Origin of the sequence: Kribbella sp. CA-245084, assembly GCF_050942355.1 — a bacterium.
Lineage (GTDB): Bacteria > Actinomycetota > Actinomycetes > Propionibacteriales > Kribbellaceae > Kribbella.
In genome coordinates, this window is the sequence record NZ_CP192053.1 from 2309282 (window position 1) to 2424624 (window position 115343).

The 115343-nt window shown below is 67.1% G+C and carries 103 protein-coding genes (2 of these 103 running past the window's edge); 66 read left to right on the forward strand and 37 right to left on the reverse strand.

Translation table 11 applies throughout. From position 1 onward, the window contains the following. On the forward strand, nt 1–3670 hold the 3' portion of the coding sequence (locus tag ACQPYH_RS11315; RefSeq protein WP_432889820.1) for a patatin-like protein. Its footprint begins 488 nt before the window's first position; only the last 3670 of its 4158 coding nucleotides appear in the window; its start codon lies beyond the left edge, outside the window; it ends in the stop codon at nt 3668–3670. A 15-nt stretch (nt 3671–3685) separates the two neighbouring features. Then, entirely contained in the window at nt 3686–4273 is a 588-nt protein-coding gene (locus ACQPYH_RS11320; RefSeq protein WP_432889822.1) for a DUF2278 family protein, read from the forward strand. Here the strand turns inward: ACQPYH_RS11320 and ACQPYH_RS11325 are convergent. Beyond that, on the reverse strand, nt 4262–5956 hold the full coding sequence (locus tag ACQPYH_RS11325) for a sensor histidine kinase (protein WP_432889824.1): 1695 nt from the start codon (nt 5954–5956) through the stop codon (nt 4262–4264). The two genes, ACQPYH_RS11320 and ACQPYH_RS11325, sit on opposite strands and share 12 nt — an antisense overlap. Before the next feature lie 200 nt (nt 5957–6156). Between ACQPYH_RS11325 and ACQPYH_RS11330 the strand changes: the two genes are divergently transcribed. The 4 genes from ACQPYH_RS11330 to ACQPYH_RS11345 are packed head-to-tail and all read left to right on the forward strand — an operon-like array spanning nt 6157 to nt 10067. Continuing rightward, the gene (locus ACQPYH_RS11330) at nt 6157–7566 is read left to right on the forward strand and encodes a TRAP transporter substrate-binding protein (RefSeq protein WP_432889826.1); all 1410 of its coding nucleotides are present in this window, start codon (nt 6157–6159) and stop codon (nt 7564–7566) included. Between the two features lie 4 nt (nt 7567–7570). Beyond that, nucleotides 7571–7924, forward strand: coding sequence for a response regulator (locus ACQPYH_RS11335; protein WP_432889828.1), 354 nt, complete (start codon nt 7571–7573; stop codon nt 7922–7924). Continuing rightward, on the forward strand, nt 7921–9420 hold the full coding sequence (locus tag ACQPYH_RS11340) for a sensor histidine kinase (protein ID WP_432889830.1): 1500 nt from the start codon (nt 7921–7923) through the stop codon (nt 9418–9420). Before ACQPYH_RS11335 ends, ACQPYH_RS11340 begins: the two co-directional genes overlap by 4 nt. Beyond that, nucleotides 9417–10067, forward strand: coding sequence for a response regulator transcription factor (locus ACQPYH_RS11345; RefSeq protein ID WP_432889832.1), 651 nt, complete (start codon nt 9417–9419; stop codon nt 10065–10067). The genes ACQPYH_RS11340 and ACQPYH_RS11345 overlap by 4 nt, the downstream gene beginning before the upstream one ends. Before the next feature lie 8 nt (nt 10068–10075). Here ACQPYH_RS11345 and ACQPYH_RS11350 read toward each other — a convergent pair whose 3' ends face one another. Then, entirely contained in the window at nt 10076–11509 is a 1434-nt protein-coding gene (locus ACQPYH_RS11350; RefSeq protein ID WP_432889834.1) for an META domain-containing protein, read from the reverse strand. After that, nucleotides 11497–12723 (reverse strand): FAD-dependent monooxygenase, encoded by a 1227-nt coding sequence (locus ACQPYH_RS11355; protein ID WP_432889836.1) that lies wholly within the window; start codon nt 12721–12723, stop codon nt 11497–11499. Before ACQPYH_RS11355 ends, ACQPYH_RS11350 begins: the two co-directional genes overlap by 13 nt. A 77-nt stretch (nt 12724–12800) precedes the next feature. On the opposite strand from ACQPYH_RS11355, the gene trxA reads away from it, so the two are divergent. The 4 genes from trxA to ACQPYH_RS11375 all read left to right on the forward strand — a co-directional run bounded on the left by trxA (nt 12801) and on the right by ACQPYH_RS11375 (nt 15654). After that, entirely contained in the window at nt 12801–13226 is a 426-nt protein-coding gene (trxA, locus tag ACQPYH_RS11360; protein WP_432889838.1) for a thioredoxin, read from the forward strand. Nucleotides 13227–13241: 15 nt separating this feature from the next. Further along, nucleotides 13242–13859, forward strand: a complete 618-nt coding sequence (locus ACQPYH_RS11365) for a DUF1345 domain-containing protein (RefSeq protein ID WP_432889840.1) — start codon at nt 13242–13244, stop codon at nt 13857–13859. 95 nt (nt 13860–13954) lie between these two features. Beyond that, a complete protein-coding gene (locus ACQPYH_RS11370) occupies nt 13955–14308 on the forward strand; it encodes a hypothetical protein (RefSeq protein ID WP_432889842.1) in 354 nt (117 codons plus the stop codon). Beyond that, nucleotides 14305–15654: a hypothetical protein gene (locus tag ACQPYH_RS11375; protein WP_432889844.1), complete on the forward strand. Its 1350-nt coding sequence runs from the start codon at nt 14305–14307 to the stop codon at nt 15652–15654. Before ACQPYH_RS11370 ends, ACQPYH_RS11375 begins: the two co-directional genes overlap by 4 nt. Here the strand turns inward: ACQPYH_RS11375 and ACQPYH_RS11380 are convergent. Beyond that, on the reverse strand, nt 15626–16543 hold the full coding sequence (locus tag ACQPYH_RS11380; protein ID WP_432889846.1) for an NAD-dependent epimerase/dehydratase family protein: 918 nt from the start codon (nt 16541–16543) through the stop codon (nt 15626–15628). The two genes, ACQPYH_RS11375 and ACQPYH_RS11380, sit on opposite strands and share 29 nt — an antisense overlap. A gap of 149 nt (nt 16544–16692) precedes the next feature. Here ACQPYH_RS11380 and ACQPYH_RS11385 point away from each other — a divergent pair, with 149 nt between their 5' ends. Together ACQPYH_RS11385 and ACQPYH_RS11390 are read left to right on the forward strand one after the other, a co-directional pair. Next, complete coding sequence (locus ACQPYH_RS11385; RefSeq protein WP_432889848.1) at nt 16693–17214, forward strand: AAA family ATPase; 522 nt, start codon at nt 16693–16695, stop codon at nt 17212–17214. 47 nt (nt 17215–17261) lie between these two features. Further along, on the forward strand, nt 17262–18017 hold the full coding sequence (locus ACQPYH_RS11390) for an aldo/keto reductase (protein ID WP_432889850.1): 756 nt from the start codon (nt 17262–17264) through the stop codon (nt 18015–18017). Here the strand turns inward: ACQPYH_RS11390 and ACQPYH_RS11395 are convergent. Both ACQPYH_RS11395 and ACQPYH_RS11400 read right to left on the reverse strand, forming a co-directional pair. Then, nucleotides 18014–18166: a hypothetical protein gene (locus ACQPYH_RS11395; protein ID WP_432889852.1), complete on the reverse strand. Its 153-nt coding sequence runs from the start codon at nt 18164–18166 to the stop codon at nt 18014–18016. The genes ACQPYH_RS11390 and ACQPYH_RS11395 overlap by 4 nt on opposite strands. A gap of 62 nt (nt 18167–18228) precedes the next feature. Beyond that, nucleotides 18229–18801 (reverse strand): TetR/AcrR family transcriptional regulator, encoded by a 573-nt coding sequence (locus tag ACQPYH_RS11400; protein ID WP_432889854.1) that lies wholly within the window; start codon nt 18799–18801, stop codon nt 18229–18231. Nucleotides 18802–18926: 125 nt separating this feature from the next. On the opposite strand from ACQPYH_RS11400, the gene ACQPYH_RS11405 reads away from it, so the two are divergent. Then, complete coding sequence (locus ACQPYH_RS11405) at nt 18927–19481, forward strand: hypothetical protein (protein ID WP_432889856.1); 555 nt, start codon at nt 18927–18929, stop codon at nt 19479–19481. 3 nt (nt 19482–19484) lie between these two features. Here ACQPYH_RS11405 and ACQPYH_RS11410 read toward each other — a convergent pair whose 3' ends face one another. After that, nucleotides 19485–20243 (reverse strand): IclR family transcriptional regulator, encoded by a 759-nt coding sequence (locus ACQPYH_RS11410; protein WP_432889858.1) that lies wholly within the window; start codon nt 20241–20243, stop codon nt 19485–19487. Between the two features lie 223 nt (nt 20244–20466). Between ACQPYH_RS11410 and ACQPYH_RS11415 the strand changes: the two genes are divergently transcribed. From ACQPYH_RS11415 to ACQPYH_RS11460, 10 genes are all read left to right on the forward strand, one after another. Further along, on the forward strand, nt 20467–21150 hold the full coding sequence (locus tag ACQPYH_RS11415) for an ABC transporter substrate-binding protein (RefSeq protein WP_432889860.1): 684 nt from the start codon (nt 20467–20469) through the stop codon (nt 21148–21150). Nucleotides 21151–21301: 151 nt separating this feature from the next. Further along, on the forward strand, nt 21302–21868 hold the full coding sequence (locus ACQPYH_RS11420) for a hypothetical protein (RefSeq protein WP_432889862.1): 567 nt from the start codon (nt 21302–21304) through the stop codon (nt 21866–21868). Beyond that, nucleotides 21865–22761, forward strand: coding sequence for a carbohydrate ABC transporter permease (locus tag ACQPYH_RS11425; protein ID WP_432889864.1), 897 nt, complete (start codon nt 21865–21867; stop codon nt 22759–22761). The genes ACQPYH_RS11420 and ACQPYH_RS11425 overlap by 4 nt, the downstream gene beginning before the upstream one ends. After that, nucleotides 22758–22961 carry a hypothetical protein gene (locus ACQPYH_RS11430; RefSeq protein ID WP_432889866.1) on the forward strand — a complete coding sequence of 68 codons (204 nt, stop codon included), beginning with the start codon at nt 22758–22760 and terminating at the stop codon, nt 22959–22961. The genes ACQPYH_RS11425 and ACQPYH_RS11430 overlap by 4 nt, the downstream gene beginning before the upstream one ends. After that, complete coding sequence (locus ACQPYH_RS11435; RefSeq protein ID WP_432889868.1) at nt 22958–23671, forward strand: carbohydrate ABC transporter permease; 714 nt, start codon at nt 22958–22960, stop codon at nt 23669–23671. The genes ACQPYH_RS11430 and ACQPYH_RS11435 overlap by 4 nt, the downstream gene beginning before the upstream one ends. Nucleotides 23672–23693: 22 nt before the next feature. Beyond that, complete coding sequence (locus ACQPYH_RS11440) at nt 23694–24140, forward strand: Rieske (2Fe-2S) protein (RefSeq protein ID WP_130445135.1); 447 nt, start codon at nt 23694–23696, stop codon at nt 24138–24140. A gap of 10 nt (nt 24141–24150) precedes the next feature. Next, nucleotides 24151–25104 carry a PDR/VanB family oxidoreductase gene (locus tag ACQPYH_RS11445; RefSeq protein WP_432889870.1) on the forward strand — a complete coding sequence of 318 codons (954 nt, stop codon included), beginning with the start codon at nt 24151–24153 and terminating at the stop codon, nt 25102–25104. A gap of 15 nt (nt 25105–25119) precedes the next feature. Continuing rightward, nucleotides 25120–26217, forward strand: a complete 1098-nt coding sequence (locus ACQPYH_RS11450) for an amidohydrolase family protein (protein WP_432889872.1) — start codon at nt 25120–25122, stop codon at nt 26215–26217. Next, a complete protein-coding gene (locus tag ACQPYH_RS11455; protein WP_432889874.1) occupies nt 26214–27317 on the forward strand; it encodes an amidohydrolase family protein in 1104 nt (367 codons plus the stop codon). The genes ACQPYH_RS11450 and ACQPYH_RS11455 overlap by 4 nt, the downstream gene beginning before the upstream one ends. Beyond that, nucleotides 27314–28399, forward strand: a complete 1086-nt coding sequence (locus tag ACQPYH_RS11460) for a mandelate racemase/muconate lactonizing enzyme family protein (protein WP_432889876.1) — start codon at nt 27314–27316, stop codon at nt 28397–28399. Before ACQPYH_RS11455 ends, ACQPYH_RS11460 begins: the two co-directional genes overlap by 4 nt. A gap of 346 nt (nt 28400–28745) precedes the next feature. Here ACQPYH_RS11460 and ACQPYH_RS11465 read toward each other — a convergent pair whose 3' ends face one another. The 7 genes from ACQPYH_RS11465 to ACQPYH_RS11495 all read right to left on the reverse strand — a co-directional run bounded on the left by ACQPYH_RS11465 (nt 28746) and on the right by ACQPYH_RS11495 (nt 35631). Continuing rightward, on the reverse strand, nt 28746–30146 hold the full coding sequence (locus ACQPYH_RS11465; RefSeq protein ID WP_432889878.1) for an extracellular solute-binding protein: 1401 nt from the start codon (nt 30144–30146) through the stop codon (nt 28746–28748). Nucleotides 30147–30191: 45 nt separating this feature from the next. Then, a complete protein-coding gene (locus tag ACQPYH_RS11470; RefSeq protein ID WP_432894380.1) occupies nt 30192–30953 on the reverse strand; it encodes a sugar phosphate isomerase/epimerase family protein in 762 nt (253 codons plus the stop codon). Then, on the reverse strand, nt 30953–31945 hold the full coding sequence (locus ACQPYH_RS11475) for a Gfo/Idh/MocA family protein (RefSeq protein ID WP_432889880.1): 993 nt from the start codon (nt 31943–31945) through the stop codon (nt 30953–30955). The genes ACQPYH_RS11470 and ACQPYH_RS11475 overlap by 1 nt, the downstream gene beginning before the upstream one ends. Nucleotides 31946–31977: 32 nt before the next feature. Next, a complete protein-coding gene (locus tag ACQPYH_RS11480; protein ID WP_432889882.1) occupies nt 31978–32817 on the reverse strand; it encodes a carbohydrate ABC transporter permease in 840 nt (279 codons plus the stop codon). Continuing rightward, nucleotides 32814–33773, reverse strand: a complete 960-nt coding sequence (locus tag ACQPYH_RS11485; RefSeq protein ID WP_432889884.1) for a carbohydrate ABC transporter permease — start codon at nt 33771–33773, stop codon at nt 32814–32816. Before ACQPYH_RS11485 ends, ACQPYH_RS11480 begins: the two co-directional genes overlap by 4 nt. 16 nt (nt 33774–33789) lie before the next feature. Beyond that, nucleotides 33790–34149, reverse strand: coding sequence for a cupin domain-containing protein (locus tag ACQPYH_RS11490; RefSeq protein ID WP_432889886.1), 360 nt, complete (start codon nt 34147–34149; stop codon nt 33790–33792). 93 nt (nt 34150–34242) lie between these two features. Further along, complete coding sequence (locus ACQPYH_RS11495) at nt 34243–35631, reverse strand: PLP-dependent aminotransferase family protein (RefSeq protein WP_432889888.1); 1389 nt, start codon at nt 35629–35631, stop codon at nt 34243–34245. A gap of 97 nt (nt 35632–35728) precedes the next feature. Between ACQPYH_RS11495 and ACQPYH_RS11500 the strand changes: the two genes are divergently transcribed. Continuing rightward, nucleotides 35729–36940 (forward strand): Tm-1-like ATP-binding domain-containing protein, encoded by a 1212-nt coding sequence (locus ACQPYH_RS11500; RefSeq protein ID WP_432889890.1) that lies wholly within the window; start codon nt 35729–35731, stop codon nt 36938–36940. A gap of 29 nt (nt 36941–36969) precedes the next feature. Then, on the forward strand, nt 36970–37800 hold the full coding sequence (locus ACQPYH_RS11505; protein ID WP_432889892.1) for a phosphoenolpyruvate hydrolase family protein: 831 nt from the start codon (nt 36970–36972) through the stop codon (nt 37798–37800). A gap of 35 nt (nt 37801–37835) precedes the next feature. On the opposite strand, the gene ACQPYH_RS11510 is transcribed toward ACQPYH_RS11505, so the two are convergent. Both ACQPYH_RS11510 and ACQPYH_RS11515 read right to left on the reverse strand, forming a co-directional pair. Further along, entirely contained in the window at nt 37836–39245 is a 1410-nt protein-coding gene (locus ACQPYH_RS11510) for a sulfatase-like hydrolase/transferase (RefSeq protein ID WP_432889894.1), read from the reverse strand. After that, nucleotides 39242–40519: an MFS transporter gene (locus ACQPYH_RS11515; RefSeq protein WP_432889896.1), complete on the reverse strand. Its 1278-nt coding sequence runs from the start codon at nt 40517–40519 to the stop codon at nt 39242–39244. The genes ACQPYH_RS11510 and ACQPYH_RS11515 overlap by 4 nt, the downstream gene beginning before the upstream one ends. A gap of 106 nt (nt 40520–40625) precedes the next feature. On the opposite strand from ACQPYH_RS11515, the gene ACQPYH_RS11520 reads away from it, so the two are divergent. Then, nucleotides 40626–41654: a LacI family DNA-binding transcriptional regulator gene (locus ACQPYH_RS11520; protein WP_432889898.1), complete on the forward strand. Its 1029-nt coding sequence runs from the start codon at nt 40626–40628 to the stop codon at nt 41652–41654. A gap of 144 nt (nt 41655–41798) precedes the next feature. Next, complete coding sequence (locus ACQPYH_RS11525; protein WP_432889900.1) at nt 41799–43760, forward strand: transglycosylase domain-containing protein; 1962 nt, start codon at nt 41799–41801, stop codon at nt 43758–43760. Here ACQPYH_RS11525 and ACQPYH_RS11530 read toward each other — a convergent pair. Next, complete coding sequence (locus ACQPYH_RS11530; RefSeq protein ID WP_432889902.1) at nt 43753–47172, reverse strand: discoidin domain-containing protein; 3420 nt, start codon at nt 47170–47172, stop codon at nt 43753–43755. The two genes, ACQPYH_RS11525 and ACQPYH_RS11530, sit on opposite strands and share 8 nt — an antisense overlap. Before the next feature lie 185 nt (nt 47173–47357). Here ACQPYH_RS11530 and ACQPYH_RS11535 point away from each other — a divergent pair, with 185 nt between their 5' ends. The 5 genes from ACQPYH_RS11535 (at nt 47358) to ACQPYH_RS11555 (ending at nt 52409) form a co-directional block, all read left to right on the forward strand. Next, nucleotides 47358–48344, forward strand: a complete 987-nt coding sequence (locus ACQPYH_RS11535) for a hydroxyacid dehydrogenase (RefSeq protein WP_432889904.1) — start codon at nt 47358–47360, stop codon at nt 48342–48344. Nucleotides 48345–48438: 94 nt separating this feature from the next. Then, a complete protein-coding gene (locus ACQPYH_RS11540) occupies nt 48439–49377 on the forward strand; it encodes an ABC transporter permease (RefSeq protein WP_432889906.1) in 939 nt (312 codons plus the stop codon). Continuing rightward, nucleotides 49374–50294, forward strand: coding sequence for a carbohydrate ABC transporter permease (locus ACQPYH_RS11545; RefSeq protein WP_432889908.1), 921 nt, complete (start codon nt 49374–49376; stop codon nt 50292–50294). The genes ACQPYH_RS11540 and ACQPYH_RS11545 overlap by 4 nt, the downstream gene beginning before the upstream one ends. A 30-nt stretch (nt 50295–50324) precedes the next feature. Then, nucleotides 50325–51893 (forward strand): DUF3502 domain-containing protein, encoded by a 1569-nt coding sequence (locus ACQPYH_RS11550; protein WP_432889910.1) that lies wholly within the window; start codon nt 50325–50327, stop codon nt 51891–51893. 6 nt (nt 51894–51899) lie between these two features. Further along, nucleotides 51900–52409: a LacI family DNA-binding transcriptional regulator gene (locus ACQPYH_RS11555; protein WP_432889912.1), complete on the forward strand. Its 510-nt coding sequence runs from the start codon at nt 51900–51902 to the stop codon at nt 52407–52409. Here the strand turns inward: ACQPYH_RS11555 and ACQPYH_RS11560 are convergent. Beyond that, nucleotides 52406–53428, reverse strand: a complete 1023-nt coding sequence (locus ACQPYH_RS11560) for a LacI family DNA-binding transcriptional regulator (protein WP_432889914.1) — start codon at nt 53426–53428, stop codon at nt 52406–52408. The two genes, ACQPYH_RS11555 and ACQPYH_RS11560, sit on opposite strands and share 4 nt — an antisense overlap. A 90-nt stretch (nt 53429–53518) precedes the next feature. Further along, nucleotides 53519–54577 carry a LacI family DNA-binding transcriptional regulator gene (locus tag ACQPYH_RS11565; protein WP_432889916.1) on the reverse strand — a complete coding sequence of 353 codons (1059 nt, stop codon included), beginning with the start codon at nt 54575–54577 and terminating at the stop codon, nt 53519–53521. Between the two features lie 83 nt (nt 54578–54660). Between ACQPYH_RS11565 and ACQPYH_RS11570 the strand changes: the two genes are divergently transcribed. After that, nucleotides 54661–55407, forward strand: a complete 747-nt coding sequence (locus ACQPYH_RS11570) for an alpha/beta fold hydrolase (RefSeq protein ID WP_432889918.1) — start codon at nt 54661–54663, stop codon at nt 55405–55407. Here the strand turns inward: ACQPYH_RS11570 and ACQPYH_RS11575 are convergent. Further along, nucleotides 55392–57344, reverse strand: a complete 1953-nt coding sequence (locus ACQPYH_RS11575) for a galactose-binding domain-containing protein (RefSeq protein WP_432889920.1) — start codon at nt 57342–57344, stop codon at nt 55392–55394. The genes ACQPYH_RS11570 and ACQPYH_RS11575 overlap by 16 nt on opposite strands. Nucleotides 57345–57452: 108 nt before the next feature. On the opposite strand from ACQPYH_RS11575, the gene ACQPYH_RS11580 reads away from it, so the two are divergent. The 7 genes from ACQPYH_RS11580 to ACQPYH_RS11610 are packed head-to-tail and all read left to right on the forward strand — an operon-like array spanning nt 57453 to nt 66295. Continuing rightward, on the forward strand, nt 57453–58661 hold the full coding sequence (locus tag ACQPYH_RS11580; protein ID WP_432889922.1) for a DUF4185 domain-containing protein: 1209 nt from the start codon (nt 57453–57455) through the stop codon (nt 58659–58661). Further along, the gene (locus ACQPYH_RS11585) at nt 58661–61672 is read left to right on the forward strand and encodes an alpha-mannosidase (protein ID WP_432889924.1); all 3012 of its coding nucleotides are present in this window, start codon (nt 58661–58663) and stop codon (nt 61670–61672) included. The genes ACQPYH_RS11580 and ACQPYH_RS11585 overlap by 1 nt, the downstream gene beginning before the upstream one ends. Further along, nucleotides 61665–62561 (forward strand): carbohydrate ABC transporter permease, encoded by an 897-nt coding sequence (locus ACQPYH_RS11590; RefSeq protein WP_432889926.1) that lies wholly within the window; start codon nt 61665–61667, stop codon nt 62559–62561. The genes ACQPYH_RS11585 and ACQPYH_RS11590 overlap by 8 nt, the downstream gene beginning before the upstream one ends. Then, complete coding sequence (locus ACQPYH_RS11595) at nt 62558–63439, forward strand: carbohydrate ABC transporter permease (protein ID WP_432889928.1); 882 nt, start codon at nt 62558–62560, stop codon at nt 63437–63439. Before ACQPYH_RS11590 ends, ACQPYH_RS11595 begins: the two co-directional genes overlap by 4 nt. Before the next feature lie 11 nt (nt 63440–63450). Further along, a complete protein-coding gene (locus tag ACQPYH_RS11600) occupies nt 63451–64743 on the forward strand; it encodes an ABC transporter substrate-binding protein (protein WP_432889930.1) in 1293 nt (430 codons plus the stop codon). Beyond that, nucleotides 64740–65675, forward strand: a complete 936-nt coding sequence (locus ACQPYH_RS11605) for a glycoside hydrolase family 130 protein (RefSeq protein ID WP_432889932.1) — start codon at nt 64740–64742, stop codon at nt 65673–65675. The genes ACQPYH_RS11600 and ACQPYH_RS11605 overlap by 4 nt, the downstream gene beginning before the upstream one ends. Next, nucleotides 65672–66295: an SGNH/GDSL hydrolase family protein gene (locus ACQPYH_RS11610; protein WP_432889934.1), complete on the forward strand. Its 624-nt coding sequence runs from the start codon at nt 65672–65674 to the stop codon at nt 66293–66295. The genes ACQPYH_RS11605 and ACQPYH_RS11610 overlap by 4 nt, the downstream gene beginning before the upstream one ends. Here the strand turns inward: ACQPYH_RS11610 and ACQPYH_RS11615 are convergent. Further along, a complete protein-coding gene (locus tag ACQPYH_RS11615) occupies nt 66273–67280 on the reverse strand; it encodes a LacI family DNA-binding transcriptional regulator (RefSeq protein WP_432889936.1) in 1008 nt (335 codons plus the stop codon). The genes ACQPYH_RS11610 and ACQPYH_RS11615 overlap by 23 nt on opposite strands. A gap of 161 nt (nt 67281–67441) precedes the next feature. Further along, nucleotides 67442–69391 (reverse strand): hypothetical protein, encoded by a 1950-nt coding sequence (locus tag ACQPYH_RS11620; protein WP_432889938.1) that lies wholly within the window; start codon nt 69389–69391, stop codon nt 67442–67444. 155 nt (nt 69392–69546) lie between these two features. On the opposite strand from ACQPYH_RS11620, the gene ACQPYH_RS11625 reads away from it, so the two are divergent. Further along, entirely contained in the window at nt 69547–70008 is a 462-nt protein-coding gene (locus ACQPYH_RS11625) for a YybH family protein (RefSeq protein ID WP_432889940.1), read from the forward strand. A 19-nt stretch (nt 70009–70027) separates the two neighbouring features. Here ACQPYH_RS11625 and ACQPYH_RS11630 read toward each other — a convergent pair whose 3' ends face one another. Continuing rightward, nucleotides 70028–70360, reverse strand: a complete 333-nt coding sequence (locus tag ACQPYH_RS11630; RefSeq protein ID WP_432889942.1) for an acyl-CoA dehydrogenase family protein — start codon at nt 70358–70360, stop codon at nt 70028–70030. 110 nt (nt 70361–70470) lie between these two features. On the opposite strand from ACQPYH_RS11630, the gene ACQPYH_RS11635 reads away from it, so the two are divergent. After that, nucleotides 70471–72792: an alpha-L-rhamnosidase C-terminal domain-containing protein gene (locus tag ACQPYH_RS11635; protein WP_432889944.1), complete on the forward strand. Its 2322-nt coding sequence runs from the start codon at nt 70471–70473 to the stop codon at nt 72790–72792. 84 nt (nt 72793–72876) lie between these two features. Continuing rightward, entirely contained in the window at nt 72877–73704 is an 828-nt protein-coding gene (locus ACQPYH_RS11640) for an SCO6745 family protein (protein WP_432889946.1), read from the forward strand. Here the strand turns inward: ACQPYH_RS11640 and ACQPYH_RS11645 are convergent. Next, complete coding sequence (locus ACQPYH_RS11645) at nt 73628–74053, reverse strand: FAD-dependent oxidoreductase (RefSeq protein ID WP_432894382.1); 426 nt, start codon at nt 74051–74053, stop codon at nt 73628–73630. The genes ACQPYH_RS11640 and ACQPYH_RS11645 overlap by 77 nt on opposite strands. Here ACQPYH_RS11645 and ACQPYH_RS11650 point away from each other — a divergent pair. The 6 genes from ACQPYH_RS11650 to ACQPYH_RS11675 all read left to right on the forward strand — a co-directional run bounded on the left by ACQPYH_RS11650 (nt 74008) and on the right by ACQPYH_RS11675 (nt 79245). After that, nucleotides 74008–74157, forward strand: a complete 150-nt coding sequence (locus ACQPYH_RS11650; protein ID WP_432889948.1) for a hypothetical protein — start codon at nt 74008–74010, stop codon at nt 74155–74157. The two genes, ACQPYH_RS11645 and ACQPYH_RS11650, sit on opposite strands and share 46 nt — an antisense overlap. Nucleotides 74158–74171: 14 nt before the next feature. Further along, nucleotides 74172–74804, forward strand: coding sequence for a TetR/AcrR family transcriptional regulator (locus ACQPYH_RS11655; RefSeq protein WP_432889950.1), 633 nt, complete (start codon nt 74172–74174; stop codon nt 74802–74804). Continuing rightward, nucleotides 74801–75724 (forward strand): ATP-binding cassette domain-containing protein, encoded by a 924-nt coding sequence (locus ACQPYH_RS11660; protein WP_432889952.1) that lies wholly within the window; start codon nt 74801–74803, stop codon nt 75722–75724. Before ACQPYH_RS11655 ends, ACQPYH_RS11660 begins: the two co-directional genes overlap by 4 nt. Beyond that, nucleotides 75721–77295 (forward strand): ABC transporter permease, encoded by a 1575-nt coding sequence (locus tag ACQPYH_RS11665; protein WP_432889954.1) that lies wholly within the window; start codon nt 75721–75723, stop codon nt 77293–77295. Before ACQPYH_RS11660 ends, ACQPYH_RS11665 begins: the two co-directional genes overlap by 4 nt. 75 nt (nt 77296–77370) lie before the next feature. Then, nucleotides 77371–78144, forward strand: coding sequence for a polysaccharide deacetylase family protein (locus ACQPYH_RS11670; protein WP_432889956.1), 774 nt, complete (start codon nt 77371–77373; stop codon nt 78142–78144). A 36-nt stretch (nt 78145–78180) separates the two neighbouring features. Next, nucleotides 78181–79245: a pyridoxal-phosphate dependent enzyme gene (locus tag ACQPYH_RS11675; protein ID WP_432889958.1), complete on the forward strand. Its 1065-nt coding sequence runs from the start codon at nt 78181–78183 to the stop codon at nt 79243–79245. Here ACQPYH_RS11675 and ACQPYH_RS11680 read toward each other — a convergent pair. The 3 genes from ACQPYH_RS11680 to ACQPYH_RS11690 form a co-directional block, all read right to left on the reverse strand. Beyond that, nucleotides 79228–79833 (reverse strand): hypothetical protein, encoded by a 606-nt coding sequence (locus tag ACQPYH_RS11680; protein WP_432889960.1) that lies wholly within the window; start codon nt 79831–79833, stop codon nt 79228–79230. The genes ACQPYH_RS11675 and ACQPYH_RS11680 overlap by 18 nt on opposite strands. After that, nucleotides 79820–81262 carry a PASTA domain-containing protein gene (locus ACQPYH_RS11685; protein WP_432889962.1) on the reverse strand — a complete coding sequence of 481 codons (1443 nt, stop codon included), beginning with the start codon at nt 81260–81262 and terminating at the stop codon, nt 79820–79822. Before ACQPYH_RS11685 ends, ACQPYH_RS11680 begins: the two co-directional genes overlap by 14 nt. A gap of 121 nt (nt 81263–81383) precedes the next feature. Next, complete coding sequence (locus ACQPYH_RS11690; RefSeq protein WP_432889964.1) at nt 81384–82100, reverse strand: alpha/beta hydrolase; 717 nt, start codon at nt 82098–82100, stop codon at nt 81384–81386. A gap of 87 nt (nt 82101–82187) precedes the next feature. Here ACQPYH_RS11690 and ACQPYH_RS11695 point away from each other — a divergent pair, with 87 nt between their 5' ends. The 3 genes from ACQPYH_RS11695 to ACQPYH_RS11705 all read left to right on the forward strand — a co-directional run bounded on the left by ACQPYH_RS11695 (nt 82188) and on the right by ACQPYH_RS11705 (nt 86312). Beyond that, complete coding sequence (locus ACQPYH_RS11695) at nt 82188–83366, forward strand: sensor histidine kinase (RefSeq protein WP_432889966.1); 1179 nt, start codon at nt 82188–82190, stop codon at nt 83364–83366. Continuing rightward, complete coding sequence (locus ACQPYH_RS11700) at nt 83363–84022, forward strand: response regulator transcription factor (protein WP_432889968.1); 660 nt, start codon at nt 83363–83365, stop codon at nt 84020–84022. Before ACQPYH_RS11695 ends, ACQPYH_RS11700 begins: the two co-directional genes overlap by 4 nt. 127 nt (nt 84023–84149) lie before the next feature. Beyond that, a complete protein-coding gene (locus ACQPYH_RS11705; RefSeq protein WP_432889970.1) occupies nt 84150–86312 on the forward strand; it encodes an MMPL family transporter in 2163 nt (720 codons plus the stop codon). A gap of 248 nt (nt 86313–86560) precedes the next feature. Here ACQPYH_RS11705 and ACQPYH_RS11710 read toward each other — a convergent pair whose 3' ends face one another. From ACQPYH_RS11710 to ACQPYH_RS11725, 4 genes are all read right to left on the reverse strand, one after another. Beyond that, nucleotides 86561–87031 carry a YdeI/OmpD-associated family protein gene (locus ACQPYH_RS11710; protein ID WP_432889972.1) on the reverse strand — a complete coding sequence of 157 codons (471 nt, stop codon included), beginning with the start codon at nt 87029–87031 and terminating at the stop codon, nt 86561–86563. A 141-nt stretch (nt 87032–87172) separates the two neighbouring features. After that, nucleotides 87173–89203: a glycoside hydrolase family 36 protein gene (locus ACQPYH_RS11715; protein WP_432889974.1), complete on the reverse strand. Its 2031-nt coding sequence runs from the start codon at nt 89201–89203 to the stop codon at nt 87173–87175. A 6-nt stretch (nt 89204–89209) separates the two neighbouring features. Further along, the gene (locus tag ACQPYH_RS11720; protein ID WP_432889976.1) at nt 89210–89959 is read right to left on the reverse strand and encodes a FadR/GntR family transcriptional regulator; all 750 of its coding nucleotides are present in this window, start codon (nt 89957–89959) and stop codon (nt 89210–89212) included. Beyond that, nucleotides 89956–91275 (reverse strand): L-fuconate dehydratase, encoded by a 1320-nt coding sequence (locus tag ACQPYH_RS11725; RefSeq protein ID WP_432889978.1) that lies wholly within the window; start codon nt 91273–91275, stop codon nt 89956–89958. Before ACQPYH_RS11725 ends, ACQPYH_RS11720 begins: the two co-directional genes overlap by 4 nt. 140 nt (nt 91276–91415) lie before the next feature. On the opposite strand from ACQPYH_RS11725, the gene ACQPYH_RS11730 reads away from it, so the two are divergent. The 7 genes from ACQPYH_RS11730 to larA are packed head-to-tail and all read left to right on the forward strand — an operon-like array spanning nt 91416 to nt 101119. Then, nucleotides 91416–93824, forward strand: coding sequence for a glycoside hydrolase family 95 protein (locus ACQPYH_RS11730; RefSeq protein ID WP_432889980.1), 2409 nt, complete (start codon nt 91416–91418; stop codon nt 93822–93824). Then, nucleotides 93812–94804: an ABC transporter permease gene (locus ACQPYH_RS11735; protein ID WP_432889982.1), complete on the forward strand. Its 993-nt coding sequence runs from the start codon at nt 93812–93814 to the stop codon at nt 94802–94804. The genes ACQPYH_RS11730 and ACQPYH_RS11735 overlap by 13 nt, the downstream gene beginning before the upstream one ends. Beyond that, nucleotides 94801–95751, forward strand: a complete 951-nt coding sequence (locus ACQPYH_RS11740; protein ID WP_432889984.1) for a carbohydrate ABC transporter permease — start codon at nt 94801–94803, stop codon at nt 95749–95751. Before ACQPYH_RS11735 ends, ACQPYH_RS11740 begins: the two co-directional genes overlap by 4 nt. A gap of 33 nt (nt 95752–95784) precedes the next feature. After that, nucleotides 95785–97467 (forward strand): ABC transporter substrate-binding protein, encoded by a 1683-nt coding sequence (locus ACQPYH_RS11745; protein WP_432889986.1) that lies wholly within the window; start codon nt 95785–95787, stop codon nt 97465–97467. 24 nt (nt 97468–97491) lie between these two features. Beyond that, nucleotides 97492–98910: an alpha-L-fucosidase gene (locus tag ACQPYH_RS11750; protein ID WP_432889988.1), complete on the forward strand. Its 1419-nt coding sequence runs from the start codon at nt 97492–97494 to the stop codon at nt 98908–98910. A gap of 5 nt (nt 98911–98915) precedes the next feature. Further along, nucleotides 98916–99854: a glycoside hydrolase family 43 protein gene (locus ACQPYH_RS11755; protein ID WP_432889990.1), complete on the forward strand. Its 939-nt coding sequence runs from the start codon at nt 98916–98918 to the stop codon at nt 99852–99854. Continuing rightward, nucleotides 99851–101119 (forward strand): nickel-dependent lactate racemase, encoded by a 1269-nt coding sequence (larA, locus tag ACQPYH_RS11760; RefSeq protein WP_432889992.1) that lies wholly within the window; start codon nt 99851–99853, stop codon nt 101117–101119. The genes ACQPYH_RS11755 and larA overlap by 4 nt, the downstream gene beginning before the upstream one ends. Nucleotides 101120–101131: 12 nt before the next feature. Here the strand turns inward: larA and ACQPYH_RS11765 are convergent, their stop codons facing one another. Beyond that, a complete protein-coding gene (locus ACQPYH_RS11765) occupies nt 101132–103909 on the reverse strand; it encodes a S8 family serine peptidase (RefSeq protein ID WP_432889994.1) in 2778 nt (925 codons plus the stop codon). Between the two features lie 532 nt (nt 103910–104441). Between ACQPYH_RS11765 and ACQPYH_RS11770 the strand changes: the two genes are divergently transcribed. The 4 genes from ACQPYH_RS11770 to ACQPYH_RS11785 all read left to right on the forward strand — a co-directional run bounded on the left by ACQPYH_RS11770 (nt 104442) and on the right by ACQPYH_RS11785 (nt 107777). Next, on the forward strand, nt 104442–104993 hold the full coding sequence (locus ACQPYH_RS11770) for a ferritin-like domain-containing protein (RefSeq protein ID WP_432889996.1): 552 nt from the start codon (nt 104442–104444) through the stop codon (nt 104991–104993). A gap of 46 nt (nt 104994–105039) precedes the next feature. After that, entirely contained in the window at nt 105040–106785 is a 1746-nt protein-coding gene (locus ACQPYH_RS11775) for a cytochrome c biogenesis protein CcdA (RefSeq protein ID WP_432889998.1), read from the forward strand. A 111-nt stretch (nt 106786–106896) separates the two neighbouring features. After that, the gene (locus ACQPYH_RS11780) at nt 106897–107526 is read left to right on the forward strand and encodes a hypothetical protein (protein WP_432890000.1); all 630 of its coding nucleotides are present in this window, start codon (nt 106897–106899) and stop codon (nt 107524–107526) included. Next, entirely contained in the window at nt 107523–107777 is a 255-nt protein-coding gene (locus ACQPYH_RS11785; RefSeq protein ID WP_432890002.1) for a hypothetical protein, read from the forward strand. The genes ACQPYH_RS11780 and ACQPYH_RS11785 overlap by 4 nt, the downstream gene beginning before the upstream one ends. 7 nt (nt 107778–107784) lie before the next feature. Here ACQPYH_RS11785 and ACQPYH_RS11790 read toward each other — a convergent pair whose 3' ends face one another. The 3 genes from ACQPYH_RS11790 to ACQPYH_RS11800 all read right to left on the reverse strand — a co-directional run bounded on the left by ACQPYH_RS11790 (nt 107785) and on the right by ACQPYH_RS11800 (nt 109219). Continuing rightward, entirely contained in the window at nt 107785–107976 is a 192-nt protein-coding gene (locus tag ACQPYH_RS11790; protein ID WP_432890004.1) for an alpha/beta fold hydrolase, read from the reverse strand. A 43-nt stretch (nt 107977–108019) separates the two neighbouring features. Continuing rightward, on the reverse strand, nt 108020–108763 hold the full coding sequence (locus ACQPYH_RS11795) for a hypothetical protein (protein WP_432890006.1): 744 nt from the start codon (nt 108761–108763) through the stop codon (nt 108020–108022). Nucleotides 108764–108865: 102 nt separating this feature from the next. Further along, nucleotides 108866–109219, reverse strand: a complete 354-nt coding sequence (locus tag ACQPYH_RS11800) for a hypothetical protein (protein ID WP_432894704.1) — start codon at nt 109217–109219, stop codon at nt 108866–108868. On the opposite strand from ACQPYH_RS11800, the gene ACQPYH_RS11805 reads away from it, so the two are divergent. The 3 genes from ACQPYH_RS11805 to ACQPYH_RS11815 all read left to right on the forward strand — a co-directional run bounded on the left by ACQPYH_RS11805 (nt 109126) and on the right by ACQPYH_RS11815 (nt 113853). Beyond that, a complete protein-coding gene (locus tag ACQPYH_RS11805) occupies nt 109126–110214 on the forward strand; it encodes an aminoglycoside phosphotransferase family protein (protein ID WP_432890007.1) in 1089 nt (362 codons plus the stop codon). The genes ACQPYH_RS11800 and ACQPYH_RS11805 overlap by 94 nt on opposite strands. A 198-nt stretch (nt 110215–110412) precedes the next feature. Beyond that, nucleotides 110413–111390 carry a LacI family DNA-binding transcriptional regulator gene (locus ACQPYH_RS11810; RefSeq protein WP_432890009.1) on the forward strand — a complete coding sequence of 326 codons (978 nt, stop codon included), beginning with the start codon at nt 110413–110415 and terminating at the stop codon, nt 111388–111390. Nucleotides 111391–111723: 333 nt separating this feature from the next. Beyond that, nucleotides 111724–113853 carry a CBM35 domain-containing protein gene (locus ACQPYH_RS11815; protein WP_432890011.1) on the forward strand — a complete coding sequence of 710 codons (2130 nt, stop codon included), beginning with the start codon at nt 111724–111726 and terminating at the stop codon, nt 113851–113853. Between the two features lie 209 nt (nt 113854–114062). Here ACQPYH_RS11815 and ACQPYH_RS11820 read toward each other — a convergent pair whose 3' ends face one another. Together ACQPYH_RS11820 and ACQPYH_RS11825 are read right to left on the reverse strand one after the other, a co-directional pair. Continuing rightward, a complete protein-coding gene (locus tag ACQPYH_RS11820; RefSeq protein WP_432890013.1) occupies nt 114063–114650 on the reverse strand; it encodes a bifunctional 4-hydroxy-2-oxoglutarate aldolase/2-dehydro-3-deoxy-phosphogluconate aldolase in 588 nt (195 codons plus the stop codon). A gap of 34 nt (nt 114651–114684) precedes the next feature. Continuing rightward, nucleotides 114685–115343, reverse strand: partial view of a sialidase family protein gene (locus tag ACQPYH_RS11825; RefSeq protein WP_432890015.1) — the 3' portion only. Its footprint extends 1096 nt past the window's final position; the window shows 659 of its 1755 coding nt (coding positions 1097–1755); the start codon falls outside the window, past its right edge — the gene reads right to left on this strand; it ends in the stop codon at nt 114685–114687.

The following is a 115343-nucleotide window of genomic DNA, read 5'->3' on the forward strand; positions in this document are numbered from 1 at the left end:
GTTGGGCCAGCAGTTGCCGCAGATGTTGCATGAGGGCACGTTCACGTTCCGCCGCGGCGAGGCGGGCGCGGGGGACTTCGAGCTTGGTGAAGACCACAAGCTCGCGGCGGCGCTGGCGATGGCGGCTCGTTGTACGGCGGGATTCCCGGTCGCGTTCGAGCCGTGTTTTGTCCCGGCGCGCAGTGCTCCGGGCGCGGCGGTCGGCACGGCGTACGAACAGCCGTATGACCTGGCCGATCCGAGCCGCCGGCCGGACCTTGGCGACTACGTGTCCTGGAGAACGGCGGGTCCGAGGGAGGCGCTGCCGCCGGACAGGTCCCGGTACGCGATGGATGGCGGCCTGCTGGCCAACACCCCGACGAAGCCCGCGCTCGATGCGGTCGCCGCGATGCCGGCGAGTGGGTTGGTGCAGCGGGTGATGCTGCTCGTGTATCCGCATGCTCCGACGAATCGCCCGGATCCGCCCGACCGCGTCGAGGAGCCGCCCACGGTGACGGGCGCGCTGACCGGCGTACTGGGTGCGTTGTTGAGTCAGGGCAACCGGACGTTCGTCAACGAGGTCGTCAAGCACAACGAGGCCGCGACCGCGCGGCGTGGGACTCGGCTCGACATCATGGGCAGCGTCAGTACGCCGGACGAGCTGCGGCGGCTGGCGAAGTGTGTGTTCGAGCAGTACCGCAACCAGCGGATCCGGCGGGCGGCGCGCGATCTTGCTGCGCGGGTCGAGGCGCCGGTGGACTGGTCGTTGCGGCGGATCGGCAAGGCGGTGGAGACGGCCCAGCGGGAGTGGGCTGTGCCGGACGTTCGGTCGCTGCCGTACGTGCCGCAGTACCTGCCGACGGAGGCGGACGAGCGGGAAACCTATTGGCGGTGGGGGATCACGGCGGGGCTCGATCTCGCGGATGCCGCGATGGACCTGATGTACCGGCTGATCAGTGTGACGTCCGATGCGTCGACGCGTCGGGAGCTTGCCGGCGCACGCGAGCAGGTGAGCAAAGCCCGAACCGACCTGCGCGGCGTCCGCGACCGCATCGACAAACCGTGGATGGAGGACCGGGTGCTGAGCACACTCCGCCCCGGCACCGAGTACTGGACCCTCCGCCTGGCGCACTACGCCCGATCGATGCTCAACGACGAGAGCCGGGTAGAGGCCGCCGAGCAAGCAGTCCTACAAACCGAACACGTCGAAGAGCAGCCACCACGAGCCCAACCCGATCGCCGCACACCATTCGAGCGCCGACAAGCCGAGCTCCGCGCAAGACTCAGAGGCTGGCGCCCCCGCCCCGGACCTGCCCCCGGCGCTGCACCCGATGCTCACGGCAGTGGGCCTGAGGCCACCCCCGGCGCCGACGGCGGCGCCGGGGAAGCTCCCCCGGGGACCTCAGGCCAGCAGGCCGAGGTTCCGGCTCGCGTTGTTGAGTTGCGTGGGGCCTTCGCGCGGTTGCGGCGTAGCCCGGCGGGGGTTCTTGGTGTGGAGGCGGAGGGGGCCGTGGAGCTGGTTGTGGACGCGGTGGCGGGGAGTTTGGGGGTGTTGGGGAATGTTGCTGAGGGCATCGCTAAGACGGCTGGGTTGTCGCCTTGGCAGACCGTGTTCGCGGACCCGTCCATGTCGTCGTACGACGGACCGGACGCGCAGACTCGGGTGCTCGCGCGCATGCTCTGGCTGCACGTAGTGTCCTGGACGCTTGCTGATGAGTCCGGGGCAGCGAGTAGTCAACCGGTCGAGCTGGTGCAGCTCTCGCTGCAAGCCAGGAACGACTTCGCCACCCAGTCGATCACGGCCGACGACAAGGTCGGCGGGATGTCGCTGAACCGTTTCGGCGGCTTCCTCAAACGCTCGTGGCGGATGAACGACTGGGCCTGGGGCCGCATGGACGCCGCAACCACGCTCTGCCAAACCATCCTGTCGCCAGAACGCCTGCGTCGGCGCGCGATCCAGCGCAGCCAAGGCGCGCACCCGGAACAGCCGCACGAGTTCGTAGACACCATGGTGGCCGAGCTCTTCGACGGCCCCTGCCCCGAGTTCCTGGAAGACCTCGCGACCAGGGCAGCGATCGAGCTGATCCCGGTGTACGACGTCCAACAGCAAGACCTGCCCGCCAGCCTGCCGAACCTGTCAGCGCTGGCCGCCTGGGCCGTGCACCTGCGCGCGATCGTCGAAGAGCTCCCGTCCATCGAATCCGCCGTGACGGCCGACCGCGTCGACCGCGCGAACCCGGACTCGAAAGGCGAACTGTTCCTCATCCAGAACAAGCTGCTGCTCGACCGGGTCAAGACAACGCCCACCCCGGCAGAGGACACCCGCTTGACGCCGGCCGAGGTCGACCTCGGTCGCGAGGCGCTCCGTGCCTTCGACCGTGCCGGCATCGGTCGCGAGCCGCTCGACGAAGAAGCCCGCAGCGACCAGTTGATCCGTACGGCGGCCACTGCCGCGAGCGTCGCGGTAACCGTCGCCGACAGCAACCGATCCGGCCTCTCGGCGATCAAGCCGATCACGCGAGCCCTGCGCGGCGGCATGATGATGCCCTACTGGACTGTCATCGGTCTGGCGGGCGGAGGAACCATCGCCCGCTTCCTGGCGCAGTTCGCACTCGCGTCGGGCGCTCTCTTGCTAGCCCTATCCCTGTTCGGCGTCATCGGGGGATGGGCAGCCGGGCCTGCCACTGCGATCGGCGTCGGCGCGCTGCTGACCGCCTTCGGGTACGCCGCCGCGCGTACGGGCACGCTGCTGCACAGCGTCGTACTGCTGACACCCGTGATTCCACTGATCGCGTTCGCGGCGGACGGTTGGGTCGCGGGAGACAAGACCGGGCGGAACCACGCACTCGCGGTGGCAGGCACGATCGTCGCGCTCGCACTCGCGCTGATGTTCCTCGGCAGTCTGCCGTCGCAGGTCCGGAGCCCCGTCTCGACCCTGTACCGCGCGCTGGACGGCTTGGTGAAGAAGTACCTCGGCGTGACGCCGTCGGAGTTGCTGCCACTCCCACGCTTCGTACTGCGGCTGCTCGCCGGTATCGCGTGGATCGTGGTGGTCGTGGTCGGGCTCGCGGTTGTTGCCGCAGGCGCCTACGGCCTTGCCCAGTTGGTGTTCTGGATCGACCGTCACGCAGTCGAGTGGAAGAACGATCGAGCCTTGCTGGTCCTCGTCGCGATCGCGTTCGTAGCGGTCGGCCTCGCGGTCGGGTACTTCGCCGGCTGGTGGTTGCGCTGCTGGGCGGACCAGAGCACGACGGGGGTCCCGCAGTACAAAATCAGCGCCGTCCGCAACGCGAGCGGCGTCGCGGCCACGTGGTCCGTCATCTACGGGACCTGCTACGCGATCGTTGCCGTCGGCCTCATTTGGTGGTGGCCGGCCAAACCGGACTGGGTCTGGCGATCCGCGCTGGCCACCGCCGTCGTGTTCGCTCTGGTCCTGCTGTTCGTGGTACCGCTCGTGGTTCTCCTCGGATCGGTCCGCGCGATCGGCCAACGTCTGGCTGCGGATGCCCGCTGCGCGGTGATCGCCTGGCCGGCGACGTCCGCGGACGAGCCCGAGGTCGTCGCCCTGCTGTGGCGCCTCGACGTGCGCTTCCGCTGTCTGCTCGCAACCTCGGCTCCGAACGAGCTTCGCCTGACCGGCCGTGGGCGCGCGCTGCGTACCAAGATCGACACCCTGCTCGCCGAGACCTGACACATCGGAGGAGACATGCCGCTCTCAAGCTACGGGGTCCTCGCCGGACGGTTGGTTCGGTTCGCGCGCGAGGATCCGAACGACTTCGGCTCCTGGTACCACGGGAAGATGTACGTCGCGGCGCCCGCAGGAGAGTACGAAGGCGCGGTGGACGTGTCGACGCCCAGCGGCGTACCTGTGGAGTATCGCGAGGTGCGCTACCTCGACGCGGAGCTGTTCGCCGCCACCGCCGCACTCCCTGACGGTTGGCACCTGCTCGACTGCACGCCGGACTCCGGCGCACTCGACTATCTCCGCTCGGCCCTGCTGGGATCGCCTTCCGACTGGGTCGAGAGCACGGCGGACAACGCCCTGGACCTGCTCGAGCAACTACTCACCGGCTCGCGCCGCGTCTACGTCTACGGCGCGCCGTACGACGAGGGCCTCGGCGTACACGACATCCACTACAACCAAGGCGACCCACCCGGCGAATTCCAACACCTCGACGCAATCTGGCAAGACGGCGGCACCATCATCGAACAACCCACCGGCGAACTCACCGCCTTCCTCACCAAGTTCAAACCCCAAGTCCTCACAACAGACGACAACGGCCTACCGCTCTGACCTCAACGGCAGCCGCAGTACGACGTGCCCTGGGCGGACCTCCAGCGTGCCGTCGACGGCTCGTACCCGGTCCGGCAGCTCGCCCAGGTCCAACCGCTCAGCCTGGATCTGGAGCTCCAGCGAGAACCAGTCGTTGCCCACGGCACCTGTCACCGACGTCGCCCCTTGCCGGGCCACCTCAGCGACGAGCAGGTACGCGGTCGTCTCGAGCACATCAGGGAGTCGCCGCACCGGCAGCTCACCGACGATCAGATCATCGGTCTCGCTCAGCGCCCGGAGTGCAGCCGGCAGACCCTCGTCCTTGAGCATGACCGGAGACAGGCCGTGCGCGAGATCCCGAAGGTCCGCGATCGTTGCCTGAAGCTCCGATTCGGCTGCGTCCAACTCGGTGGTCCCCGGTGGAAGCCGGGTCCGGGCAAGCCGCAGCGCGAGCGACAACCCGACCAAGCGTTGCTGGGCGCCGTCATGAAGATCTCGCTCCAAGCGCCGGCGTTCTTCGTCGCCTGCGGCAACCACCCGCACACCGGACGAACGAACCTCGGCCAACTGCGCGAGCGCCTCGGCCTGCAGCCGCTCGTTCTCCAGCCCCAGATGTACTGCGGACACCAGATCACCCACGGCACCCGGACCATCGAACAGCCCGGGACGATGCACGAGTACGGCGAGCTCGGCGCCGGCGTACCGCAGCGTCGTAGTTCGCCGATCGCCGTCCGGTGGGAGCTGGACCGCAAGCGCCATGGCGTCGACATAGCGGCTGCCGTCGTTGATCGGATAGGCGATGACGAGGTCGGGGTCACCGAGGCTGTCGGCCATCGCGTCCCGCAGTCGCCCGGGTGAGGCTGCTCGTCCGAGATCGACGACCAGACGGGTCAACGTACGGTGGATCATCCGTGCGCGGACGAGGTCCACCAGGACGGCGACAGCCAGCACGGACAGCGTGGCCGCCTGCGCCAACCAGAGAGTGCGATCGGTATCGCCCGTTCCCAGGAAGCCGCGGTCCAGACTCGTCGCGTACGTGGCGGTGATCAGGCCCAAGTAGCCGAGGGCGCACGTCGACACCAAGGCAATCGCACGTCGGCCGGCTGTGCTGGCACTGACCACGCGCCACGCCACGGCGACGAATGCGATGACTGCCCAGGCAGTCCCTGCTCGTACGCCGAGTAGGTCGATCGCCGTCTGCGTACTGGGCCGGTCTGCGATGAGCCACAGATTCGACGCACAGTCCGAGCAGCCCAGTGATCCCGGGTCGAAGACAGTCGCGCTGGCGAGTCCCTGGATCCCGACGGTGACTGCGTATCCCAGTCCGACGACGATCCGGTTGATCCAGGAGCGGAGCTGCCCGGACGGGTACATCAGTACGGCGTGGGCGACTGCCGCCGGGCAGACGGCGTACAACGCGAGGCCGATCGAGAAGACTGCGCTCGACGATGCACCAGGGTTGTCCCATTCGGCCAGGAACCACGCACAGCCCGCTAGGTAGAGGCCGAGCGCCGCCCGGTTCCGCGGCCGTTTGAGCGACAGGGCAAGCCCGGCACCCATCAGGCCCCACCCGGTGACGAGCAGAGCCGTCGTACCGAAACTGGTCGACAGCGCGAAAGACAGTCCGGGATCCCCGTGCGCGATCGCCTCGGTGAACAATCCGACCGCGAATCCGGAAGCGACCAGAACAAGCCGAACTGGCATACCCTGATTGTCCAACATATCGAGCAATTGTCTGCGCAGAGAATGCCGACCGGGAGAGGGCTGGCCCTCAGACCGGCGGCGCAGGCCCCAGGGCCAGCCCTGATGTGGGTCGCACCCACCGTGCCTAGCGTGAACGGCATCGATTGGGGAGGTGCTCGATGCACAGGACGAAGTGTCGGGGATGGACAACGGTAGGCCTGATGGCGGCGCTGGTCATCGCCACGGCCGCGTGCGGGCCGCAGGCTCGGGACCGTGCAGGTGGTAACGCGGACAAGGAAACCCACGTCCTCACGTTCGCGCAGCCCGGTGGAGAAGTTCCGGTGCCGCTGCAGAAGTGGGCCGACGCCGTGGCCCGGCGTTCGGACGGATCGCTGCGGATCGAGTTCAAGAATCAATGGCGCGACGGCGAAGCCGAATACGAGACAGGAACGGTCCGGGACCTTCAGCAACACAAGGCCGACCTGGCCTGGGTGGGCGCGCGAGTGTTCGACAAGCTCGGCGTCACGAGCTTCCAGGCACTACTGGCGCCGATGCTCGTGGACAGCTACGACCTCGAGGCGAAGGTATTCGAGGCGGGGATACCCGGGCAGATGCTCCAAGGTGTCGACGCCATCGACCTGGTCGGTATCGGAGTACTTCCGGGCCCGCTGCGTCGGGTGCTCGGCGTAAGGAAGCCGCTGGTGACTCCCGAGGCATACGCCGGAACCACCGTGGCCATCCAGGACTCGGCGCTCACCGTGAGCACCCTCAAGGCGTGGGGAGCAGATTCGAAAGCAGTTCCGGGTGGAGCCGAGCTGGACGGCGTGGATGGCTACGAACAGCAGCTGGGCTCGATCCAGGGCAACCACTATGCGAGAACGGCGCGCTATGTGACGGCGAATGTGAATCTGTGGCCAAGGCCCTTGGTTCTGTTGATAGCCAAGGACACGGACAAGACGCTGGACGACAGTCAGCGGCAGGCGCTGCGCGCCGCGGTGGGCGAGGTGCTGTCGCCGACTCTCGATGCTTTGCGTGTTGAGGACAAGACGGCCACTTCCTCCCTGTGTCAGGCCGGAATGACCTTCACGGTCGCGTCGACGCAGAATCTCAGGGACCTCCGCCGGACCGTGCAGCCGGTGTACGACCAGCTCGGCACGAACGACAAGACCAAGGCCTGGCTGTCCGCGATCGAGAAGCTGAAGGCGACCGGCGCCACCGGACCGGATACAGCGACATGTTCAGGGACCGACGGTCCGGAAGCGCCCCAGACCGTCCTCGATGGCACCTACCAGCAGAAGTTGGTGGACGGCGTCGTAGCGGCAGCGTGTACTGGCCAGTCACCGCCCAGATCGCCGGGGGACGAGGCCACCCTCGAGTTGGTGCTGAAGGACGGAACCGTCACACAGTACGAGCGTCGTGCCGGAATGGCGCGGGAGATTGGGTGGGCGGGCACATTCCGGATCTTCCGCGATCAGCTCCAACTGATCGAGGACAGTACGAACGGCAACCGGCTGACCGTGACCTGGACGTACGACGGCACGCGCTTGACGCTCTCCCATATGACCGGTGGCGAATGCGGTGACGTCGCCGTCTGGACAACTCATCCCTGGATCCGGGTCGCCGAAAGGTAGTGGGATGCGCACTCTCCTCATCGTCGACGATCACGCCGGATTCCGAGCACGCGCCCGTGCGCTGCTCGAGGCGGAGGGGTACGTCGTGATCGGTGAGGCTGAGGACGGCGAATCCGGGGTCGCGGCGGCGCACGCCCTGACCCCGGATCTCGTCCTGCTCGACGTCGCGCTCCCGGATATCGACGGTTTCCTGGTGTGCGAACGGATCATGCAGGACGGGCATCCACCGCCCGCTGTCATTCTCACGTCGAGCCGCGAGATCTCGTCGTACCGGGAGCGGCTCGAGAAGAGCAAGGCACTCGGATTCGTTGCCAAGAGCGACCTTTCGGGCGCCACTCTGGAAGCGTTGGCCGGATGAGCGACGTGGTCATGCTGCTGGCCGACTCAGCCGTCGGGGTGGTCCTGCTCGGCTGCGGATTGCTCGCCCGCCGGTCGCGAACGGGCGGGCGAGTCGGCGTGATCATGGTCGCGGCGGCAGCCTGCTGGTTCCTCGGGTACGTCGCCGGCCCGTTCCTCTTCCTGCATCGCGGTCCGCTGGTCCACCTGCACCTGTCGTATCCGACCGGTCGCCTTCGCCGCCCGATCGCGAAGGCGACCGTCGTCCTCGCGTACGCCGTTTCGTTGCTTGAGGCAATTTTCCGTACGCCGTGGTTGACGCTCGGGCTGGCTGCGCTCGTTGCCGTCGCCGCGGTGGATGTGTTCGCACGGACCTCTGGTCGAGCGCGCAAGGCAGCCGGGCCGGCGTTGATCGCTGCTCTGGTGTTCGCCGGCGTCCTTGCCTTCAGCTGCGCCAATCTGTTGCTGGGCTGGGAGATCGACCGGTTCGTCCTCGTTGTCTACGATCTCGCGATCTGTACGCTGGCGGTCGCCCTCACCGCTGACCTGCGATCGGGCCGCTGGACCGACGCGACCTTGTCGGACCTGGTGACGCAGCTCGGCGGCGAGTCCAGCACCGGCGGTCTGCGAGGGGAGTTGCAAGCGGCGCTGGGCGATCCGACGCTCGTGGTGGGTTACTGGGTCCCGGATCAGGGCGTGTACGTCGATGAGCGCGGCGTGCCGCTGACGTTGCCCGACGCGGAGGACGGGCGATCGGTGACGACGGTCTCCGACGGAGGCGAGCCAATCGCCGTACTCGTCCACGACAACGCAGCCCTTGACGACAGCAAGCTCGTGGCCGGGGTCAGCGCAGCTCTCGGCCTGGCCGTCGCGAATGCGCGGATGCGTGCCGAGGTCCAGGCGAATGTTGCAGCACTTGCCGCGTCCCGCCGGCGCATCGTGGAGGCTGCCGACGCCCAACGCCGCGCGCTGGAGTCGGAGTTGGCGCTGGGCGCTGAACGTCGGCTTGGAGAGGTGGCTCGGCTGCTGACCGACGTACAGCGAGCGTCAGATGGACTTGCGGAGGTGGTGGCGGAGGTGCGTGGCGCGCAGACGGAGCTCCGTGAGTTTGCTCAGGGAGTGCGACCCTCGGCTCTCGGGTCCGGCGGACTCGCTGCCGCGCTCCCGGTGCTTGCCGCGCGGGCGCCGATGCAGGTCGAGCTGGCGGTTTCGGTCGGTCGGCTCCCGCCTGCTGTCGAGTCGGCCCTCTTCTTCGTGTGCGCGGAAGCTCTCACCAATATCGCCAAGCATGCAAAGGCGGCGTACGTCGAGCTGAGCGTCGGGTCGTGCCCGGACGGCGTCGTGGCCACCGTGGTCGACGACGGGGTGGGCGGTGCCGACGCGCGGGGTTCTGGTTTGCGCGGGCTGGCGGACCGCGTCGAGGCTCTCGACGGGCAGTTCTCGGTGGGTAACCGTCCCGGTGGTGGCACGCTGGTCGTGGCACGAGTTCCGGTGGGGGACGGGAGGGTGATCGCGTGAAGGTCGTTATCGCTGACGACTCGATGCTTCTGCGCGAAGGAGTGGCTCGTCTGTTGTCCGATGCCGGGTGTGATGTCGTCGGTACGGCGGAGAACGCCGACCGGTTGATGCGGGAGGTTCAGTTGACCGCCCCGGACGTGGCGATCGTCGACATCAAGATGCCGCCCACCCACAGCGACGAGGGCATCGCTGCTGCCCGCGTGCTCAGGGAACGACACCCGGGCCTTGGAGTTCTCGTGCTGTCGCAGTACCTCGAGTCGGAGTACGCCTTGCGGTTGATCGCCGACGCCCCTGGGTACGTCGGCTACCTGCTCAAGGAACGCGTCTCCGAGGTCGCCGTACTGGTCGATGCGCTGAACCGGCTGATCGACGGCGAGTGCGTGATCGACCCAACGATCGTGGCGCGCTTGATGCGCCGCCCCCAGCGCCGCGAACCGCTGGACGCGCTGACCGCCCGCGAACGCGAGGTCCTCGCCCTGATGGCCGAAGGCCGTTCGAACGAGGCTATCGGATCCCAGCTCACCATCGGCGCGAAGACAGTCGAAGCCCACATCCGCCAAATCATGCAGAAACTCAACCTCCCCGAGTCCCCCGACAACAACCGCCGAGTCCTGGCCGTCCTGTCGTACCTACGATCCGCAACCTGAACCCAGAATCAGCCGACCGCTTTGAGATCGAGCCCGATGCCGGACGGGGCGATGAGGGTCAGCTTGTTGTGGTCGATCGTGTAGGTGACCTCGGCTCTGAGGGTGGCGAGGATCTCGGCCTGCACCTCGGCTGTTTCGCCTGTGCAGGTGCGGTCGGTGATGGTGACGGCGGTGAAGGTCAGTTGCGTGTTGTTTCGGGTGACGGTGCCGGAGAGTTCATTGCAACCGGTCGAGCCGGTCAGGTTCTCCCCGTCGATTCGGATCCACGCAGGATCGGTGTGGTAGCGGTGGTGGCGCGCGTCGGCGTTGGTGATGGTCGTGCCCACGTGCCACGTGACCCCCTCGAGCGGGAAGTCGGGCTCGGCGATCAACTTGTCGAGCAGCGTGATCGTCGTACCGTCTGAGGCGAGCGTGAGCTCGTCACCGTCCACCTGCCAGCTCGGTCTGCTCATCAGGAACGTCTTGAGCCACTCCTCCTGGGTCTGCAGTGGCGGTCTGCAGCCGACCAGGGTGCCGCCGAATCCGTTGATCCACAAGCTCCCATCGGTCAGCAGTTCGCCGGCCGCGACGGCGGTGCCCATCCGGTTGCAACCGGCGTGCACTCGCAGAACGTCGTACACCCGCGACCCGTCCTCGTTCTGGTTGGGCGTTCGCGCGAACTCCACCCGAATGCGCGTCTTCGGCACCAACTGCTTCGGCTCGCCGTTCTCCGTCACCGCGGTGGATAAGTAGGTGTGGCCCATCGGCGACGGCGCCGATCCATCCAGTACGTGGATCCTGGACCTGAACTCACGCAACCGGTCCAGGAGCACGTCGGCTCCACCGGCTACCTGGTCCTGGATCCCCGATCGATGGAGGGTGAACTGGCCGGCCGGATCGACACGGATCATCGTGCTGGGCCCGTGGATGTCGGACGGCGTACGTCGGTCGTCGGCGTCGATGATCATGGTGCCGGTAGGGAATTGCTCACGGGCCTCGGCCGCGGAGGTGGCCGCGGCTTCGCCGGTGCGGTTGGCGCTACTTCCATACAGGAACGGGAAGGTCAGCCAGAGCGATGCCAGCGGACCCCAGACTCCGTCGAAGAACAGGACCCAGCCGTCCTGAATGGCCGGTGCCAGCCACTCGGGCATCGTCGGGTCCGACCGGATCGGCGCCAGTACCGAGATCCGTTCGGCGAGAGCGAAGTCGACGGCGGCAAGTGCGTCGGAGCGGAGGTCGAGGTACCGGAACAGTTGGTCGTGTGCGGCTTGGGTGTGGACCGAGACTCCGACCGGCTGGTCGGCGGGGCGGCCCTTCAGGAGGTTCATCGCGCGCGGGTCGCGGGCCACCACGCCGTACGTCATCGGACTGGGGTTGGTTACGACGACAGCACCACCGCCCCGCAGGACCCTGATCGCGTGCAGTTGCGCGCGATCGAACTCAGGCAGATCTAACTCCGACATTCCCCAAGTATCGGCGAGGTCCGGTAGTTGTCGATGGTCATGGAGTTGTAGGTGCGGGCGCTTTTGGTGGTTAGGCGGAGGAGGGCTCGGCTGGGGGTGGCGGGGAGGGTGGAGATCAGGCGGGCGCCGTGGGCTAGGGCGGCCATGGATAGGCGGGAGGTGGGGATGAGGGTTTTTGCGGCGCTGAGGGCTACTGCGCGGCTGGCGGTGACGTGGTTGGTCATGGCGTGTTCGTACGCCGGGTAGGCGCGTTCGTGGTCGCCGCCGGCTCGGGCCAGCTCGCCGGCTAGGACGTACGCGCCGACGACGGCCAGCGTGGTGCTGCCTCCGACGGCGGGGCCGGGGCAGTAGCCGGCGTCGCCGACGAGGGTTACCCGGCCGCGGGACCAGGTGGGCATGCGGAGCTGGGTGATCGAGTCGAAGTAGAAGGCCGGCGTACGGTCGAGCTCCCGAAGCCAGCCGTCGACCTCGGGATCCATGCCGTCGAACGCCGCCCGCAACAGCTCCTTCTGCCGAGGTACGTCGCGGTGGTGGTAATCGAGCTCGCGCTCACTCCGGAACAGGAACAACGCCCGCGCATCCTCGATGTGCCGCGCGCCGTAGATCCCCGCAGTACGGCCGACCCCCGTGTGGATCACCAGCTCGCCGTCGAGCCCCGCGCCGTTCGGCAGCGTCAGCACACCGAGGTACGCCCCGATGAACGAGCTGTACTGCGACTCCTCGCCGAAGACGATGCGCCGTACGTTGGAGTGCAGCCCGTCCGCACCGATGACGAGATCGAAACGACGCCGTGCCGCGTTCTCGAACTCCACCTCGCCGTCGGGCGAGATCGAGGTGATCGAGTCGTCGAAGATGTACTCGACATCGTCGCGCGCGGCGTCGTAGTAGATCTCGCTCAGGTCGTCACGCAGTACCTCGAGGTGACGGTCCGACGCGCCGCCGAACACCTTCGACAGGTCCACCCGCACGGGACGTCGTACGCCGTCGCGGTACAGCGTCATCCGGTCGGTGCCGGTGGCCCGCTCCTCGATACGGGGGAGCACGCCCATCTCCTCCGAGATGTCCACCGCTGGCCGGAACAGGTCGACGGCATGGCCGCCGGTCTTGCGAAGCGCGGGTGCCCGCTCGACGACGGTGACGTCGAAGCCGTACTCGGTTAGCCAGTACGCCAGTACCGGACCGGCGACACTGGCGCCGGAGATCAGAATCCGCATGAGTATGCCTCCCTCGGGGTCACCCCTTGATCGGAGCCGACGGCCCGCTTTCGACACGACGAGGTGGACAATGTGGCATGGCTGAAATCGTGTCGTGCCCACACTGCGGGCAGAAGAACCGCGTTCAGGCGACCGCCGACGGCAAACCGGTCTGCGGTAAGTGCGGCAAGCCGTTGCCCTGGATGGTCCACGCAGGGGACAAGGACTTCGCCGAGGTCGTCGAGATGTCCAGCACCCCGGTCCTGGTCGACGTGTGGGCGCCGTGGTGCGGGCCGTGCCGGATGGTCAGCCCGGTCCTCGAGAAGCTCGCCGCCGAGAAGGCCGGCCAGATCAAGCTGGTGAAGATCAACGCCGACGAGGCGCCCGATGTGTCGCGGCACTTCGACATCCGGTCGATCCCCACCCTGATGGTCTTCCGCCAGGGCAAACCGATCGCCACCCACATCGGCGCCGCACCGGCCGCCGTACTCCGTCCCTGGCTGGAAGATGCCCTGAGCAACTGATCACGGGGAGCCTCGATGACCGCGAATGCCCGGCAGCTGGTGTCCGTGCTGATCGGGTGTGTCGTCGGCGTGATCGTTGCGGTCATCTGGAGTGTGCCGCTCGGCATCCTGGCGGCGATCGTGGTGATCGGGGCGGCGTTCATCGTCAGCGCTGTCGTCGTGTTGTGGCCGATGGACGCCGACGCCACCCGCCGCCACGTCGGGCGCGAGGATTTCCGGCCGGCCGTCGATGAGTTGATCGTGGTGGCGGTCACGATCGGGGCGATCACCGGGATCGCCATCCTGCTGATCCTCGGCAGGTCGCACAGCCGGACCGCCGCCGCCGCGCTGGGTCTGGCCGGCGTCTTCATGAACTGGGCCGTCCTGCACATGATGTACGCCGCCCGCTACGCCCACCTCTACTACGTCGCGCCCGTCGGCGGGATCGACTTCAACAGCGACGACAGCCCGGCGTACCGCGACTTCTTCTACTTCAGCTACAACCTCGGCATGACCTACCAGGTCTCCGACACGAGCGTGTCCAGCTCAGCCATCCGTTCAGTCGTACTGCGTCACTGCCTGCTCTCGTACATCTTCGGAACGGTCATCCTCGCCGCAACCATCAACCTGGTCGCCGGCATCGTGACGAGCTGAGCCACGGACAGTAACGCTGCGTCGTGTGACGCGATGTAACGACTGTCGTCCCGGGGGGAACCGGCTCGACGCAGGGCCGGGCCGGAGGGGACTGGATGACTGTCGACACGTACTGGGACCAGACCGACGACGAGCTGTACGAGCGCCTCGGGGCCGCGCTGCTGGGGGAGGGGCTCGGCGTCTCCCCGGACGACCGCGACAGCCACCGCAAGTTCGGCAGGTCGTGGTTCGCCAACAAGACGCGTGAACTGCAGCGGATCGTCTGCCATGCGGAGGTCGTCCAAGGCCTCCTCGGTACGTCGACCTCGGACCGGGTCATCGACGGCGGCGCGGTGTACGAGTTGCTGCAAGGGCATGGGCACGACCCGGTGAGCGCGGCGATCCTCGCAGTGCTGATCGCGCGGATCGGACTGGGCACCTTCTGCGCGACAGCGCCGCCCAAACCATGACCGACGAGACGATGGCGGACCGGCGGTACCGGATGCTGGAGCCGGATCGGTCGGTGGAGCTGGAACAGACGCGGGCGAAGCTCGTCGAGCTCGGCGACACCGCGAGCCTGAAGACGCTCGGCAAGATGGAGCGCGGCTTCAACCGGTTCGACAAGGGCAAGCACGGCGACCCGATGAAGGGTCTGCTGATGACGATCTCCGAGGAGGTCAGGTCGGCGATGCGCGACTTGGGCGCCGACGCCGACAAGCTCGAGTCCGCCCGGGTCGGGTCGACGCTCCGGGAGGAGGTGTCGGCGCAGCTGACGCCGTTCAGCGATGGCTCCGGGCTGGCGATGATCTCCGATGCGGTGCTGAGTCTTGCCTTTCTCTACTGCCAGTACGCCGGAGTGGTCACGCGGTCGAAGGCCGCCTGGTTCCGGCGGGACACGACTGCCCGCGACGAAAGCCTGTTGATCGGCCTCCTGCGGTACTACAACGTCAATCAGCGCGTCTTCGGTCTGGCCGGCAAGCTCGGCTGGCGTACCTCCCGGCGCGCGATGCTCACCAGTTATCTGGTGGGAATGAACGCGGCGCGCTTCATCGTTGCGCATGAGCTGAGTCATCACGTGCTCGGGCATTCGTCGGCGCCGAGTGGATTCTCACCCGGCGAGCACCTGCCCGTCTGCTCGGACAGTCAGCGTCTGGAGATGGAGGCCGACGAGTTCGCGTTCCGTGTCGTACGTCGTGCGGCCGGGCCTTTCGAGCGGTCCGCCCTCACCGGTGCGCTGATGGCGATGCTGGCGATCCACTCGACCGAGCAAGCGCTGTTCGTACGCCGCGGCGTCACGCATCCGGCCGCTGCCACGAGGGCGTCGTACCTGCTGCAACAGGTTGACCCGGAATTGCAGTCGTATGCCGACAACTTCATCGGCACGTTCCTCAAGGCGACGGAGTTGTCGTCGGACTTTTCCGAGTCGGCACAGCCTTTTGAGTGGGAGCAGTACGCCGCCGCGCGTGACGTCACGTCGTCGCACCCGGTCGACTATCTGCGGACGATCAGCCTGCTGGATCAGCTGCAGTGCAGCTCGGATCAGCGCCTTGTCGACGCGGTTGCAAAATCCGCACTGCCGCTTGCAGGAGCGGGCGCAAGCTACGCAGGCGACGTGCGTCGAGCGCTTGCAACGTGGGGCCTGGACGCCGAGCAGATCGACAGCATGCTCGATCCGAATCGGGCGCTGACCTTCCACACCCTGTACGAAGCCATCCAGGCGAGTCTGATGGCGCAGGGAATGCCGGCCGCCGAGCGGATCGGCATACCGCTCGCCGCGGCCAGGCTGGTCAGCGATCGAGTTTGTACTGGGCGATGAGGGCGGTCATGGCCTCGTCGATGGCGGGGTCGGTGTGTTGGCGGGTTGGGTCTTCGTCGTACCAGGCGATGATCTCGCGGGCTCCGACCTCGAAGGGGATCGTGGCGACGTAGTCGGGGACGACCTGGCGGAGTTTGCTGTTGTCGAAGACGGCCGAGTGGGTCTTGTCGCCGAGCAGGCCGGCGCCCCAGCTGGGGTGCACGGCGGCGATCGCCTCGGACGGGACGTGGACGATCTGTGCCGTCGTCCCGGCTGCGGCGGCGAGCGTGTGCGCGATCTGGTCCCAGGTCAGGACGTCGTCGGAGGTGATCTGGAAGGTGTCGCCGAGCGTGCGCGGGTGGCCGAGGAGCGGGACGAGTCCGCGCGCGAAGTCGCGGTGATGCGTCAGCGTCCACAGCGACGTCCCGTCACCGTGGACGACGACGGGTTCGCCGCGGCGCATCCGGTCGACGATCGTCCAGCCGCCGTCGAATGGAACCAGCGTGCGGTCGTACGTGTGCGAGGGCCGCACGATCGTGACCGGGAAGTTCTCGTCGCGGTAGAGCGCGGTCAGCAGGTCCTCGCAGGCGATCTTGTTCCGCGAGTACTGCCAGAACGGGTTCCGCAAAGGGGTCGACTCGGTGATCGGCAACCGGGCCGGCGGCGTCTGGTACGCCGATGCCGAGCTGATGAACACGTACTGGCCGACGTGACCACGCAACGCATCGGTCCGGGCCCGCACCTGCTCCGGCGTGAACGCCAGCCAGTCGACCACGACGTCGAAGTCCTGGCCGGCAACCTCGGCGAAGGCCGCCGTGTCCTCGATGTCGGCGCTGAGCTGCCGCACCTCCGGCGGCAGCGGCCGGCTCGAGGTCTTGCCGCGGTTGACGACCGTGAGGTCGATCCCCACCTCGACAGCGCGCCGCGAGCACGCCGAGCTGATAATCCCAGTCCCACCCAGAAACAGAACCCGCAGTCCAGTCACCCGGCCAAGTCTCCCAGACCGGCCCGACCGCCGCACTACGATGTCCACGCCCGCCGTGCCTAGACTCAGGTCCGATGACCAAAGAATCGGACGTTGACGACGCGGATATCATCTGGATCGGCGGTCCAGCGGCGGCCGGTAAAACGACGGTGAGTCGCCTGTTCGCTCAAAAGCATGGCTTTGTCTACTACAGCGTGGATGCACACGCATTCGATCACGAGAAGCGGGCCGCGGCGGCCGGGATTCACGTTCTGGGCACCGGTCCCGGGGACTTTGATCGGCGGCCTATGATCATCGAAGATGTCAGGTCCCTGGCTGCCGGTACGACGGTTGTCATCGAGGGCGCGTTCGTCACTCCGAGCATGGCCGGCGTCGGCGAGAATGCTGTGTGGCTCATGCCCTCCCAGGATGAACAGCGTGCACGGCTCGAGCACAGGAATCCCGGCGGTGACCACGAAGGTTGCGTCTGGGGTTGGGGACTCGTGCGCAGCCAGCTCGAGGGAACCGGGGCCTGGGTGATCGTCGTCGACGGGCAGACCGTGGAGCAAACAGTTACGGCCGTCGAGCAGAGATTCACAGCATTTTTGGAGAAATGATGCAGGAACTTTCCGGTCGGGTTGTGCTTGGTCTTGCTGGGTTTTCAATGACGCCGCGCGATCGACCCGCCGACCTCGCAACCATTCGCGCCGGCATCGCAGCCGGTGCGACCATTCTTGATACCGCGCGCGCGTACGCCCAAAAAGACAATCCGCTGTACGGCGAAGAGCTGGCTGCCGAAGCCGCAAATGGGACGGATGTGATCGTCGGGACGAAGGGCGGCCACTCGCGAATTACTGCGGACACGTGGGACGCAGACATCAGCGCGTCCCGGATCCGGGACGACGTCGAGTCGAGCTTGCGGGTGTTCGGGCGTGAGCAACTCGACCTGTACTACCTGCACAGAGTCGACCTCGCTGACCAGCCGGTGGAGGAGGGCGTCGCCGCGCTGGAAGCTCTCCGCGACGAGGGGAAGCTGGCGCGGATCGGCCTGTCGAATGTCACAGTCGCCCAGCTCGAGCGCGCAACGGCGATCACGCACGTCGACGCCGTACAGAATCGCCACACGGCCATGGGTCGTGAGGCGGACGACGTCGTCGCTTGGTGTGAGGCCAACCAAGTCGCGTTCTTCGCGTACTCACCACTGCGCTCGTCGATTCCGGCCCCACGCCTGGCAGCCATCGCCGCCGAGCGAGGAGTCTCCCCGCAACGCCTCCAACTGGCCGCTCTGCTGCACTCGTCGCCGGTCGTATCCGTGATCTCCGGCGCCACCCGCCCGCAGACGGCGCTCGACTCCGTCGCCGCCGAGCGCGAACCGTGGACCGCCGAGTTCCAGACCGCGTACGAAGCCGACCTGGCTTAGAGACGGTCCAGCAGTTCGTCGTCGGCCTTGATCGCGTCCGGGCCGCGAGGCGCCGGGCGGCGGACGAGAGCCAGGAGAGCGCGCAGGCGTCGGACCAGATCCGCGTCATACGGATCTGGTCCGGACTGCCGGTACCTGCAGCGTCGCATCAACCCAACTCCTCCCAAGGGGATATCGAGTCGGACCAAGCGGTTGTTACAGGCTTCGGGTCTCAGAAAGCTGCTTCGTCGCGACTGCGGTACTTCAGCAGGCCCTCGATGCCGCGCAGGAACGTCTCGCAGATCGGCTTCGGATCGGTCAGGCAGCCGGCAGTCATCGCGCCGTCGCGGAGCATGACGAAGTGCCGGGCGGCGGGCTCTGCGTCGGGCTTCCCGATGCCGGAGAACAGCTCGATCATCGTGTCCAGGAACCACTGCCGGTGCTTCAGCGCCGCTTGGTGGACCGGATGCGCCGGATCCGGGTATTCGGCCGCGGCATTCAGGAACGCACACCCGCGGAAGCCGGCGCTCTGGATGTCGTCGGTGATCGACCGGCCGACGGTGCGAATCACCTCGTCGGCGTTCGTTTCCTCGGTCCGCGCGGCATCCGTCCGTGCACGGATCGCCTCGTCGGCCTGCGTGAGGTACGCGACGATCAGGTCGTCCTTGCTGGGAAAGTGCTTGTAGAGCGTGGCGCGGGTGACCTGCGCCTCACCGATGACGCGATCGACACCCACGGCGCGAATGCCCTCGGCGTAGAAAAGCCCGGTGGCCTTGCTGAGCAGTCGAGCCCGTGCCTCGGACATCCGTACCCCTCCGATCGTCAAACCCTCTGCCCCGACGGTAGCAGATAGAACGGTCGGTCTTGACAACGATGGCCAGAGCGCGGCAAGCTCAGGTGTACCGACCGTTCTATCTACGGAGCACGAAGATGTCAGTCACAACCGTCAATGCGTCCACCGGAACCAAGACGCTGCGCACGCTTTACTACGCCCGCTTTGGATTCGCCGTCGTCTGGGCGATCCTGACGATCGCCATCGCCAAGACCATCAACCCGGGTGCCGCCGTACTGCTCGTGATCTACCCGCTCTTCGACGTTGCCGCAGCCGTGATCGACTTCCGCTCCTCAGGCACAACCCGCCCGAAAGCCCCGCTCTACGTCAACATGGGCTTGAGCCTGCTCGCCGCCGTCGGCCTGGCCATCGCGGCTGCGTCCGGCATCCCGAGCGTGCTGCGAGTCTGGGGCGCCTGGGCGATCACCGCCGGCATCGTCCAGTTGATCGTCGCGATCCTCCGCTACCGCCTCGGCGGCCAATGGCCGATGATCCTCAGCGGCGCGATCTCCGTCCTGGCCGGCACCAGCTTCGTCCTGATGGCCGGCCGCCCGGACCCCACGCTCACCACCATCGGCGGCTACGCCATCCTCGGCGGCATCTTCTTCCTCGTTTCCGCCCTCCGCCTGCAGCAGCTCGCAGGCAAGAGGTGAGCCTCAGCCCAGGACGCCGAGCAGTTCTTCGGAGATCGAGCGGGCCTCGGCGATGAGGAGCGGGACCGCCTGCTTGGCCAGTTCCTGGGTCATGCGGAAGGCCGGGCCGGAGACCGAGATCGCCATCGAGATCGGGACGTCGGGGATCGCGACGGCGTAGCAGACGACGCCTGGTTCCTGTTCGCCGTTGTCGGAGGCGTAGCCGGTGCGGCGGACCCGGCCGAGCTCCTTGCGGAGCTTGGTCAGGTCGGTGATGCTGCGGTCTGTCGCGGCCGGCATGCCGGCCCGGCCGACGATGCGGGCCATCTGCTCGTCGGGCAGATCGGCGAGGATCGCCTTCCCGACGCCGGTCAGGTGGGTGTAGGCGCGATGCCCGACCTCGGTGAACATCCGCATCGCGTGCCGCGACGGCGACTGGGCGATGTAGACGACCATGTGCCCTTCGAGTACGGCGAGGTTCGCCGACTCGCCGATCTCGCGGGCGAGCGTGTCCAGGTGCGGCGCCACGATCGGGGCGAGCTGCGAGTCGACCCGGCCGGCCAGCCTGGTCAGCTTGAGCCCGAGTCCGTACTGGCGGTTCGGCAGCTGGCGCACGTACCCGAGCGCGACCAGCGTCTTGAGGAACCGGTGCGTGGTCGGCGCCGGTACGTCGATCGCGGCCGAGAGCTCGGTCAGCGTCGAATCGCCGTTGTCGGCCAGTAGCTCGAGAAGGTGGAACGCCCGTTCGACCGATTGGACACTCCCGGACGTCTTGTTCTCCACCGCGCCAGCATAAGCGCGGGCCGCGGCTGGCCGGACCCGGCCAGCAGATTCCACATATCGAAAATCCTATTCCAGATAGTGTTGACATGTCTGGCGCCGTGAGCGAAAACTGATGCAACACCCGACGACCGATAGCCCGTAGCTCTCAGCCGCCCTCGTAGTACATCGGTGTAGAGAGCTCGTGCCGCCCCGCGGTCGAACCCGCCTGCCGAGGGAGACACTCATGACTTCCGGCTCGTTGCTCACCCGCCGCCGACTGCTCCAATCCGGACTTGGTCTGGCCGCCGCCGGCGTCGCCGGGACCTCGCTGGCCGCGTGCGGCGGCTCGTCGTCCGGTTCGCCCGCGGGCTGGACCGAGGTGACCTTCAGTTCCGTGGGTGATCCGACCACCCAGAAGATGTTCAAGGACATGATCGCGGCTGCTCAGAAAGAGAGCCTCGACGCGCACAAGATCAAGATCATCTGGAAACCCGCACCGGGCGACGACTGGGCCAGCGTCATGCTCCAGTTCGCCTCGGGGACGGCGGCCGACCTGCAGCGCATCGACGACGACCGGGTGTACGACCTGGCCACGACCGGCAAGATCATCCAGCTGGACAAGATGATGCAGGACAGCACCAACGGCTTCGACCTGACGAAGTACAGCCCGACGTTCACCACCAAGGTCGCGGTCGAGGGGTACCAGTTCTCGATCACGCCCGGTATGAGCGCCAATGCCCTGTACTACAACAAGAAACTCTTCTCCGACGCCGGCCTCACCGCGCCCACCTCCTGGGCCGACGCGTGGAGCTGGGACGAGTTCGACGACGCCGTCAAGAAGCTCACGAAGAAGAGCGGCAACAAGACACACCTACGGCCTGCAGTACGCCGTCAACACCATCCAGGCCACTGCGTACGGTGCTGGTGACACCGCGCTCTACAACAACCAGACCGAATGCGGGTACGGCAAACCCGAGACTCAGGACGCGATCGACAAGCAGATCTCCTACATCCGCGAGGGCTACGCGCCGACCATCGACGTCGAATACCTGCCGCTGTTCAACGGCGGCAAGCTCGCGATGACATGGCAGGCGATGGACATCAGCGCGCAGATCAGCAAGGACGTCGACTGGGACGTGATGCCCTGGCCGAAGACGCCGCTGTTCGCGATGACGAAGAACTACGCCCGTACCTGGGTCATCCCGAAAACCGCGAAGGACCCGCAGGCCGCGTTCCTGGCGATGAAGGCCCTGTGCGGTAAGGCGGCCTCGGAGGTCATGGCCAAGGCACAGTTCGCCGTACCGGCGCTGACCGAGGTCGCGAAGAGCGCGGCGTTCACGGACCACCCGCGGCCGAAGACCGCGAACGTCTGGGCCGAGGCGCTCGGCAACGTCAACGGCAAGCCGGTCGACGTACCGTTCCCGCGCGGACCGATCGGTACGGCGCTGGCCGACTCCTTCGTCGAGGGCACCAACGCGAACAACCTGGTCAGCGGCAAGCTGGCGACCGCCGACTACCTCAAGCGCGGCCGGGACGCGGTCAACGCCGAGATCAAGAAGCGCGGCTGGAACGGGGACAAGGGCAAGGAGTTGCTCGAGAAGGGAGGAGCGCTCACCGATCCCGACCTGAAGGTTGCGGCCAAGTGACGGCGGAACAAACGGTCACCGCGAGGCGGCGCAATCTCCGCGGCTGGATGTTCATCGGTCCGGTGGTGATCGGGACGTTACTGTTCAACGTGATCCCGGTGCTACCGACGCTGGTCACCAGCTTCACCGACTGGGACGGCCTGGCGGCGCCCAAGTTCACCGGCGTCTCCAACTACAAGGAGATGTTCTCCGGGCAGGATCCGCTGTTCGGCAAGAGCCTGATCAACACGGCCATCTACACGGTCGGGTACGTCCCGGTCGGGATCGTCATCGGGATCGCGCTGGCCCTGCTGGTGAACAACCGCCTCCGCGGGATGGCCGTGATCCGGGCGCTGATCTTCCTGCCGTACGTGACGTCGCTGGTCGCGGTCGGCGTGATCAGCCGGTGGGTGTTCAGCGATCAGTACGGCGTCATCAACGCGGTACTGGCGTCGTTCGGTATCACCGGACCGCACTGGCTGGGTGAACCTTCATCGGCGATGGCCGCGGTGATCGTGACGGCGATCTGGGCGAACATGGGCTTCAACATGGTCATCGTCCTGGCCGGCCTGCAAGGGGTCCCGGAGACGTTGATCGAAGCGGCCACCCTCGACGGGGCCGGCCGGTTCTCCCGGTTCTTCCACGTGACGCTGCCGTTCCTCACCCCGACGATCTTCATGTTGCTGATCCTGCAGACGATCGGGTCGTTCCAGGTCTTCGCGCTCATCCTGGTGATGACCGGCGGCGGACCGGGCGACGGCACCTACGTCTACATCTATCACCTCTGGTACGAGGCGTTCTCGCTGCGACGGATGGGCTACGCGTCGGCGCTGGCGATCGTGCTCTTCGCCGTACTGCTCGCGGTCACCTGGATCCAGAACCGCCTGTCGAAGAGGTGGGTGTTCTATCAATGACGATCGAAGACACTCGCCAGAAGCTCGCTCCGCCACGGTCGCCGGCACCCGTGGACGACAGCGCAGAGGTACGTCGACGCCGGCTCGGCCGGATTGCCGGACCGACGGCGACGTACGTCGGCTGCGTGATCGTGGCCTTGATCGCGATCGCGCCGTTCCTGTGGATGCTGTCCAGCTCGTTCAAGGAGCCGGCGATGTGATCAGTCTGACGCCGCGCCTGCTCCCGAATCCGTTCACGTTCGAGAACTACGAGTACCTGGTCAACAACGGCGTCCTGCCGTTCATCCGGTTCCTCGGGAACAGTGCCTACATCACGGTGCTGGTGATCATCGGCCGGTTGATGGTCTGCGCCCTCGGCGCCTACGGCTTCGCGCGGTTGCAGTTCCGCGGCCGGGACGCGGCCTTCGGGCTGCTGCTCGCGTCGCTGATGATCCCGGACATGCTGATGGTGCTGCCGCTGTACTCGGCGTACGTGAAGGCCGGCTTGATCGACACCCATTTCCCGTTGATCGTGCCGCCGATCGTCGCCAACACGTTCGGCACCTTCCTGCTCCGGCAGTTCTTCATGACCATCCCGAAGGAGTACGACGAGGCCGCGCTGGTCGACGGAGCGAGTCATTTCCGGATCTTCGTGAGCATCATCCTGCCGCTGTCGAAACCGGCCCTGGCCACGCTGGCGGTGCTGACCTTCGTCAACGTCTGGAACGACTTCTTCGGCCCGTTGGTCTACCTCAGTGATGTCAACAAGTTCACCGTCCCGGTCGGGCTGGCGTTCTTCCAGACGCAGGACAGCACGCAGTACGGCCCGCTGATGGCGGGCGCGACGCTGGCCATCATTCCGACCGTCCTGGTCTTCGTCTTCGCGCAGAAGTACTTCACCCGCGGGATCTCGATGACCGGAATCAAATGACGCCTTCGGACAAGGAGACAGTGTGACCAAGTACGTCGTGGCGACGGTCGACGAGATAGCCCCCGGTCAGCGGAAGGTGGTCGAGATCGCCAACAGGTCGATCGGCGTTTTCAACGTCAAAGGCAACTACTACGCGATCCGCAACCAGTGCCCGCACGGCGGCGGACCGATGTGCGAGGGCGTGACCTCGGGACTGGTCCGGTCGGACCGGCCCGGGAACTACGACTACATCATGCGCGGGGAGATCATCCGCTGTCCCTGGCACGGCTGGGAGTTCGAGATCGCCACCGGCCAGTCCTGGTTCGACCCCGCGAAGACCAAGGTGAAGGCCTATCAGACCGGAGTGGAGTCCGGGGAGACGCTGGCCAAGAATCCGGAGCTGTCCGCGGCCGGTTTCCAGCCCGGCCCGTACTCCGGTGAGATGTATGAGGTCGAGGTCGATCGCGACTATGTCATTGTCAATATCTGACGCCGCCGGGATGGTGGGCGAGACCACCATCGCGTTGCGGGTGGAGTCGACCGCGCAGGTGTCGGTCGGCGTCACGGAGCTGGTGCTCGTCGCCGACGACGGCTCGGAGTTGCCGCCGTGGGCGCCGGGGAGCCACATCGATGTGGAGATCCGCCCCGGGCTCGTCCGGCAGTACTCGCTGTGCAGCGATCCCGAGGACCGTGGTCGATGGCGCATCGCCGTACTGCGGGAGCCGGAGAGCCGTGGCGGCTCGATCGTGCTGTGCGAGCGGATCCGCGCCGGCGACGTACTGACGGCGACCGGGCCGCGCAACCACTTCCCGCTGCACGAGTCGCCGCGCTACCTGTTCATTGCCGGCGGCATCGGAATCACGCCGATCATCCCGATGATCAAGGCCGCACACGCGGCCGGCGCAGACTGGCGTCTGGTGTACGGCGGTCGCAGCGCGGCGTCGATGGCTTACCGGGACGAGGTCGCGAGGATCGATCCGGCGCGCGTGCTCGAATGGCCGCAGGACCTTCGCGGCCTGATCGAACTGGATCGGCTCCTGGCCGAACCTCAGGCCGGGACGTTGATCTACTGCTGCGGTCCCGAACCTTTGATTGCTGCGGTCGAGGCCAAGAGTGCGCACTGGCCGCACAAGACTCTGCAGGTAGAGCGGTTCGCGCCGCGGCCGCTGACCGACGTACCGCCGAACACGTCGTTCGAGATCGAGCTCGTCGACAGCGACGAGGTGCTCGTCGTACCGCCGGACAAATCCATCCTCGAGGTCGTGGACGAGGCCGGGATCTTTGTCTTGTCGAACTGTGAGGAAGGCACCTGCGGGACCTGCCAAACGACTGTGCTGGAAGGCGTTCCGGACCATCGCGACTCCGTTCTCGACGAGGACGAGCGCGCCGCCAACGACACGATGATGATCTGCGTCTCCCGCGCGCTGTCGTCCCGACTGGTCCTCGACCTGTGAAAGGTGAGATCACAAGTGGCTGTACAACAACTTGAGAATTACGCCCGGCCCGAGCAATGGACCGGACTCGAGCTGGTCGACACCGACGTACATATCAACCTCCCGGGCCTGAAGAACCTCTTCCCGTACCTCGAGGCGCGGTGGCGCGACTACATCACCGAGTCCGGCATGGGCGGACTGCCCTCGAACCTCTATCCGTCCAACGCGCCGAACCTGTTCCTGGACGGCTCGCGGCCGGAGCAGGGGCCGGCCGGGTCGAGCCTCGAACTCCTTCAGGGGCAGCTGCTCGACCCGTGGCAGTTGCAGTACGCGATCCTCAACTGCACCTACGCCATCGACTCGATCCACAACGACGACCTCGCGGCCGCGCTGGCCCGGGCGCTGAATCGCTGGCAGTTGCACGAGTGGCTGGAGCAGGACGACCGGCTGCGCGGATCCGCCGTACTCCCGCTGCAGAATCCGGCGTTCGCGGCCAAGGAGGTCGAGTGGGCCGCGGAGCACAGTCAGTTCGTCCAGGTGACGGTTCCGTCGCGCAGCCGTGAGCCGCTCGGCCGGCGCGGGTTCTGGCCCATCTACAAGGCAGCGCAGGCCGCCGGCTTCGTCGTCGGCGTACAGGCCGGTGGGTCGAGTGGAAACCCGACGACGCCGGTCGGCTGGCCGACGTACTTCGTTGAGGACTACGTGAACGTTCCGCTGGCGTTCCAGACCCAGCTGATGAGCTTCGTCACTGAAGGTGTGTTCGTCGAGTTCCCCGAGCTGAAGGTCGCGACGATCGAGGGCGGCTTCAGCTGGTTGCCGCCGATGATGTGGCGGTTCGACAAGGACTGGAAGGGGCTGCGTCGTGAGGTTCCGTGGGTGGAGCGTCCGCCGTCGGAGGTGATCCGCGACCACGTCCGGATGACGATCGCGCCGCTCGACCGCCCGGACGACCCGCAGCAGTTGCTCGAGGTGATCGACCAGCTGATGTGCGACGACATGCTGATGTTCTCCACCGACTATCCGCATGCGCACTTCGCGAACTCCGCCGACGCGCTGCCGACCGGGATCCCCGACGAACTGCGGACCAAGATCATGTCCGGCAACGCGCACACGACGTACAGGAGGCTTTCATGACACAGACAGAGACACGTCCTGCTCGCCGGACCGCGACGAAGCAGATGATCATCGACTGCGACATCCACAACGTGATGGCGCCCGGCGCGCTGGAGCCGTACCTGTCGAACCGCTGGCTCAAGCACCACAAGACGTTCGGCTCGCGCCAGCACAACGGGAACGTGTACCCGAAGGGCTCGCCCGCGCGGTACGACGCGTTCCCGCCGTCCGGCCTGCCCGCGGGTGCGGACCTGGGCTTCATGCAGAAGCAGCACCTCGACGGCCTGAACGTCGAGTTCGGCATCCTCGGACCGCTCAGCGGATCGGGTAGTCAGCTCGACCCGGAGTACTCCGCGGCGTTGTCGGCGGCAACCAACGACTGGCAGATCAAGGAGTGGCTGGAGCCGGAGCCGCGGCTGCGGTCGGGCATGATCGTGCCGGCGGAGCACAGCGAGCAGGCCGTCGCGGAGATCGAGCGGCTCGCCGGCCATCCGGGGTTCGTGCAGGTCCTCCTGGTCGCCCGCAGTTCGGCGCCGCTCGGCGATCGCCGGTACTGGAAGATGTACGAGGCTGCCGCCCGGCACGACCTGCCCATCGGCATTCACTACGGCGGCGGCGTTCGCGGCGTACCGATCAGCCGCGCGGGCTGGCCGTCGTTCTACCTGGAGGATCACGCGGGGATGTCCGCGGCGTTCCAGGCGCATGTGGCGAGCCTGATCCTGGGCGGGATCTTCGACCGGCTGCCGAACCTGCGAATCGCGTTGATCGAGGGCGGGTTCGCCTGGTTGCCGTCGCTGGCCTGGCGGCTGGACACGCACTGGGAGCGGTTCCGCGACGAGGTTCCCCAGGTACGCCGGCGGCCGTCGGAGTACATCCGTGATCACTTCTGGATGACGACGCAGCCGATCGAGGAACCGCATCGGCCGGCCGATCTGCTCAAGGTCTTCGAACACCTCGGCGGCACCGACAAGGTGATGTTCTCGACCGACTATCCGCACTGGGACTTCGACCATCCCTCGCACGCCTTCAAGGTCCGGCTGTCCGCGCAGCAGCGGGACACCATCTACACGGAGAACGCCCGGGCGTTCTACAAGCTGCCGACACGGGCGGAGTCGCTTTGACCAAGATCACCTCGATCGAGACGTTCGACGGCCACGGCTGCATCGTCCGCGTTCGGACCGACGACGGTCTCGAAGGCTACGGGCAGACCGCGCACTCCGAGGCCCGGATCACCGGGGAGGTGTTGCACACCTTGGTCGCGCGGAACTATCTCGGCCGCGACCCGTTCGATGTCATGACGCTGGCCGAGGAGTGCGCGCGAGCGGAGTACAAGTACTTCGGCAGCTTCCTGTTCCGTGCGTTGGCCGGCGTCGACACCGCGTTGTGGGACCTTGTCGGGAAGGCGAAGTCGCAGCCGGTCTACCAGTTGCTCGGCGGAAAGTTCCGGCCGTCGGTGCCGGTCTACGGCTCGGGGATGCGTCGCGACACGACGCCCGAGCAGGAGGTCGACCGGATGGTCGCGGCCGTCGCCGAGCACGGGTTCCGCGCGGTGAAGATCAAGATCGGCGAGCGCAACGGTCGCGATGCCGAGCCGCGGACCGGCCGGACCTGGCGGCTGGTTCCCTTGCTACGCAAGGAGCTCGGCGACGACATCGAGCTCAGCGCGGATGCGAACGGCGCCTACTCGCCGGGGCAGGCGGTCCGGATCGGGCGACTGCTCGAGGAGTATGACTACCTGCACTTCGAGGAGCCGGTGCCGTTCTGGGAGTACGAGAACGCGGAGAGCGTCGCGGCGGCGCTCGACATCCCGGTCGGCCTCGGCGAGCAGGAGTTCTCGGTCGACGCGCTGCGCCGGATCATCCAGAGCGGTGTCGACGTCATCCAGCCCGACGTCTGCTACATCGGCGGCATCACCCGCGCCCGGCAGGTCGCCGATCTGGCGAACCTTGCCGGGCTCCCGTGCGTACCGCACTCGTCGGGCAGATCGTTGACGGCGATCTTCACCGCGCATCTGGTGACGGCGATGCCGGCCTGCAACCTCTTCCACGAGTGGACCATCGAAGACGCCTCGTCCATGCACGTCTACGACCCGTTCCCGGTCGCCCGCAACGGCGAGGTGCTCCTCACCGACGCCCCAGGCTGGGGCGTAGAGATCGCGGACTCGGCGTTGCAGCGCATGAGCCGAAGAGTCTCCAGTTCTTGAGGTTTGACAGAGCGGGAGTTGGGTGCCTGGCCGGGTTTGGCTGGCCGAAGCCTGCCTCGACACCAGCCGGATCCGGTGCCGGATTCGTCGAGTCGTGGATTGTGGCGATATTTTGCAGCCACTGTCCACGACTCGACGTACCGGCTTAGGGCCCTTCTCCACGACTCGACGCCGGTCGGGCATCTGCCAGGTCTGTGTGATCCTGCTGGTTGGTCTGCATCTGGACAGGATGTGTGCCGGACGGCACCTGCCGACTGGCACTGGACCGCCGGACCCAGCCGTGCACCCAACTGCCCTTCTATCTCTTCTTCTGTCAGCTCTTCCCTGAAAGCTCAGCCGGGGACTTCTAGATCGAGTTGGGGATGGGGTAGCGGCCCTTGAGGAGGGGTTGGATCTTGGGTTCGAGGGCGTCCAGGACGGTCTTGGCGGGGACCTTGCCGGTGGCGATCTGTTCGATGGCGGGCGTCAGGACCTCTTGGATGGCGGGGACGTTCTTGAGGACCTGGGTGAAGTCGCGGACCGAGTTGTTCAGGCGGTAGTCGACGGCCGCGGTGCGGTACTCCGGCGGGTGTACGTCGTTCTTGGTCCAGCCGTCGATCGCTGAGGCGTCGGAGTAGTACTTCGTCTCGACCGGCATCCACAGGCCCTTCTTGAAGAGGTCGCTGTTGCTGCCGTCGACGCTGTACGCATAGAGCTCGATCGCCTGCTCGGGATGCTTCGTGGCGGAGGACATGACCCGGCAGCTGCCCGCCTCCTGCGTGATCGGCTCCTGGTACGACGGCAGTACGCCGATGCCGTACTTCAGGTCGCTCTCGCCCATGTCGAGCAGCGTCCACTGACCGTCGATCGCCATCGCGACCCGTTTCGTCTGCAGCTGGACTGTGGTGGTCGGCGCGTTCGCGGTGTCGCCGCCACCGAGCTGGGCCGGGCTGGGCGCGACCTTGTGCTTGTAGATCAGGTCCTGCAGGTCCTGGAACACCTTGACGCACTCGGGGCTGTTGAGCGTGTACTTCGTACCGCTCTCGTCGGTGACATCGCCGCCGTTGCTGCGGATCAGCGGATACCAGGTCCACTGCGTCGACAACGGAGCCGAGAGACCGAACTGACGGATCCGGTCCGCCTTGAAGCCCGAGTCGCTCGGCCGCTTCCCGTTCTGGTCGAGCGTCAGCGCGGTCGCGACCTCGAGCAGGCGGTCCCAGGACCAGGCCTTGTCAGCCTCCGCCGGAGGAGTCATCGAGGCGTCGGTGAAGAGGTCCTTGTTGTACCAGAGCAGGCTGATCTCGCTCGCCGCGGGCGTGCCGGCCACCTGCTTGTCGCCGTACCAGAAGAAGTTCTGCGGTTTGCGGCCGGACAGCTGGCTGTACTTCTCGATGTAGGGGTAGATGTTGGCGATCTTGCCTTGCTCGGCCAGCCGGTACGCCGTCGGCGCGGTCATGTACGCGACGTCCGGGAGGTTGTTACTGGCAACGAGCGTGTTGACCTTGGTCTCGTAGTCGCCCGGCACGTGTACCGGCTGGACCTTGGTGCCGGAGTGGGACTTCTCGAACGCCTTCGTCATCTGCTCGATCGCGGCCTTCTCGTTGGCCGAACCCCAGTACATGAACTGCAGGTCGACCTGGCCGCCGCTCTTGGTGGTTGATTGCCCACCGCAACCGAAGAGGCCGAGGCCGGCGGTGGCGGCGACGCCGGCGCCGAGGAAGGACCGGCGGGACAGGCCGCGCGGCAGTGAACGTGGATCGGTGGGCATCGCTGGCTCCTTCGAACGCGATGAGAAAGCTGGTACGGCGGTGGGTCAGGCCGGCAACGGATGCTGACCGAGGAAGTCGCGCGAGACCTGCAGTCCTTCGAGGATCTCGGCGCGGCTCTCTTCGTCGACGCACAGGGTGGTCCCCGGGTCGAGCTTGGCAATGGTGTCCAGGACGCTGGTCAGCTCCACCGAGCCCTGTCCCAGGAGGCGGAATTCGCCGTCCTCGTAGTCCTTGAGGTGGATGTTGTCGATCACGGCGGAGAAGTCGGTGAGCAGCCCGGAGATGTCGGTTACACCGGACTTCAGCAGGTGCCCCGTGTCAACCGTGAGCCGGAGAGTGTTGTCGCGCACGGCCCCGAAGAACACCTCGAAGTCACGACGATGCATGACGGGCTCACCGGTGTGGTGGTGCAGCGAGAGTACGACGTCCTGCCCGGCGGCCTCCTCGGCGAGATCGGACAGCTCCCCGGCGAAGCGGATCAGATCGCTGTCGTCGAGCCCGTCCCGGGGTACGTCGTGACACAGCACGACCCGTTGTGAGCCGACCCCGCTCGCGAACCCGATGATCGCGCGAAGCCGTTCCTTGCCCTCGGCATCGAGCGGGTTCATCGTGATCAACGAGGAGACATGCCCCGGCTCGGATCCCCAGTCGGCCCGGAACCGCTCGGCGTCCGCGACCGGATCGGCAAGGTAGTCGCCGTACTGGTTGCCCTTGAGCTGGAGGCCGGCGAACCCGAACTCGGGATAGCGGTCGAACAGCAGCCGCTGCTGCTCGGCGCCGCGGGTCGGTTTGGAGAATGCGATCATCACGAGGGCAGACCGTCCTTCAACTCGATGGGGGCGCCGGACTCGGCCGAACGGTAGGCGCCGTCGAGCAGCGCGATGGTCCGCAGGTTGTCCCGGCCGCTGTTCGGGGCCTCGACACCGGTCTCCACGGCGGTCAGCAGGCGATCGAGTCCGAGGAACATCGCCTCCGACCGTCCGCTGCCGACCAGCGGGTTGGGGATCGTCTTGGACTCGCCCTCGTGGTGCAGGACGGCTTCGGCGTACCCGAGCTGGAGGGTGCCCGTCGTACCGAAGACCACCGTTTCGGTGCGGTCGAGCCTGCTGGAGAAGCTCTGGACGTAGGTGACCGGGGTGTCGCCGAAGAAGATCTGGACGCTGGCGTCGGTCTCACCGGCCGCTTCGATGGCCGGCGACGAGAACGTCCGGGCCGACAGCCAGGTCGCTTCCTTGCCCAAGAGCAGGCGGAACCCGTCGAACCAGTGGATTCCCATCACCGACAACGCGTGGTGTTGCTGGGTCAGCCGCCAGCCCTTGTCCTGCCGGAACATCATCTCCTGCTGAGAGATCGCCAGTACGTCGCCGATCTCGCCCTGCTCGATCAGCTCGCGGCCGAGGCCGAAGGCGTAGCTGTCCCGGAAGTTCTGGTTGACGGCGAGCTGGACCCTCGCCGCGTCACAGGCGTCCACGATCGACTTGGCGTCGGCGAAGTCGAACGAGAGCGGCTTCTCCACGAAGATGTGCTTGCCCGCGGCAGCGAGCTCGAGTACGGCGGAGGTCCGCACGTGGCTCGGCGTACAGACGACTGCGACGTCCCAGCCGCCGGCCTCGATCATCTCGGCGACGGACTCGTACGTACGCGTGACGCCGTAGGTGTCGCGCACCCACTCGCGTCGTTCGGCGAGCGGATCCGCCGCCGCGACGACCTCGACGCGGTCCGGGTGGTTGGCGTAGCTGGTCAGGTGGGATCGGGAGATGTTGCCTGCCCCGACGAGGGCGATCTTGTGTACGGTCATGTGCCTTCCAAAGCAGTCGGCGGAGAAGATGGTCAGCCCTTGACCCCGGTCAGGGTGACGCCTTCGATCAGGTAGCGCTGGGCGAAGAAGAACAGGACGACGATCGGCAGGATGGTCGCGGTGGCGGCCGCCATCAGGTAGCCCCACTGCGCGTTGTAGGTGCCCTGGAACGACGCGAGGCCGAGGGCGAGGGTGAACTTGCTGCTGTCGTTGAGGTAGATCAGCGGATCGAGGAACTCGTTCCAGGTCCGGATGAAGGTGAAGATCCCGACCACCATCAGCGCCGGCTTCGAGAGCGGGACGATCACCTGCCAGAACACCCGCAACGGCGAGGCTCCGTCGATGTACGCCGCCTCGTCGAGCTCGTACGGGATGGTCAGGAAGAACTGCCGGAGCAGGAACACGTTGAAGATGCCGCCGCCCGCGCCACCGAGCCAGGCCGGCACGATCAGCGGGTAGTAGGTGTTGATCGCCTGGACCGCGTCCCACATCAGGAACGTGGGCACGAGCAGCACGGCCTGCGGCAGCATCAGCCCACTGAGCAGGATGCCGAACACGATGTTGCGTCCGCGCCAGCGGAGCCGGGAGAAACTGAACGCCGCGATCGAGCAGGTGAGCAGCGTGCCGACGACCGTGAAGACCTCGATGATCATCGTGTTGAGGAAGTAGCGGGCGAACGGTTGCGCGGTCAGCGCCTCGCTGAAGTTCGACCATTTGAAGGGGTTCGGGATCCACTCCGGCGGCGCGATGAACATCTGGTTGTTGTCCATCAACGCACTGCGGACCAGCCAGACGAACGGCAGCAGGGTCGGTACCACTCCGACGATCAGTACGGCGTAGAGGAGGATCCGGCGCTTGCGGACCTTGGTCATCGCGCGGCTCCCATCTCGTAGTAGACCCAACGGTTCGACGACCGGAAGAGGGCCACCGTGATCACCATGACGAGGACGAACAGCACCCACGCGAGTGCGCTCGCGTAGCCCATCTGGCTCTTGGTGAAGGCGGTCGTGTAGAGGTAGTACACGTAGAAGGTCGACGCGTTGTTCGGGCCGCCCTGGGTCATGATGTAGGCCTGGTTGAAGACCTGGAACGTGCCGATGATGCTGGTGACGAGGTTGTAGAACAGCACCGGCGTCATCATCGGCAGCGTGACGTGGCGGAACTGCCGCCAGGCGCCGCCGCCGTCGATCGCCACCGCCTCGTAGAGATGCCGCGGTACGCCCTGCAGGCCGGCGAGGAAGATCACCATGATGTTGCCGAAACCCCAACTGCTCATGAGGATCAGCGACGGCACCACAGCGGTCTCACTGAAGACCCAGTTGGAGGTAGGCGCCCCCAGTTGCCGCAGGGTCGAGTTCAGCAGGCCGAAGTCCGGGTTGAAGATCCACAGCCACAGCACGGCGTTCGCGACGCTCGGCACCAGCGTCGGCAGGTAGTAGATGGTGCGATAGACGCCGAGACCGCGGACCTTCGCGTTCAGCAGCATCGCGATCGCGAACGCGACCACCAGCGTCAGCGGCACCGCGCCGAGCGTGTAGTACGTCGTGACGCCGAGCGACTTGAGGAACAGCGGATCGCTGGTGAACATCTTCGTGTAGTTGTCGATGCCGACGAACGACGGAGTCGACCCGATGGTCCAGTCGGTCAGGCTGAGCACCGCCGAGACCGCCATCGGCGCCAGGCTGAAGACGACGAACCCGATGATGGCAGGCATCGCCAGCAGCAGACCCCAGCGGCGCTCGAGCCGGCTCTGCCCGCTGACCCCGCTCCGCACCTTCCGCGCCGCTCGTGTCAAAGCTGTACGGCGGATCGCGACCTCGTCTGTCATGTCACCCTCCCGGCTTCTACTCGCCGACGACCTTCCGGTCGGGTGTCGAGAACGCGATCAGCATCACCGCGGTGTCGGTACCGACGTTGCGGGCGTTGTGGACCGTCCCCGCCGGGATCGAGATGGTGTCGCCGGCGGACATCGGCAGCTGGGTATCGCCGAGGCGGTGGTCGATCGTTCCGCTGACGACGTGCAGCACCTCGTCGCAGTTCGGGTGGTAGTGCGGGGGATTCTGCTCGCCGGGCTCGATCGTGCACCGACCGATCGTCATCGTGTCGGAGTTGCCGATGGCCCCCGAAACCATCCACTCCAGCTTGCCCCACGGCTGGGGCTCGACGACGACCTCGTCGGCAGGTGTCAGTCCTCCACGACCCACGATGTGCCTCCTGGCGTTGGCTGTCCGTTGTCCTGCCATCCTGGAAGCAGGACGTGAAGTCCGACAGTGCCAATTCGGCACTCGTGGCGAGGATCAGCCGCGGTTGCCGACGATCCGCCAGGCCTCGGCCAGCGCGCGTACTCCGGCCAATAGTTCGGCGTGACTCGCCGCGAACCCGATCCGCAGGTGGTCGTCGAAGTCGTCGATACAGCTGAAGGTCGGGCCGGGAAGCAGTTGTACGCCGAGACGTTCCGCGCGTTGGACGAGCGTTGTCGCAATCGGGACCGGCAGCCGGACCCATAGGGACGCTCCGCCGACCGGCACCACTGGTTCCCATTCAGGCAGGAGTTCGGTGAGCGAGTCGAGGACGAGGTCGCGGGCCGCTCCGAGCACCCGGCTGCGCTCGGCTCTGGCCTCGTCGATCCGGGGCAGGAGCCGTGCAGTCGTCACCTGCGCGAGGAGCGACGTACCGAGATCCTCGCCCGCCTTAATCGATGCCAGCGCCGCGACGGTCGCGGGATCGGCACGCAACCAACCCACTCGCAGGCCGCCCCAGAACGACTTGCTGACCGAGCCGACCGTGATCACGCCCGGCCCCCAAGCGGCCATCGGCGTCGCCGGCGGTTCGTCGATCATCGCGTCCGCCAGCGTCGTGTCGTCGAGCACGGTCAGGCCGAGGTTCGTGGCGGTGATCGCCAGCTGCCGTCGCCGGCCGGTGTTCATCACCGAACCGGTCGGGTTGTGCACGGTCGACTGCATCACGAGGAGCTTCGGCCTGGTACGGCGTACCGCGGCGATCAGCTCGGAGGTCTCGATGCCGTACGGTCCGCGCCGGATCGGTTCGAGCCGCGCGCCCGCGGCCCGGAGTACCTCGATCGCGCCGCGGAACGACGGCTCCTCGACCAATGCGACCGATCCCGGCTCGAGCATCGAGACAGCGGCCATCCGCATCGCCTGCTGGGCGCCGGAGGTGATCAGGATCTGGTCGGAGATGGTCGGCAGGCCGATCGAGCTGTAGTACTTCGCGACCTCGGCGCGCAGCGCGGGCAGACCCTCGGGGACGTAGCCGTGGGAGTCGACCAGCGGCGCGAGCTCCGGACCCACGACCGAGGCGGCGTCCACGACCAGGCGGAGTCCCGGGAGCGCGGCGCTGCGCAGGTCGATCCGCGGTCCGATGCTCGGCGCGTTCGCCAGGAACGACTCGAACCGGTCGTCACCGCGTACCCCGAGGAACTGCCGGGCCGAGCTGACATACGTGCCGTCACCGCGCCGGCTGGTCAGGATCCCGTCGCCGCGCAGCTCGTCGAACGCCGAGCCGACAGTGTTGCGACTGACGTCCAGCGCCTCGGCGAGCGAACGTTCGGACGGCAGCCGGACACCGGCCGCCAGCTTGCCGGAGACGACCAGCATCCGCAGGTGGCTCGCCAGTTGCGTGTGCAGAGCGCCCTCGCCCAGCCCCCACTGTCCCATCAGGCGAACCATCTGATGCACATTCAGCGGGGTGACCATTCGCGGGGAATTGGCTCTCGTTGCCTTCATTCCGGTCCTCCATCATGGGACAGAACTTCGGGAGGAGACCATGGCCACCGTCGCACTCGTAGGCACGCTCGACACCAAGAGCTCCGAGTATCGGTTCGTCGCCGAACGACTCCACGACCTCGGAGTCGAGGTGATCATGATCGACTGCGGAGTGCTAGGGGAGCCGGGCTTCCCACCGCAGATCTCTCGCCGTGAGGTCGCCGGGCGAGCCGGTGAGGACCTCGACCGATTGGTCGCTGCGGGTGATCGCGGCGCGGCCGTCCAGGCGATGTCGCGCGGGGCGGCGAAGGTCGTCGAGGAGTTGTACGGCGCGGGCCGGCTACAGGGCGCGATGGCCCTCGGCGGCACCGGCGGTACCTCGCTCGCAGCAGCAGCGTTCCGGCCACTGCCGCTCGGCGTACCCAAGCTGATCGTGTCGACAGCCGCTGCCGGCGACAATTCGCCGTACGTCGGTGAGACGGATCTGATCCTGGTCCCGAGCGTGGTCGATGTGGCCGGGCTGAACCGGATCTCGACCCGTGTCCTCGGCAACGCCGCCGCGGCGATGGCCGGCATGGTCACCGCGGCGCCGGTCCAGGCGTCGAGCGACGAGAAGCCCCTGGTGGCGGCTTCAATGTTCGGCGTCACGACCCCGTGCGTCACCAGGGCGCGGGAGCAGTTGGAGGCGCTGGGGTATGAGGTCCTGGTCTTCCACATGACGGGCGCCGGCGGACGCACGCTCGAATCGCTGGTGTCGAACGGCATGCTCGCGGGCGTCCTCGACGTCACGACGACCGAGCTGGCCGATCACCTCGTCGGCGGAATCTTCGACGCCGGACCTGATCGGCTCCGCGCCGCGGCGCGGACCGGGACTCCCGCGGTCGTCTCGCTCGGCGCTCTCGACATGGTCAACTTCGGGCCGGTGGACACCGTGCCTTCACAGTTCGCGGATCGCTTGTTCTACCAGCACAACGCGACTACGACCTTGATGCGTACGACGCCCGCGGAGTGTCGCGAGCTCGGCACTCAACTGGCGGCGAGGGTTCGGGAGTCGGTGGGGCCGGCGACGGTCTTCATCCCCTTGAACGGCATCTCGGCGATCGCGGTCAAGGACGGGGCGTTCTACGACCCGGAGGCCGACCAGGAACTGTTCGACGCTGTCCGCGCCGGACTGCGGGACAGCTCTGTCGAGCTGGTCGAACTGAGTTCCGACATCAACGCCGTGGAGTTCGCCGACGCCATGGTGCAGCGGTTGCACAGCGCGATTTCCTGAGCAACAAGAGATCACGAGGGAGACCGAGTATGGGCCGAATCGAGCGCCACGACATCCTGCAGCGGTTGCGCGGCAAGGTGGAGCGGCACGAGCCGATCGTCGGCGGCGGAGCCGGTACCGGCCTGTCCGCCAAGTGCGAGGAGGCCGGGGGGATCGACCTGATCATCGTCTACAACTCGGGACGGTTCCGGATGGCGGGGCGCGGTTCGCTGGCCGGATTGCTTGCCTACGGCAACGCCAACGACATCGTGCTCGAGATGGCGGCCGAGATCGTCACCGTCGTCGAGAAGACGCCGGTGCTGGCCGGCGTCAACGCCACCGACCCGTTCTACCAGCCCGACGCCTTCCTCGCGAAGCTCGTCGCGGCCGGGTACTCCGGCGTACAGAACTTCCCGACCGTCGGGCTGATCGACGGCACCTTCCGCCAGAACCTCGAAGAGACCGGCATGGGCTACCAGCGGGAGGTCGAGCTGATCCGGCTCGCGGCCGAGCGCGACCTGCTGACCACGCCGTACGTCTTCTCCGCCGAGGACGCCGCCGCGATGGCCGAGGCCGGCGCCGACGTGATCGTCTGCCACATGGGCCTGACCACCGGCGGCCAGATCGGCGCCGGGACCGCGCGCAACCTCGACGACTGCGTCCAACTGAGCAACGAATGGTCCGAGGCCGCCCGCGCCGTCCGCGACGACATCATCATCCTCGTCCACGGCGGCCCGGTGGCCGAACCCGCCGACGCCGAATACGTCCTCCGCAAAACCACCGGCATCCACGGCTTCTACGGCGCCTCCTCCCTCGAACGCCTCCCGGTCGAACGAGCCCTCATAGAACAAACCCAAGCCTTCACCGCAATCACCTTCTAAAGGCCACGCCTCCCACAGCAGGGGATCACCGGGGCTCAGGTACGGGTGGGAAGCTTACGGCCTGTGAGCAGTTGCCGGGCCATCCACTCGTTCTCGACGAATGAGTCCTCGTCGTGGAGCAGTTGCTCGTACAGTCGCTTGCGGAGGTCGGCGAGGATCCGGGTGGAACTGTCGTCGCCGATGCGATTGACGAGTTCCTCCGGATCGTCGTCGAGGTTGTACAGCTCGTCCACGTCGGTCGGGTTCCAGACGTACTTCCACGATCTGGTGCGGATCATGCGCTGGATGAACAAGCCGAACTGCTGACCGTTGTACGTCGACACCACCTGCTCGCGTGCCTCCAGCGCCGCTGTCGGTATCAGGCCGGTGTCGACGTGATCGAAGAGGGCCAGACCCTGTGCGCCTGGTGGTGCGGGGATACCGGTGAGCGTGCTGATGGTCGGCGGTAGATCGAGGGTGTTGTAGGCGAACCCGTCGATCACGTTGCCTTCAGCAATCATTCCGGGCCAGCTCATGATCATCGGGACCCGGACGACGTTGTCGTACATGACGTAATGCTTGTCCATCATGCCGTGCGAGCCGCACATGTCCCCGTGATCCGTGGTGTAGACGACGAGGGTGTCCGCTGCCGCGCCGGCCTCGTCGACGGCGTCCAGCACCCTGCCGATCGCATCGTCCAGCTGTGCGATGACCGCGTAGTACCGTGCGACGATCGGCGCCCAGTCCTCCCAGGTGTAGTCCTCGACACCCCAGTTGAGGAGCTGTTGGCGCTGGATGTACGGCTTGCGCTCCAACGGATCTTCGAAGTCCCGCCACTGCGGGATCGCGTCGACCGGGAAGCGATCGGCGAACTCGGCGGTGGGCTGGCACGGCAGATGGGGTTCGAGAAAGTCCAGGCGGGCGTGCCAGGGTTGCCCACTGGCCGTTGCTTCGCGGATGAAGTCGGCGGTCTGGTCGGCGAACCAGTGCGTGCGGCTGTCCGCGGTCGGCACGGGATCGACCTCGCCGAACCAGTCCTCCAGCAGCGACGAGTCCGGGTACTGCTGCGCCCGCCACCTGTCGTAGGCGTCGAGCGGTACCCAGTCGTCGTACCCGAAGTCTGTGGGGTCGTGGTCGGGGTTGACGTGCCACTTGCCGAGATACCGGCTGCGATAGCCGAGCTTCTGGAGCTCACGCGGCCAGGAGTACGACGCGGGGTCGAGGGCGGGGATCCGGGGCCCGAGGTCGTAGTTCCACAGGTTTCCGGTCGTCTCCGGGCGGCGGCCGGTCAGCAACGATTGGCGCGCGGGCGTGCACAGCGGGATCGGTGTGTACGCCGAGGAGAAGGTGGCGCCCTGTGCGGCGAGGGCATCGAGCCGGGGCGTGCTCACCGGATAGGAACCGGATGCGCCGACGCAGTCGAGCCGATGCTGGTCGGACACGATGAGCAGGATGCTGGGCTTCACGCGACTCCCGTCCGCTCGGCCTGGACCTGCTCGAGGCTCTTGCCGGCAGTGTCGGGCATGAACACGGCGCCGATCACGCCGCTGATGGTGAGGAATCCGGTGAGCAACCAGCCGAGGGTGGAGACGCCCGCGACCGCGATCACCGGGACGGCGAGGCTCCAGAAGAACAGCGCGACCCGCACCCCGCCGTACACGAGACCTTGTGCTGTGGTGCGAACGCTGGTGGGGAACAGCTCGCTCAGCCAGACGCGGATCATCGGGTACTGCGCCATGCCCTGGCCGAGGCCGAACAGCACTACGTTGCAGATGGCAACTGTCGTGGTCAGCGGGAACAGCGCAAACAGCAGGAATGCGATCGCTTGGAGAGCTGCGCCGATCGAGAAGATCAGGCGACGGCGACCGGTATCGGCCAGCGGCATGAACACCAGCGCGACGGAGATGATGCCGCAGAGGAACCCCAGCGCCTGGATCGCCACCGATCCGGTCTGGCCCTGGGCGCCGACCGTGCGGAGGATGAACGGCAGGAAGACACCGTTCGTGCCGGCGGCGAGGTTCCAGAACAGGAACACCGAGGCTGTGAACGCGATCGCTGTGCCGCTGGAGCGGGTGAAGAGCTCCCGGATCTTCGTGAAGGACAGCGGGTTGCCCGTCTGGCCTGCCTGCTGCTCCTTCCAACGGACCGATTCACCCATGCCGTTGCGCAGCGCCCAGGTGACCAGCGCGAGGACGAAGAGGTGCCCGAAGACGATCCTCGGTGCCCATTCACCGGTCGGCGCGAGGAACGCGGCGATCGCGAGCGTGACCACCGGGCCCAGGTTCCAGAGAATGTTGGTCACCCCGAGCAATCGGCCCCGCGAGTGGCCGGGCGATCCTTCGCTCAGCAGTGCCCACGACGTCGGAATGTCGACACCGACCGCGAAGCCGACGATGACGGAGCCGATCAGCAACATCGGCACACCCTGGGCGAAGATGAAGAACAGGATGCCGAACGCGTACAGCAGCAGGTCGAACTGGTAGATGCGTTTGCGGCCGATGGCGTCGCCCAGCCTGCCTCCGACGATCGCGCCGATACCTGCCGCCAGCGCGTTCGGGCCGAGGGCGGTGATCAGCCCGACCGTCGACGACGACAGTGCGAACTGGGTCTTCCAGATCGCCAGCGAGGCGCCGATCGCGACGATCGAGCCCGCGTCGATGTAATCGGCCATGGAGCTGAGGATCGCGAGCTTCCAGGGCCTCCTGGTCTGCTGCTCGACGGCCCGGGCGACATCGGTCATCACGTCACATCCTCTGGTCCAAGACTCGTGGATCGATCCATGGATCGATCCACGAAACGGTAAGGCCAGCTAGGGGACAGGTCAACCCCTCGGTACCCTGTGCCTCATGACCAAGCGCAGGGACACGCCCGGAGACGTTCGGATGCTCGACGTGGCCGCCGCGGCCGGGGTGTCCCGCTCGACGGTGTCCAACGTGCTGCGAGGGCGCGAGGACGTGGCCGAAGATCTGCGCCTGCGGGTGCTCGAGCACGCGGACCGGTTGGGGTACGTCTACAACCGGGGAGCGGCGGGGCTGCGGATGCGGCAGTCCCAGCTGGTCGGCCTGGTCATCCCTGACATTGCGAACCCGTTCATCTCCGAGGCTGTTCGCGGGGCGCATGAGGTTCTCGCGGCGCGCGGATACCTGGTGGCCACGATCGAGACGGGGGATGACGTCGAGCGGCAGGCCGTCGTACTGCGTTCTCTCGCCGAGCACCGCGTCGACGGATTCCTGCTCCTGCCCGCTCTCGGGTCGGTGGCCGAGGATGTGCTCGCCACCCTCGCCGGTCTCCCTGCGGTCATCCTGAATCGGGACATCGGCGCCGCGAATCTGCCCTACGTCGGGCCGGACGAAGAGTCGGTGGGCAGACTCGGGGCAGAGCATCTGATCTCGACCCATGGCTGCTCCTCGATTGCGTACTTCGGCGGCTCGCCGGCGGCCCGCCCGCGCGTGGAACGTGCCCACGCGTTCGGCAGGTACGCAGCGGGTTCTGACGTCGACCTTGCCTCGTCGTGGTCCGTTCCGTGTGAGGCGAGCCCGGCGGCGGCGTACGAGATCGCTCGTGACCTGCTCGTCGGCGGGGACGTCCCGGCCGGCGTGATGTGTCACAGCGACACGATCGCCTACGGCCTGCTCCGCGCCCTCCGGGCAAGTGACGTTTCCAGCGAACGCTGTCGGGTCATCGGCTGTGACGACCTGCCGGACTCGGCTTTCTGGAACCCTTCACTGACGAGCGTCTCCGTCGACTCGAGCCTCATCGGCCGCACAGCGGCCAACTCTCTACTCCGCACCTTCGGCCACGACCTCGACCTGACCGACGTCCCCGCCCCGCACCTCATCCTCCGCGAATCCTGCGGCTGCCCCAGACCCAGCTGAGAGTGGCGGGTGTGGATTGAAGGTGCGGGCTAGCCTGGCGGGGTGCGCACGAGTGGGCGTGGCGTTCGGGGACTGACTCGGTTGTTCGGTGTCAGTGCATTGGCTGGTGCTTTGCTGGCTGGGCTGGTGGTACCGCTAGCAGGGTTGACAGGGATTGCCTCGGAGCAGGTGGTCGACTCGCTGCACGGGCTGCCGGAGCAGTTGACGGCTCAGCCGCCCGATGTGCGGACCCGGATCCTGGCTGATGACGGGAGCCTGATCGCCAATCTGTACGACGAGAACCGGGTTCCGGTCGGGCTGGATCAGATCGCGCCGACCATGCGGCAGGCGATCGTCGCCATCGAGGACTCGCGGTTCTACCAGCACGGCGCGCTCGACCTCGAGGGCACGCTGCGGGCGATGATCCGCAACCACGCCGACGGCACGGAGCAGGGTGGATCGAGCATCACGCAGCAGTACGTCAAGCTCACCCTGCTCGAGAACGCCCGTACGCCGGCCGAACAGCGCGCCGCGACCGCGCTCACGTATCAGCGCAAGCTGACCGAACTCCGCTATGCGATCGCGGTCGAGCAGCAGTACTCCAAGGACGAGATCCTGGACAAGTATCTGAACCTGGCCAACTTCGGCGACGGGACGTACGGCGTCCAGTCCGCGGCCCAGCACTATTTCGGCGTCAACGCCTCGCAGCTGACCCTGCCGGAGTCGGCGATGCTGGCCGGCCTCGTCAAGAACCCGACCGGCTACGACCCGGTGACCAACCCGGAGCAGGCCAAGGACCGCCGGGACACCGTGATCGGGCGGATGCTCCAGCTCGGCGTGATCTCGGTCGCGGAGGCCAACTCGGCGCAGCGGACGCCGGTGATCGACCTGTCCCGCGTGCACACGGTTCCGAACGGGTGCGCGAACTCGCCGTACCCGTTCTACTGCGAGTACGTCGTCTCCAAGCTCCTCGATGACCCTGCGCTCGGCGCCAACGCCCAGGCGCGGGACGACTACCTCAAGACCGGTGGCCTGACGATCCGGACGTCGCTCGACCCGCGGATCCAGGCCGCCGCGCAGCAGTCGATCGACGAGCACAGCAAGCCGACCGACAACACGATCGCCGCGATCACCGTGGTCCAGCCGGGGACGGGGCTCGTCGAGGCGATGGTGCAGAGCAAGCCGTACGGTTCCGGCCGCGACGAGACGGCGTACAACTACAACGTCGAGAAGTCCTATGCGGGCGGGTACGGCGGGTTCCAGAACGGCTCGACGATGAAGGCGTTCACGATCGCGGCGGCGATTCAGCAGGGCATCCCGATCAGCTACAAGATCAACTCACCGGCGCAGATCGATCTGAGCGGCGTCCCGTTCCAGACCTGCACGGGCGTCACCCGGAACCTCGACTACCAGCCGAAGAACTCGACCCAGAGCGGCGACTTCAGCATGGTCGACGCGGCCCGGTACTCCGTGAACACCTACTTCCTGCAGCTGTCCGAGAAGACCGGGCTGTGCGCGCCCGCGACCATCGCGGCGAAGCTCGGGATGTACAACGCGCAGACGCTGCAGCCGCTCGACCAGGTGGTGTCGTTCACGCTCGGAGTCGGCTATGTGACTCCGCTGATGCTGTCGAACGCCTACGCGACCTTCGCCGACCGCGGTGTCTACTGCCAGCCGCTCCTCGTCACCTCCGTCACCGACCAGACCGGCAAGTCGATCGTTGCCCAAGGCCCGTCCTGCAAGCAGGCCATCGAGCCGTGGGTCGCCGACGGCGTGAACCGCGTGCTGGGCGCGGTGATGCAGCCCGGAGGTACCGGCGGGAACCTGAGCTTCGGGAGCTGGGACCTGGCCGGCAAGACGGGCACGATCAACAACAACCTGGCCGTCTGGTTCTCCGGCTACACCCCCGACCTGGCCGCGGCGGCGGTGGTCGCCGACGCGACCCCGCCGTACACGAACCTGATGTTCGGCCACGACCTCAACGACCAGGACATCGCCGATCCGACCGGCTCCGGCACGGCAGGCCCACTGTGGGAGTCCGCCATGCGGCAGGCCCTCACCGGCCTGCCGCACGACCACTTCGTCTCCCCGCCAAGCCGCGTACTCGGCAACCCCCTGACTAGCTAGTGGTGAGGAGCTGGACCTCGGCGAGGTTGGTGAAGCCGCCGTGGGTGTCGGTGACTCGGAGGAGGGGTTGGGAGGTCGGGGCGGGCAGTTGGTAGACGTACCACTGGTTGCCGTCGGCAATTCCTGTGACGGTGGTGAGGGTGGTCCAGGTGGTGCCGCCGTCGGGTGAGGCTTGGATGGTGGTTCCGTTGGCGCGGGCGGGGAAGTTGCTGCGTGGGTGGACTCGTACGGCGTTGAAGGTGAGCGTCGTACCGGTCGGGGGAGTGACCTGGACCCAGCCGTTGCCGCTGGTGGTGTCGGTGAAGGTGTTGATGTCGCCGTCGAACATCCGCCAGCCGTTTGCCTCGGGTGTGCCGACGCCGGGGAAGGCGGGGCTGGAGGCAACGACCCAGCTCTGCGCGATCGGAACCGTGCGGACGCGGGTGTTCCAGAGTTGGAGTGAGCTGCCGTCGGTGGTGCCGACGATTGTTGCGCCGGTCTGACCAGTGGCCGTGGTGTAGTCGACGCTGAAGCGCAGCGTGCGGCCGTAGGCGACGTCATCGGGCAGCGTCGCGGTCGCCGTCCAGTGGGTGCTGTCGCTGCTGGTGACGTGTGCGTCGAGGCCCTCGATGTTCGCTGCCACGGTGCTCAGCGGTTCGTTGGCGGTCATCGTGACGGTGACGGTGTCGCCGTTCTGGGCGAGGGTCGGGTCGCTGTCGGTCGAGGCGATCGAGACGGACTGCATCGCCGTACTCATCTCAACCCGCTGTCCGTAGACCCGGAACTCGCTGAAGCTGGACAAACCGGGGTACGCCGGATCGGTCGGCACACCCGGATGGTCGACCTGGAGCTTCAAGAACCGGAAGCTCTTCCCCTTGACCTCGTCCCGGACCGGAATCCGCTCCAAGGCGAACCCATTGTCCGAGGTATCGGTCGTTTCGCGGGACGTCAGCAACGTCCACGTCCGGCCGTCGTTCGACCCGTAGACATTGGCGCCCTGGGTCCGATTCCCGAAGTTGTATCGGGCCTGCAATCCGAACGCGTCGGCGGTGATCCGGAAGCCGGATCCGAAGTCGATGATCGCCGGCGCGGTCAGGTCGCCTGAGAACGTGTTGAAGTCACCGTCGAGCATGTTGCCCAGGGCAACCTGGGATAGCGTCGCCGAGGTGGCCCGGCCCCAGTAGTCGAACGATCCGTCGTCGGACATCGTCGGCGTCAGCTTCTCCAGGTGCGCGACCGCGCTCTGGAGGTTGACGAGATCAGCGGCGAAGGTCGCCGGGTCCGCGCTCTGGGCATGCCCCTCGGCGACGGCCTTCGCGGCCTCGACCGCACTCGCGGTCGCACGGGTGTAGCCGACGGCGTCGTACCCGTCCAGCGCCGCACGGATTGCCGCCGAGCGGTCCCGGCTGACCGTCAGTTGCACTCGGAGTACGGCGTCTGTGGTCGGGTCGGAGGCAACGACGAAGGTGTTGACCGTGCCGACCTGCCGCGTGGTCGGACGCCATGTCAGCGTTCCCGTCTGCGCGTCGATCGCTGCTCCCGCGGGCAGCGCTGTGCCAGCTGTGTAGGCGAGCGGATCGTTGTCCGTGGCAACAAGCGGTATCGACAGCGGTTCACCCGCGACACCCAGCAGACGGACGTCGGCGCCTTGCGGGAACTGCGGCGGTGACAGCTCGGTCTTTGCCTTCAGGTTGACGGCATCGAGATCCACATCGGATCCCAGGACGGTGTAGTACGCGAGATACTCGCCGCCCGCGCTGCCGCGGAGCTTGCTGGTGCTCATGTCGTAGGTGATGTACCGCCACTTGCCATGCGTGTCAGGCAGCGTCAACGAGTAGTACGGCGCGAGCGTGCGTTCCTTGCGGATCTGCAACGTCGCCGTACCGTTCGTCCGGATCAGGATGCCGACCGGGCTGTACCCGGACCGGTCGTCGTACAGCAGCGTCCGCACTGCCAAGGTCGAGTGGGCCTTCATCCGGACGTACGTCCCGTGCACCGACGTCCCCGGCGTGATCGGCACCGTGCGCGTCTCCGCCTGCACCAGTGCGTTCTGTTGCACCGGCGTCGTCGTACCCGCGAGCGATGCGGGGAACGACAGCCAGGCGTCCGGATTGAAGTCCGGGTTGCTGTTCCAGAAGTTGTACGGCGCCGTGCCCCAGAAGAACTGCGGTCCGCCGTCCTGCTTGGTCGCCAGTTCGGTGATGCTCGGCGCGATCTTGGAAACAGCCGGTCCGAGCAGGCCCTTGTAGATCGTGTAGAGCTCGTTGGTGGGGTCGAAGAGCCGGCCGCGATACGCCTGCGAGAGCACGCCGCCGCGTTGCGTGGTGTCGATCCAGGGGATGTCCTTGCCCATCATGAACGCGAAGAACTGCTCCGATCCGCGCAGCAGCCGGTAGTCCCCGAACGCGTACGGCGAGACCGCGTCGCCGCGCGTCGACACCGTGCCGTGGACCGGATCGAGCCGGGTGCCCTGGACGTCGATGACCCGCGCGATCTGCGTCAGCATCGTGACGTCGTCCCAGGCATGTGCCTGGTCCCGTCCCATCTCTTGCAACTGCACGAACGAGCGCCCGTACGGGTTGCGCGGATCCTTCTTGGCGATGACCGGCATCACCTTGCTGAGCGCGCCGTTGGTGTCGGCGTCGGTGTTGGTGGAGTTGACCGAGAACCACTCGACCGCCTCGCGATAGCGGGGGAGGTTGTCGGTGAAGATGTAGCCGGCGATCGCGCCGATCAGTGAGTAGCTGTGCTGGCCCATGAAGTTGTGGTTGCGGTAAAGGAAGGTCTGGGTGAGCGGTACGACGAGATTGGCGGTCAGGTTCGCCGTGTCGCTGTCGTTCCAGGCGAGGTCGTAGCCGCTCGTCCCCGGGTTCACGCTGGTGTAGCGCAGGATCTCCGCGGCCGCGAGCATCCGCATCAGCGGGGCACCACTGTGGATGTGGGCGTCCGCGTAGTACACGTAGCCGTTCGGATCCATGTGGCTCCAGATCCGGATCAGCCGCAGGCTGTTCTCGCGGTACACCGGATCGCCGGTGATGACGTACTGGATCGCCTGCGTGTACGCGCGGAACGCGTCGTCGATGAACTGGGACTCGACGCCCTGCGAGTTGAACGCCTTGTTCGCGGGCTGGTCCGCACCGGGGCCCTGGTTCCGCGAGCTGAAGGTCGTCGACGCGTACGACGTGGCGGTCATCGCCGCGTAGTACGACGCCCACGGTTCGACGTGCTGCTGCACCTGGGTACGCGCGGTCTCGAGCGACGACGCGCTGACCGCCAGACCGGGATGCACGAACCCGGCCGCCGAAGTCACGCGGTTGATCGTCGGTGCGGGGAATCCGGCGGCGGCCGCGGGTGGCGCGACCCCCACGAGCCCGCCTATCGCCGTGAGGACGGCAGCCACCGCAACCGCCACGGCTGCCCTGAGCTGATTCATCGTGGGTCACTCTCCCTAGATCGTCGGCGGGACCAGCGGGAGCCTCGCATCGCGGTCAGCGGCGGCCAAGAACGAACCTGTTCCCGAAAATTTTGGAACCCTCATAGTTAACGATTGCTGTGCGACGCTTGAGCGCACATCGAGCGGTTGATCCAGAAAGCGCTCTCTGAACTTTTGGAGGTACTGTGCCTGATCGACCGCCGGCCGTCTTCGTCTTGTCTGCGGAGCACTGGCCGTCGCTGTTCCCGGCCGCCGTCCTGCGGCGGATCGGCGAGCTCGTCGCCTGCGATCCGGTCCTGGTCGTCGACCGGTTCGACGATCCGCGCCTCGACGGCCGGCTCGCCGACCTCGAGATCCTGATCACCGGCTGGGGCTGTCCCGCGGTCGACGTACCACTGCTGGACGCGATGCCGAAACTCCGCGCGGTGCTGCATGCCGCCGGCAGCGTGAAGGGGCATCTGTGTCCGGAGGTGTGGGAGCGGGGCATTGCCGTCTCGTCCGCGGCGTCGGCCAACGCCGTACCGGTCGCGGAGTACACCCTCGGTGCGATTCTGCTGGCGGGGAAGGGTGCGTTCGGACTACGGGAGCGCTATCGCCGGGACCAGGGCTTCGAGCTCGGGTTCATCCATCCGGATGTGGGCAACTACGGGCGCACGGTCGGCATCATCGGCGCGTCTCGGATCGGCCGGCAGGTGATCGATCTCCTGCGGCCGCTGGACTTTCACGTCCAGATCTACGACCCGTACGCCGACGACCTGCCCGTGGTCGATCTGGCGACGTTGCTCTCGACCAGCGACATCGTGAGCGTGCATGCCCCCTCCACGCCGGAGACGTATCGCATGATCGGGCGGGAGCAGTTGGCGCTGATGCCCGACGGTGCCACGTTGATCAACACCGCGCGCGGACAGCTCGTCGACACAGAGGCGCTGACCGCCGAACTGCTGTCGGGACGCCTCGCGGCGGTCCTCGACGTGACCGATCCTGAGCCGCTGCCGCCTGGATCTCCGCTGCTCAGCCTGCCGAACGCTTTCGTCACACCACACGTCGCGGGCTCGCACGGAAACGAGCTCACCCGCCTCGGTGCCTGCGTCGCGGATGAGCTCCAGCGCTTCCTGTCCGGGGACCCGCTGCGCTTCCCGGTGGTACTCGCTGACCTCGACCGTGGCGCGTAAAGACAACGATTGCCTCCTCTTGACACACCCAAGAGCCGCAGTTAAGTTCACCGCACATGGAAAGCGCTTTCTATAGAATCGGAAGGAGACTGCCATGACCGATCTGCCGGCCGGGCGGCGCCGCGCGATGCTGCGGACGAGCCTGTGGCTGAGTCTGCTGGCACTGCCCGCGGTGGCGTTCTTCCTGGTCTTCAGTTACGCGCCGATGGCCGGGCTGGTGGTCGCCTTCAAGGAGTTCGACATCAGCCGCGGCATCTTCGGCAGCCCGTGGAACGGCCTGGACAACTTCCGGTACTTCTTCAGCTCCGGCGACGCGCAGCGGATCCTGGTGAACACGATCCTGCTCAACGTGCTGTTCCTGGCCGCGACGCTCGCGGCCGGCGTCACGCTCGCGCTGATGCTCAACGAGCTCCGCGGCCGGTACTTCAAGCGCGTCGCCCAGTCGACGATCTTCTTCCCGTACTTCGTCTCGCCGGTCGTGATCGCGATCATGCTGCAGGTCCTGCTGTCCGGGCCGGCCGGCTCGGGTGGCGCGGTGAACGACGCGCTGTCGGGCTTCGGCCTGCCGACCGTCAGTTGGTACACCGAGCCCGGACCGTGGCCGTGGATCCTCACCGTGGTGAAGGTCTGGCAGATGGGCGGCTACATGAGTGTCATCTTCCTGGCCGCGATCACGTCGATCCCCGAGGACGTCTACGAGGCCGGCCAGATCGACGGCGCGAGCCGTGCGCAGATGGCGTTCCGGATCACGCTCCCGTTGCTCAAGCCGACCGCGGCGGTGCTGCTCGTCCTCGGCGTCGGCCGGATCTTCTACGGCGACTTCGGCACGATCTACGCGATCATCGGCGACAACGGCACGCTGTTCCCGACGACCGATGTCATCGACACCTACGTCTTCCGTTCCCTGCGCCAGATCGGCGACTTCGGCACCACGGCCGCGATCGGCCTGTTCCAGTCCGTCGTCGGTTTCGTCCTGGTCGCGACGGCCCTGCTGATCCAGCGCCGGTACTCGAAGGAAACGAGCCTGCTGTGACCACTGCCATCACCTCGAGCCTGGCGAAGACCACCGCCCGGACCGCGACCCGGCGGCGCCGTCGCCCGGAAGCCTTCACCGTCGTCAGCGTCATCGGCGTCACCTGCTTCATGGTGATCTGCCTGGTGCCGTTCTGGATGATCGTGTCCGGTTCGTTCACCGACGAGCAGACGCTGGCCACCAGCGGGTACAGCCTGATCCCGAGGCCGTTCTCCACCACGTCGTACGAGCTGATCTTCACCGGCCCGACGGTGCTGAGCGCCTACACCGCGAGCATCTTCATCACTGTGGTCGGTACGGCGATGGCGCTGGCCTTCACGTCCGGGCTGAGCTGGGTCATCGCGCGGCGTTTGCCCTACGTCAGCAGGCCGTTGGCGGTCTTCGCGTACATCCCGATGCTGTTCACCGGCGGACTGGTCCCGCTGTACCTCCTGGTCACGCAGTACCTGAAGCTGCAGAACAGCTACTTCGCCGTCATCCTGCCGTTGCTCGTGGCACCTTTCCTGGTGTTCATCCAGGTCTCGGCCTTCCGCCAGCTGCCCGAGGAGATCCTCGACTCGGCGCGGGTCGACGGCGCGGGGGAGATGCAGATCTTCTTCCGCATCGGGCTCCCGCTGTCCAAGCCGATCCTCGCGGTGATCGGCCTGTTCTACGCCGTGCACTACTGGAACGAATGGTTCACGGCGCTGTTGTTCATGTCGGACGTACACAAGTATCCGCTGCCGCTGTTGCTGCAGAACCTGATCTCGAACGTCTCGTTCTCGCAGATGCTGCCGACGGCCGCGGAGCAATCGACGCCGGTCTACCAGCTCCGGCTCGCCCTGACGGTCGTCACCATCGGCCCGATCCTGCTCGCGTATCCCTTCGCGCAGCGCTACTTCGTCAAAGGCATCACTCTCGGAGCCACCAAAGGCTGACTCCGCCACCTCAGTACTACAGGAGGCATCGTGCCCGCCACATCTCCAGCCGGTCTCAGCAGGCGCGGCTTTCTGGCCGCCACCGGCGGCCTGTCCCTCGCGTCCCTTCTCGGCCTGAACGGTTGCGGCGACTCGTCGTCCGGTTCCGGCTCCGGTTCCGGTGGGAGCGTCGACAACCTCGCGTTGCTGCTCCCCGGTGACGCGCCGAAGGGCTGGGACGCCGTACTCGCGAAGGTCAACGAGAAGCTGAAGAAGGATCTCGGCTTCACCATCTCGCCGCAGTTCATCGCCTGGTCGAACTACCAGCAGCAGTCGCTGCTGAAGTTCACCGCCGGCGAGAAGTTCGACACCGCGCTCCAGGCGCGCTGGCTGAACATGATCCAGCTGGTCGCGAGCAAGTCCCTCGTGCCGGTCGGCGACCTGATCGCCAAGTACCCGAACCTCAGCAAGACCCTTGATTCGCAGCTGCTCGAGCAGAACAAGTGGTCCGGCAAGCTGTACGGCATCCCGCAGGTCAACTCGGCCGCCCGCCTGCACCACTTCACCGTCCGCCAGGACCTGGCCGACAAGCTCGGCGTCGGCGACCTCAGCACGTTCGACCAGCTGGAGAAGTTCTGGTACGACGTGAAACAGAAGGAGAAGATCACCCCGGTCGGCATCTCGTCGAACATGCCCGACCTGCTCGTCGCGTTCGCCCCGGTGGGCTGGCTCAACCAGCACGACTGGGAGAACCCGCATGTCAGCGTGCAGACCTTCAGCGGCGGCTCGTTCCCGTTCTACCTGGCGCAGGACGGCAAGACGACCGGCTCGGCCCACCCGATCCCGTTCTGGGAGGCGCCCGGCGTTCTCGACGCGCTCCGCACGGTACGCAAGTACTACCTGGACGGCATCATCAACAAGGACGCGCTGAACGTCGACTCTTCGACGATCGGCACCCAGTTCGAGTCCGGCCGGATCTCCACCCGCTGGGCGATGACCGACGGGCTGTCGTCGCAGGCGCTCGCGCCATTGCGCAAGGCCGTGCCGGGTGCCCAGATCGCCAACGTCATCCCGCTCGGCGGCGGCAAGGGCGCGAAGCCGAACCAGACCTTCCAAGCCGACAACTTCGTCGTGCTCAACGTCAAGGGCAAGAGCAACGAGCGGGCCATGCAACTGGAGGACTGGGTCTCGATCAAGGAGAACCACGATCTGCTCAGCTACGGCGTCGAAGGCAAGGACTGGAAGCCGGTCGGTACGGACAAGTTCGAGCAGCTGTCGCAGTATGCCTTCCCCGGGTTCGCCCTGTGCTGGCGGCAGAAACTCGAGAAGAAGATCAAGGACATCACGCCGACCGAGGAGGCGTGGTTCGACTGGGCACAGGACTACAACAACTTCACCGTCGACCCGTACGCGTCGTTCGTGCCGGACGTGACGCCGGTGAAGCGGCAGGACAGCCAGGTCAGCGCGGCGATGACGCAGTACGGGAACCCGTTGTGGATCGGAGCGGTCGACGTCGACAAGGGCCTGGACAGCTTGAAGAAGGCCGTCGACAAGGCCGGGCTCGCGGACCTGCAGGCCGAGATGGAGAAGCAGGCGAACGCATACCTCAAGGGCGCCTGAGGACCGATGAGTACGCCGCGGAGGAAGCTCGCCGTCGTCGCACGGGAGGCCGGCGTCTCGGTGTCCACGGTGTCGAAGGTACTGCGGGCGTACCCGGACGTGGCGCCCGCGACGCGCGAGCGGGTGCGCGCCGTACTGCGGAGCGCCGGGTATCCGGTGGAGACCGCAGTACGGCGGCATCCATCCGTGCTGGTCGACGTCGTGGTCGGTAGCACCGAGCGGACCTGGGCCGGCGAGGTTCTCGCCGGCCTGGCCGAGCGGGTCCGCGAGCCCGGGCTGGCTGTCGTGGTCACGACGGTCATGCCCGGGTGCCCGGTCCCCAGGTTGTGGCTTGAGCAGCTGTTCGCGCGGGGCAGCCGCGGGGTGATCGGGCTCGACGCGGAGTTCACCGAGGTGCAGCGGGCGTACCTCGCGGCACATCAGATCCCTTGTGTACTGGTCGATTCCGGCCTCGACGACGCGGTGTCACATGCACTGGCGGCGATCCTCGAGATGCCCGCGGAGCTCGCCGGCTAACGCACCCGGCTGACCGAGCTCCGGATCACCACATGGGTCTTGAACAGCCGGTGATCTCCGGTCCAGCCCGGCTGCAGATGCTGGTCGGAGACTGCGATCTGGGCCGCCGTACGGCCGAGATCCTCATAGGGCACGTGCACGGTGGTCAGACGCGGGCGCAGGTCCTGGGCGAGCTCGACGTCGTCGTACCCGACGACCGACAGGTCCTCCGGCACGGACAGGCCCTGCTCGTTCGCGGCGGCGTACACCCCGGCCGCGACGACGTCGGTGCCTGCGAAGACGGCAGTGAAGTCGTGGCCTGCGGTGAGCCTGCGCCGGGTCAACTGGTAGCCCGAGGCGCGGGTGAAGACGCCGTGCTCGACCAACTCCGGAGCATCCGGTACGCCGAAGTCGGTCAGCGCTCTGCGATGCCCTGCGAGCCGCTCGATGCTGGTGCTGTGCCGCTTCTCGCCGGCCAGGAAGAGGATGCGCCGATGGCCCTGCGACAGCAGATGGCTGGTGAGGGCGTAGGCGCCGTTCTCGTTGTCATACTCGATCACGGCGGCGGGAACCCCGTCGCCCAACGGCGGCCGGCCGCAGAGCACCAGGAGCGAACCGGCCGCGTGGAGTGAGTTCGCGATCTCGGTCATCTTCTGCCGGTACTCGTCGGCTCCGTCCGTGACGCCGCCGATCAGGATCACCGCGCCGGCTCGCTGCTCACGCATCAGTTGCACGAGCGCAAGCTCCCGCTCCGGGACGCCCTGGGTGGTGCCGATCAGCGTGAGCCAGCCGCGCTGCGCCGCTTCCTGCTCGACGCCGTGGGCCGCATCGGCGAAGGACTGGCCGCGAACATCCGCCAGGATGAACGCCATCGTCTTCGATCCAGCTCCCGCCGCGAGCGCCCGAGCGTGCGTGTTGGCGGAGTAGTTCAGCTCGCGGATCGACCGCTGGACGCGTTGGCGGGCGGAACGGGAGACCGGGTAGTTGTCGGCCAGCACCCGGGAGACCGTCGCCGGTGAAACCCCTGCATGGGCGGCCACATCGGCAAGTGTCGGACCCGTCGACGCCCTCCGACGACCGGATGCTCCCTCGTCTGTCATGTTCCCCTCTCGTGGCACCGCGGGCCGAGTCTAATCCTGGCGCGGGGGAGCGGTGGACGACCGGATCACCACGTGCGTCCCCAGCATCATGTGCTGGTCGAGAGCGTGCTCGTCGCGATGCAACGCCAGCCGTACGGCGGCTCGGCCGAGTTCCTCGTGCGGGATGCGGACGGTCGTCAGCGCGGGGTTGAGATCCGCGCTGAGCGGGATGTCGTCGTACCCCACGACCGAGACGTCCTCGGGGACCCGCAGGCCGGCGTCCCGCAGGGCGGCGAGTACGCCGCTGGCGACCATGTCGGTGACGGCGACGACGGCCGTCATCCCGGCACCGCGAGCCACCAGCGCGGTCGTCTGCCGGTAACCGGACTCGCGATCGTAGTTGCCGCTGACAATGAGTTCGCGATCGATCTCGACCCCGCGGGCGGTATGTGCCGCGGTGTACCCACCCAGTCGAGCGCCCGTCGTCGTGTGCTCCGGCTCGCCGGCGCCGACGAACGCGATCCGCCGGTGCCCGAGGGAGATCAGGTAGTCGGTCACCGCGAACGCTCCGCCCTCGTTGTCGTACTCGACGACAGTGGCCGGCACATCCGGACCGATCGGCGGCCGGCCGCACAGCACCAGCCGGGAGCCGACGCGGTCGAGCGAGTGCGCGATCTCCGCCATCCGGCGGGTGTGGGACTCGGTCCGCAGACCGCCGCCGACGAGTACGACGGCCTCGGCCTGCTGCTCGCGCATCAACTCGATCAGCTCGAGCTCGCGATCGGGGTCGCCGTGATGGGTGGAGACCAGACAGACTCTGCCCTCGGCGGTGGCCTGCAGCTCCACGCCCTGACCGATGCAGGCGAACAACGGCCCGACCAGGTCGCGGACCACGAACGCGACAGTCCGGGTCGATCCGCCGACGAGCGCCCGGGCCTGGGCGTTGATGACGTAGTCGAGGTCGCGGACCGCGCGGAGCACTCGCTTCCGGGTCGAGGCGCTGACCGGATAGTCGCCGCCGAGCACTCGCGAGACGGTGGTGGCGCTCACGTTGGCGGCGGCCGCGACGTCCTTGACCGTCGGCCGGCCGTTGGACGACGGTCTGGGCACTCGGGTCTCCTCGATGGGTCGAAAATTTCGCTGCTGGAGCATGGTCTGGAGCTGGATAGAAAACGTTAACTATGCTGCCACTCATGCAGCCCGATGTCGAAGCCGTTCGGCTGTGCTTCACGGCCGAAGGAGCCGGCGAGCCGATCCTCCTGGTGCATGGCTGGGGTGGGGACGGCCGGTCGTGGGATCCGGTGCGATTCGCCGGTCGGCGGGTGGTCACGGTGGACCTGCGCGGACACGGACAATCTCCGGTTCCTTCTGGCGGATACCGTCCGCACGACTACGCCGCCGACCTCGCCTCGCTGGTCGAGGCCTTCGGACCCGTCGTTGCGGTCGGACATTCGATGGGCGGCCAGATCGTGGTGCGGCTGGCTCTGGACCGTCCGGACCTGGTCCGAGCGGTGGTGGCGATCGATCCGGCGTACGGCGCCGACGAGGTCGAGGCGGCGTCCTTCCAGCAGCGGCTGACCGATCTCCGGCGCGACGGTGCGGCTGCCGCCGTACGGCAGTTGGGAGACTTGACCGACGAGGTGCGCGACCAACTGTTGCGGACACCCGGGCATGTCCTCGCCGAGAGCTACGCCGGGATGTACACCGACCCGGACGCGATCGGCGCGCGCCCGGCGGCGGCGAAAGCTCTGGCGTCGCTGGAGCGGCCGGTGCTCTGCATCCGGCCGACTCCGTCGATGGCAGCCTGGGACCTGACCTGTGCGCTTCGCCCCGGCTCGCGGGTCGTCCTGTGGCCCGGTGCAGGCCATTTCCTCCACCGCGAACGACCCGAGGCCTTCGCGCGGCTCGTCAACAGCTGGCTGGGTCAGGTGGGTGGGTAGATCTCGAGGGCGCGGAGTCGGGTGGTCTTGTCGGGGGTGCTGCCGGCGACCGGGCGGGTGATGAGTAGGCGGAGGTAGCGGGCCGTGAACGGGGTGACGGTTCGCGTCGTGGTTGCGGAGGTGTTGCCGGTGACGGTGTCCCGGTTGGTCCAGAGCTTGTTGTTGTCGCTGGATTCGAGGACGAAGTCGCGGGTGTTCAGGTCCGGCTCGCCGGCGTGTTCGACGACGTACCGGCCGATGGTCCGGTCGGTGCCGAGGTCGATGGACAACCAGGTGGTCGCGTGGCCCGAGGCGTTGACCCACAGGTCTGCTGAGGGGTCGGTCACGGAGTGGGCGGTGCTGTTGGCGGCGTCCGCGACGACAGGACGGTAGCGTGCCAGGTCTGGTGCCGCTGACCCCGCGTCGGCGAAGGCAGCGAACTCCAGCACCCGTGCCGTGAGATCGTCGGACTGTGTCGGCCGCTGTACGGACAGCCGGAGGTAGCGCGCGGACACAGGATCGCCGAAGCGCCGCTCCGTAAGGTTCTCAACGTTGCCGGTGACAACATCTGCCGGATGCCACGGGCCGGTTGCACGCTGGGCCGCCTCGACCGTGAAGTCCCTGGTATTGAAGGCTGTCGGCGCCGGGCTGCCCTCGTAGCCGGCGTGCTTGAGCCGGTAGCCGGAGATCGTCCGCAGCCCGCCGAGGTCGAGGACGAGGCGGTCACCAGGGCCGCCGGTCCAGTCCTGTACGACGGCCACGTCGACACTCGCGCGTGGAGCAGCGGGCTGGTCGGCGAGGCGGTTCAGGTCCAGCCAGACGAACCGCGGCCGGTAGATCTCGGTGGTCAGCGGGTCGCCGCCGTACTGGTTGACGTTGTAGCTGATCAGGAGCCGCCCGTGCTCCGACAGACTCGGGTGGGCCTTAGCGTTGTACGTGTAGGTGGCGCCCTCGGTCTGGGACTCGTAGACGTACGGCTCCGGGCAGTTGTAGAACCGCACGCCCGCGGAGAACGGCCCGACCGGCGACGTTCCGACCGCGTACTCCAGCCCGGTGGAGTTGACGTTGCGCAGGTAGACGAGCAGGTACTTCCCGGCGTACCGGCCGGTCGGGATCGGTGTGACGCTGAGCTCGGTGGACACGTCGGGGTGCAGTACGGCGGCGTCCTGGACGCTGACCGTGATGTCCGGGCTCCACGCCGTGCCGCTCCAGAACCGCCAGGCCGCGATGTCGGCGAACGCATCCCGACGGACCCGTGCGCAGACCAGGTCCTTCTGGCCGTCGGCCAACCGGTTGCGGTACCCGTAGACGTACACCCAGCCGTCCGCGGTCGGGGTGATGCCGACGCCGAACATCACGATGTACGTACTGTCGCGGACCAGCAGCCCGACATCCTCGGTGCGGCGTACGGCGGTGTAGTCGGGGACCCCGTCGACGAGCGGTACGGCGATCAGATCGACCCGGGCAGCGTTCCAGTTGGCGTCCGGGGCGAAGCCGGTGGCGTACAGGGTGCGGTCGATCGCGATCCCGTCGTTCATCCAGAATCCGTTGCCGAAAGCACCGTTCTCCGGGATGACGAAGGTGGCCCGGTCGGGATCGGGCCGGTTGCCGGCGAGGACGGCGGAGGAGTTGTTGACGAACCCCGTCTGGTCGTAGGTCAGCGACCGCGGGTCGACGGTGCCGATCCGGGTGTCGCTGAAGATGAACGCGGTCCGCGAACCGGGCGTCGCGGAGGCGAGGCCGTCCCGGCCGTCGAGCGGGACCGAGTAGATCCCGTCGGCGCCGATCCAGCCGGACCGGCGGTCGAAGAGCTGAGTCCACTCGTCCGCCCGGGAGGCGGCCAGCGGGCGGGTGGCAGGGGAGGACCAGGACAGTGCCGGCAGCGCGGCGGAGACGCTCAGGCCCGTGGCGAGAGCGGCGTTGGTGCGCAGGAAAGTGCGGCGGGAAACGGTGGTCACGGCAGGCACCTTAGGAAGAAATGTCAACGTTGACAAGGCCATGTCAACGTTGACATCATCGAACCCGCTCCGCACCTGTTGCCGTCACTCAGTGAGGGAGTACCAACCGTGCGTCATTCCCGCATCTCGCTCTTCGCCGCGGCGCTGCTCGCCGCCTCCGCCCTCTGCGCACCCGCCCTGGCCGCGCAACCCGCCCCCGCCCGGTCCGCCCATCGCGCCTCGAACCTGGTGGTCGAGAGCACGACCGAACTCGGCCCGATCACCCAGAACCCGCACAACGCCGCCCGCGACGACGGGCAGAGCGTCCGCTACGGCAATCAGTCGGTCTGGTTCTTCGACGACACGATCCTGAAGGATCCGGACGGCTTCCTGACCAGCACCGCCGCGACCACCAGCGATCTGGACGCGAGCGACAACATCACCATGACCGCGGCGAACCCGTTCGACGAGCACTCGACCGGCGTACCGCCCGAGTTCGTGCCGTTCTCCGCCGCCGAGCTCGCGTTCCAGCAGCAGCACGCGTCCGCCGACTGTACCGACTCCACCGACGAGTACTGCGGCACCGTGTTCGCGCACTGGCCGGGTCCGGCCGTGGTCGACCAGGCCCGGCACCGGATCCTGGTGTCGTACGGCAAGCTCTGCCGCGGCGGCCGGGTCGGCACCCCGTGCGAGTCGGGCTTCGTCGGTCAGGCGCAGGGCACCGGCCTGGTGTCGGTCGACATGAACACCAAGACGATCACCCGGCTCACCGCGACCAACCGGCCGGCCGACATCCCCAGTCCGGAAGGCACAGACAACACACTGTTCTTCCCGGTCGGCCAGGACTGGACCGGCCAGGCGATGGTGCTCGTCGGCGGCACGCTGTACGGGTACGGCAAGTGCACCCTCGACGGGTGTGCGGTCGCGAAGGTGCCGGTTGCGAACGTCACGGACATCTCCCAGTGGCGCTACTACACCGGTGCCGACAGCAACGGTCAGCCGCAGTGGTCGACCGATCCGGCCAACACTCCACTGGTCAAGGCCAACGGTGCCGCGGGCTCGACCGTCTACTGGGACAAGGCGTTCGGCGCCTACGTCAACACGTTCATGCCGTTCCAGTCCCAGGACGTCTTCTTCCAGACAGCGCCCAACCCCTGGGGTCCGTGGAGTACGCCGACCAAGCTCTTCACCGCCGCGAAGACCAACGGGATCGAGTACGCCGCGTTCGCCCACCCGGAGTACACCAGCGCCGACGGGCTGACGAAGTACTACACCTACTACACGTCGTCGACCGGCGCGCAGATGCTCGTCAAGGTCCGCTTCGCGAAGGCGTCGTGATGCATCAGCATCCACAACGCACGATCGACCGGGCGCGCCGGATGCTCGACGAGCGGGTCCGCCCCGCGGTCGAGCGCCGGACGGCGCCACTACGGATCGCCGTACGACGGTTGCCGGGTGAGCCGGAGCCGTTCGAGCAGGCGACGTCCGGACCGTTCGAGCCATTCACCGCCGGGTCCGCGTGGGGATCGGCCTGGACCACCGCGTGGTTCCGCCTGGTAGGCGAGGTCCCGGCCGACTGGACAGAGGCGGCCGTGGTCGTCGACCTCGGCTTCGACGGCGGCCCGGGCTTCCAGTCCGAAGGGCTGGTCCACCGCGCCGACGGCAGCATCGTGAAGGGCGTCCATCCGCGCAGTCAGTACGTGCAGCTCGACCCGGGGACGACGACGTTCGAGCTGTACGTCGAGGCCGCGGCCAACCCCGACATCGCGGCGCGGGCGTTCTCGCCGACCCGGCTCGGCGACGGCCTGGATGCCGACGGCGAACCGCAGTACCGCTTCCGCCGGGCCGAGCTGGTCGACCTCAATCGCGAGGCCGGAGCGCTGGCGGTCGATCTCGACGTACTGATCGGATGGGCGGTCGAGCTGGCCGCGGACGATCCGCGCCGGTCGAAGATCCTCCGCGCGCTCGACAGTGCCTGCGACGTGATCGATCCGGAGCGGATCCACGCGTGTGTCGAGGCCGCACGGGCCGAGCTCGGGCCGGTCCTGGCCCAGCCGGCCGCGGCGAGTACCCACCGGGTCGCGGCCGTCGGGCACGCGCACATCGATTCCGCGTGGCTCTGGCCGATGCGGGAGACGGTGCGCAAGTGCACGCGGACGTTCGCCAACGTGCTCGCGTTGATGGACGACTACCCCGAGCTGCGGTTCGCCTGCTCGCAGGCGCAGCAGTACGCGTGGATCGAGCAGCATCAGCCGAAGCTGTTCGCGCGGATCGCCGAGGCGGTGGCCGCGGGCCGGTTCGTCCCGGCCGGCGGAATGTGGGTCGAGTCGGACACGAACCTGCCGGGCGGCGAGGCGCTCGTTCGGCAGTTCGTGCACGGCAAGCGGTACTTCGCCGAGCGGTTCGGCGTCGAGCCGCGCGAGGTCTGGCTGCCGGACTCCTTCGGGTACTCCGCGGCGCTGCCGCAGATCGCCGCACTGGCCGGGTTCCGGTGGTTCCTGACGCAGAAACTCGCCTGGCACCCGACGAACCCGTTCCCGCACCACACGTTCTGGTGGGAGGGGATCGACGGCACCCGGCTGTTCGCGCACCTGCCGCCGGTCGACACCTACCTCGCCGAGCTGACGCCGGCCGAGCTGAACCACGCGACGCGGAACTTCCGCGACCATGCCGGTGCGACGACCTCGCTGGTCCCGTTCGGTCACGGCGACGGCGGTGGCGGGCCGACCGCGCTGATGATGGAGCGCGCCCGCCGGCAGGCCGATCTCGAGGGCGCCCCGCCGATCGAGCACCTGACGCCGACGGAGTTCTTCGAGCGCGCCGAGGCCGAGTACCCGGACGCGCCGGTCTGGGTCGGCGAGCTCTACATGGAGGCCCATCGCGGCACGTACACGTCGCAAGCGGCGATGAAGCGCGGCAACCGCCGCAGCGAACACTTGCTGCGCGAGGCCGAGCTGTGGTGTACGTCGGCGACGATTCGGACCGGGGCGCCGTACCCGTACGACGCCCTCGACCGGATCTGGAAGACCGTGCTGCTGCACCAGTTCCACGACGTACTGCCCGGTTCGTCGATCGCGTGGGTCCATCGGGAAGCGCGGGCGGCGTACGAACAGATCCAGGCGGAGCTCGAGGATCTGATCGCTACTGCGCTTACGCAGTTGGCCGGCGTAGGCCGGACCCCGATCCGCTTCAACGCAGTTCCGATGCCTGTCGACGGCGTTCCCGCGTTGGGGGCTTCGGCTGCACCGGCCCCGACCGGGCCGGCCGTGACCGCCGAGTTCGACGGGGAGCAGTGGCTCGTGGACAACGGCGTCCTCCGGATCACGATCGCCGCGGACGGGACGATCAGCTCGCTGGTCGACACCCGGCACGATCGCGAACTGGTTGCCGAGGGCTCCCGTCTCAACGACCTGGTCCTGCATCACGACCTGCCGAACGCCTTCGACGCCTGGGACCTCGACGCCTCGTACCGCGCCACCGCCGAACCGCTCCGGACGATCGACTCGCTGCGGGTCACGGAAGCGCCCGACGCGGTCGTCGTGGAGGTACGCCGATCGCAGGGAGCGTCGACGTACAAGCAGACGATCACCGTGCCGGCCGGAGCGGACCGGGTGGACTTCACGATCGACGTCGACTGGCGCGAGCGCGAGAAGTTGCTCAAAGCAATGTTCGGGCTGGATGTGCGGGCCGGCCAGGCGACCGCCGAGATCCAGTTCGGGCACCTGCGCCGGCCGACGCACGACAACACGACGTGGGACGAGGCCAAGTTCGAGGTGTGCGCGCATCGCTGGGTGCACGTCGGCGAACCCGGTTTCGGCGTCGCGATCGCCAACGACTCGACGTACGGCCACGACCTGCGGCGGCTCGCGGGGCAGACCGGTGATCCGCTCGCCGGTCGCACCGGCACCGGAGTGGGCCTCTCGTTGCTCCGGGCACCGAGATACCCGGATCCCGAGACCGACCAGGGCCGGCACCGTGCGCAGTACACGCTGGTGTCCGGCGCCGGGATAGCGTCCGCGATCGAGGCAGGACTCCGGCTGAACCTTCCGATCCGGGAGATCCGCGGTACGTCGGCGCCGGCGCCGCTCGTCACGGTCGAGGGAGCCGGCGTGGTGGTCGAGTCGGTCAAACTCGCCGAAGACCGTTCCGGCGACGTGATCGTGCGCCTGTACGAGTCCCTGGGCGCGCGCACCGCGGCGCGGCTGAGCTGGGACTTCGTTGCCGCCGGCACCGAGATTGTGGATCTGCTGGAGCGTCCGCTCGAGATCGTCGACGAGCCGCGGTTCGCCCTGCGGCCGTTCCAGATCCTGACCGTCCGGATCCGGACCCGGGAGGCCGAGCATGACTAAACGACGCCGGGACACGATCCTGGGGTACTGCTTCATCTCGCCCGCGATCATCGGGCTGTTGCTGTTCGTCGTGTATCCGATGGTGACCTCGCTCTACCACTCGTTCACCGAGTGGAACGGGCTGACGCCGGCCAAGTGGGTGGGACTGGAGAACTACAAGTTCCTGTTCACCAGCGACCCGACGTTCTGGCCGTCGTTGAAGGTGACCGTGCTGTGGGTGGTCATCTCGGTACCTGCCACGTTGCTCGCCGGCCTGGTGCTCGCCGTCGTGGTGAACCGCACGATCGCGGGCGTGAAGGTGTTCCGGACGATCTTCTACCTACCGGTCGTGCTGCCCGCGGTCGCCGTACTGACGTTGTGGAAGTACATCTACGACCCGACGTACGGACTCGCCAATCAGATACTGAAGTTCCTGCACCTGCCGACGACGATGTGGCTCGGTGACGCGCACGTCGCGCTGCCGGCGATCCTGATCGTCGGGTTGTGGAGCGTCGGCGGCACGATGATGATCTTCCTGGCCGGCCTGCAGGCGGTGCCGGAGGAGATCCAGGAGGCGGCGAAGGTCGACGGGGCGGGGGCGTTCCGGCGGTTCACCCGGATCACGCTGCCGATGATCGGGCCGATCATGATGCTCCAGCTGATGCTGGCGCTGAACGGCGCGTTCCAGACCTTCAACCAGGTCGCGATCCTGACCAAGGGCGGACCCGGGCACTCCACGAACCTGCTGATGTACAAGATCTACAACGACGGGTTCGCCGACTTCATCACCTCACCCCAGCTCGGGTACGCGACCGCCGAGGTGTGGGTGCTGTTCGTGATCGTGATGCTGGTGACGGTCGTGATGCTGCGACTCACCCGCAGCCGTGTCTATCAAGGAGAAGGCGCATGACGGCCGAAGCTCTTGTCATGGCGCGCCCTGCGGCGCTCACGCAGCGGGTCTCGTTCATGGTGTCGCGGGTTGCGTGGTACGCCTTGTGCGGGCTGCTCGCGGTCACGATGCTGCTGCCGCTGGTGTGGATGATCAGCATCGCGCTGAAGGGCAACGGCGACATCAACCAGCTGCCGCCGGCGTTCCTGCCGCGCGAGTTCCGGGCCGCGAACTTCGTCGACGGCCCGGCGCAGATCGGGTTCTACCGGCTGCTCCTGAACACCGTGATCGTCACCGTGCTCTCGACGATCGGAGCGGTGGTCAGCTCGATGATCGTCGGCTACGGCATCTCCCGGATCGACTTCCCGGGCCGCCGGTTCTGGTTCGCGCTGATCTCCGGCAGCATCTTCGTGCCGGGCATCGTCGGGCTGATCCCGCTGCAGCACCTCTACATCAACCTCGGGCTGATCGACACCTGGGTGCCGTTGATCCTGCCGGCCTTCTTCGGCAGCCCGATCTTCGTGTTCCTGGCCCGGCAGTACTACCAGTCGATCCCGAAGTACCTCGACGAGTCGGCCACCATCGACGGTGCCGGGCACTGGATGATCTTCACCCGGATCATGGTGCCGCTGACCAAGCCGGTCTGGATCACCGTCGCGATCATGTCCTTCCAGCTGTCCTGGAACGACTACCTGAGCCCGCTGGTCTACCTGCAGGATGCGAAGAAGTTCACCCTCCCGCTCGGGATGGCGGCGTTCCTGTCCGACCAGGCGGGCTCTCAGTACAACTACTACATGGCGACGAACCTGCTGTTCGTCGTACCGCCGCTGGTGCTGTTCTTCCTCGCCCAGCGCTACTTCATGGAGGGCCTCGGCGCCCTCGGAACCATCGCGAAATGAGGAGATCGATCATGCCCACACACCGGTCCTGGCCGACAGCTGTGCTTGTCGTCGCCGGTCTCGCCCTCGCCGGGTGCGGCGGCGGCTCCGATGCCGGCGGCAAGAGCGGCGGCACCGTCAGCTACATGACCTGGGAGTCCGTGGCGACCAACGCGGCCCTGGACAAGAGCATGGCCAAGATGCAGGGCGTCGGGGTCAAGCGCGAGGAGTCGCCGAACGCCGACTATGCGCAGAAGCTCGCCTCGCTGATCATGTCCAAGAAGGCGCCGGACTTCTTCTGGTGCTCGAACTCGCAGGAGCAGAACCTCGCCGCGGAAGGCCTGCTGTACGACTGGTCGTCGTACCTGAAGAAGGGCGACGGTCTGCAGGAGGACAAGTTCTCGCCCGGCTCGCTCGACCTGTGGCGCAACTCCGAGGGCAAGCTGTACGGGATCCCGACGCTCGCGAACACCTACGGCTTCTTCTACAACAAGGCCGCCTTCGACAAGGCCAAGCTGAAGACCCCGGCGATCGGCTGGACCTGGGACGACTTGTACGCCGACATCACCGCGCTCAAGCGCACCGACCCGAAGGCCACGCCGCTGGTGAACGCGTGGGCGCTGTTGGAGAGCCCGCAGGGCGTCTCGGCGTACTCCGTCGCGAACGGCGGCGCGCCGATCCTCCAGAAGCCGATCGGGGCCAAAGAGGTGAAGGCCGACGCGACGTTCCGCACCGGCGCCGAGCGGATGACGAAGGCGATCAAAGCCGGTGAGATGACCAACCCGGACTACGACGGCACGAACGCCGTCGCGCAGTTCGCCAACGGCGGCATGCCGCTGATGTTCGGCGGGCAGTGGCTGCACCAGTCGATCACCCAGAACAAGCCCAAGTTCGACTGGGGCTACGCACCCTGGCCGGCCGGTACGGCGAAGTCCGTGCAGCCGATCGAGACCAACGGCGTCTGTTCTCCGGCGACGTTGAAGGACCCGGACAGCACCTGGAAGGTGATCAGCTACATGGAGGTCACCGGCTTCAACGAGACCATGAAGGACCAGCCGATCGCCCCGATCGCGTACGAGCCCGGATCCAAGGGGTACTACGAGGCCTTGCAGGCCGGGGACGCCGCGGGGAAGAGCATCGCCGCGACCGCGACGTACGAGCTCGGGGTGAAGGACAAGTTCGTCACCCAGTTCCTCGACCCGTGGTCGACGCCGGCCGGTGACGTCGTCGGCACCACCTGGAACCCGGCGCTGTCGGGGAAGAAGGACGTCGGCGCCGGGATCGACGGAATGGTTGCCGGTATCAACAAGCTGATCGCCAAATGAGTGCGGCCCCGGTCGACTACCCGTTCGGCCCGTTCGTGCCGCGGCCGGAGAACCCCGTTCTCCGGCCCGGCCGGCACGACTGGGAGTCGAGCAATGTCTACAACCCGGCCGCGATCTCGGTGGACGGGCGGATCGCGCTCGTCTACCGGGCGCATGCCGACGACATCGTGTCGCACCTCGGCCTGGCCTGGTCCGACGACGGCATCACGTTCGAGACCGAGCCGGATCCGGTGATGGTGCCGACAGAGGACTACGAGCGGTTCGGGTGTGAGGATCCGCGGGTCGTCTTCGTGGACGGCACCTACTACCTGACCTACACCGGCTGGGACCGGCACAGCGCGCGGCTCTGCCTCGCCACGTCGACGGATCTGCGCCGGTGGGACAAGCACGGGCCGATGTTCCCGGGCATCAACACCTTCGCCGGGGTGCGGGAGACGCCAGGCCCGGAGTGGAGCAAGGGCGGAGTGATCCTGCCCGAGCAGATCGACGGGCAGTACCTGATGTGGTTCGGCGAGGGGAACATCCACCTCGCCACCTCTCCCGACCTGCTGCACTGGAAGGCCGACCCGGTTCCCGTACTGCGGCCTGAGCCCGGCACGTTCATGGGCGACCTGGTCGAGACAGGCCCACAACCGATCAGGACCCGTACCGGCCATGTCCTGCTGATGCACAACAGCGCGGTGGTGCGACCCGACGGCAGCGTGTACTACGCCTGCGGGCAGGTGCTGATCGATCCGCGGCGGCCGGACACGGTCGTTGCCAAACTGACCGAGCCGTGGCTGGAACCGAGCAGCCATGAGGATCGGCACGGGCTGGTCGACAACGTCACGTTCGTCGAGGGGCTCGTGTTCCATCGCGGGACCTGGTTCGCGTACTACGGGCAGAGCGACACCACGATCGGGGTCGCCACGTTCACACCGGAGGAATCGTGATCGTACTGGCGGACGGCGCCCGGGTGATGTTCACGGGCGACTCGATCACCGATTGCCACCGGCGCGACACCGACAATCCGCTCGGGTACGGGTACCCGCTGCGGATCGCCGGCCAATGGGGCCTCAGGCAACCAGGGCGTACTCCGGTCTGGCTGAACACCGGGATCTCCGGGGACACGCTCGCGGGTCTGGTCAGCCGCTGGGAGGCCGACGTACTCGAGGCGCGTCCGGATGTGGTGTCGATCCTGATCGGGATCAACGACACCGGGTACCGGTACTCGTTCGGGCACGACGAGGTGACGGCGGATGCGTTCCGGTCCGGGTACCGGCGGTTGCTGGAGCCGCTGACCGGCGTACAACTCGTGCTGATCGAGCCGTTCCTGCTGCCGGTGAAAGAGGAGCAGCAGGAGTGGCGCGCCGACCTCGACGCCAAGATCGACGTCGTGCGGGAGTTGGCCCGCGAGTACGACGCGACCCTGGTCGCCGCGGACGGGATGTTCGCTGAGCTTGCCGCGGGCAACAACCCGGAACACTGGCTGTTCGACGGTGTGCACCCCACGCCCGCCGGCCACCAGGCCCTGGCCGACGCCTGGCTCGCTAGTACGTCGGAGTGTCGTTGACGATCAGGTGGGCGGGGACCTCGAGGCGCTGGGGTGCCCGGGACGGGTCGGCCAGGCGGTCGAAGAAGAGCTGGGCGCCGGCCCGTCCGACGTCGTACGGGTCGCTGTCGATCACCGAGACGCCGAACGCGGCGGCCAGCTCGAACCGGTCGAAGCTGACCACGTCCGGGCGGCGGCGCGCATACGCACCCGATTGCAGCAGGCCCGTGCAGAGCCGGTTGTTGTCGACGAACACGGCGTCCGGCTCGACCGTGTCCAGCAGGTCGTCGGCGGCCCGCCGCGCGTCGTCCTCGCTGACGAGGTTGTTGCGGACCAGATCCGGGTCGACCGCGATACCGGCGGCTTCGAGCGCGGCGACGTACCCCGCCCAGCGTTCCTCGGCGCCGCTGCCGCTGCGCGGATGACCGAGGTACGCGATCCGGCGCCGGCCCTTCGCGAGCAGGTGCTCGATACCGGCCCGGGTGCTGGCCTCGTTGGTCGTGGTGACCGAGTCCATCGACTCGCCGAGGCCCGGGGGAGGCGAGTCGACGAACACGATCGCCGAACCGAAGCGTGCCTCGTTCACGAGGTAGCCGAGGTCGTTCCCGACCGGGGCGATGATCAGGCCCGCCACCCGGTGCGCGAAGAACGATCGGATCGCGCGGTGCTCGAGCTCCGGATCGTTCTGTGCGTCGGCGGTCAGCACCAGGTATCCGCGTTCGGACGCGACCGAGTGGATGCCGCGCAGCATCGGCGCGAAGAACGGGTTCGTGCAGTCGCCGAGCGTGACCCCGATCGAGGTCATCGCCTGGTTCTTCCGCCGCAGCCCGGCCGCGACGTCGTTCAGCTGCACGCCGAGCCGATCGGCCTCGGCCACGATCCGCTGCCGGGTCGACTCCCGCACCTTGGGGTCCCCGCGCAAGGCTCGCGACACCGTCTTGATACTCACACCCGTGGTCGCGGCCACATCCTCGAGCCGCGGCCGCCGCGGAGGTTCGATCTGCATGCCCCCAGTGTAATGTCAACGTTGACATTATTCACTGATGTCGCGGTCACCGCTGCCGAGAGGGACTGACTGACCATGACGATGCCCGACACCACGGCCGACGTCCAGCACCTGCGGCCCGAGGACGACCCGTTCACGGGTCGCGTTTGACGATCACCTGATCAGTTGCGGGTTGCGAAGTACGCCGTTCTGACGGCAACCGGGCGTGGGGGAGGAAGCGTCTTGGCGGTGTCGCTGAGTTCGCCGACTCGGACGATCCAGGTCGGCTTCGTCTTGTCGAGGTCCTGGTAGTCGTTGTTCGGATCGGCCAGTACGACGAAGGACTTGTCGACGCAGCCGTATGACGCGACCCAGCCGTCCGGGCGGCCCGACCAGGATCCGCCGATGCGTCGCCGGCACTTCGTACCGTCAGCGAGAACGAGGCCCCATGGCAGCGGGTCAGGCGGCGGGTTGACGTCGGGGACCGGCCAGCCGGCGAGGGACCACTTCCTGAGTTTGTGGTCCCACGGGTCGACGCCGCAGATCGCGTCGGCGGCACCGCGCTCGATCCAGCACACGTCCGCGTTTGCCGCAGTCGTGCCGCACGCATAGATGTTGCTCCGGACCGCGGACGGAGACGCCTCGACGTACGGCGTGCAGTCGAGAAGCCCATCGGCCGTTTCAACTGCGTAGCCTGCTTTGACTGCGCCGGTCGCGGTGAAGGGGTTGATGTTGACGATCTCGGTCGGCTGCGACCGCGGCGTCATGCGGATTGTGTAGATGGGGTTGCTGCGGCCGCCGAAACTCGCCAAGGAGTCCCACACCTCGCGCACGCCGATGATCAGCAACTTCACGGCTGTGATCACGGTGGTGACGATGGTCATGACCGCATCGAGCACAACGCTGAGGGGAAAGATCAGTGGTCCGGACTCGCTGGCGGACACCTTCCCCATTGCGACGACGCACTCGCTGACGACCGTGAAGACCTGCTTGGCTGTCTCGTCGAGTTCGACCGGCTCGGTCAGGTCGCTGGTGAATTCGCTGCTCATCGAACGCAGACAGTCGCGACCTGCTTTGCCCCACTCGTCGAGCGTGCTCTCGCCGGTGATGATGCCGATCAGTCGGTCGATCCCGTTCTTCTTGAGTTCGATTCCGGCGAGTTTCGCGACCTTCGTCTCGATGTCGAGGGCCAGCCCGAGGATCTGCAGCGCGTACGCGTAGAAGCTGTTCTGCGCGACGACGGAGGCCTCGCCGGTACCGGGTACCGCGAACGTCACGCTCTTGCCGGCCTCGATGAGGATCGTCGACCGTCCTCGTCGCTGCAGAGCTGACGCGGCCTTCGTCGCGGTGAACTGTACGAGCGCATCCAGGCTGATTCCGTAGCGTTGGCCCGACAACACCTTCCAAGAACTCGGATAGGTGAGCTGGGTGTAGCTGAGGCGGTTGTTCGCGATCTTCAGGACTGTCTTGCCGTCCTGGCTCCCGAGGCACCATTTGACGCTGTCGCCGCCGTCGGAGCTGATCCGGATCTTGGTCCGTACCGCGGACTCGCTGCCGCACGCCGGCTGCGCGACGTCGGCGCGGCCGGTGAACCAGTTTCCGAGCCGGGCGAGGGCCGCCCTGGCCTCCGCGCCGACGTCCAGGCTGCCGAGGAATCCGGTCGAGAAGTGGTCGGTCTGCGCCGTGGCGGTCGTTTGACCTGGTTTCCAGCTGGTCGGAAGCCAACGCCAACCGCCGTGGCCGTCCTCCCAGGCGACAATCGGAAGGAGGTTCTTGTCCCAATGGGCGGAGATGGCGAAGGTCACCGTGGCGGGCGCTTTCAGCTGGGCTCCGCCGAGGTCGACGTGGACGCCCGAGCCGACGCGCCTCAGCCCGGCGGCGGTCGCAGGTGCGTCGGGTGCTGCGGTTGCGGTCAGGGTGCCGGATCCGTTGGTCGACCCGGCCGGCACCGTCACCCGGAAGCCGCCCAGGACCGCGCTCGCCGCGGCCTTGCCGTCGATGGGCGATCCGCTCGGTGTCGAGCTCGATCCAGGTGGCGGAGCGGTGCCCCGCGAGTCGCTCGTACAACCGGCGAGCGCTGTCAACGAGATCACCAGAATGATCGGCCCGATACGGCCGCGTATGCCCATCACCGCGTCCCCCTCGCGAGCCCGCCGACGCAGGCTTCCCCCCGCTGGTTCCATCGTCCAGACCGCCGATGTGTTACAGAGCGTTGCGCGCTCCCGGGCCGCAACCTGACGCTGCTTTGGCCTCGGCCGGCGGGTGATTGGCTCGGTACCATCCGGACATGACAGACGAGCATGCGCACTCTGTTTCGACTGAGCTGATCCGGATGGCTCAAGAGTCGGCCGAGGCCTACCTGGCGGGGGACCTTGATGCTTACGCGAGCGTGTTGTCGCACGCGGACGACTTCACGCTGATGCCGCCGTTCGGTGGACCGACCAGGTCGGGCTTCGTTCTCGACGACGAAACCCGCGAGGCCACCCGGAACACCTTCCGTGGTGGCGAGGTGGAGGTCGAAGTCGACGCCTCGTACGTGACTGACGAACTGGCCGTGCTCGCGGTGGTGGAGCGACAGCGCGGCGTGGTGGGAGAACTGCCGGAGCAGGACTGGTCCCTGCGCGTCACGCTCGCGTTCCGCCGCGACGGCGAACACTGGAACCTGGTGCACCGGCACGCGGACGCGCTGGTTCATACCATCGGGTGGAGGACACTCTCGCAGCTCGCACGCGGCGACCTAACGGACTGAGCGCAAGCTGCTGACGGGTTTAGGCGAACGCTGAACGCCAGGGATCGACCGGCCGACGTGAAGCGTGTTCGTCGTACGCCGCACTCGCGTCCTGCAAGCTAGGAGAGTCGGGCGCACAGCGTGGCGGACGCGTTGTGTTGGCGAGCATGCGGACCAGCAGATCCTGGACGAGCTGGAACGACGCGATGGGTTTGCCGAACTGCTCCCGCTGCGGCGCATGGGCGAGCGCGTGCCGGTAAGCGCTGCGCGCACACCCGACCGACATCCACGCGACACCCGCTCGCGTCATCGGCAACACCTTCGCGCTGTCGCGGAACGACTGAGCACCGGCCAGTCGATTGGCCTCAGGCACGCGTACGACAACAACCACAACGAGCCATGACAGATTGGGTCCGCGGTGTCACCACCATCTGATCGATAGTGTCTGGTGTCGTGGTCGCCGCTGCTGAAGAGGAACTGACTATGCCTGAAGTCCAGCAACTGCAGGTTGAGGACGAGCCGTTCGCGGGTCGCGGCGAGTGGCCGGCGCGGTGGATCCGGGCGGCGGAGAGCGGCGACGTGGTCGGCTTCCGGCTGCGGGTCGAGTGCGCGGAGGCGGCTGAGGTCGTCGTACATGTGTCCGCCGATGAGCGGTATGAGTTGTGGCTCGACAGTGAGCTCGTTGGTCGCGGTCCGTCGCGGGGCGAGGTCGGTCACTGGACGTTCGAGAGTTACCGGTTGCGGTTGGCGGCCGGGGCGCACTGGCTTGCGGCCCGGGTGTGGAGCCTTGGAGACGACGCGCCGCTGGCGCAGCTGAGTGTGGGTGACGGTCCTACCTTCCTGTTGGCCGCCGAGGCGGTCTCCGGTCCGGTACCGGCGCTGGACACCGGTACCGCGGACTGGCGCGCGGCCGCACTTCCCGGGCACGGCCGGCGACCGAAAGGCGACGGGTATGGCTGTGGTGCCAGGCACGTCAGTGATGGCCGGAGCTTTCCGTGGGGTTGGCAGACCGGCGAGGACAGCCTCAACTGGCATGCTGCCGAGGTCGGCGACTCCCGCGGGCGGTTGTTGGTTCCGGTTCGGTTGCCGGCGCCGGTGCGGCGGTGGGTCGAGGGGGCGCGCGTCCGGCATGTCGCGGAGCATCCGGTGGGGGCGCCAACGCGCGACCGCGTCGTGGATCCGGCGGACCATCTCGACGGTGAGGCCGGTGACTGGCAGCGGCTGCTCGACGGTACGGCGTTGGTGTTGCCGCCCGGGACCTGCCGTCGGGTGCTGATCGACCTCGACGAGTATGTCTGCGCGTACCCGGTCCTCGATCTCGAGGGCGGCCGCGATGCCGAAGTACGTGTGCATTGGCAGGAGTCCCTGTACGAGACGGAACCCCAAGCAGGTAAGGGACATCGCGACGTTGTCGAGGGCAAGCTGTTCGGCCGTCCTGGGCTCGAGGAAGACGGCATCGGTGACCTGTTCATCGCCGGTGGAGGCCGCGAGCGGCACAGCACACTGTGGTGGCAGTCCGGTCGGTACGTCGAGGTACTCGTCACCACAGCGACCGAACCGCTGACGATCGCCGGTTTGAGGTTCTCTGAGACGCACTATCCGTACGAGGACCGCAGCCGCTTCACCGCCAGCGACCCGCGGCTCGCGCAGGTCGGCGTACTCGCGTTCCGGACGCTGCAGGCGTGCAGCCACGAGACGACGATGGACTGCCCGTACTACGAGCAGTTGCAGTACGCCGGGGACACGCGCCTGCAATGCCTCGTCGCCTACGCCACGACCGGTGACGATGCACTCGCCCGCCAGGCCTTGCGCGCCTTCGCCCGCAGTCAGTCGGGCAACGGCCTCACCCTCTCTCGGACGCCGTCCCGGCACTCGTCGCCGATCCCGCCGTTCACGCTGTGGTGGGTGGCGATGGTGCACGACTTCGCTTTGTGGCGTGGCGACCTGGCCTTCGTCGCCGAGTTGATGCCGGGCGTTCGCGCGGCCCTCGACGTACACCGTCGTGCGGTTGACGATCGCGGGATCTTCCGGGCCTTGCATGGCTGGAACTTCACCGACTGGGTGCCGGGCTGGGAGGCTGGCACCCCGCCCGGGATCGTCCAGGACGGGGAACAGCACCCCGACTGGCCCGGTCCTGGAACCGGTGTGTCGGCGGTACTGCAACTGCAGTTGGCGCTGGTAGCCCGGCAGGCAGCCGACTTGGAGTCCTGGGTAGGTGGCAACGCCGACCGGAACTCACAGCTGGCCGACCGGTTGCTCGAAGCCGCCGACGAAGCCTTCTACGACGCCGATCGCAAGCTGTACGCCGACAACCTCGAGCACACCGCCTTCAGCGAACACGCCCAGTCGCTCGCATTGCTCGCAGGAGCGAAGTACGGCGAGACGGCGGTCCGCACGATGCTCCAGGAACCAGGCCTGGCACGCACCACGGTGTACTTCGACCACTACCTGTTCGAGGCGCTGCACCGCATCGGACGAACCGACGTACTGCTGGATCGACTCGACCTCTGGTACGGCCTCCTAGACCAGGGCCTGCGCACGGTGATCGAACACCCCGAGCCAACCCGCAGCGACTGCCACGCCTGGGGCGCGCATCCCTTGTACCACTACGTCGCCACCCTCCTCGGCGTCCGCCCAACAACCCCCGGAATGGCAACGGTCACCGTCACACCCCAACTCGGCGGCCTCGCCTGGGCCCACGCCTCAGTCCCAACTCCCCACGGCCCCCTAACCGTCCTCGCCCACTCCGGCAAACCCCCAGAAGTCACCGCCCCACCAGAAATCACGGTGACTCTGGCGTACTGACTACATGTCGGATCCGAGTCTGCCTGTTCGTGGCTAGGGTGAGGGACCGTCGACGGGGCGGTCGCACGACGACTGGAGACGATGATGACGACACACTCGCGGGCCAAGGTTCGCCGGATGTTCGAGCTCGTCGAGCCGGTTGCCACCGTGACCTTCTCCGACGTACCGACCGAGGCGTTCCTCGCCATCGGCATGCGGAACTACTGGGACGGGTACTTCGCGGGCCGGGCCGCGCCGTTGGGGATGGTGCCGGCCGAGGTGGTGCATGCGGTGTTCTACAACTTCGCCGACGGCGAGGTCGCGCGTCACATCCCGTGGGTCTGGGGAAAGATCACGCCGGAAGAGGCGATCGCCGTGCGCGAGCGAGGCAGCGCCGCCGCGCTCCGGCAGCGGATCGGAGAGCTCGCCGACTCCTCTGAGCTGGCGCAGGTCGCCGACCTCGCGACTCGTGCCGCGATCAGTGCGCCGACCGAGGGCCGGGTGCTGTACGCCGGGCTCCGCGCGCTCGACGTACCAGAGGAGCCGGTGGCCAAGCTCTGGCACGCGGCCACGCTACTCCGTGAGTACCGCGGGGATGGCCACAATGTCGCACTGGTTGCGCACGGCATCGGTGGCACCGAGGCCCACGTACTGATGGCGCTGTCCCTCGGGATGAGGGCGGAGAGGTTCGGCCGGATCCACCACCTACCGAAGGCACAGCTGTCCGCGGTCGTCGACGGGCTGCGCGACCGTGGCCTCGTGGACGCCGCCGGCGGCTTCACCGACGCCGGCCGCGAGACGAAGTCCCGCATCGAAGCCCTCACCGACGAACTGGCCGCACCTGCGTACGACATCCTCAGCGCGGACGAACTCGACCAACTGATCGCGGGCCTCGAGCCCATCGCCACCGCCGTTGACGCAGCTGACCACTGAGCCGCCCGTCGTCGGCCTTCAGCCCGATCCGGTCGACCACAGGGTCCGGTCGTACGCCGACGCACCAGCTCAGCGAGCGCGCTGGCACGAAGGAGCCCTCAGCCAGCCGTACGCCGTACTCCGCAGCGTCGCCGACCGACAGACCCGTCCGTACGTCGACGCCGCGCTCACGCAGTACGGCGTCCGCAGTACGCCGTGCGTGGGCGCCGTGCGTGGGCGCCGGACGTGGGCGCCGGACGTGAGTGCCGGACGTGAGTGCCGGACGTGAGCGCCGGACGTGAGTGCCGGACGTGAGCGCCGGACGTGCAGCTCGCGGAGCGCGCGATCGGCCACGTCGAGGAGCATCCAGCGCAGTCGTTGATCGCGCGACCGCGGATAGCGCTTCTGGAGGAGCTCGGTCTAGGGGGACACCGTGCCGGCGGCCTGGCTCTTGATCTCGGGCTGATCAAGTGATTAGTATGCTGATCATGCGATCAGTCGGCGATGAGGACGACCTTACTGCCAAGGCGAATATTCGTAATGCCGCGCTGCGGTTGTTTGCTGAGCGGGGGCATGATGCGGTCACGATGCGGGAGATCGCTGCGGCGGCGGGGGTGTCACAGGCTCTGCTGGCGCATCACTTCGGTAGCAAGGAAGGGCTGCGCGCGGCGGTGGATGACTATGCCGGGCGGGCGTTCGACGGGTTGTTCGCGATGGACGAGCAAGACGTTGCCGGAGCGATGACCGGCGACGGTTGGGCGTCGGTCGCCGAGATGTTCGCGAGTGCGTTTCCGCCCGGGTCGCCGCTGCCGGCGTACCTGCGTCGGTTGCTGCTGACCAACGATCCCGCCGGCTCGGCGTTGTTCGGTCGGTGGTTCATCCAGACCCGCCAGCTGCTCGAGACCATGGACGGAATCGGGGCGACCCGGCCCGCCGAGGATCCGGCGGTTCGTGCGGCGTTCTTGCTGGTCAATGACCTCGCGGTACTCCTCCTCCGAAACCACGTCGCCGCCGCGATCGGGGTCGACCCGCTGACGCCGGAGGGCATGTCCCGCTGGGCCAAGGAGGTCACCGCCGTCTACTCGCAAGGCGCATTCGTATCCGAGGAGGGGCAATCGTGACCGACGTCATCAGCGTCCGCGGGCTGACCAAGACCTTCGGAAAGTTCCAGGCACTGGACGGCCTCGACCTGACCGTCTGTGCGGGCGAGGTCCATGGCTTCCTCGGCCCGAACGGCGCGGGGAAGTCGACCACCATCCGCATCCTGCTCGGCTTGATGCGTGCGAGCGGCGGCCACGTCGAACTGTTCGGCGCCGATCCCTGGCGGCGAGCCGACAAGCTGCACGGACGTCTCGCGTACGTCGCCGGCGACGTCGCGCTGTGGCCCGGCCTCACCGGCGGCCAATGCCTCGACCTGATCGGTACGACGTACGGCGGTGTCGCCGAGACACGCCGGGACGAATTGATCGAGCGCTTCGAACTCGACCCGACGAAGCGGATCCGCGACTACTCCAAAGGCAATCGGCAGAAGGTCGCGCTGGTCGCCGCGTTGTCCGCGGAGGTGGAATTGCTGGTGCTCGACGAGCCGACGTCCGGCCTCGATCCGTTGATGGAGCAGGCCTTTCAGCAGTGTGTGCGCGAGCGGCGAGAGGCCGGCGTCACGGTGCTGCTGTCCAGTCACATCCTCGACGAGGTCGAGGCGCTGGCCGATCGGGTGAGCATTGTTCGGCGGGGCCGGACGGTGACGACGGGCAGCCTCGCCGACCTACGTCGTCATACGCGTACGACGGTGCACGCGGTCACCGGCGTCGAACCCTCTGGGCTCGCTCAGTCTGAAGGTGTGGCCGACTGTGTCTCCGAGCGGCTGGATGGCCAGGTGGACAGCCGGTTCACCATCGACGCGGACCACCTCGACGCGGTGGTCGGTCTGCTTCACGCGGCGCGGATTCACACCTTGACGGTGACGCCGCCGAGCCTGGATGCGCTGTTCCTGCGCAACTACGAGGACTCCGTCGAGCCGATTGCCGTGGCCGCGAGATGAGCACCGACGGCATCATGATCGGGATCGTCTGGCGCACCCGCCGTCGCGGCATCCTGGTGTGGGTGCTTGCTCTCGTTGCCGGCATGGTCGGGACGGCCGCGGCCGTGGCCCACATGTACGACACCCCGGCCAAGATCCACACGTACGCCCAGGCGGTCACATCCGGCAGCGCGCTGGCGGCGATCAACGGGCACGTCGAGGGCATCGACAGTCTCGGCGGAGTGATCCAGGACGAGTTCGGATTCCTGGCATCGTTCCTGTTGCCGTTGCTGGGCATCGGACTGGTCGCCGGTTCGACGCGACGTGAAGAGGAATCGGGCCGGCTCGAGACGATCCTCGGCGGCCGGATCGCCCGGTACCAACCGACCCTCGCCGCGCTCGTGGTCGCGACGCTGGCCATCCTCACCACGTCACTTCTCTTCGCGGGCGGTCTTGTCCTCGCGGGAGTGCCGGCATCCGGCGCAATACTGTACGCCGCAGCACTCGGCGGGCTGGCCTTCGTGTTCGCCGGCTTCGCTGCACTCGTGGCGCAACTCGTCCTGCATTCGCGCGGGGTCTACCTGTGGAGCCTGATCATGCTGGCCGCGGCGTACGCGCTGCGGGGGATCGGGGACACGACCAAGACCTGGGTGACCTGGCTGTCTCCGCTGGGTTGGGCCGAGAAGACGGCGCCGTTCGGCGTCCAGCGATGGTGGGCGCTCGCCCTTCCGGCTGTCGTCGGAGTCGCCCTGGGCGGTGGGGCCGTATGGCTGGCCGCTCGGCGCGACATCGGCAGTGCGCTGAGGCGGGGTGACGCAGGACCGGCGCGAGCGAGCTGGCTCCAGCGGAGGCCGATCGGTTTCGCGATCTGGATCCATCGCCCGGCGGCTCTGGGCTGGCTGGCCGGCGGGGTTCTCTTCGCCGCGATGATGGGCGCTCTGGCCCAGCAGTTGCTCGACGCAATGACCGGCAATCCCGCGCTGGCCGAGTCCATGGGCATCCGAGGCGGCCGGCCGCTGGACGGTTTCGTTGCCGTGACCCAGCTGTACGTCGCGGTCGTTGCCGGCGGCTACGTCATTCAGGCGATCGGCACGCTCCGCGCCGAGGAGACCGACGGACGCCTGGAGCCCCGCCTCGCGGGGACCCTGTCCAGGATCCGCTGGCTCGCTGCTCACCTCGTCGCCGTCGCGGCCGGGTTGGTGCTGATAGTCGTCGTCTCGTCCTCGGTCCTCGCAGTTTCGACGGCGCGGTCCGTTGGCAACAGCCACGACTTCGCCGCAATCATGAAGTCCGGTTTGGCTTACCTGCCGGCGGAACTCGTGCTGGCCGGCCTCGCGATCGCGCTGTTCGGCACCTGGCCGCGCACGTTCGGCCTCGCCTGGGCGACGTACGCCGTGGCAACCTTCATCGCCTTCCTCGGCCCCGGGCTCAAGCTCGCGCAGTGGATCGTCGACCTCGCCCCCACCACCCACGTCGGCAACCCTCCGGCGGGCGCGGTCGATGCCAGTGGCCTGTCAGCCTTGGGCATCCTCGCCCTCGCACTCCTGCTGACCGGCTTCATCACCTTCAGGCGCCGCGACGTACCGCGGTAACTCCACGCGTGAACTTTCTTCTCGGCCGGGGCGTCAATCGTGCTGACCGGGATGGATGAGCGGGGGAGCGGGTTGATGAGGCACAGGTTCGGGTTGCCGATCGGTTTGGCGCTGGGGGCGGCGGTGGCGATCGGGTGCCTGCATGCCGCGTCCTCGGTCGAGGCTGGCACGGCGAACGCCGCCGAGAGCGCGCCCCGTGCCGTCGTCGCCACCACTTCCGTGAAGCCGACCACGCCTGCTGGAACGCCGTCGACCACACCGACCCCGTCGAGCACGCAGACGACCGAGCCGGCGGGCCCGGTGAAGCAGGCGCAGGGGAAGGTCGTGTACCTGACCTTCGACGACGGTCCCGACCCGCACTGGACGCCGGAAGTCCTTGCAGTGCTGGCGAAACACGACGCCCGCGGCACGTTCTTCATGCTGGCGCAGAACGCGAATCCGCACCCCGAGCTGGTCGACCAAGTCCGTGCCGCAGGCAACAGTGTCGGCAACCACTCGGTCTCCCACCCGCAACTGCCCAAGCTCTCGCCCGCGCAATTGCACCACCAGGTCGCCGACGGAGTGCAGTCGAAATGCTTCCGCCCGCCGTACGGCGCGACCAACGCCCGCGTCCGCGCCGAGATCCACCGGGACGGCATGCAGCAAGTCCTGTGGGACGTCGACCCCGAGGACTGGGCGCGTCCGGGGACGGCGACGATCGTCCAGCGTGTACTGGCCGGCGCGCGACCCGGCGCGATTATCCTGATGCACGACGGCGGTGGCAACCGCGCGCAGACGGTGGCAGCCCTCGACCAGGTCCTCACCACCTTGTCCGCCCGCGGCTACACCTTCGCCACCTTGTCCTGCTGACGATCGAGGACGTTGGGGATTGCAATCGTGCTATCGATGTATGTGAATCCCGCCGCGCGGGAGTGGACGACAACGCCGGTCGCGGGGGTGACAGAGTTCCATGAATCGTTGCCTGGCTACGCGCCGACTCGGCTGGTCGACGTACCTGCTCTGGCCGACGAGCTCGGGGTCGGCCGGGTGTTCGTCAAGGAGGAGTCGAGCCGGTTCGGCCTGCCGGCGTTCAAGGTCCTCGGTGCCGCGTACGCCGTCTCCCGAGCGCTGTCCGCGCTTCTCGGCGACGGCGATCACGCGCTTCCGCTCCGGTTGCTTGCGGACGGCAACGCCACCCTGATCGCGGCCACGGACGGCAACCACGGCCGCGCGGTCGCCCACCTCGCCCGGTTGATCGGTCTGCCCGCCCGGATCTTCGTCCCCGACTCACTCACCGCGGCGGCGAAGGCCGGTATCGCATCCGAGGGTGCGCAGATCGTCGGGTTGCCGCTCGAGTACGACGATGTCGTGATGGCGGCCAGGGACGCTGCGTCCGCAGCGGGTGCGCTGCTGATCCAGGACACCGCCTGGCCCGGGTACACGCAGATCCCGCAATGGATCGTCGACGGCTACAGCACCTTGTTCACCGAAGCCGACACCCAACTCGCCGCGGCCGGCACACCAGCTCCCGACCTCATCGCCGTACCGATCGGCGTCGGCTCCCTAGCCCAAGCCGCCGTACGCCACTACAGAGCCAAGTCGGCGGACCCCCTTGGCTCAATCATTCTCGGCGTCGAACCGACCCACGCTCCGGCCATCATCACCTCTCTCCAAGCCGGCCGACTCACGTCAGTACCCACACACCCCACGATCATGACCGGCCTCAACTGCGGCACCCCCTCCCACGGCGCCTGGCCCGACCTACTGTCCGGCCTAGACGCCGCAACAACCGTCACCGACCAACAAGTCGCCACCGCAGTCCACGACCTCGAATCCGTAGGCATCGACGCCGGCCCCTGCGGCGCAGCAACCCTCGCAGCCACCAGAACCGCCCTCCCCAACCTGACCCTCCCCCCAACCGCAACCGTCCTCCTACTAAGCACCGAGGCGCGCTCAGCCAACCCCCTCTGACCTTGCCAGCTCTGCGTACGCCGATGCGGGCAGGAGCCGGAGGCCGGTGTGAAGGGCTACCAGCTCCTGGAGTGCGTACTTCGCGGAGCGGGAGAAATCGAAACCGTGCGCACTGAGAGCCACGTCGACTGAGCAAACGCCTGGGCTCAGCCCGATGAGGAGGCCGCCCTGGACGGTCAGCAGGAGGGCTTCGAGCGTGAAGCGCAGCGTGAGATCGAAGGTGATCCTGGCTGGGGGCCACTGGTCGACGGTGACATCCACCTCTGGGTGATGGATCGACGAGATCTCGTGTTCGGCCAACGTGACGTACTCGGGCGGCCCATCGCCGGCGAGCGTTGCGCTCGCAGCCTCTTTGAGGTCACGATGCGTTCGCCAGGCCCACAGGATCGGATCACCCAGGTCGCGATCGAAGGTCGCTGCGAGTGCGCGGGTCACTGGAGCCGATACCAGTCGGCCGGCCGGACCGAGGTCCGGCACCGATTCGAGCACCTTGCTCCTGGTGATCAGGTCGTTCAGCTCGGCGGAGGTGTCCGGGGCAGTCTGGTTGAAGTGCGAGGCGATGGTGACTCGGTGGCTACTGGTGTTCATCGGTCTTCTCCTGCAGGTACTGGCGCCCTCGATCAAGGCGAGCGTTGATGCGGATTCGGTGTGCTGGGCCGGATTCCTGGATCCGAGGAGTCCCCGGAGTCAGTCGCCCGGTCGCATGAACCTGAGGCACCGGATCGGGGCGCGGTTTCAGTCGGCGCCGGTGCTGGAGTCGGCCAGCCGCCCCGACGGCCAGGACGGCTGTCGCGAGCAGCAGCGGCACCAGCCACGAAGGCCAGCTCGGCTCGCTGGCGGCGAGGTCGACCGTGACTGTCGTTCCTGTCGGGACGAGTTCTCCGGCGCGCGGCTGCTGGCTGATGACATGGCGCTCACGACCCGAAGCATCTTTTCCAGCGATCAGATCGAAGACCAGCTCAGCGCCCTCGACCGCGCCGCGGGCCTCGGCCTCGCTGCGGTCGAGCAGGTCAGGAACCGCCACCAGCTTCGGCTTAGGCGCGCGGGTCACGTCGACGGTGACGAGGGTGCCGACGTCGACCTCGGTGCCCGCCCGCGGACGCTGGTTCAGCACGATCCCAGGGGCGTTCCCCGGACGCACGACTCGAGATTGGAACTTGAGCCGAGCAACCCCGACCGCCTGCCGTGCGGTGGACTCGAGACGGCCGACGAGATCTGGCACAACTGTGTGGACCACGGCAGGCGGTGTGGGAGGACTCGGCGGTACGACGGTGGTCGGCGGGGGCGGCGGTGGTGGTGCAGGCGTCCGGCGGATGTCGGCGGTCACGGTGGTGGTGCGTTCGACCAGCTCGCCTGGTTGCGGTTGCTGGCTGACGACGCGCCCCGGGCGCTTGCCGTCCTTGAGGATGTGTTGCACGTAGACGAGCCCGGCACCTTTGACCATGGCCGCGGCCTCGGTCTCGGTGCGGTTGATCAGATCTGGCACTGGCACGAGCACTGGTTGGACAGGCTCTTGGAGGATCAACGTGACTGCTCGTCCGAACACCACGTAGCCGCCGGCGCCGGGTCGCTGCAACCGGACTGTCCAATCGGCAGCTCCGTCGGACGGCGACGTTCGTACGACGAGGCCGAGTTGCGTCGCGGTCTCCCCGGCGACCCGCAGGGTCGTCCCGGTGAAGTCGGGCATCACCACCCCAAGCGAGAGGGCAACGAGCGATATACCTCCGTCGGGGTCGTTCTCGGTGCGTGTCTGCTGCGCGGCAACGACGACGTCCTTCTCATTCACGGCGCCGGGCTTGGAGTTCGCGAGCGTGCAGTTGTAGCCCACGGCTCCGAGGCTCTTTGTCGCCTCCTCCACCGACTGGCCACGAACGTCGGGAGCCGGCCGCGACGGCGACAGGGTCCAGCCGCCCGTGCAGACCTCTGCCGATACGGCTGCGGCGGTGTTTCCACCCGCCAGCAGCATCGCGATCGAGGCCGCCGCGGCCATCAAGTACCTGGTGCGATAAGTGCTCACACCTCTCTGACCGAGCCGTCGGCGCAGTTGATACCCGCCTCGGGTTCCGTCAGGCGGTTTCGGTGCCGTCGCCTAGCACGAGAATGCCGTCGACCATCCAGGCCCTTCCATGGGGGTGCCCTCAGTTTCCGAGTAGACCGGTCAGCCACCGCTCGCACAGGGTGGTCCAGGCGCTGACGACCGGGTCGTTCGCGGCGAGGCCCAGACCGTGTACGCCGTGTGGGAACACGTGCAGCTCTACCGGTACGCCGGCGGTTGTGAGCGCCTCGGCGTACCTCAACGCGTGCGCCGGATGGACCGAGGCGTCGTCGGCCGTGGTCCAGATGAACGTCGGCGGAGTCGCCGTGTCCACGTGCCGGTCGGCCGAGACTTGTTGGCGACTCTGGTCCGTCGGTTGGTGGCCGAGCACCGTGGCGGTGGTGCCGGGGTGCGGCTGGACCTCGAAGCTGATCAGGGGATAGGCGAGGATGCAGAAGTCCGGGCGTCCAGTGGGGCCGGCTTCGGGGCAGGTCGCGGTCGACAGCGCGGCGGCGAGATGACCGCCGGCCGAGGAGCCGATGACGCCGACAGGCGTGGCCTCGCCGGCCCGCTCGCGCATCCACGCGAGCGTGTCGCGTGCCTCTTCGAGTGCCTTCGGCCAAGCGTTCGCGCCGACGGCATAGCGCAGTACGACGGCGTCGAAGCCGAGCCTCGACAACCAGTCGGCATAGTCCTCGGCCTCGTGGGCGGCGTGATGCCGGTAACCGCCTCCGGGGAGGACCAGCACGGACGCCCGCGGCTCTGGGTCGCGGGCGGACGACGTGTGGTTGATGTCAGAACCCTTCCATCCGTTGAACACGAAGATACTGTGCCGGGTTCTTCGTCTGGCCGATCCGCCGCCACCCCGGCCGCCGTGAGTACGCCGCCGAGCATCACAATCGGGTGCATGCAGGCAGAGTTGGAAGTCGGGTCCTGGGGCTCCAGTCCGGTCTGGGGCCGGCGGCCGGGGGTGTTGCATGCCGGGACGGCGGTGCTGATCGCGCTGTCGGCGTCGGTGGAGCTGGTCCGGATGATCGCGGACGCAGCGGGGCTGGCGGCGTTCGCGGCGCTGCTGGTCACGGTCGGTGGCGCGGCGCTGGCGCGCGTGCGGCCGTGGCCGGGGCTGGTTCTGGCTGTCGTGGGCTGTTTGATCTCCGCGCTGGCCGGATGGGATCCGATCGTGATGTGGAGCATCACGGTGTTCACGCTGTTCTCGTTCACTCTGCAGGGCATGCCGGCGGTGCGCGGCACGGTGTTCGTTTGCGTGGGGCTCTATGTGGTGACCTCGATCGCGCAGGATTATGCGTTTCTGAGTCTGGTGTCGTTCCCGGCGGTTGTGTCGGCGGTGGCCGGTGGCGCCGTCGGCAACACGATCCGGATCCATCAGGAGTACTGGAGTTCTCTTGAACAACGTGCGGCTGATGCCGAGGCAACCCGCGATCTCGAGGCCACGCGGAGAGTGGCCGAGGAGCGGCTGCGGATTGCCCGTGACCTGCATGACGTGGTCGGTCACCAGGTTGCCGTCGTCAGCATGCACCTCGGGGTCGCCGAGGTGAGCCTGCCGCCCGGAGCCGACTCGACGCGTACGGCGCTCGACTCGGCGCGGACCGGCGTACGGTCGGTGTTGGTCGAGACGCAGCGCATTCTCGAACTGCTCCGTCGTGGAACCGGCGAGGACTCGACGGCCGAACCGGCGCCGGAGTTGACCCAGTTGCACGAGCTGGTGGAGTCGTATCGGCAGATCGGTCTGAACGTCGACTCCACGATCGGCGAGATCCCGGCAACGATCGACCCGGCCGTGAGTCTGACGGCGTACCGGATCGTGCAGGAGGGGCTGACGAACGCGCACCGGCACGGGGATGGCACTGCTTTGCTGACCGTTGCTGCTGACAACGATCGCTTGCTGATCACGGTGGTCAACCCGCGCCGGGTCGGTGCAGCGGTCGAGCAGGTCGGCAGCGGCTTTGGGCTGGTGGGGATACGGGAGCGGGTCGAGTCGGCGGGCGGGCGGCTCACGGTGGATGACGGAGGCGATACGTTCCGGTTGGGCGTCGTACTGACCGTTGACGGGAGCACCCTGACATGACCAGCATCCTGATCGTGGACGACCAGGAGATGATCCGGGTCGGTCTCCGGTCGATCCTGCAGTCGCATGCGTCGTTCGAGGTGGTCGGAGATGTCGGGGACGGATTGCAGGCGGTGCGGTTCCTCGAGGAGCAGCCGGTTGACGTCGTACTGATGGATATCCGGATGCCGGGCGTGGACGGCGTGGAGGCGACGCGGCGGATCCGGGAGACGGTGCCGCCTGAGACCACCCGGATCGTCATCCTGACCACGTTCGAGGAGGACACGTTGGTGCTGGCCGCGCTGCGGGCCGGGGCGAACGGTTTCCTGAGCAAGGGCGTCGGGCCGGCGGAGCTGATCACCGGCGTCGAGGAGGTCGCTGCCGGCGGTGGTGCGTTGTCGGCCGCGGCGTCGGCTGCCCTGATCGGACATGTCAGCGAGCAGCCGGCGGCGGTGGTCGACGAGGAGATGGCGGGGAGGTTCGCCGGGTTGACGCCGAAGGAGCGGGAGATGGTCGTCGCGATCGCGTCAGGGCTGGACAATGCGCAGATCGCCGCCTCCATGTTCTTGTCGCCGTACACGGTGAAGACGCATCTGAACCGGGCGATGGCGAAGGTCGGGGCCCGTGATCGGGCGCAGTTGGTCGCCTTCGCGTACCGGGCGGGGATCGCTCGCTGATCTGCTGCCATCTGCCGCGATCTACTGCGATCGCAGTAGATCGGTCGCTGCGTGCGGACGATTCGGCGGGCGGTGGAAATTCAGAGGATGAAGGACGTCAGCCTCACCCTTCGTTCTCAGGAGCATCATGCCGCAGTTACTCGCCCGGATCGGCCGCTTCAGCGCGCGCCATCGGCTGGTCGTGGTCGCGATCTGGCTGGCGGTCTTCGCCGGTCTCACCGTTGTCGTCGCGTCGGCCGGTTCGTCCAGCAGTACGTCGAGCGCTTCGATCCCCAGCACGCAGGCCTCGAAGGCCCTCGCCATCGTTCAGCAGAAGTTCCCCGGTACCTCCAGCGATACGAAGACGCTGACGCTGGTCCTCGAGACGCACCGCGCTAAGGTCACCGACGCGCCCGTGAAGGCCGAGATCACCCGCATCCTCGCGCACGCGGCGACACTGCCGAACGTCAGCACGGTGAGCAACCCGTTCGATCCGCAGAAGCCCGCCGTCTCCACCGACGCCACGACCGTGATGTCCACCCTGTCGTTCCATGGCGTGACCGAGGCGAACCAGAAGCAGGTGTACGCCGACGTACTCGACCTGGCGGCCAACGCCCGGACCGACTTCACCGCCGAAGTCGGTGGGCAGCTGTATGCCGACGACACACCCGCGTTCGGAGCGGGAGAGATCCTCGGCGTCGCGGTCGCGTTCCTCGTGCTGCTGCTGACCTTCGGATCACTCGCCGCGGCCGGCGCGAACATGCTCGTCGCCTTCGCGGGGGTCGGTGTCGGAACTCTAGGAGTGCTTGCCTATGGCACCATCAACCCGTTGCAGGACACAACGTTGACTCTGGCAACGATGCTCGGCCTCGCAGTGGGGATCGACTACAGCCTGTTCATCCTTACTCGCTTCCGGACCGAGCTGCGGGAGGGTCGTGACGTCGAGGACGCAGTCGCCCGCGCGGTCGGGACCGCGGGTACGGCGGTCGTGTTCGCCGGTCTGACTGTGATCATCGCGCTGGCTGGTCTGAGCGTGGTCGGTATCAGTGTTCTTCGCGACATGGGCTTGGCCGGCGCGTTCGGCGTACTGATTGCTGTGCTGATGGCGCTGACCCTGCTGCCCGTCCTGCTGCGGACCCTCGGTCGTCGGGCGCTCCCACGACGGGAACGTTCGGGTACTGCGCCTGACGGTCACCGCGTGTCCGTACTGCATCGGTGGGCTGCGTTCGTCGTACGGCGGCCGGTGTGGTCCTTCCTCGGCGCGATCGTTGTCGTCGGCATCGTCGCCGTACCGATGCTGGACATGAAGACGGCGTCGAACATCCCGGGCGGCAACGACCCGGTATCGACGCAACGCCACGCGTACAACTTGGTCGTCGAGAAGTTCGGGGGCGTTCAGAGCCCGTTGGTGGTGCTTGTCCAGGGCAACGACGTGTCGGGGGAGCTGCCGATCGTCGAGAACCGGTTGCGTGCGCTCGAGGGCGTGCAGACGGTCGTCACCAGTGCGGTCACGCCGCAGAGCGACGCCGCGCTGGTCACCGTCGTTCCCCGCGGCGGCCCGATCGACGACGCGACCAAGGAGCTCGTCACCACGATCCGCGACCTCGGCAATATCGGCGGCGTGAGCCTCGCCGTCACCGGTGAGACCGCGATCGGCATCGACAGCAACGCACTGTTGCACAAGGCACTGATCGAGTACGTCGTCCTGATCGTCGGGATGTCGCTGGTCCTGCTGGTGTTGATGTTCCGGTCACTGCTGATCCCGCTGGCTGCGACGCTCGGGTACCTGTTGTCCGTGGGAGCTTCGTTCGGGGCGAGCGTGGCGGTGTTCCAGTGGGGCTGGTTCGACTCGATCATCCCCGCACCGCAGGGCGATCCGATGCTCAGCACGCTGCCGATCATCTTGGTCGGTGTCCTGTTCGGTCTGGCGATGGACTACCAGGTCTTCCTGGTCTCCCGGATCCAGGAGATGCACAGCCGCGGCGCCTCCCCGAAGGAGGCCGTGATCGCCGGCTTCAGCAAGTCCGCCCCCGTCCTGGTAGCCGCAGCCGCCATCATGGCCTTCGTCTTCGCCGGCTTCGCCTCCTCCACGATGGCCGTCGCCGCCTCCATCGCCCTCGGCCTGGTTGTCGGAGTCCTGGTCGACGCCGTCCTCGTACGAATGATCATCATGCCCGCGGTCCTGTCCCTCCTCGGCCCCGCCGCCTGGTGGCTACCCACCTGGCTCGACCGCCTCCTCCCCCACCTCGACACCGAAGGCCACACCCTAAAACCCACCTCGAGTCCTGCCCCGCAATTGGTTGGACTATAAGTCTGGTCAAAAGACTGTGGGTGCGGGCTCGGCGGTCTTCACGGCCGCCGGAGGCAAGCCATGGCTGGTGAAGCGGGCCGATGACCGAGCAGTCGTCGGCGACGACGAGCCCGTTGCGACCCCTCGACGATCGATGTGCTGGGCGCCGGCGCCTTGGCGGGCGTTGGTGGTGCGGCATCAGCTCGGCCCATCGATCCCTGGAGCCAGACGGCGAGGTGGGTAAGCGCGGCGTGCAGTTGCAGTGGGGGTTACGGGCGTGGGCGTTGTTTGATCTGGGCTGCGAGGAGGTCGACCACTTCGGCGATACGTGCCGCGCGGACGTCCGGGCGGCGGGTGGTTGCGTCGATCCAACGGAGGTAGGCCTTGCGGTAGAACTGCGCCAGCGTGTCGAAGAAGGCGGCCGCAGCTGGATTGGCGTCCAGTGCCGCGGCGATGTCGTCGGCAAGGTCTTGGCGCTGCGGGCCCTCGGGGGCCAGCTCGACGATCACCTCAGCGCCGATAGCGACCCCGGTGTCTCGCAGCCACATGGGGGTGATGGTCAGTACCCATCCGCTCCCGGTCGACGCCAGCCTTCCGCGAACCCGCCTGCCGTCGACCGTGCCGCCGACGGGATGGTCGGCCTTGGCACCCCAAGTCTCGTCCGGATCGAACGGCACGACGATGACCGCCCGGTCACCCGGACCAGCGGCGACGACGGCACGAAACTCCTGTCGACTCACGCCCCTGAGCTTCGCATCGTTATGGCAGTCGCGGAAGCTCACCACCGCCTACGGCTGAGCTGTCGAGGAACCGCCCAGCCGCCTGGAGCTCGCCACGGAGCTCGCGATCCGCGAGAGCACTGCACCGCCCGCGCGGGGCGACTAGGTGGTCAGGCGGAGGACGCGGGCGGAGGGTTCGGGGGTGTTGGTGGTGATGGTTAGTGCGTCGGCGCCGGTCCAGGTGTAGGTCCAGTGGGGGTCTTCGGTGGGGAAGTGGGGTGTGATCGTGGAGCGGGGGATGGGGAGGGTGATGGTGGCCGGGCCGGGAGTGCGGTGCCACAGGGTTAGGTAGGTGGTGTCGGGGCCGTTGAGGGCGAGGGCGATCCAGTCGTCGGTCCACCCGGGCAGGCCGAGAGGCCAGCTGGGGACGAGGGTGTCGAGGTTCTTGAGGATGTCGCGATGGGCGGCGAGCGCCGAGCGGACCAGGTCGAGCTCGGACGGCGTCATGCGATTGAGATGGCCGGAGAGGTACAGGCGACCGGGGATGCCGTTGACGAGGGCGAACGTGAACTGTTCGCGGGTGGTCCCCGTGATCGGATAGGCCCAATGGCCGGCCTGTTCGGGCAGCACGGCGGCCGGGGCGGCCGCGGTGATCGGTGCGTAGAGCAACGGATCTTCCTGGTCCGAGGTCGACTGCAGGTGCAGGCGGGACAGCATCGCGTAGTCCATCCGCATCGCGCCCGAGGCGCAGTTCTCGATCAGCAGATCCGGATGACGTGTCTGGAGTCCGTCGAGCCAGTCCAGTAGTGCCCGGTTGTGTTCGAGGAGACCGTGGCCGACGGACGTGCCGCCCTTGTCGGTGCCCGGGCCAGTCATGGTGTTGTTGTCGAACTTGAAGAAGCCGACGCCGAACTCATCGACCAGCCGGTCGACGGTCATGTCCAGGTGCTTGCGGGCGGCCGGGCTGCGGAGGTCGAGTAGGTACCGTCCGGAATCGGCGATCCGGATGCCGCGGCGGCTGAGGAACGCTTCATCGGGCAGCTCGCCGGCGATCGGTGAGCGGACGCCGATGACCTCGGGTTCGAGCCAGAGGCCGGGAACCATGGCGTGTGAGTGAATCCGGTCGATGACCTCGGCGAGCCCGTTCGGGAAGCGGGTCGTCGACGGCTGCCAGGCGCCGACGGTGTTCCACCAGTCGCCATCGGCGTACCAGCCGGCGTCGATACAGAAGTAGTCCGCGCCGGCCTCGGCGGCCGCGTCGATCAGCGGTAGGAGCTTCTCCGTGGTCGGATCGCCCAGCAGAGTGTTCATGTAGTCGTTGAAGACCACTGGCATCCGGGCGTCGACAGGGCGCCGTCGGCGTACGGCGCGCCGTTGGCGGGTGAGGGCGGCGAACGTGGTGTCGCGGTCCTTCCCGGCGACGAGTGACACCGGCACCGACGTGAACGGCGTCTCCTCCGTGAGCTGCACGCTCCACTGGTGTTCCTGGTCGGTCGGGCCGCTCAGGAGGAGGTAGCCGCCGTTCCGGCTCTCGCCGATCTCGTAGTGCCAGGGTCCGTTGTGCTCGATCTGCCAGCCGAGGGCGTACGGCGTACTTCGGTCGACCAGCACACCGATCGGCAGCCGCTCGCCGCTCGACCACGACCCGAAGTTGGTCACCGCGTGCCGGGTCCTGGCGACGTGACGATGGCCTTCGCTCACGATGTCAGCGAGCGCCCCTGCTCGGAGCGACGTCACCGACCATCTGCTCTCGGCCATCCAGCTGTTGTCCGCCGAGTACAGCTCGGCATCGACAGCCTCCAGGCCGACGGCGAGCGACGACAGGAATGTCAGCTCGAGTGACCTGTGGCCGGCGATCGATGCCTCGGACCAGGCGCGGACACCGGCTCCCGCTTCGAACACGCTGGTGACGCGCAGCCCGGAGTCAGCGTCCTCCTGCAGGATGCGCAGCTCGCGGTCGCTCTCCTCGTGCCGGATGTACCGCAACCCTTGGCCGAGCACGGTTTCCACGTGCCGGTTGCTGCTTGGCGACCGCCCGGACCCGATGGCCGACACCTCGACCAGCGGCTGGCTCGTCTCCTGCACAGGACGCTCGGGCTGAGTGGTTTCGCGGACGGCCATCAGTCGCACCGGCCCGCCGTCGAGGGCGAAGGTCAATGCCAGGTCAGGTGTACTCCAGTGCAGCAGCTTCACACGGCCTCATTCCGTTGTCTGGCTCACGACACCTCGTTCGAGGAGGTAGTCCTCGACCGTGAACAAATGGGCGGACATCCACGTGCGTGCCCGGTTCGCGTCATGCGCGGTCAGTGCGGCGAGAATCGAGAGGTGCTCCCGATGGGAGGTCTCGTCGGCGCCGGGCTGGGTGATCGATCGGCGTAGCCGGTCCCGCATCGTGCGGCCGCCCAGGGCGTCGATCAGCGCGGTCAGCACCGGGTTGCCTGCTGCCTCCGCGATGATGCGGTGGAAGGCGATGTCGTTCTCGATCACGGTCTCGTGGTTGGGCTCGTCGAGCGACAGTTCGGCCTCGTTGTGCCGGAGCAGCTCGGCGGCGGCCTCGAGTTCCGAGACGCCGACCCGCAGTGCGGCCGCGGCGGCGGCCTCCGTCTCGAGAATTCGCCGTACCGAATGCAGGTGGGTGGTCCCGCTACCGTCCTGCAGGTCGACCACGAAGCCGATAGGGGCCAGCAGCATCGACGGGTCGAGCTTGGTGACGTAGGTTCCGTCGCCCTGCCGCGTCTCCAGAACGCCCATCATCGACAGCGCGCGAACTCCCTCGCGCAGCGGGTTCCGGGAGACGCCGAGGGCCGCCGCGAGATCCTTCTCGACCGGGAGCCGGTCGCCGGGCCGGAGCCGGCCGTCGATGAGCAGTTGCCGGATGCCCTCAACCACGACATCGGTCTGGGAGACGCCGGGAGTACGAGGCTGTTCGGCGACCTTGCCCGGCGTCATGGCAGTGCATCCGCGGTCGTCCGTGCGGCCCAGTAGGAGCCGTCCGGGAAGCCGTACGTTTCGAGTGATTCCGTGTGCATCTCGGCACTGTAACCGGGCGCGAAGGGCAGCACGTACGAGCCGTTCCGGACCACGCAGGGCTCGACGAAGTGTTCGTGCAGGTGGTCGACGTACTCCGTGACGCGACCGTCGAGGCTGCCCGAAACGGCGACGTAGTCGAAGATCGCGAGGTGCTGAACGAGTTCGCACAGACCGACACCGCCCGCGTGCGGGCATACCGGTACGTCGAACGAGGCGGCGAGCAGGTAGACCGCGAGTACCTCGTTGATGCTGCCCAGACGGGCCGCGTCGAGCTGGCAGTAGTCGAGGGCGCCGGCCTGGAACATCTGCTTGAACAGCACCCGGTTCATGCCGTGTTCGCCGCTGGCCACGCCGATGGGAGCAACGGCCTTGCGGATCGCGGCGTGCCCCAGGATGTCGTCGGGGCTGGTGGGTTCCTCGATCCACAGCGGGTCGAACTCGGCCAGCGCCTTGACCCATTCGATCGCCTCCGGCACGTCCCACACCTGGTTCGCGTCGATCATCAGATGACCGTCCGGTCCGAGGACCTCGCGGGCGATCCCGCAGCGCCGGATGTCGTCGGCGAGGTTCGCGCCGACCTTGAGCTTGACGTGTTTGTAGCCGGAGGCAACGGCTTCCTCGCAGAGCCGGCGCAGCTTGGCATCGGAGTACCCGAGCCAGCCGGCCGACGTGGTGTAGCACGGGTAGCCGGTGGTCTCGAGCTCCTCGATTCGTTGCTTGCGGCCCGGTTCCTGGCGGGCGAGCAGGGTGATGGCCTGGTCGGGTGTCAGTACGTCGGACAGGTACCGCAGGTCGGCGGCCTCGACGAGTTCCTCGGGCGACATCTCGGACAACAGCCGCCACAGCGGTACGCCGGCCCGCCGGGCGGCCAGGTCCCAGAGCGCGTTCATGACCGCGGCCAGGGCCAGGTGGATGACGCCCTTGTCCGGGCCGAGCCACCGCAACTGACTGTCCGACTGCAGTTCCCGGTAGATCCGGCCGAGGTCGGCGCACAGTTCGTCGACGTCACGGCCGATCAGCGGCTCGGCACGCTGACGGGCGGCGGCAGCGCACAGGTCGGTGCCGCGCCCGATGGTGAACGTCAGGCCGTACCCGGCCAGGTCGGGGTCGTCGGTGTGCAGCACGACGTACGCCGCCGAGTGATCGCCGTCCTTGTTCATCGCGTCGGATCCGTCGCGGTTGAGCGAGGTCGGAAAGCGGACATCGACGACCTCCACCGAGGTGATGCAGCGCATGGCGGGCCTCTCAAAGCGCGATAGATGGGATCTTTCTCCACCTTTGGTGCCGTTCAGTATGGACCAGGACGACCGCCAGCGCTACGATCCCGGCAATTCATAGGATTAATACCTGGCCATCCCGATGGAGGATGCGTGGCATGAGCAACCTGGTGAGCTCGGACCGCTCCGGGCCGCAGCGGCTGTACTACGACCGGCCGGCGGCCTCGTGGCTGGAGGCGCTGCCGCTCGGCAACGGCCGGATCGGCGCGATGTGCCACGGAGGAATCGGCAACGATCGGATCGCGCTGAACGACGAGACCCTGTGGTCGGGTGGTCCGGAGACCGCACGATTGTTGTCGACCCCGCTCGGCGCGACCGGTGCGGACGCGGTCCAGGCTGTGCGCGACGCGCTCCGGGCGGGTGACGTCCGGCGCGCACACGAGTTGGCCGGCGGCTTCCACTCCGGTTACTCGCAGGCATACCTGCCGGCGGGTGATCTCCTGCTGGAGATTCGCGTCGCGGGTAGTACGCCTACGGCCGGCGAGGTAACGCAGTACCGTCGCGAGCTCGATCTCGACGCTGCGGTGGCCACGACGGCGTACGAGATCGGTGGCGTGGCGGTGCGGCAGGAGGTCTTCGTCAGCGCGCCGGACGGCGTACTGGTGCAGCGATTGACCGCATCCGAGCCGGTACTGGCGCTGACCTGCCGGCTGACGTCGCAGTTGCCGTCGCAGTCGCAGGCAATCGAGGACGGGCTGGGCCTGACCCTGCAGGCTCCGGCTGACGTCGCCCCGCCGCATCGCGACGTGCCGGAGCCGATCAGGTACTCCGACGGCGACGATCGCGGCATGGCGGCGGCCATCGCGTTGCGAGCCCGCACCGATGGCGAGGTCCGGGCGGAAGAGTCCGGGCTGGTGGTCGACGGCGCGACGGAGGTCACCCTCGTCCTTGCGACCGCGACGGGATATGACGGTCCGTTCACCGTCCCGACCCGGACGGGCGCCGAGTGCTTGGCTGGCGCGGATGGGATTGTGCGCGCTGCGCTCGAGCGCGAGTACGGCGACCTCCTGGCCGATCATCAGACGGATCACCGGCGGCTGTTCCGGCGCGCGTCCCTCGAATTGTCCGGATCGGCGGAGCGCTCCGAGTTGCCGACCGACGTCCGGGTGGCCCAGGCGGCGGACGATCCGGCGCTGGCCGCGCTGATCTTCAACTACGGCCGGTACCTGATGATCGCGAGCTCGCGACCGGGTGGACTGCCGACCAACCTGCAGGGGATCTGGAACGACATCCTGCGGCCGCCGTGGAGCTCGAACTTCACCATCAACATCAATACCGAGATGAACTACTGGCCGGCCGAGACGACCAACTTGTCCGAGTGCCACGAGCCGCTGCTCAGGTATATCGAGCAACTTGCCGAGGCGGGTCGCCGGACGGCTCGTGAGCGGTACGGATGCGGCGGCTGGACCGCGCACCACAATGCCGACGCCTGGTGCTGGACGAATCCGGTCGAGGGCGATCCGCGGTGGTCGAACTGGCCGATGGCAGGCGCATGGCTGGTCCGGCATCTGTGGGATCACTACGAGTTCACCGGCGATGCCGAGTTCCTCGGCCGATCCTGGCCGGTGTTGCGCGGCGCGGCGGAGTTCTGCCTCGACTGGCTGGTGGAGATGCCGGACGGCAGCCTCGGTACGGCGCCGTCGACCTCTCCCGAGAACGACTACATCGCGGCCGACGGGCAACCCGCGTCCGTGACCGAGTCGTCGACGATGGACATCGCGCTGATCTCGGATCTGTTCCGCCGGGTCGAGCAGGCGGCAGAGGTGCTGGACGTCGTCGATCCGCTCGTCGGCGAGCTGTCCACCGCGCGGAAGCGACTGCCCGATCCGTCGATCGGCGCTCAGGGGCAGCTGCAGGAGTGGGCGGCCGATCTGCCGGAGGAAGATCCGCATCACCGGCACATGTCGCACCTGGTCGGCGTACATCCTGGCGATGCGATCACGCCGGACAGCACTCCCAGCCTCGCCGTGGCGGCCTTGCGGACGCTCGACCTGCGCGGTGACGAGGCGACCGGATGGTCGCTGGCGTGGAAGATCTGCCTACGGGCCCGCCTGCGCGACGCCGCCGCGGCCCACCGGTTGATCCAGGCTTTCCTCAGTCCTGCGGACGATTCCGCCAGGGGGCGACCCGGTAGCGGGGCGGGCGTCTACCCGAACCTGTTCTGCGCGCATCCGCCGTTCCAGATCGACGGCAACTTCGGTGCGACGGCCGGTATCGCGGAGATGCTCCTGCAGAGTCACACCGGCGAGATCGAACTGCTCCCCGCCCTGCCGGCCGAATGGCCGAGTGGGCGAGTGACCGGTCTCAGGGCGCGCAACGGCATCACCGTCGACATCGCATGGACGTCGCAGGGCATCGAAGCAGTCCTCACCGCCGATCGGGACACCGAGCGGGTCGTCCGCCACGGCGACGATCGGGTGCTCGTGAGGTTGACGGCCGGAATCGGTCAGCGCATGAGCTCGGCCCTTACCGCCGGCCAGGACGAGGAGGTCTCATGGCCACGCTGACAACCGTCCGGCCACCGGCCGGTGAGCTACCGGACCGATCCAAGCGGCGACGCAGACGCGAGCGCCCCGGGATCAAGGGGCTGCGCCGCAGTTTCCGGCGGCACTGGACGCTGTACCTGTTGATGGTCGTGCCGCTGGTCTGGTTCGTGGTGTTCAAGTACATCCCGATGTCGAACGCCGTGCTGGCGTTCAAGAGCTTCAACGTGACCAAGGGCATCTGGGGAAGCCCCTGGGTCGGCTGGCAGAACTTCGACCTGTTCTTCCACAACCCGGTGTTCTGGACCCTGGTGAAGAACACCTTCGTGCTGTCGGTGTACACCGTGGCGGCGAGCTTCCCGATCGCGATCATCCTGGCGCTGGCGGTGAACGAGGTCCGCAACGGCCTGTTCAAGCGGACCGTGCAGATGGTGACGTACGCGCCGTACTTCATCTCGACCGTGGTGGTCGTGTCGATGACGATCCTGGTGCTGTCGCCACGGCTCGGCATCGTCAACGAAGGGCTCGGCTTCTTCGGTGTGCCGGCCATCGACTTCCTCGGGAACCCGGACTACTTCCGCCACATCTATGTGTGGTCCGACGTGTGGCAGACGACCGGGTACTCCGCGGTCATCTACCTGGCCGCGCTGTCCGGGATCGATCCGGCGTTGCACGAGTCGGCCAAGATCGACGGCGCGAGCCGGCTGCAGCGGATCCGGCACGTGGACCTGCCCGGGATCATGCCGACCGCGGTGATCATCCTGGTCCTTGCCGTCGGCAACATCATGGCGATCGGGTTCGAGAAGGCCTTCCTGCTGCAGAACCCGCTGAACCTCAGCGAGTCGGAAATCATCGCGACGTACGTGTACAAGACCGGTCTGCTGAACGCGGACTTCAGCGGCGCCACCGCGGTCGGGCTGTTCAACTCGGTGATCAACCTCGCCCTGCTGCTGATGGTCAACACGATCGCCAAGCGGATCACCGGGAACGGACTGTGGTCATGAGCGTGCAAACCGAAACACGGCCGTCGCCGAACAAGCGGCTCGAGCGCCGGGCGGAACGGGCCCGGCGGATCCGCGAGCCGCGGACGGACCGGATCTTCCTGTTCTGTGTGTACCTGCTGCTCGGCGTGTTCCTCCTGGTCGTCCTGCTGCCGTTGCTGTATATCGTGGCGAGCTCGTTCAGCAGCCCGGAAGCGGTCTCGGCCGGCCGGGTGCTGTTCTGGCCGGTGGACTTCTCGCTGCGCGGGTACCACGCGGTGTTCGAGAACCCGCAGATCGTCCAGGGCTACGTGAACTCGTTGTTCTACACCGTGGTCGGCACGATCGTCAGCGTCACGATGACGATCGCGATCGCCTATCCGATGTCGCGCCGGACGCTGGTCGGTCGCAACGTGGTGATGACGGCCATCCTGTTCACGATGCTGTTCACCGGCGGCCTCATTCCGACGTACCTGGTGGTCCAGTCGACCGGTCTGCTGGACACCCGGTGGGCGTTGATCATCCCGCAGGCGATCGGGGTCTGGCAGGTCATCATCGCCCGGACGTACTTCCGGACGGCGATCCCCGACGAGCTGGTCGAGGCCGCCGAGCTGGACGGCTGCGGCGACCTGCGCTTCCTGTGGTCGGTGGTGATCCCGTTGGCCAAACCAATGATCGCGGTGGTCGCGCTGATGTACGCGATCATGCAGTGGAACTCGTACTTCGACGCGCTGATCTATCTCAAGAACCCGGACCTGTTCCCGCTCCAGCTGGTCCTGCGCAACATCCTCATCCTCAACACCTACAGCGGCGGCGCCGTCGACGCATCCGTCGTACTGCAGCGCCAGCAGCTGGCCGACCTGCTCAAGTACTCGCTCATCGTGGTGGCCAGCGTTCCGGTGCTGCTCATCTACCCGTTCGTCGCCCGCTACTTCACCAAGGGAATCATGATCGGCGCCGTCAAGGGCTGATCCTTCGCATCATCTCTACCCCTGTGAGGGACCATGTCTGTTCAGTTTCGACGTACCATCTGCGCCGCGGCCGTCGGCCTCACCCTGGCGGCACTGGCCGCCTGTTCGAGCGGCAGCGGCGACAGCAGTGACCAGAGCAAACCGCTGCCGACCGTGACCGGCAACCCGGCCGTGACCCTGAACGTCTTCGCGCCGCAAGGCCCGGACTTCAACCTGGCCACGAACGCCTTCACCAAGCTGGCGAGCCAGAAGTTCAACATCACCTTCAAATGGCAGACCACCACGTACGACGCGGGCCCGGCCAAGGAGAAGCGGCAGATCTCGCTGGCCAGCGGCGACTACCCGGATCTGTACATGCTGATCCCGTGGGTCGACCAGTTCACCCAGGCCGACCTGCTCAAGCTCGGCAGCCAGGGCGTCATCCTGCCGTTGAACCAGCTGATCGACCAGTACGCGCCGAACATCAAGAAGGCACTCGACGCGACGCCGGACTGGAAGGCGATGGCGACCGCGCCGGACGGCAAGATCTACGGCATGCCGCAGTGGGTGGACTGCTACCACTGCACCTACCAGGACAAGCTCTGGATGAACTCGGCCTGGCTGAAGAAGCTCGGACTGCAGCAGCCGAAGACGACCGAGGACATGCGTAAGGTCCTGGAGGCCTTCAAGACCCAGGACCCCAACGGCAACGGCAAGGCCGACGAGATCCCGATCAGCGCCGACGTCCGCGACAGCCTCATCCCGTACTTCATGAACGCCTTCATCTATGACCCGCAGGGCACCAGCGGAAACAACAACTCGACCCTGGTGCTGAACAACGGCAAGGTCGACATCCAGGCCAACAAGGACGGCTGGAAGCAGGGCCTGGCCTACATCAACTCGCTCTACAAGGAGGGGCTGATCGACAAGGGCGCCTTCACCCAGAACCCCGACGCCCTCCAGCAGCAGGGCGACCACGCCGGCGCCACGGTGCTCGGATCGGCGACGGTGCTGCACCCGGGCATCTTTGTCACGGTCGGCTCGCCCGACGGACGCGACAAGCAGTACGACGCCGTACCGCCGCTGACCGGTCCGGACGGGGCGAACTTCACCGGCTACAACTTCCCCAGCGTCCCGGGCGGCACCTTCGTGCTGACCAACAAAGCCACGCCGGAGAAGCAGATCCAGGCCATCAAGCTGCTCGACTACCTCTTTACCCAGGACGGTGAGATCAACGGGATGTTCGGCACCGAGGGCAAGACCTGGGCCAAGCCGGCGGCCGGTGAGGTCGCGCTCGACAAGTCGCTGAAGCCGCTGTACCGGCAGATCCCGCAGAAGGCCGGCGCCAACCCGCCGAACACGGCGTGGCAGGCGATGGCGCAGTACAACAACACCGCGCAGTTCCGCGCCGCGGAGTCGGTGAGCACCGACATCTACTCGCAGGCCGGCTACGAGCGACGGCTCTTCGAGGCGACCAAGCTGTACGAGGGCAAAGAGGACAAGGCGCAGACGTACCCGTACTGGAAGGTCTGGATCGACCCGTCGCTCGGCAGTGAGGTCGCGACCCTGCAGACCAACATCGAGAACTACGTGCAGCAGAACGCCCTGCAGTTCATCACCGGGTCCAAGGACCTGAACAAGGACTGGGATGCCTACGTCAAGGGCCTCGACGGACTGGGCCTCAAGCGGTACCTGGAGATCCAGCAGACCGCGTACGACAAGGTCCCGAACAAGTAGTCCCCGACAGAACAGGAGCGACCAGTGCCGTTCGACGCAACCTTCGAATCACTAGCCACATTCGAGTGTCCGGAGTGGTTCCGGGACGCGAAGCTCGGCATCTGGTCGCACTGGGGGCCGCAGTCGGTGCCGCGGTACGGCGACTGGTACGCGCGCCACATGTATCGCGAGGGCAGCGACCAGTACCGGTACCACCTGCGGACCTTCGGCCATCCGTCGGAGTTCGGCTACAAGGACATCGCCGAGCGGTGGAAGGCGGAGCGGTTCGACGCCGGTGCCTTGATGGATCAGTTCGTCGCGGCCGGAGCGCGGTACTTCGTGGCCCAGGCTGTGCACCACGACAACTTCTTCAACTACGACTCGGCCCTGCACGGGTGGAACTCGGTGAAGGTCCGCCCTGGCAAGGACATCGTCGGCCTGTGGAGGGGCGCGGCGACCGAGCGCGGGTTGCCGTTCGGGCTCACGGAGCATCTCGGCGCGGCGTTCAGCTGGTTCGCTGCGGCTAAGGGTCACGACCGACACGGGCCGTACGCGGGTGTGCAGTACGACGGCGGGGATCCGGCGTACCGGGAGCTGTATCTCGACAACAGCGCCTACCTGACCGGGCCGGAAGTCGTGGTGCAGGATCCGTGGTACGCCACCGAACCGGCGTGGCACCGGCACTGGCTCGATGCGGTGACCGAGATGATCGACAAGTATCAGCCCGACCTGCTGTACTCCGACGGGCCGCTGCCGTTCGGCGAGGTGGATTACATGCCTGGCCTCCGCGCGGTCGCCCATCTCTACAACACCAATCCCCGCGCGGTGTACCAGCAGAAGGACCGCAACCGCGAGGTGAGTGCCGTCGGGATCATGGACATCGAGCGCAGCCAGACGCCGGAGATCAATCCGGCACCCTGGCAGACCGACACCTCGGTGGGTGACTGGTTCTACAACGTCCGCGACGTCTACAAGACCGCCGGCCACGTGATCGAGCTGCTCGTCGACATCGTGTCGAAGAACGGCAACCTGTTGCTGAATGTGCCGCAACTGCCGGACGGCACGATCGACCTCGAGTGCTCGCAGCTCCTGAAGGACCTCGGCGCCTGGACCCAGGTCTGCGGCGAGGGCATCTACGGCACGAGACCGTTCCGCGTGTTCGGCGAAGGTCCTTCCACCGTTGTCATCAAGGGCTTCACCGAGGACCGGGTCAGCTGGACGAGCGCCGACTACCGCTTCACCCGCCGGGACAACACTCTCTACGCCTTCCAGTTGGCGTGGCCGGACGACCGGCGCGCGGTCATCCGCAGCCTCGCCGACCACGAGACTGTTCGCGGCGTCCGCCTCCTCGGCCACGGTCCCGTCTCCTTCGAACAAGCCCACGGCATCTTGGTCGTCCGCCTTCCCGACGCCCCACCACTCGACGTCGCCAACTGCCTTGCCATCGACCTCGACGCGGTCTGAAGCGCATGTACGGCTATCTGTATGTGCACTTCAAGCGCGAATCAGTCGACGGTGAGCAGATCTACTTCGCGTTGAGCGACGGCGACCACGCGCTGCACTTCGAGGACTTGAACGGCGGCAAGCCGGTCCTGTACTCCGCCTTGGGTGAGCGCGGTGTCCGTGACCCGCACATCGTCCGTTCCCCGGAAGGTGATCGGTTCTTCCTGGTCGCGACCGACTTGCGCCTGGCTGCCAGTCTCGACTGGGATCGGCACCAGCGCCGGGGGAGTCGCTCGATCATGGTCTGGGAATCGACCGATCTGGTGGACTGGGGCGAGGGCCGGCTCGTCGAGGTCGCACCGCCCGAGGCCGGCAACACCTGGGCGCCCGAAGCGATCTGGGACCCCGAGCAGGGCGCGTACCTCGTGCATTGGTCGTCGACGCTGTACGACAACGCGGCGCACGAGGGGGAGAGCTACAACCGGATCATGTCTGCGACTACTCGCGACTTCCGCGAGTTCTCTCAGCCGCGCGTGTGGATCGATCGAGGCTGGCAGACGATCGATGCCACGCTGATCGAGCACGAGGGCGTCTACTACCGCTTCCTGAAGGACGAGCGTGGCCGCGGCGGCAGCGCGCCGTACGGGAAGTCGATCTTCTCCGAGACCTCGACCGCGTTGACCGCGGCCGAGTGGAAGCCGCTGGCCGAAGGCATCGGACTGGGGCCGATCAGTCAGGGCGAGGGGCCGCTCGTGTACAAGTCGAATACGGAGGAGAAGTGGTACCTCTGGATCGACGAGTTCACCGCCGAACGCCGGTACGTCCCCTTCGAGACCACCGACCTGGCCGGCGGCGCCTGGGTTCCCTGCGAGGACTACCGTCTGCCGGAGGATCCCTGCCACGGCGTCGTCCTGCCGCTGGCCCTTGAAGAGTACGAGCGACTCAGCAGGAGTTGGAGCGAGTGAGAGTGCGTTTGGCGTACGGCGAGGTCGGACTGGCGATCGAGGTGGATTCCGCGCGTACGACGGTGGTGGAGCCTGTCCACCATGAGCCCGCGTCGGACCCGGTCGAGGGTTTGCGTCGTGCGCTTCGTGAGCCGGTGGCCGGACCACCTCTGCGCGATCGGATCCGGCGGGGCCAGACCGTGGCGATCTCTGCCTGCGACGGCACGCGCCCGCAGCCGAGGCAGTTGATGATCCCGGCCGTTCTTTCCGAACTGGAGGACGTCGTCGACCTCGCTGATGTCGTGGTTTTGGTTGCCACTGGCACCCATCGGCGCAACAGCGACGCCGAACTACGCAGCATGTTCGGCGACGAGATCGTCGACACGGTGAGGATCGTCAACCACGACGCACGCGACCGGAGTCAGTTGGCCTGGATGGGAGTCCACGGCGACGGGGTTCCGGTCTGGCTGAATCGCGAATGGGTCGACGCGGATGTCCGGATCACCACCGGTTTCGTCGAACCGCACTTCTTCGCCGGCTTCTCGGGTGGCCCGAAGCTCGTCGCCCCAGGGCTGGCCGGCCTCGACACGGTCCTGGTCTTGCACGACGCCGCCAGGATCGGCAGCCCTCAGGCGACCTGGGGAGTTACCCACGGGAACCCCGTGCATGACGATGTCAGGGCGATCGCGGAGGCGACCGGCGTCACGTTCGCCCTGGACGTCGTACTCAATCGCGACCAGAACATCGTCGCGGCGTTCGGTGGGGATCTGCTGCCGATGCATGCCGCCGCTTGTGCCGCGGCCAAGCAAATGGCCATGCGGCCGGTGACAACCCCGTTCGACGTGGTCGTCACGACGAACTCGGGATACCCGCTCGACCAGAACCTGTATCAGGCGGTCAAGGGGATGTCGGCCGCGCATCAGATCGTTCGCCCGGGCGGCACGATCGTCTGTGCGGCCGAATGCCGTGACGGTTTCCCGGATCACGGGTCGTATCGATCGGTTCTGAGCTCGGCGGAATCCCCGCAAGCACTGCTCGACCAGATCAGCCGGCGTACCGAAACCACACCGGACCAGTGGCAGGTGCAGATCCAGGCCCGCATTCAATCGACCAGCAGAGTTGTGATGCGGACCGGATACCTCAGCGACGCCGACCTCGCGGCAGCACACCTCGAACAAACCACCGACATCTCCGCAACCGTCGCCGACTCCCTCGCAGCCGCCGGCCCCGCCGCGCGCCTCTGCATCCTCCCCGAAGGCCCCCAAACAATCCCGTACGTCACCTGAAGCGGGGCGATCTCAGCGGACGGTCACCGCCTTGGCGACCGAGATGGCCTGTGCGTGGTCGGCGTCTGCGGTGAATACGGTTCGATAGGCGTAGGTGCCGCGGCTCGTCGGCCTGATGCCGAAGGCGTAGGAACCGGTTGTGCTGAGCTTGACGTTCGCGAGGGTCTTCCAGGTGCGGTTGACGTACTGCTGCAGATAGACCGGCATGCCGGCGTGTGCGGGCCGTACGGCGCCGTAGAACTTCGTCGTGGCGCCGAGCGCGATGGTTGTGGGGGAGATGGCGGCACTGATCGTCGGCTTGACCTCGACCAGCAGGTTCGCGCTGCGGGAACCCATCAGCTCGGTCGAACCGAGATACGCGATCGCGAGGACCGAGGAAACCGACGGCTTGTAGGTGAAGCTGACTGCACCGGTCGAGGTCGTTTTCAGGGTGCTGAGTAGTTTGAACGTCGCGACGTTCTTCGGACGCCAGTACAACGCCACGGGGGTGCCGGGCACCGGCCTGTTGTCGATCTTGAGCATCGTGCCCTTCAGCGTCACAGCGGCGCCGTAGGTGACCGATGTGGAGGTGAGGCCGGCCGCAGTCCTGGTGCCAGTCAGCCGAGCCACGGCGCCTGGGCTGAGTTTGCCGCTGCGGTCCCTGACCCACGCGGCGAAGGTGTACGTCGTCGCGTTGGCGAGGCCTGTGGTCTTCACCGCTGCCCCGGTGCCGGCGTACACGAGAGTGCCGGTGCTCAACGAGGGAGCGGTGTTGCCGACGTTGCGCCGGACGATGACCTGATCCAGGTCGGTCGTCGGTGGGACCTTCCAGGTGAGGGTCGCGCCGAGGTAGGCGCCGGTGCTGGTGAAGGAACCGATCGGCTGGGGCGCGTTGTCGACGGTGCGGAACCAGGACGAGTAACCGGTGAAGTACCGGCTGTCCGCATCTTGGATCGCTCCGATCCAGATCCGGTACGGGGTGTTGTCGAGCAGTGGTGCCGTGGGGGTGAGCGTCACCGTCTGGGTGTCGGTGTCGTAGCTGAGGTTTGTCGCCACGGACGCGCCGGTCTTGCCGTTGATCAAGCGGACGGTGTCGCTGGTGATGACACCGGGAGGCACCGAGCGTCCGAATGTGACGCGAGGCGCAACATCGAGCGGGACGCCGGTGGACAGGTTCGCCACGGAGGTATCCCGGATCCAGACGCCATCCCCGGTCGCGTTGCCGTAGGTGGTGCTGGCGCCGATGGTCAGAAGGTACGGCCTGCTGTCGTGCGAGCCGTTGGAGCTGCGGACGGCAATGTAGGTCGTACCGTCGATCAGGTTCACGTTGGTCGCGGCGTCCAGCGAGCCGATGACCTCGTGGCCTTGGTCGTCCAGTTTCGGCGACGGTGTTTGGGCGGCGCCGATGATGCGGACATCCCGGTCGTAGACCGACACAACCGGTCCCATGTTCTGGGCGTAGTCCGGCGAGCTGTACTCGGGGCTCGTGACAGTGACGACCGCGTTGCGTGCGGGCGAGTCGATCTTGTACCAGTCGACGTCGCCCTCGGAGTCGATGGATCCCGTGATGGCGTTTCCGTTGATCGGACTGGCCTTCGCCGGATAGTCGTTTCCATCCGGTACTGCGGACGGGAACTCGGTCGTCCAGGCACCTCCGAGTGCTCCATAGGCGTCGAGGATGCCTGCGCCGTAGTACGGATCGATGCCTCGGGGCCCTGCATCGCGGGCCGTTGCCTTCAGCTGTGCGACTACCTGGGCAGGGGTGAACGCCGGGTACTTGTTCCGCACGAGGGCGGCGACGCCGGCGACGATCGGAGCCGAGAACGACGTGCCGCTCGCCAGGCCGTACGGGAAGTCGGGTGCCAGCGCCCGCGGCACCGTACTGGCGATGTCGAAACCGGGTGCGGCGATGTCGACCCAGTCGCCGTACGAGCTGAAGCCGGTCAGTGAGCCGTTGTCGTCCGTTGCGCCGACGGCGAGTGCCTCCGGGTAGGCCGCTGGGAACTGCGGGACATCATCGCCGCTGTTCCCGGCGGACACCACGACGACGATGCCCTTCGCGACGGCGTTGGCCAGCGCCTCGTGGAGGATCGGGTTGTCGCCCGGGCCGCCGAGAGACATGTTGATCACCCGGGCGCCGTGCGAGGTGGCCCAGTTGATGCCGGCGATGACCTCGTCGTCGGTGCCTTCGCCGTACTGATCGAGGACCTTGACCGGCTGCACCTTGGCGTTCCAGGCCACGCCCGCGATACCGGCGGCGTTGCCTGTGTTCGCGGCGATGACACCGGCTACGAAGGTTCCGTGGAAGTTGTCGTCGACCGGCGCGGTGCCGGGGGCAAGCACGTTGTACCCGGGGACCGTGCGGCCGACCAGTTCGGGATGGCCGGCATCGATGCCCGTGTCGAGTACGGCGACTGTCTGACTGCCGGCCGTCTTGGTCACGTCCCAGGCTTGCGGCATCCGAACGGTCGGCAGGTACTTCTGGTTGGCGGCGTACAACCCGTCGTTGGGGGTGGCGCTGGCCTTGCGGATGTAGTTCAGCGACGCGAGCTCGACGCTGGGGTCGGCGCGCAGCTTCTTGAGCAGGTCGGTTGCGGGTTCTGAGCCGGTGACCTTGACGACGTCGTGCGTGATGGAGTCGCTCACCCGGCCCGCGGATCTGCCAAGGGCGTGCTTCTTGGCTGCCGACGTGGCTCCGGCCTTGAACTTGACCACGACCGACGACTGATCGTAGACCGGCTTGGACACGCCCGCGGCGAGCCCGAACCGTGCGGGCCGCGGTTCGGAAGCCTGGCCGGACGATCCCGTCACGGTCACCAGAGTGGCCGCGATCAGGGTGGCCGGGACACCGAAGCGAAGAACCAGAGCAGAACGAGATGGCAACGGATCCCCAAGGGTCTCGAGTGGGCGGATCGCCGGATCGCGACGAATCGTGACGCGACGCCGGAAGCTCGGGGTCCGGGCGCACTGGCTATATCGGCACCGTCGGCCGGTCGTTACGGCGGTGATCGGACTGTGACCATCGTTGTCACCAGGACGCCAGGACAAGCCTTCCTCAGCAGTTCGTCCGGTGCTTTCATGCGGCGGCCGGCTCCGCCCTCGATCTGTTCGCCGCGACCTCGTGGGGACTCAGTCGAGGACTGGTCAGCAGCTCCGTCTCGGTCGGTTGACGAACCCGGGGTTGGGCGTCGATCAGCCGTTGAACAATGGCGTGGATGAGGCTGCTCTGGTGGCGGGCGTGGGGCATTGGCCGGGTAGCCCGGGTAGCCCGGGTAGCCCGGGTAGCCCGGGTAGCCCGGGTAGCCCGGGTAGCCCGGGTAGCCCGGGTAGCCCGGGTAGCAGCGTGATCAGCGGGCATCGCAGTACGCACCAGAAGCTCGGCGGTACGCCGGTTGGCGCGCCCGCGGTCGATTTCGGCGGTGCGTTCGATAGCCGCAAGAGCTACCTGACCACGGCACACATCTTCGAGAACAAGGGTGTGGGCGCATATCTGGGTGCGGCCGGATTCGTCAAAGACAAGATGATCCTGCAGGCCGCTGCTGGGATCTTCGGGGTCGAGGCCCGGCACGCTGCCGTGGTCGGCAACCTCCTCGGTCTGAAGGCCGAGGGCGGCGTCTACATGGGCTCGACCGAGGTCGGCATCCCAAGGCCGACGTCCTCAAGGCAGTCGCGCCGTTCCTGCAGGACCCGGCAAAGGTCGTTGCCGCGATCACCTACTGATCCACCTGACACCTTCGGCCGGCCACCCAGGGGGAGGCCGGCCGAAGGTTTGTGTCAAGAGTTCTTGGCGCTGGTGTTGATGGCGCCGTTCACGCCGTTGGGGAAGAAGCCGCCCTCCGCAACGGCCTGCGCGGATGGGTCGCAGGTTCGGACCCATCCGCGCGAGGGGTCGTGACGAAGGATCAGTGTTCTGTCCGACCGTTCAGACTCGGGGTGCGCTGATGTTCACGCTGGCCTTCATCGGATTGCTGGGTGGGCTGATCACGGGAGTTTCTCCGTGTGTGCTGCCGATGCTGCCGATCATCTTCTTTGCCGGGACTGCTGGTAAGGCCGCCGCACCTGCTGGGCGGTCGGAAGGCGATGTGCTGGTTGCTGAGGCGCCGGTCGAGCCGAGGCGCGATCTTCGGCCGTTGAAGATCATCGCGGGCATCGTGGTGAGTTTCAGTCTGTTCACGTTGACCGGGTCGGTGATCCTGTCCGCGCTCGGGCTCCCGGACGACTTCCTGCGGTGGGGCGGGCTGACCGTGCTCACGCTGGTCGGCCTCGGGCTGATCTTCCCGGCGCTGGGGCACTGGATCGAGAAGCCGTTCTATCGGCTGCCGAAGATCAACCGGAACAACAACGGCGCCTTCGTCCTCGGTCTCGGCCTGGGGACGCTCTACGTCCCGTGCGCGGGTCCCGTGCTGGCCGCGATCACCGTGGCCGGTGCTACGGGCAACATCGGCTGGCAGACCGTCGTACTGACTGTGTCGTTCGCGATCGGGGCGGCGCTTCCATTGCTCATCTTCGCGTCCGCCGGCTCGCGCATCTCGCAGCGGGTGAAGGCTTATCGCGATCACGCCCGCGGGTTCCGGATCGGTGGCGGGATCGTGATGATCCTGCTCGCGGTCGCGCTCGCCTTCAACATCACCGACGTGATCCAGCGCTCGCTGCCGTCGTACACCAGCGGCCTGGAGCAGAAGGTCGCCCAGAACAAGACCGTGCAGGGAGCGCTTGCTCCCGCGATCGGTGGTGCGAGCGCGGACCTGGCCAAGTGCACGCCTGGTGCCGCCGAGTTGGCGTCGTGCGGCGCGGCGCCGGAGTTCCGCGGTACGCAGAAGTGGTTCAACACGCCTGGCGGGCAGCCGGCGAGCATCGGGGCGTTGAAGGGCAAGGTCGTCCTGGTCGACTTCTGGGCGTACTCGTGCATCAACTGTCAGCGGGCCACTCCGCACTTGCTCGCCTGGGACAAGGCGTACAGGTCGCTGGGGTTGGAGATCGTTGGGATCCACTCGCCCGAGTTCGCGTTCGAGAAGTCGGCCGCCAACGTGCAGTCCGCAGTACGGAAGGAAGGCATCCGCTATCCGGTCGGCCAGGACAACGATCTGGCGACGTGGACGGCGTACCGCAATCAGTACTGGCCGGCGAAGTACCTGATCGATGCCAAGGGCACCGTTCGGGCGATCAACTTCGGTGAGGGCAACTACGCGCAGACCGAGGACCAGATCCGGCAACTGCTGAAGGACGCGAACCCGTCGGTCCAGTTGCCCGCTGCGGTGGACGGCTCGGTGAAGGCCGACGTCGGAGTCGCGGGGCGTACTCCGGAGACGTACCTCGCGTACTCGCGGTCAACGAATCTGAACGGGTCCGGCAAGCTCACCCCGAACAAGAACGTTGCCTTCGGCCTCAACCCGTCGCAGCCCGACGACACCTACAGCCTCGGCGGCACGTGGAACGTCGGCACGCAGAGCGTCACGTCGACCCAGGGATCCCAGGCCCGCTTGAACTTCAACGCCTCGAAGGTCTACCACGTCCTGTCCGGCCAGGGCACCGTCACCGTCTCGATCCCCGGCGAGCCCGACAAGACGATCACGGTCAGCGGTACGCCGAACGCGTACCAGTTGGTCGACAAACCGACGGCCGAGCGCAAGACGATGACGCTCACCTACAGCCCAGGCATCTCCGCCTTCACCTTCAGCTTCGGCTGATCCAATCATCGAGGAGCGTCTCATGAGCGACAATCTGCTACCAGTCACCGACGCGCCGGGCATGTACGGCGCGGCGTTGCTGAAGGATCTCCAGCCGTTCCTCTTCGCCTCATGATCGACCTCCGGCCCGTCTCGGTGGAAGGGCGGTTGTGGGAGCATGTGGAGCGGTTGGGGGAAGAGCATCCTCCGATTCCGTTGGACAGTGCTGATTACACGATGGTCCGTCCTGCGGTGCTGGCCGAGCGGTTCGGGCCGGTGCTCACGTACATGTCCCGGGTTGAGTTGGAGGTCGAGCGGAATATCCTCGAGCTCAACCTGCTGCTCCCCGATCCTCCGCCCGTCGATCGATTCTTCTACGCGGATGTCTGGCTTCCGCAGGAGACGCATCATGGGTTGATCCTCGACAAGCTGCAGTGCCTGGCCGGGTTACCGGCGGCACTGCCGGACCTGACGACGATCGACTTCCGGTTGCGGCTGCTGGGTGCCCTTGGGAAGGCGAGTGCCGTGCAGGACGTGAGCCGGATGCTCTACTACCTGACCGGCGTGGCGACCGAGCAGTCGGCGATCCTTGCCTACAACAAGCTTCATGGCGGGTTGATGGAGCTGGGCGAGCGAGCGGTCGCGGCGACCGTGATCGGACCGATTCGTCGGCAGGAGCGGGTCATTTCGCGTACTACAAGATCGCCGCCCAGGGCCTGTGGGCAGAGCTGGCAGCGTGGCAGAAGTGGTTGGTCCGGATGATTCGCCGGTTCTCGTTCGAGCCGGTCGGCGCCTACAACGAGACCCAGCGCGGCGACTTCGGTGTCGTGATGGAGCGTCTCGGGATCACCGGTGCAGGAGAGGCCGGTCTGATGCGGTACGCCGAACAGATCGGCCGGTTCGAGGGCCAGCTCCTCTGGGCGCGGCGGCAGGGTTTGAAGGTACCGGCGTACGTCGTCGACGCCCTTCGACACGCGGCGCACCTCGCCGACACCCGCACAGCGAGCGCCTAGCGCTGGATCACGCGCGATCTGGAGCCTTGGCGGCCGCGAGTACGCCGACCATCGCGCTGACCGAGTGACCGACGAAGACCGCGCCCTTCAGGTCGAGTGCGGCGCAGACCTCGACGACGTCATCGGCATACCCGTCCAACGAGGAATACCGGCCCTCGTGGAAAGCTGACAGATCGGACCCGAATGTCCACCGGATCATCTTCGCGACTCCCGGCCACCCATCCAAGCGTCAGGGGCCGGCCTCAGGGGATGATCGCGACGAGGCGGAGTACTTCCGTGGGGCCTTTGACGGCTTGTTCGGTGACCTCGCCGATGCCGTGGACGTAGTACTTGTTGTCGAGGGTGTCGGGTTCCAGACGGGTGGTTTCCGCGGTTCGCAGGGCGTGGTGGAAGGTGCCGAGCGGGACGGTGACGGCCGTGTTCCGGGCGACGACCTGGAAGACGTCTTCGGCGTGACCGGCGTACCACTCCTGGCGGAACTTGCGGCCGAGCTGTGGAGTTGCCTGCATGAACACGCCGGGTTGGGCGCCGTCGACGCCGGCGTGGAAGCTGCCTTCGCGGCTCACGACGTGCCCGTGGGCGTCGAGCTCGGCGGTGTCCTCGCCGAAGTACCAGACGTTGCCGCAGCGGTCCTGTGCGAAGTAGTCGCTTGTCCGCTCGCTCAGGACACCGTCGAGATACAGCCGATCCGAGACCACTCGGACGCGGACGCCGTCGATCACCTTCGTCCGCGGCGTGGTGATGACGATGTCCAGCGCGTTTTGGTCTTCGCGGACACCGGTGTAGATCAGGGCCCGTCCGACCTTGAGCGGGTACCACGGGTTGGTGACGTTCGCCGTGAACTGAGAGGGCACGATGCGGGGGTGGTAGTTCGCGCCGGGTCCGAAGACCGGCAAGGCGCAGGTGGTGTGCGCGGCGGCGGTCGTGACGGGCAGCACGGTGAACGTGATCACCGCGGCCAGGGCGAGAGGCAAGTGGGTCTTCATCGGGTTCTCCTGTGGGTAAGTAGGGCAGTTGCACCGAGGAGCGTCGGTACGGCGATGGCGACCCAGAGCGCTCCGCCGGTGTCGAGGTTCTGACCGACCACGTCACCCGGCGTACCGCTTGGTGAGGCCAACGGCTTCGATTGCGACCACTCCGCGACCGTAGGTCCAACCGGCTGAATCCTTGCTGAACGTGCATTCAGCCGGGAGGACGAGCAGCGACTGCAGGCGGGACTGCGCACCGGCTTGCAGGCCGAGGGGGTACGCCGTCGACGTCGCACTGACCGGAACCGACAGGTGCTGTCGCAACGTTGCCTTCAGCAACTTCAGGTGGTTGTCACCTGGTCGGCGAGAGGCCGTGTGAGATGCCAGACCACCGAGCCGTGCGCACGCACGTGCTCGTCCCCTCACCTTCTGCGCCAGCCGCCGCGCGGCGCTCGCCGGGGCCGGTGTTGCCATGCCCCCGGAGTACCGGGAGTCTAATTCGATGGCGTCCCTGCATCCTCGTATGTAACGTGCCCCGCGCTGAACGTGCGAAAGGCGTCGAGGTGAACGACGGCAGGCTTGGAGGCGTCGGGGGTATCGTGCCGGCGTCCTTGGCGGAACGGATCCGCTCTTATCATTCGGCCGGCCCGGCATGGCTGCAGGATTTGCCGGAGCTGATCGCGGAGTGCGTGACCCGGTGGGAGTTGACGTTGCTGCCCGCGTTCGAGCCGGGTGGTGATTCGAGTTGGACGGCGCCGGTGAGACTGGGTGACGGAGGCCTGGCGGTGCTCCAGATCACCGTTCCGCTGCCGATCCACCACGACCATGTCACGGCCCTGCAGGTATGGGCAGGGAGGGGCGCGGTGCGACTTTTTGCCCATGAGCCTGCGATCCGGGCGACCTTGATGGAGTGCTGCGTGCCGGGCCTTGACGCGGCGGATCTGCCGCCGGACGAGGCCGATGGAGTGGCCGTCGAGGTCCTGTCCCAACTCTGGGCGGTCACTCTTCCGGTCGCTGGTCTCCAGCCCCTGGCCGAGGCAGCCGTCCAGCGGGTTCGAGTCATGGAGGCTCGTGCCGACCAGTTTGGCGACGTCGTTGATCCTGGACCGTTCCGTGAGGCGGCAGAGTTGTTCACCTCGCTGCCTGGATCCACGGCTCCTGGCGTTCTGCTCCACGGCGACTTCCATCGGCGCAACGTCCTCCTGTCGGGACGGGGCTGGCTGGCGATCGACCCCTCGTCGATGGCCGGCGACCCGTCGTTCGACGTCGCGATGTTTCTCCTGCACGACATGCACGACTCCGCCACGACCGCACGAGTCGATGCACTGGCCGACCGGCTCGGGCTCGAACGGGAACGGACGAGGGCCTGGCTGTTCGCACTGACAATCCAGATGGCGTCCTGGCATCTGTCCATCGGAGACAGACCCACACACGACGCCTACATTCGCGCCGGGTCAACTCTGCTGTGATGTCGACCCGCTGAAGTGCAAGAATGAATCGAATCGGTTCGATCAGATGTTCGGCGACCGTCGGTGGGTGCGTGCTGCAATACTCTCGAGAGTTGGTGCCGGTGCTCGGCGTCGGACGGCGGTCGGAGCGGTGAACCTACGCAGGTGCTGTCGTGAGGAAAGAGAAGCGTTTTGGCAACCATTGGTGACGTTGCGAGGGTGGCGGGAGTCTCCCGCAGCACGGTTTCCTATGCGCTCTCGGGGAAGCGGTCGATTTCGCCGGAGACCCGCCGCCGGGTGGACGACGCCATCAAGGAGTTGAAGTTCACCCCGAACGCAGGTGCACGATCCTTGCGGACAGCGCAGACGGGTGTCCTGGGGTTGCTGGTCCAGTTCCACGAGGATGAGTTCGCGCCGGCGATGCTGCAGTACATCCTGCCGATTACGGAGACCGCCCGCACGCTCGGCTACGACATCCTGATGATGACGGAGAACGACGGAGCTGAAGCCCTGACGCGGGCGGCTGAGTCCGGAATGGTCGACGGCCTGATCCTTCTGGATGTCATCGACGGCGACCCGCGGGTCGCCGCCCTGCGAGCCACCCATCAGCCAGGCGTCCTGGTCGGACTCCCCGGTGACACGCGCGGCTTGGACGTCGTGGACCTGGACTTCGCGGCCGCCGCACGCAATCTCGTCGACCACCTGTTCGACCTCGGACACCGCGATGTCGTGCTGGTATCACCGCCGCGGCATGTCTTCGAGCGAGGTGGCACCTACTCCTGGCGGTTCCGTGACGCTGCCGTTCAGCGCGCGTCCGAGATCGGCCTGAAGCTGACCGCTCGCTACGGGGAGTCCCAACAGCCGGCAATCGACGCGAACCTCCACGAGATCCTCGACGAGAGCCCGGACGCTACCGGGCTGATCATGCACAACGATGCGTCGGTCGCCGCACTACCGCGCTTGCTGCACGAACGGAACGTGCGAGTGCCCGACGATCTATCGGTCGTCAGCCTCTACTCTCGAGACTTCGCTCGATGGTTCTCGCTGCCCTACACCGCCATCGAGTCATCGCCTCGGCTCCTTGGGAAGGTCGCCATCGCGCAGCTGACGGAGCGCATCGCCCACGGAGACGATGCAGGTCCGCATGGGACACGGCTCGTGGCCGCCGAGATCGTCGATCGCGGCAGTACCCGCTGAGTCGCCGCGCTGGTCCGATCGCAAGGTTGCCAGCCTCTTGTTGCCCGGCGTGATTCGAGTTATGTTCGTCGAACTGTTCATCGAATCGATTCGACGACGACAGAGCCGAGTCGTGACCGAGTACCCGGTCGTGATGGTCGGCTCGTCGTCGAGCCCGCACACCACCCAGAACTTCCCTTACCTGGGTGTGCCTGCGACGTCCGTCATCGAAAGAGGAGAACCATGTCACCCAGTCAAGGACATCTATCGAACGGAGTGCGCCGCAGCGGCACTGTCGCCGCGACGGCGCAGACCCGAAGACTGCGCCGTAGGAAGGGACTCGCAATCTTCGGCGTGCTTCTCGTCGCGGCTGCGCTCTTGGTCGGTACGAAGAAGCCCGCGTCGGCGGACACGGCTGTCGAGGCCTCAGGCGCGAAGCAGTTGAGCGTCGACCTGTCCGCAAAGACGAAGCGGTCTGCGGGCGTCGGCCTCGGCGTCCTCTACGGCGTCACGCAGGACGGGTTACAACCGTCCGATCAGTTCATCGACCCGCTGAAGCTCAACGCGTTTCGCAGCGGCGGTTGGTATTCCGGCGGCTGGATCAAGGACCAGTTCACGTTCGGAGCGGCCACGCAGGCCAACATCGACGCGGTCCTCGCCGAGGCGAGGCGGTTGCAGCAGCCGCCACGTCACAAGTTCGAGTACCAGGTCCTGCTCAGCGACGTGTTCGGTTCGACCGGCGGTGCGCCCGCGAGCACCCTGTGGCCGTGCACCAACGGCGACTGCAGCAACTGGATCAGCTTCATCGACGCGACCGTCATCCAGCTCCAGGCAGCTCACCAGCACTTCACCTACGAGATCTGGAACGAGCCGGACCTCAGCATCTTCTGGCGGCCGGGAGTGAATACGGCCCAGTACTTCCAGATGTGGGACAGCGCCTATCGCGAGATCCGTCGCATTGCCCCCGACGCAAAGATCGCCGGCCCTTCGTTCGCCTACACCCCTGAGCGGCGTCCGGAAGAATGGCAGACCTTCTTGGCCCATGCGAAGGCGGCCGGCACAGTCCCCGACGAGATCACCAATCACGACGAAGGGGATATTGACGACCCGGTGACGGTCAGCCAGTCGCTGACCGACGCGCTGGATACCAATGGAATCGCTCAGCGGCCGCTCTCGGCGAACGAGTACCAGCCGGCAGACAGGCAGACCGCCGGCGACACTGCCTGGTACGACGCCCGGCTCGCACAGTCGAACTACGCCAATGCCATGCGCGGGAACTGGATCTGCTGCACGATCCCGAACCTGACGGGGCTGCTCACCAAGACCCCGGCCGGTTGGGCGCCGAACGGCAACTGGTGGGCCATGCGAACCTACGCCGACCTGACCGGGACGCTCGTCTCCACCTCCGCACAAGTCGGGTCGACCGCGATCTCGGCGTCCGAGGATCCCGCGGAGAAGCGGGCCGTCGCACTGATCGGTGACATCCAGGGCGGGTACGTCGCGCCGATGGCGGTGAACTTCACGGGCCTGTCCTCGACACCGTGGCTGGTGCGCAACGGACTCGTCCACGCCACCGTCTATCGCATCCCGGACCAGGGCCCGCTCTTCGCGCGCCAGGTCGTCTTCAGCCAGGACGTCGAAGTCGACGGCGATACGGTCGCCGTGCCCTTCGACTTCCAGTCGAAGCACGATGCGTACGGCATCTACCTGTCCTCGTCCGAACCGCAGCAGGTCTCGCTCGAGGCCCCGAGCGCAGTTCAGGCCGGGAGCACCTACACCGTCCCGGTCACATTCACCAACGGCGGCAACCAGGTCGATCGCAAGGTCCAGACTGGTCTTGCTGTCTACACCGCGGCCGGCGAACCGGCTCCGGGTTTCACCATCACCTGTGGCGGTACGAACGCAGTGGCCTGCCCGAACGTGCCTGCGCTCGGCGCCGGACACAGCGTGGTTGCGCAGTACACGGTGACCACGTCCGCCGACCTTGCTCAAGGCAACTATCGGTTCACGGCTACCGCGGCTGCCAAGTCCGAGGGGCACGACATTTCTGTGCAGAACTCCTCTGATGTGTTGCAGCAATGCGGAATCGGTGATGTGTGCGAGGCCGAGGACGGGACGCTCGCCGGTGGTGCGTGTCTGGCTACCGACCATCCGGGGTACACGGGATCCGGCTTCCTCGCCTGCTTCACGTCACCCGGGGGGAGCGTGATGCAACGGATCGCGGCCCAGTCTGCGGGCGCCTACACACTCGACCTTCGCTACGCAGCCGGTCCAAACGGTCCGGCTGGCACCCGGAGCGCTTCGGTGTCGGTGAACGGTGGATCCCCTCAGCAGATTCCACTGCCGCTCACCGGGAGCTGGAACACCTGGGGCGACGCAACCGTCCCGGTGAACCTTCACGCAGGATCCAACACGATCGCTGTCCTCTACAGCCCCGCCGACGCCGGGTGGTTCAACCTCGACCACTTGGTCGTCACCCAGTAACCGATCGAAAGACCGCGGGCCTTCCACTCCGCCGGCGTCGTCGCCGAGCCGGCCTGCGAACGAGACCGGGTGCCCGAGTCGGGCAACGCCGATTGCGACGGTCGCTTCGGCTCCGGCGATCGAGGCTTCGAACTGTTTTCCGACTGTCAGGGGACCCGGACTCGTTCCGCGCAGGACGGGCATGACCTCTCCCGTTGTTAGGAGTGCGCTCATCGGGGTTCCAGCTCCCGGCGGTACTGCGCGACGCGGCGCGCGAGTGCGGTGAGATCGCCGCCGGCCGGCGCATCGCCGAGGAGGGGAGTGCCGACGCCGACGGCGACAGCGCCGCTCTCGATGTAGTCCCGGGCGGTGGAGATGTCGATGCCGCCAACGGGCACGAAGGGAACGTGCGGCAGGGGAGCGCGGATGGCTCGCAGGTACGCCGGGCCGCCGGCCGATGCCGGAAAGAGCTTGGCGGCGGTTGCGCCCAGGCCCATTCCGGCGACGACCTCGGTCGGCGTCAAGGCCCCTGCCAGGACCGGCAGTCCCAGTCGCACACAGCCGTTGACACCTTCGGCGATCGCGGGTGTCACGGCGTACTGCGCACCGGCATCGACGACAGCGGACGCGTCGGCGTCGGTGAGGACCGTTCCGGCGCCGATCATCGCGGCAGACCCGAACTCCTTGCAAGCCGATTGCAGCGCCTCGAGTGCGCCGGATCCGGTCAACGAGATCTCCACGACGCTCAGCCCGCCCTCGAGCAGGACCTCGATGCATCTCAAGGTCTGCTCGGGGGAATCGCCCCGGATGATGGCCATCAGCCGGGTCCGGGTCAGCTCTGCAAGGAGCGGGCTATCCGGCACGGAACGCCGCCACGGCCTCGGAGATGCGCAGGGGACGGCCGTAGATGCGCAGCCGTTCGACCGATTGGTCGATCTGAACGCTGTCGGCGGTTGTGACGCCGCGCAGGTCCGGATCGAAGCGACCCCAGCCATAGAGGCGATCCGATCCGCCGTCCTGCAGGCGCCCGTCGGCGACGAACATGATCAGCTTCGGCCCGCCGTCGACGATCGCCACCAGGTGGGTACGACGATCCGCGTGGAGCGTGCCGGCCTCAGAGGTCCAGCTGCATTCGCGACGCCCGTCGCCGAGCGTCAGCTGAACCCGATCGTCGTCAACCTGGCGAAGGATCCATCCCTGCCCGACCGCGTCCCGCTGCTCGGCGAGGATGCGACCGGGGCTACCGGCGGTGAGCCAGAGGTCGAAGCTGAACCCGGCCCGCGCGTCCTCGACCCGCCAGTTGCCGCGGCGCAACTGCAGCCTCGGCAGCTCCACGGGCAGCTGGTCGGCGGACACCGAGTCGTACAGCAACCCGTCCTTGCTGACGTTGGGGCTCCACAAACCTTCGAGCAGCACCGGATCGAGCGGATGAATCCTGGCGGTCGACTTCTGTGTCTCCGTGACCCAGAACCGGTCGTCGTCGTGCACGAGGTCCGGGTAGCTCATGCTCG

What these genes read in the sequence shown, in the direction of transcription:
- ACQPYH_RS11555 (WP_432889912.1), top strand. Translation starts at nt 51,900, where the DNA reads ATGAGTACGCCGCGGAGGAAGCTCGCCGTCGTCGCACGGGAGGCCGGC.
- ACQPYH_RS11820 (WP_432890013.1), bottom strand. Translation starts at nt 114,650, where the DNA reads ATGGCCATCATCCGGGGCGATTCCCCCGAGCAGACCTTGAGATGCATC.
- ACQPYH_RS11600 (WP_432889930.1), top strand. Translation starts at nt 63,451, where the DNA reads ATGCCCACACACCGGTCCTGGCCGACAGCTGTGCTTGTCGTCGCCGGT.
- ACQPYH_RS11590 (WP_432889926.1), top strand. Translation starts at nt 61,665, where the DNA reads ATGACTAAACGACGCCGGGACACGATCCTGGGGTACTGCTTCATCTCG.
- ACQPYH_RS11540 (WP_432889906.1), top strand. Translation starts at nt 48,439, where the DNA reads ATGACCGATCTGCCGGCCGGGCGGCGCCGCGCGATGCTGCGGACGAGC.
- ACQPYH_RS11390 (WP_432889850.1), top strand. Translation starts at nt 17,262, where the DNA reads ATGACGCCGCGCGATCGACCCGCCGACCTCGCAACCATTCGCGCCGGC.
- ACQPYH_RS11370 (WP_432889842.1), top strand. Translation starts at nt 13,955, where the DNA reads ATGACTGTCGACACGTACTGGGACCAGACCGACGACGAGCTGTACGAG.
- ACQPYH_RS11775 (WP_432889998.1), top strand. Translation starts at nt 105,040, where the DNA reads ATGTTCACGCTGGCCTTCATCGGATTGCTGGGTGGGCTGATCACGGGA.
- ACQPYH_RS11445 (WP_432889870.1), top strand. Translation starts at nt 24,151, where the DNA reads ATGGTGGGCGAGACCACCATCGCGTTGCGGGTGGAGTCGACCGCGCAG.
- ACQPYH_RS11375 (WP_432889844.1), top strand. Translation starts at nt 14,305, where the DNA reads ATGACCGACGAGACGATGGCGGACCGGCGGTACCGGATGCTGGAGCCG.
- trxA (WP_432889838.1), top strand. Translation starts at nt 12,801, where the DNA reads ATGGCTGAAATCGTGTCGTGCCCACACTGCGGGCAGAAGAACCGCGTT.
- ACQPYH_RS11735 (WP_432889982.1), top strand. Translation starts at nt 93,812, where the DNA reads ATGGCCACGCTGACAACCGTCCGGCCACCGGCCGGTGAGCTACCGGAC.
- ACQPYH_RS11365 (WP_432889840.1), top strand. Translation starts at nt 13,242, where the DNA reads ATGACCGCGAATGCCCGGCAGCTGGTGTCCGTGCTGATCGGGTGTGTC.
- ACQPYH_RS11420 (WP_432889862.1), top strand. Translation starts at nt 21,302, where the DNA reads ATGACATGGCAGGCGATGGACATCAGCGCGCAGATCAGCAAGGACGTC.
- ACQPYH_RS11530 (WP_432889902.1), bottom strand. Translation starts at nt 47,172, where the DNA reads ATGAATCAGCTCAGGGCAGCCGTGGCGGTTGCGGTGGCTGCCGTCCTC.
- ACQPYH_RS11350 (WP_432889834.1), bottom strand. Translation starts at nt 11,509, where the DNA reads ATGTCGGAGTTAGATCTGCCTGAGTTCGATCGCGCGCAACTGCACGCG.
- ACQPYH_RS11480 (WP_432889882.1), bottom strand. Translation starts at nt 32,817, where the DNA reads ATGACCAAGGTCCGCAAGCGCCGGATCCTCCTCTACGCCGTACTGATC.
- ACQPYH_RS11805 (WP_432890007.1), top strand. Translation starts at nt 109,126, where the DNA reads ATGCCAGACCACCGAGCCGTGCGCACGCACGTGCTCGTCCCCTCACCT.
- ACQPYH_RS11570 (WP_432889918.1), top strand. Translation starts at nt 54,661, where the DNA reads ATGCAGCCCGATGTCGAAGCCGTTCGGCTGTGCTTCACGGCCGAAGGA.
- ACQPYH_RS11325 (WP_432889824.1), bottom strand. Translation starts at nt 5,956, where the DNA reads ATGCCAGTTCGGCTTGTTCTGGTCGCTTCCGGATTCGCGGTCGGATTG.
- ACQPYH_RS11655 (WP_432889950.1), top strand. Translation starts at nt 74,172, where the DNA reads ATGCGATCAGTCGGCGATGAGGACGACCTTACTGCCAAGGCGAATATT.
- ACQPYH_RS11485 (WP_432889884.1), bottom strand. Translation starts at nt 33,773, where the DNA reads ATGACAGACGAGGTCGCGATCCGCCGTACAGCTTTGACACGAGCGGCG.
- ACQPYH_RS11470 (WP_432894380.1), bottom strand. Translation starts at nt 30,953, where the DNA reads ATGATCGCATTCTCCAAACCGACCCGCGGCGCCGAGCAGCAGCGGCTG.
- ACQPYH_RS11670 (WP_432889956.1), top strand. Translation starts at nt 77,371, where the DNA reads ATGAGGCACAGGTTCGGGTTGCCGATCGGTTTGGCGCTGGGGGCGGCG.
- ACQPYH_RS11475 (WP_432889880.1), bottom strand. Translation starts at nt 31,945, where the DNA reads ATGACCGTACACAAGATCGCCCTCGTCGGGGCAGGCAACATCTCCCGA.
- ACQPYH_RS11640 (WP_432889946.1), top strand. Translation starts at nt 72,877, where the DNA reads ATGACGACACACTCGCGGGCCAAGGTTCGCCGGATGTTCGAGCTCGTC.
- ACQPYH_RS11465 (WP_432889878.1), bottom strand. Translation starts at nt 30,146, where the DNA reads ATGCCCACCGATCCACGTTCACTGCCGCGCGGCCTGTCCCGCCGGTCC.
- ACQPYH_RS11595 (WP_432889928.1), top strand. Translation starts at nt 62,558, where the DNA reads ATGACGGCCGAAGCTCTTGTCATGGCGCGCCCTGCGGCGCTCACGCAG.
- ACQPYH_RS11745 (WP_432889986.1), top strand. Translation starts at nt 95,785, where the DNA reads ATGTCTGTTCAGTTTCGACGTACCATCTGCGCCGCGGCCGTCGGCCTC.
- ACQPYH_RS11335 (WP_432889828.1), top strand. Translation starts at nt 7,571, where the DNA reads ATGCGCACTCTCCTCATCGTCGACGATCACGCCGGATTCCGAGCACGC.
- ACQPYH_RS11695 (WP_432889966.1), top strand. Translation starts at nt 82,188, where the DNA reads ATGCAGGCAGAGTTGGAAGTCGGGTCCTGGGGCTCCAGTCCGGTCTGG.
- ACQPYH_RS11355 (WP_432889836.1), bottom strand. Translation starts at nt 12,723, where the DNA reads ATGCGGATTCTGATCTCCGGCGCCAGTGTCGCCGGTCCGGTACTGGCG.
- ACQPYH_RS11795 (WP_432890006.1), bottom strand. Translation starts at nt 108,763, where the DNA reads ATGAAGACCCACTTGCCTCTCGCCCTGGCCGCGGTGATCACGTTCACC.
- ACQPYH_RS11520 (WP_432889898.1), top strand. Translation starts at nt 40,626, where the DNA reads ATGACCAAGCGCAGGGACACGCCCGGAGACGTTCGGATGCTCGACGTG.
- ACQPYH_RS11725 (WP_432889978.1), bottom strand. Translation starts at nt 91,275, where the DNA reads ATGCGCTGCATCACCTCGGTGGAGGTCGTCGATGTCCGCTTTCCGACC.
- ACQPYH_RS11755 (WP_432889990.1), top strand. Translation starts at nt 98,916, where the DNA reads ATGTACGGCTATCTGTATGTGCACTTCAAGCGCGAATCAGTCGACGGT.
- ACQPYH_RS11635 (WP_432889944.1), top strand. Translation starts at nt 70,471, where the DNA reads ATGCCTGAAGTCCAGCAACTGCAGGTTGAGGACGAGCCGTTCGCGGGT.
- ACQPYH_RS11700 (WP_432889968.1), top strand. Translation starts at nt 83,363, where the DNA reads ATGACCAGCATCCTGATCGTGGACGACCAGGAGATGATCCGGGTCGGT.
- ACQPYH_RS11500 (WP_432889890.1), top strand. Translation starts at nt 35,729, where the DNA reads ATGGCCACCGTCGCACTCGTAGGCACGCTCGACACCAAGAGCTCCGAG.
- ACQPYH_RS11665 (WP_432889954.1), top strand. Translation starts at nt 75,721, where the DNA reads ATGAGCACCGACGGCATCATGATCGGGATCGTCTGGCGCACCCGCCGT.
- ACQPYH_RS11720 (WP_432889976.1), bottom strand. Translation starts at nt 89,959, where the DNA reads ATGACGCCGGGCAAGGTCGCCGAACAGCCTCGTACTCCCGGCGTCTCC.
- ACQPYH_RS11585 (WP_432889924.1), top strand. Translation starts at nt 58,661, where the DNA reads ATGCATCAGCATCCACAACGCACGATCGACCGGGCGCGCCGGATGCTC.
- ACQPYH_RS11495 (WP_432889888.1), bottom strand. Translation starts at nt 35,631, where the DNA reads ATGGTTCGCCTGATGGGACAGTGGGGGCTGGGCGAGGGCGCTCTGCAC.
- ACQPYH_RS11615 (WP_432889936.1), bottom strand. Translation starts at nt 67,280, where the DNA reads ATGCAGATCGAACCTCCGCGGCGGCCGCGGCTCGAGGATGTGGCCGCG.
- ACQPYH_RS11605 (WP_432889932.1), top strand. Translation starts at nt 64,740, where the DNA reads ATGAGTGCGGCCCCGGTCGACTACCCGTTCGGCCCGTTCGTGCCGCGG.
- ACQPYH_RS11625 (WP_432889940.1), top strand. Translation starts at nt 69,547, where the DNA reads ATGACAGACGAGCATGCGCACTCTGTTTCGACTGAGCTGATCCGGATG.
- ACQPYH_RS11430 (WP_432889866.1), top strand. Translation starts at nt 22,758, where the DNA reads ATGACGATCGAAGACACTCGCCAGAAGCTCGCTCCGCCACGGTCGCCG.
- ACQPYH_RS11790 (WP_432890004.1), bottom strand. Translation starts at nt 107,976, where the DNA reads ATGATCCGGTGGACATTCGGGTCCGATCTGTCAGCTTTCCACGAGGGC.
- ACQPYH_RS11415 (WP_432889860.1), top strand. Translation starts at nt 20,467, where the DNA reads ATGACTTCCGGCTCGTTGCTCACCCGCCGCCGACTGCTCCAATCCGGA.
- ACQPYH_RS11400 (WP_432889854.1), bottom strand. Translation starts at nt 18,801, where the DNA reads ATGTCCGAGGCACGGGCTCGACTGCTCAGCAAGGCCACCGGGCTTTTC.
- ACQPYH_RS11680 (WP_432889960.1), bottom strand. Translation starts at nt 79,833, where the DNA reads ATGAACACCAGTAGCCACCGAGTCACCATCGCCTCGCACTTCAACCAG.
- ACQPYH_RS11800 (WP_432894704.1), bottom strand. Translation starts at nt 109,219, where the DNA reads ATGGCAACACCGGCCCCGGCGAGCGCCGCGCGGCGGCTGGCGCAGAAG.
- ACQPYH_RS11340 (WP_432889830.1), top strand. Translation starts at nt 7,921, where the DNA reads ATGAGCGACGTGGTCATGCTGCTGGCCGACTCAGCCGTCGGGGTGGTC.
- ACQPYH_RS11395 (WP_432889852.1), bottom strand. Translation starts at nt 18,166, where the DNA reads ATGCGACGCTGCAGGTACCGGCAGTCCGGACCAGATCCGTATGACGCG.
- ACQPYH_RS11320 (WP_432889822.1), top strand. Translation starts at nt 3,686, where the DNA reads ATGCCGCTCTCAAGCTACGGGGTCCTCGCCGGACGGTTGGTTCGGTTC.
- ACQPYH_RS11730 (WP_432889980.1), top strand. Translation starts at nt 91,416, where the DNA reads ATGAGCAACCTGGTGAGCTCGGACCGCTCCGGGCCGCAGCGGCTGTAC.
- ACQPYH_RS11785 (WP_432890002.1), top strand. Translation starts at nt 107,523, where the DNA reads ATGATTCGCCGGTTCTCGTTCGAGCCGGTCGGCGCCTACAACGAGACC.
- ACQPYH_RS11455 (WP_432889874.1), top strand. Translation starts at nt 26,214, where the DNA reads ATGACACAGACAGAGACACGTCCTGCTCGCCGGACCGCGACGAAGCAG.
- ACQPYH_RS11740 (WP_432889984.1), top strand. Translation starts at nt 94,801, where the DNA reads ATGAGCGTGCAAACCGAAACACGGCCGTCGCCGAACAAGCGGCTCGAG.
- ACQPYH_RS11675 (WP_432889958.1), top strand. Translation starts at nt 78,181, where the DNA reads ATGTATGTGAATCCCGCCGCGCGGGAGTGGACGACAACGCCGGTCGCG.
- ACQPYH_RS11780 (WP_432890000.1), top strand. Translation starts at nt 106,897, where the DNA reads ATGATCGACCTCCGGCCCGTCTCGGTGGAAGGGCGGTTGTGGGAGCAT.
- ACQPYH_RS11385 (WP_432889848.1), top strand. Translation starts at nt 16,693, where the DNA reads ATGACCAAAGAATCGGACGTTGACGACGCGGATATCATCTGGATCGGC.
- ACQPYH_RS11515 (WP_432889896.1), bottom strand. Translation starts at nt 40,519, where the DNA reads ATGACCGATGTCGCCCGGGCCGTCGAGCAGCAGACCAGGAGGCCCTGG.
- ACQPYH_RS11505 (WP_432889892.1), top strand. Translation starts at nt 36,970, where the DNA reads ATGGGCCGAATCGAGCGCCACGACATCCTGCAGCGGTTGCGCGGCAAG.
- ACQPYH_RS11405 (WP_432889856.1), top strand. Translation starts at nt 18,927, where the DNA reads ATGTCAGTCACAACCGTCAATGCGTCCACCGGAACCAAGACGCTGCGC.
- ACQPYH_RS11330 (WP_432889826.1), top strand. Translation starts at nt 6,157, where the DNA reads ATGGCGGCGCTGGTCATCGCCACGGCCGCGTGCGGGCCGCAGGCTCGG.
- ACQPYH_RS11705 (WP_432889970.1), top strand. Translation starts at nt 84,150, where the DNA reads ATGCCGCAGTTACTCGCCCGGATCGGCCGCTTCAGCGCGCGCCATCGG.